We start from the raw sequence: 115,343 nt of genomic DNA, 5'->3' as shown, positions 1-115,343 counted from the left end.
AACACTTATTTTCAGCCTGTAGATGGATACAATAAAATTTGTTTTATTAATGCTGACAATATTACTGATATTAATTACCAGTATTTACTTATCGGTTAGACTAAAATGGTTACAAATATTTAGATTACCATACGCGCTTTCACTCATTGGAATCAAAAGAAGAGAAAATAAGTTTTCTTCTATAGCTGCCCTATTTACAACTTTAGGGGGAAATTTAGGAGTAGGAAATATTTCAGGAACTGCCGTTGCTCTAAAAACCGGTGGACCTGGCTCCATTTTATGGATGACAATAATTATTGTCATCACTTCTGTAATAAAATATGTTACTTGTTATCTGAGTATGAAGACCAGAAAGAAAAAAAATGGAAAGTTTATAGGTGGTCCTATATCTTGTGTGGCTGATGCATTTAACTCTAAGAAAGCTACAGCTATGTTCCTAGCCATTATGATAATGACTTCCATAACTGTTGGTAACCTTGTTCAAGTAAATTCTCTATCAATACCGCTTAGCATAATAGATGTTCCTATGGTTGTTGGTGGGGTCATAATAGCTATAATATTTTTTGCTGTTGCAGCTTTTAACTTAAAAAAAATCAAAATTTTTATATCGGCTATGATACCGATAATGACGGTAAGTTATCTCACACTTTGTGGTATTATATTATTTAAGTTTAGCAAAAATATTCTCCCTTCTTTGAAACTAATAACAAGCAGTTTCCTTACAACTAGTAGTTTCAACTCTGGTTTATCTCTAGGCTTAATTTTGGAAGTGTTAACCATTATTCGAGTAGGAACTTTACGTGGTATTTTTGCAACAGATATAGGACTTGGCCTTGAAGGTACTGTACATTCTTCAATTGTTCCTAAAAAAAATAGCAATAAATTTATCATTGAACAGAGTCTGATTACAATAATATCACCTTTTATAGTTGCATTTATAGTGTTTGTTACAGCAATGGTACTACTTGTTACAGATTCTTGGGTCACTGATTTAGAGAGTACTAATATGTGTATATTTGCTTTTAAAAGAGCTATGAGTTGGCCTTATATTGATTATTTAATCATGGTCATAATGTTTTGTTTCGCTTTTACTACTATTTTTACTTGGTTTTTTTGTTCAAAACAAACAATACGCTACGTATCTATGAATGATAAATATATTAAAATCTGGATTGTAATTTTTACTGTGATTATTCCGGTTGGTGCAATAAATAGAGTTCAATTACTTTGGGATATTGCTGATATTTCGATTGCTGCTTTATTGTTTATTAACATACTTACTATACTCAAACTAACTTCCAGAAACCCAGAAATATTTACTATGAGTAACAGATATTTAAAATTACAAGCATAACTAAAATGCAGCAGTCACCACCTAAGCAGCACAATCCTTTTATAAAAACTTAACTAATTACCGTAATAATTATACTAGCTAAGAACTAAAAGGTAGCAGTCAAAGGTAAACAGAGATCTAAAAATAGGTGGTTTATTCTTACATAAAATACAATTCAAGAAAGATGAAGAAAAGCAAAATGAAATAAAACAAGACAGTAGACAATCATCTAAAGCTTTTATAGAAATAATATAAATAATAACTGTGTTAGTATTGTTCAAGCTGCTCGAGACTGAAGGTTTAGGTTTTCAGACCACTAGATTACAGTCTATTAGTGAAAATGATTTAAGTGACGGAAAAAACTCTCAGAAAAAAGAAACTCCTCTACCATAGCTACCTAAGAACTAGTTCACTCAGAGGTGAATAAAGAAATAAGCAAAAAAATTTAACACCTGAGCTCCGAAAATTAGGAGAAAGGAAAGGTTTATGGCAAAATATTAAAAATTTTAATAAAAAATGATTTACGGCATGTTGATGTTAGTAATAGGAAAGCATCAATCAAAAAAAGCGACAAAATGACAGTTTAACAAATATAAAAAACGGCAGATCAACTATTAATATTTCTGCTTCAACACCAAACAGTAGAAATGATTTAGGTGTAGAAAAGCGCACGCACATAGTGTGCCTTCTATAGCGATAGTAGTAGAATCGATATCTTCGTTACTACCGAGGAAAATGTAGATATTAGGCAAAATAATAAAGCTCAATTATAGAAAAGTTCTTATAAAAGAAATAAAGAATTTGAGAAAAAAGAGAAGAATCTTCAAAAAATAAGTAAAGCATTTAAAAAATAGAAGGAAAAAAGAAGAAATGCTGACAAAGTAAATCCAAGCTATTCATTTCCAATCCACAATAATCAATCATGTATAATCTCAAGTAGACCATGAATATTTAACTAACAAGCTTGAGGAAGAAAGAAAGGTTAAGTCTTCAAAAGAAAGGCAAATTATCAGGAGAACGTGGAAAAGATATAAAAATCACAGTGGTAAAACGTATAGTAGAAAATGCTGATAGTAGTGATTATGCATAGAATTGTAAACCAGATTGCCTTGGATTAAACGTCTCAAGCAGCAACAAGAAAAAGATAAAAGTGTATCAATATAAGTTGAGGTTAAAATAATTACTTAGTAAACAATAAGTTTCATGTAATGGTAGCCCTATAACAGAAGAGTATGAGCCACGTAAAAACAATACGAACATTTCAGCAAGGCCTTGTATATTGCACCCTCCTACTTTATTTTTCCACTCTTCTGATGCTAAATAAAATTTAATTTCTTGTACACTGAGACGTTTAAATTTCACTATTGTAACTACAGTTCTAATATGCTGTTTAAATCGATTAGGGGTTAATAAACACACACTGGTATATACTCTGTGTCTTCTTCCCGACAATAAACGAATGTATTTTTCTGCTTGTTCAACGTTTTCGGCTTTGAGCAATATTCTCCTGCCACAGGCAACAACCGTATCAACACCAAGCACAAAATAACTTGGATTTAAACTTTGTATCTTTTCAGCTTTACTTTTTGCCATGCGGATTGAATAATCTCTTGGAAGTTCTTTCTTCGAAGGAGTTTTGTCTATATCTGCTGACAAAATTAAGCCTGGTTTAATATTTATTTGTTTTAGTAAAGCTATTCGCCCTTCTGATGATGAGGCAAGAATAAGACTATTTAGAGATAGTTCTTTCACTTATACCTTTAAGCCTTCTAATTATCCGACCTTTCTTTGCATTCCTATCGTAAATACTCATTTCAACTAGCACCCTATCTCCGATAACAATGCGTATTTTGCTTCTTCTTACTCTTCCTGACACATGACAGATGATTTCATGTTCATTATCTAACTTTACTCTAAATTCTGCCGCAGGTAATAAGACAGTCACTATTCCTTCTACCTCAAAAATTGTTTTCGACTTTTCGTCTTTTATCATTTATTATACTATAGTTAATAATCTTTGTCAGTCTACCATAGATCTTAAAGAAGATAAAAGACCTTTTTCACTAACTTCTTTTATTCTTCCATGCTAATACCGTTAAGAGAATTATTAAGAACACTTATTTAGCTTAACTGCATCTTTCGCTTTATCTAATAATCCATTAATGAAACCAATTTCGCTTGATTTATTAAGCAAATCAGATGCGATATTAGTATATTCATTAATAACAACTGGAGCCGGCGTATCACAATTAGTTAACTCACATATTGCAACACGCAAAATAGATAAGCTTATGAGATTCAACCGCGCAATAGACCAGCTTGGGTGTAAATAAAGTTCTATTATTTTATCATACTCTTCACTGTTTCTTATAACTTTATATGATAGCTCTTCTAAAAATTGATAATCAAACTCTTTACATTCAAATATATCTACTAACTTATTTACATAGCTCCTAAGCTCACAGTTTTCTAGCTTAAAGGTACTTTTGTCGTAGTCTATAAAAATATTTGAGTAAGCAATTTGTATAGTAAAAAATCTCGCTGTACTTCTCTTCATACACCACTTTCTTTCTACAAGCCTTTCCTCCATTAGCTTAACTTTTTGTATAAATCTATCATATACAAAACAGTCAAGGTTGCATAATCACCTATATTCTTTTTGTTTTTACCAGTTCTTACTAAAGCTTTATCTTTGCTATCAACAGTAATTATGCCCATGCCAAAAGGTACTGCATAATACATAATAATAACTCCATTTCATCCTCCGATTTCTCCTTTACAAAGGTATTGATAATAATCAGTTTCATCACAAATTACGTATCCAAAAACTAAATAACCTTCATATTAATATGCCTATTTTTGACCGCAAAAAGAATTGCAGCCGGCATTTCAAATACACCAAGAACCTTAACTAGGTCATAACTAGTATTACCATCTTTCAACTTATCAGTCGTACCTTTAAGCAAAAAATCTGCTATTTTATCATAATAAACTGAATTAACTATTAGTATTTTCAATATTTACACCCACTTTTCTCGTTAAGAAGAATTTCATTAAAGATTGTTGAATTAAAGTTATAATGTTGCTAAATATCCAATATATTACTAAGCCTGTAGGAAAAGAAGAAAAAATAAAGATGGAGATATAAGGTAAAAACCTCACGATATTTACTTGAATGTCATCTTTATTATTCTGATCTTTTTCACTGATTTTTTGCTGAACTACCATAGTAATGCCTAAAATTACTGGTAAAATTCCTATAGAAACAGGAAAATTGTAATTAAACAATCCGAATAGTGTGAAGATGTTTGTCGGATCAGGAGCTGAAAGGTCCTTGATCCATAAATAAAAAGGAGCATGCCTCATCTCTATGGTAACAAATAATACTTTGTACAGAGCAAAAAATACTGGTATTTGTACTATTATAGGAAGAATGCTTGACATTGGGTTAACGTTGTTTTTTTTGAACAGTGCAACTACCTCTTTATGCTGCTTTAAACTATCGTTTTTATATAATTCTTTTATGCGATTCACTTCAGGCTGCAGACTTCTTATTTTAAACATTGAAACATATGACCTGTTAGACAAAGGAAGCATCAAAAGTTTTATTACTAAGGTTAGCACCAATATTGCTAAGCCAAAATTTTTTAAGATTAAGTTAAAATATTCAAGCAGTAAAAATACTGGCTTGGTTACGAAGTAAAGGACACCAAAATCTACAGCTTTGTCAAACAAAGGTATATTGAGAGCACTTTTATAATAATCTAATAGATTCAATTTTTTTGCTCCAGCAAAAAAATAATTTACATTAGAAACACTTGTACCAGGAAATATGCTCTTGTAAGGCTTGACAAAATCTACTTGAAATTTATCAATGTTATTAACATTTATATGTTTGATGCTAACGTTTATTTTGTCAGGTTTCTCAGGTATAATGGCTGTAAGCCAATATTTATCAGCAAAACCAAACCAACTTTTTTCACTTGTACTTGTTTTTATTAAACGTTTCTTGGCAATATCCTTATATGTCCATTCCTCTAGCTTATTATCAAACGTACCTAGTACTCCTTCATGCGATATCCAATAAGATTCGTTAATATTATCACGTTTACGATTAATTTTACCATAAGGAACTAAGATTACATTGTCCTTTGTATTATTTTCAACAATTTGCTCAATCTTAAACATGTAGCTGTCATCAAGGCTAACTTTTGTTCTGAATATGATGCCATTTTTATTATCCCAAAACAAATTAACTATTTTCCGATTAGTTAGTTCAGCTTTATCAGTTTGCCAAATTGTTTTAGAATCTGGAATTTTAATTTTGCCACTTGGATCGAGCCAACCAAATTCTGCAAAATATACATCTTTTGATTCTGCAGGTGACAGCAATACCACCTGTGAAGAAGGAGAATTTAGTTCTAAGTAGTAATTGGTTAAGATTAAGTCATCAAACCTGACACCTTTTAAGGAAACCGACCCTTTAACCATATTATTGGTTAGGTTAATCCTTTGTCCTTGAGTAGAATTAATAATTTCGGAACGATTTTGGTGTATCATAGAAGCAAGATCATTAAAAGATTCTATATGTTCAATATTTTCAATTGATTGGTTATTTTGGTCTACATTAAGAAAATTATCGTAAATAACACACCACGATACTATAATTGATACAGAAAGGATAGCTGCCAAAATTAGATTTCTTGCTTCTGACATAAATTTGAGCTAAATATACTTCCTTAAAGTGTATATTAAATGTTGTACTGAAACAATAAAGTTTGCCTATTTTTAATAATAACTTTTAACACTAATCTTTTATTACTATCTATTATAATAGCTTCACATTTTAACAATATAAACACAGTAAAAAACCCATTTATTTAACTACTAATAATAGTTATCACTAGAATGCTCCTATTTATAAAGGAGTAGATTAAAAAATAGATTTCTCAGTACTTTTTCACCATATAAAGAAAAGATTCAAAATAAATTGTTCTATCTAAAAAAATACACTTATGCTTACCTTAACTTACAAAATATTCAAAATTTAAAAATGCATGAAGCTGTAAAAGGTCAAGTAAGAGCTAAAATGGTTTAAGTATCTTAAGTGAAAATAGGATTTTGAGGTATTTTTGTTTCTCTGTAAGAGAGAATAAGCTAATATTATACATATTATATTGTGAATCTCCTTATTAAAACTCTGCAGGTTAATATAGGAGCAGAAATAAATATTGCAGAGCAAGTGCCAATTAAAATACCAAAGAAGATGATCAAGCTGAAGTCTCTGACTATACCTGTACAAATCAACATCAAAGGAAGAGCAGCAAGTAAAGTTGTACCTGAGGTTAAAACAGTACGAAATAATGTAGCGTTAATACTTGCATCTACTATTTTACTTATATTCCTCTCTTCACCATTTTTTTGATATTCTCGAATTCGATCATACATAATTACTGAATTATTGATTGAATAACCAATTATAGTAAGAAGAGCTGCGATTGATGAAGTATTAAACTCAATGCCAGTCAGGCTAATAAAACCAACAGTTAAAATTATGTCATGAACAAGTGCTATTATTCCACCAAACCCACATTGCCAGTTAAATCTAAGCCAGACGTAAAAAAATATTCCAACAATTGCAACTAACATTGATAATATTCCTTCAAACACCTGTGATGAGCCTATTTGTGGACCAACATAGTCTACTTTACGATAGCTTATCGAACTACCTAGCTTTTCTTCTAGTATACTTTTTATCTTCTTGATTTTATCTTCACTTCCTTCTTTTTTAAAGCGCATAACTAAATTATCACCTGCTTTTGAACTCTGCACCATAAAACTGTTTTCTTTTAATACATTAAGAATAACATGATCTTCATTTAAAGACTTTATCTCTATCAAAATTCCTCCTGTAAAATCTATGCCTAAATTCACTCCACGTAACATGACAGTAAATATTGAAAAAATAACCAGAATAATACTAATTAGTATAGTTAACTTTCTGTATTTGCTAAATTCGATATCGAAGTTACCTGAAACGAGTCTGACTGCCATACTCTTTACTTAAACTCTAACTTTATATATTTTTCAAAAGATTTACTAGTTTATCTTGTGATTAAACTATACTAAGCTTTACTTTTTTTACAGTTAAGTAATATAATTTTTAGATCACATAATTTCATCAATTAATAAGCTATAGTTACTTAGAATATAATATCAACAGAAATACCTAATATGAGTAAGTCACTAATAATTTAATTTTTACTTTGTTAACCTTTTCTTTGTGAATCTACATTCTTTTGAATAAAAAAACTATATCAACACATCTAATTCATTTTGTGAGTCTTGGTTACTAATTTTTTGCACTCTCGCATGCTCTATTAAACTTAATAGCTCTTTTTCTGTTTTACGATCTCCAACTTTTAACGATTTTCTTTTACATTAAATATTATAACTTCAACTATCGTTAATAGTTTCTTTGCTATAGCATCTAATTTGCAATTCGCAAAAGATTGGTAACTTTTTTATATCTTGATATTTGCTGTTATAACACTCTGGCCTTGCTTGCTAAATTTGCCTGAACATACTTCTTATTCCTTATCTTTTGTCCTATAGTTTATACATAAGATCTTACATACACTTTTTTCTCTTTAATTACCTATTCATCGGCTAATAAGTCAGTTGCTTGATAAATAATATTAGCAGAAAATCCTGCTTTAAGTAAGATCTCTGTTATTTTTATTCTCGCTGCTTCTGCATTACTTTTCTCTTCAGCTTAGATAAATTTGATTAGTTCAAGAATTGCTTTGTGTACTTTTCTATGAGATTATGCTTCCTTTGTACTTACTTTTAATTAAAATAGCTGTTTTCTCTTAGAATTTTTAGTCCAAGAAGCAGATCTTCAATATCAATTGAATAAAACACTTTTACTCTAATATAGAAAGCGTATAGATAAACGTCTTCTACCCTTGTCATATTTTAGTACTTGCTGTTTCGGTACTCTAATTTTGTTTATCAAATTTTTCTGAATATATTTCCGCATTAGCCTCCAATGTTTTATCTTTTGCTATATTTTCTAATTTATAGAATCAGTACGTTTCTTATCATTACCATCATTGATATTGCTAATACTATTTTTTATATAAATAAACTATATCCTGCCATAAGGCTTTACCATAATATACTAATTTCTATAACTTTTTATACATTCATAATACAGCTATCTCTATGGTATCAGCTGTATAAAATTTCTATTGCAAGCTTTTATAAAATACCTATATTTCTCAATTAAATTTAATATAACCTTTTCCAAGATACAGTAGTACTAGCTACAACCTGTTGCTAGATAACCTTTGCTCGTTTATAAGAAGAAACAGCAGCGAAAAACGAGCCAAAAGCAATGAGAAAAGATCCAAGCCAAATTGTAGACATTCCAGGTTTGTAATATACTTTAGTAGCAATCTTGTTCTTATTCTTATTGATTTTGCCGATTATAACGTAAATATCAAAAAATAAATTGTGATAAATGCTACTTTCAGCATTCCTCTGACCTTCCACAAGATAAAATCTGTATTCAGGAGTTACTTCACCTAGCACCCTGTTACTCAATAGATTCCTAATATCCATTGTGCCTCTTACTGCTTGGAAATTTTTCTCTCTTATTAATTCGATATTTCGTAAAGTGACCTCAAATTTATTGACTGTTATGCTATCCCCTATTTTTAAGTAGTTCTCTTTTTTCTCTTGCCAACCAACTGAACAGGTTATACCAAGTACTAGAATTGCTACTCCAGCATGAGCGAGCATCATAGCATAGTAAGACCCGGAAACTCTCTTTGCTAATAAAATTGATTCTCCCAGTGCCATCTTAAATAAACGGATTCTTTTACTATATGCTTCCAAAATAAAGACTAATAATGCTATAGAAATGGTAATTGATAATATGATCATTAACTTCATATGAAAAATAAATGGTAAAATAGCTGCAGCACTACAAAATGTGAATTTATATTCACGGAGTATTGATGATAAACTATTTCCTTGCCAACGACAATATTGTCCTACCATAATGAGCACTAGAACGACTAGCACAATAGGGTTAAATAAGGAATTGTAATATGGTGCTCCAACTGAAATAAGTTCACCAGTCAAATATTCGAGCATTACAGGGTATAAGGTACCAACAAAAACAATAAAAAATGCTGTAATAAACAACAAATTGTTTATTAACATCATTGTAAATCGTGAAAAGAATCTTCTACTCCCTGGTATCTGATCAACTTGACCACCAGGTTTTATATTTTCTTTCTCTCTAGATTTCAGTGTTAAATACTGTAATGACAACAAAGATATATGTTTTTTTCTCGTACACACTACAAATATTACTAAGCTGCTAATTACAATTACACTAAGTAAAGCTAATATATATAATCCATACCTTGGATCATCTGTAAACGTGTGCACTGAAGCAAGTATTCCTGAGCGAACTAAAAATGTTCCAGCCACACTCAGTGTAAAAGTTGTAAGTGCAAGCAAAGTAGCAAAATTCCTTAAAACATTAAAATTTTGTACTACAAGTAGCAAATGTATCAGTGCTACTGCAATTAACCACGGCATCAAGGAAACATTTTCTACTGGGTCCCAAAACCAAAACCCGCCCCAACCAAGCTCACGATATGCCCACCAACTGCCAAAGCTAATGCCAAAAGTAAGCAATGACCAAGAGACAAGTACCCAAGGCCTGATAATCCTAGCCCAAAGGTTTCCTTTAGTGTCTACAATTAACCCAGCTATAGAAAGCGAGAAGGGAACACTAAACCCAAGATATCCCAAATATAATATCGGTGGATGGATTGCAAGACCGATATCCTGCAATATCGGATTAAAACCAAGGCCATCCGGTTCAATACTTGTCATTTTAACAAAAGGATTAAATTCAAGTAAAGTAAACAACAAAAAACAGAAGCAAATCAAGCTTTGAGTAATTAAGGACACCCTCTTCAATTCACTGCTATTATCAATGAAAGTACCCATCAGAAACAGGTAAAAGGTAAGAACTAAGGTCCAAAGCAGCATTGACCCTTCCTTATTCCCCCAAACACCACAGATTTTATAGATCAAAGGCTTTGTTGTATGAGAGTGGTAATATACATTTTCAAGTGAGAAATCGTTTGTAATGTGGCAGTAAATCAAAATAGCCATTGACGCTGATACACAGAAAAATACAGCAATAGTAATAAATCGGTAAGAACTAAGCGGTAAAAATAAATATATTAATGATAATAAGCAAGCTGCTAGTAGCAATATGTTTCCAAGCTCAGACATAAGTTATAGATATTTATACAATGATATTACTAATAATAAGTTGAAAGTTAAAGTTTTAATATAAAAATAAAACTAGCATGATGCTTCCATACTTTACTGTATCAATCACGGTAACAGTAAGTAAAAATTAAATATTAAGTTTTACACTTTTATTCTTTAGGACTGGTGTTGAAGTAATATCATAGGTACAATCAAGATTAGCAAATCTTTATATTAGTAAAAATAATAAAATAGAACAGTAATAACAAGTCAGTAATTGATTTAAAAAAATCTCTATACTGTTTTGGGATTTTAAAAGTAAGAAGATTTCAAATATAAGAAAAGTAAATTATTAATAAAGAGATTTAGCGACTATTTGCTGATTGACTTGCAAAGAAAATAAATTATATGTAACTAAGTAAATTGTAAAATATATTATTTATAATGTTACTAGAAGTGTTTATGGTAATGTTTTCACGGAAGTTAAGTACCTAATAATCTAGTGCTGAATAAGAACCAAGGCAATAAATAGATAAAAAACGATTAAAGAAGCTATTGGTGTTTTCAAAAAGGTTAACATAAAAAAGCCTTTCATAAACTCTCAGTAGCAAAAAAGCAAACCAGAAAGTTTTCAAAAAATGTGAAAGAAACTCAAGAAAAGATTAAAATGAAGAGAGTAAAACTAAAAAGACTTACTGATAATAGACAATCAATAGTAAAAACAATTAGAAATTTTTATAGAAGTTAAGGATAGCCTCTTTATCTATTTAAGTTAGTTGAGCTCAACTTTTTGCAATAATGTTGAAATGTATTAGAATATTAGAGAAATCGTTTTAGGTAAAAAGAAAAGAACCAATTAAAGACTTCCTATTAAACCATGATAATTCGTTCAACGAAACGTATTCTAAATTATATGGTAAAAGAGACAACGTTACAGCAGTACTATCAAAGTAATGAGTTAAAGAGTTTTTACGACAAAGGTATAGAGAAAAAGAAGTATTGCAACCAATAGTACCTTATATAAAGAATATGGAAATTTATGTGATAAGATAAATCCAAGAATGCAATCGAAAAAAAGAATAACGGAAGAAAAACTTGAGGAAAATAGGTAAGTTAATGCTAGTATAATTAAATGACATAAAAAATATGTTTAGGCAGCCCTTAATTGTAAAAACTTTCAGAGTTCTTGCATAAGAAAAAAGTGAATATTCATTTAGGGATAGCGCATACTAAAAAATAATTAAACTTATATATCAGTAAAAGATTGCTGGACATCAGAAAAATTCGTCAAAACTTATCTTAAATAAAAAAATATTCGAAAGTATGCTACACGAAATTAAGCAGTTATGCAATGTAGAAGGATTTAAGAAATTAGTAAGTAATATACGGAGCAAGATAGGTTAATAAAAATTTTGATTCAGCTTTACCAAACAAAACATACATAACAATTTAGGCACTCTCAGCTGAGAAAAATAGAGAATCCTTTAATAGAACTAAGAAAAACTTCACAAACTGACGGTGAAACTGAAGTAGATCAGGCTATAATTTCTTTGACACTAAAATTTAGTACAGTTACTCTAACTTAGGCTTTGCACTTATGTATATCTACCAAGCTGTCATTCAAGTGGCACTGGCATTTGAGATCTAGAAAACTTAATTGCAAATTGGTGTACTGTTTTTAATAGAATTATGTAATAAAAATTAGGCCCTAGTATTAGTTACCTGAAGATGATAAGCAAAAAATGTAATGTTTTCCCTATCGGACTTAAATCATAACGTTCACATACAATTAAAAAGGTCAAACTTTTAGAACAATGAAAACGATCAGCACTTTAATTCAAGAAGGATCAAAACTGTTATCGTCACATAAAGTTGAATCACCATGTCTGGATTGTGAGATCATAATGCAGCATGTTCTTGAAGTAGAGAGATCATACATAATTATGAACCGTACCGATCAAGTACCGATGGAGAAGGAAAAGTTATTTTGGAAATTAACAAAAAAAAGAGCGAAAAGGTATCCAATATCACAAATAATAGGTAAACGTGAATTCTGGAGTAAAAATTTTATAGTCAATCAGCATGTTTTGGATCCAAGACCAGACAGTGAGACAATAATTTTAGCAGTGTTAAAATGCTATCCAAACAAAAAGCAGAGATTAAAAATTGCAGATTTTGGCACAGGTACAGGTTGCTTACTAATATCCTTACTTAGTGAATATGAATATGCCGTTGGTGTTGGTTTTGAGAAGAGTTTAAAAGCATACAGAGTTGCTTGCCGGAATGTAAAAAGTCATAATTTACTTGACAGAGCTAAAATACTTCCAAGTTCATGGACAGAGTGCAGAGGCTTATTTGATCTTATAATTAGTAATCCTCCATATATCAAAAGAAATAAGTTGAAAGATCTGCAAGCCGAAGTACAAAAAGAACCGAGAATAGCCCTTGATGGTGGTATTGATGGCTTAAACTGTTACTTAAGTATTTTTCCAATATTGAGAAAATGCCTTAAGAAAAATGGGTTTGTGATATTAGAAGTAGGTGAAGATCAAAGTGACATTGATAAAATAATTCCTTCATATGGATTATTTTTGCAAGAATATGTGTATGATTTAACAGGAACAAAAAGATGCATTATTATTAAGCAATAGACTTTTCTTATATAACTTGGAAAAAGAGTGTACATTTTAACATATTGGTGCTTTTTGTAATACTATATTGCTCTTAAACTATCTTTAAAAAATTTACAAGCAAAGAAGAAAGGCAAAAGAAATTCCAAACAGCTAATTACTCACTGCTTATCTTAATAATATAGATTTTTTTGACGTCTTGAACATTTCATAAGCACATTTCAACTTGTATAAACAAAAGACACAGAAGCTTTTAAAGATATACGGTGCATATGGTGCACCAAATACGCTAAATTTTTCTGCTATTTAATCTGCACAGAATAAAGATAAATGAGCATCTTCGATACTCTATACCAAAGAGGCTAGTGAAATTTGTTAGACAGTTCTGCTCTCCTATTCTCAAATCATAATATCTATACAGTTGTACATCACATACTAACACAGTAAAAAAGAATAGGGTTTCATATAGTTATATAAGCTTACTCAACATAAACCAGTTTCTCACACACACATTTTACTACATAATCAGCATTAATGTTAAAATATTTGTAAAGTACTTTATAAGGCGCCGATTCTCCAAAGCTCTCCATGCCAACAAATATACCGTTTGAACCTATATATTTGTGCCAACCAACTTCACTTCCAGCTTCAATTGCAACTTTAATGCTGTCATTACCTAATATTGTCTTTTTATATTCATCACTTTGCTCATCAAAAAGTCTCCAGCATGGCATAGAAACAACTCTTGTACCTATCCCTTTTCCCTGTAATTTTTCCCTTGCTTCAACTGCAATTTCAACTTCAGATCCAGTAGCAAATATCGTTACTTGTAATTTTTCTAAGTATTCACATAAAATATATGCACCAAGCTTTGATAAGTTAGCGGATTGATCAATGTCAAAGTGGAATTTGCGTGTGTAATTCACACTTTGCCTTGAAAGTGCAAACAACGTAGGTGATTCTTTTTTTTCCAATGCAATACTAACGCATTCTAGAGTCTCAAGTGCATCAGCCGGCCTAAAAAGATACAGATTCGGTATAGCTCGAAAAGAGGATAAATGCTCTATCGGTTGATGAGTTGGACCATCTTCTCCTACTCCAATTGAATCGTGAGTTGTTATATATATAATCTGCTGTTTCATCAAAGCTGAAAGGCGTATCGCGGGACGATAATAGTCAGAAAATACCAAAAAAGTGCCTCCATAAGGAATAATACCACCATGAAGAGCCATGCCATTCATACAGGCTGCCATAGCATGCTCTCTTACTCCATAATGAAGATAAGAACCATTGCGATTATCTCTATCTATTATCTTCATATGCCCATACTTAGTACAATTTGACCCGGTAAGATCAGCGGACCCGCCAATTAATTCTGGCATAGAATTAGTTAAAAATTCCATTACCTTGCCGAAAGAAAATCGTGTAGCTTCACTTGGCATTCTTTCATGTATTTGTTTCTTTAAGTTTGCTAAATCACTGTTAATATTATCTGGTAAACGTTTATCTAGCCGTCTTTGAAGTTCTGCATGATATCTTGTCGTTCCAGTATCATATACTGGAATCCATTCTTTTTTTTCTTCACTATCCATACGCTTAAATAACACTGAATTATAGTCTTGCTTTGCTCTCTTAACTGCCTTCATCCAAGCATTTTTTATATCTTCTGGAACATAAAACGGTTCATAGTTCCAATTTAATTTTTCTCTTATTTGCTTTACATCTTTCTCTGTAAAAGCACCACTGTGAGCGGAAGCTGTGCCAGCACAGCTTGAAAATTTCCCAATGATAGTTTTGCAACAAATTAATGTAGGTTTATTAGACCTTTGTGCTTGCTCAATTGCGAGCGATATAGAGTCGAAATCATGCCCATCAATTTTATTAACGTTCCATCCATATGCTAAAAAACGCTTTTCTACATCATCAGAACAAGAGATGCTAGTAGCACCATCTATGGTGATATCATTATCATCAAAAAAGGCTATCAACTTATTCAATTTAAGATGCCCAGCAAGTGATGCTGCTTCGTGACTTATTCCTTCCATGAGACAGCCATCTCCTAACACTACATAAGTGTAGTGATTAATTCCAAACTGCTTTTCAAGAATCAATTCAGCAAGTGCCATACCTACTGAAATAGCGAACCCTTGCCCTAGTGGACCTGTTGTTGCGTCCACCCCAGGAGTTAGACAAAATTCTGGATGACCTGGAGTTTTAGATCTGAATTGCCTAAAATTTTTTAACTCATCTATACTAATATAACCTGTCAGGTATAATATGGAATATAGTAACATTGAACCATGACCATTTGATAAAACAAAACGGTCTCTATTGAACCATTTAGAATCATCAGAGTTGTGATTGAAGTATTTGGTAAATAAGATAGTTGCAATATCTGCCATGCCAAGTGGCATACCTAAGTGCCCAGAGTTCGCTTTTTGTACTGCATCAATTGACAAAAAGCGGATGGCATTTGCCATAGATTTCAAAAGTAGATAATTCATATGTCGATAGATAAGAGAACTTAAAAGTAAAGTGTAATATACTATATTAGCAAAAACAAGTTGACACTTAATACTAAAATCTTTAATAATCTAGAGTTATATTGTTAAAATTTTGATATGACAACTGTTGTTAGTAGAAAGTATAGAATCAGCCGTAGGCTTGGCATGAATTTATGGGGTAGGGTAAAAGACCAAGTAAACAAAAGGAAATATCCTCCAGGACAACATGGTATTCTTGGGTTCAAAAGGTTATCTGATTTTGGTAAGCAGTTTGCTGCACATAAGAAATTTAAGTTTTATTATGCAATTTCAAGTAAACAACTCAGGCGTATATTTTTAGATGCTTATAACAGAAAAGGTTATACAGCTGATAATTTTATTGGTATCTTAGAATCAAGGTTAAGTGCTGTTTTATATCATTCTGGTCTTGTGCCAACAATTTACTCAGCAAAGCAACTTATATCTCATAAGCATGTTACAGTTAATGATAGAGTGGTTAACATATCAAGTTATCGAGTAAAACCTGATGATATAGTGAAAATAAGAGAAAGCGCAGTAAAAATCCCTGTAGTAATAGAGACCATAGAAAAACAAGAACGCAAAGCTCCAGGTTATTTAGAAATAAATAGTAAAGAGCATTCAGTAAAGTATTTAAGAGTACCTCAGTATTCTGAAGTTCCTTACTCAGCAGATATGGAAGTTAATTTAGTAGTAGAATTTTACTCTAGGTAAAATAAAAGGGCCTGTGTGGCGGAATTGGTAGACGCAGCGGACTTAAAATCCGTGGGTTTTGCGGCCTTGGGAGTTCAAGTCTCCCCATGGGCACCAGTTTAGTTTATGAAAAGATACAAGAAATATGAAATGGCTCAATATAGAAAGCATCGTAGAAGCTTTAGAAAAAAAATTTCCAAACGAGGACATAATTAATATCAGATTTACTGAGCTTAAGAAAAAAGTCTTAGGTTTAGAAAAGTTTGATGATGATGAAAAACGCTGCAATGAAAAAATACTTGAAGCTATTCAAGCAGCTTGGATTGAGGAGAGATCTTACAAATAGAAATGGCAGCTACTATTAAATGATCTTGTTTACCATTTTAACATGTAATCCATAGCTATACAAACATTGTGATTTGAACCTACCAGCAGGATATCGTGCAAGTAGCTAACACTAGTAGTCAGTTTGCTGTGCAAGCTTGTCAAAAAAATTTCTCTTAGTATAGTATAAAAAGCTGCTTTTATATTTAGCAGCAGCTCAGTGTGCTTACTTATAAGTAAAATTCCTGGATTTTAGTATAAAGTGTTGAATAACAACGAGAGGAAAAAATTCACTCCGGTAGTAATGATTAAACTAATTCTAATTAGAAGCAGAAAAGTTAATCAATTATGAAATGAGAGTGGCAGCATAGCATAACAAGTTTAGTAAATGGAATGATTGTAATATGCCTGACAGATTCTGTATCAGCATAGACTTTTCATAAAATATTATCTTTTACGGTATGAAGACAAGGAGTAAAGCTGCATTCCAGCACACCACTATAATGCAAGATTTTTAACCTATTGTAAGACGAAAGGATAATAAAAAGCTATTTTATAGTACAAAATATTTTACTACTATATTTATATAATCTTTGGATTAAGGAATACCTTTTTAATATTATTGATAACTAATTTACTTACTGGTTATTTTATAACAATTTTTTCAGTTCTACACAAACAATTTAAATAAAGTTAGTAAATGATGAAGGTGATTTAATAGAAAAGCTTAAATATATTGTACGTGATCTACCTTAAATAAGTCATCCTATCACACTTGATTCTAAGGTAGTAGTTTATTCAACGAGGTTGATTCTATTAAACTTACCGTGATGGACTAGTTTTATTATTGACGCGATCACTGAGGCTTGTGAATAATATTCATTACTACTATATTGTAACTATAGGAAGGAATTTAGTTTGTAGTAAAAAGATGCTTAGACAAAGTGGTCCAAGGAAATTAAGATCTATAGTAGAAAGTTATACATTAAAATGCATGAAGGGCAAGATGAGCAAAAATGAAATATGTCTTATTTTAAACTGGAGGAACATAGTTGGAGCAGAAATAGCAGAGTGTACAAAGCCAAGAAAGATTTCCTATGCACAAAATATAAATACAGGTGTGTTACATCTCACAGTAGCAAATGGTAGTAAGGCACTGGAAATTCAACATATGATCTCTCTTATAATAGAGAGAATCACAATATTCTTTGGCTACAAAGCAGTATATAGTATAAAAATTAAGCAGGAAAGTGTTGATTATTTCAACATATAAGATAATCTATGGCACATAGAATAACTTGGTATATCAAAGTGAGTAGAGTTTGCGAACTAACAAACAGAAGGAAGTCTTTTGGTAATAAGGTATCACATTCAAACCGTAAAACAAAACGCACCTTTCTCTTAAATTTGCATAGTGTTACGTTGATGAGCAACATCTTAAATAAGAAATTTAAGTTTCGTGTGGCGGCGAGAACTTTAAGGACTATAGATTATAAAGGCGGCCTTGATGCTTTTTTGCTCAACACAAAAACAATTAAGCTAAGTGAGAAAGCACAGAAAATAAAAAGAAGGTTAAAAAAAGTTTTAGCAAGGCAAGAGGTAAAATTAGCCACTTCAGATGCATAGTAAGCCTCCATGGCTCAGGACAAAAGCTCCAGCTAGTAAAATATTTAATGAAATCTTAAACACTGTTAAACAGTATAACTTACATACAGTGTGCGAGAAAGCCGCTTGCCCAAACATTGGTGAATGCTGGAACAAACGTCACGCTGCTATGATGATTCTTGGTTCTGTTTGCACTCGTGCTTGTGCGTTTTGTAACGTTGCAACTGGTACCCCTGATAAATTAGACCCTCACGAACCAGAAAATTTAGCAAGGGCAATAAAAAAATTAAACTTGAAATATGTTGTCATTACCTCCGTTGACCGTGATGATTTATTAGATGGTGGCGTAAGTCAATTCGTAAAGTGTATAGAAGAAATTAGAAAGATTACTCCAGAAACAACAATAGAAATTTTAACTCCCGATTTTTTAAATAAAAAAGGTGCATTTGAAGCAATTGCTGTTGCATCACCTGATGTCTATAACCACAATATTGAAACAGTGCCAAGGTTATATGCAAAGATAAGGCCAAGGGCACGTTATTTTCATTCATTGTATTTGTTGAAAACGGTAAAGCAGACTAATCCTAAACTTTTCACAAAATCAGGGCTCATGGTTGGTCTTGGAGAAACAAAAGAAGAGGTACTTCAGGTCATGGATGATTTACGAAATGCTGAAGTTGATTTTATAACAATAGGTCAATACCTGCAGCCAACTCCAAAACATGTAAAAGTTGATAGATATATTACCCCAGAAGAATTTGAGCATTATAAATATATTGCTTATTCTAAAGGATTTCTAATGGTTGCATCAAGTCCATTAACCAGGTCATCATATCATGCTGAAGAAAGTTTTAGTAAGCTCAAAGCTTATTATTTTCCAACATAGAAAATACTTGACGAGCTTTAGCCACAACATATAATATTAATCTTGGGTTTTATATGATTTCCAGGAGTTTAGTAGTAGTATTATACGTATAAAGTTTAAGTTGTGTACATTAGGATAAATTTTTACCTAGTTAGCTGTTTTCAGTTTAAAATTAAGGAAGGAGTTACTATATATATATTAGCAAATGTTAGCTAAACTTATATTATGGATTTGAATAAATTTACCGAAAAAGCAAAGAGCTTAATCCAAAGTGCTCAAATGAAAGCGTTGGGAGCTGGACATCAAGTTTTTATGCCTGAGCATCTACTAAAAGCAATGCTTGAAGATGAATCAGATTTAGTTCAGGATTTAATAGTAGCTTGTGGTGGGGATGTACAAAGTATTTCTGATGCTACAAATAGTGCACTAAAAAAGTTTCCAGTAGTTGAAGGTCCAGGAAGCAGTGGCCTTCAACTTTCAAGAGAAATGGCAAGAGTTTTTGAGGATTCAGTAAGTATTGCTAGGAGGAATAAAGATACATTTGTTACTGTTGAGCAATTACTGCAGAGCTTAGCTGCACAGAGGAGTGATACTGTGGGTAAAATTCTAACAGAAAACGGTGTTACACAGCAGAAATTGAACTCAGTTATTACAGAAACAAGGAGAGATAACAGTACGGGCGCGCCAAGAATAAGGGGAAAGTTGACTGTAGCAAAGAAATATACAAAGGATGTTACAGAGCTTGCTATGCAAGGCAAGCTTGATCCTGTAATTGGTCGTGATGATGAAATTAGAAGAACTATACAGGTATCGCTTAGGCGAACAAAGAATAATCCAGTGCTAATAGGTGAGCCTGGTGTTGGGAAAACTGCGATAGTTGAGGGACTAGCAAACAGAATTGTTACAAACGATGTGCCACTTGGTTTACGCGATGCAAAGGTCTTAGCATTAGATCTTGGCGCATTAATTGCTGGAACAAAGTTTAGAGGAGAGTTTGAAGAAAGACTAAAAGCAGTTATTAATGAGCTTTTGAAAACGGATGAGAAAGTTATTTTGTTTATAGATGAGCTTCATACTTTAGCCGGAGCAGGAGCAACAAGTGGTGCAATGGATGCTTCAAATTTACTGAAGCCTGCTCTTGCACGTGGAGAAATTCGCTGTATAGGAGCTACAACGTTAGATGAGTATCGTGAGCATATAGAGAAAGATCCTGCACTTGCAAGACGTTTCCAGCCTGTGTTTATCTCTCAACCAACTGAAGCTAATACTATTTCAATACTCAGAGGTCTAAAAGAAAAGTATGAAGTGCATCATGGTATAAGAATCACAGATGGTGCAATAATTGCTGCTGCAACGTTGTCCAATAGATATATAACAGACAGGTTTTTACCTGATAAGGCGATCGACTTAATTGATGAAGCAGCAAGCAGAGTAAGAATTGAAATGGATAGCAAGCCTGAAGTAATTGACGAACTTGAGAGGAAAATAATACAGTCGAAAATTGAGTCAGAAGCTCTAAAAAGAGAACACGATGAAAACTCTAAGCAGCGTTTAAAGAAGATAAATGAAGAAATTGAAAACCTAAACAGTAAATTTGCTGATTTGAACAGCAAATGGCAGATGGAGAAGAGTAAAATAGCTAGAATACAAGAGACAGCTGGAAAATTAGATAGCGCTAGAAAAGAGTTAGAATTGGCTCAGCGCAGTGGAAATTTAGGGAGAGCAGGGGAGTTGATGTATGGTATAATTCCTCAGCTTGAAAATGAGTTGAAAGATCAGGAGAAAGTTACTGATAGTTTCCTAAAAAAAGAAGTTGCTGAGAACGACATTGCAAATATTGTTTCGAAATGGACAGGTATTCCAGTTGATAGTATGATGCACAGTGAAAAAGAAAAGCTTCTTAGCATGGAAAATGAAATAGGGAAAAGGGTGGTAGGACAAAAAGATGCAATAGAAGCAATAAGTAATGCGGTTAGGCGCTCTCGCTCTGGCGTACAGGATACTAATCGTCCCTTTGGTTCATTTTTATTTTTGGGCCCAACCGGAGTTGGAAAAACTGAACTAGCGAAAGTTCTTGCTGAGTTCTTATTTGACAACCAAGGAACACCCCTGCGCTTTGATATGTCTGAGTATATGGAAAAACACTCCATCTCGAAGCTAATTGGTGCACCTCCAGGATACGTTGGCTATGAACAAGGCGGAAGATTGACCGAAGCAGTAAGAAGAAGACCATATCAAGTAATTCTATTTGATGAAATAGAGAAGGCAAATCCTGACATATTTAACCTATTGTTACAGGTTTTAGATGAAGGTAGGCTAACCGATAGCCATGGCAAATTGATTGATTTTCGCAATACTATACTAATTTTAACTTCTAACCTTGGCGCTGAGATAATGCTAAAGGGAGTTGCTGACTCTATAAAAAGTGAAGTAATGCAAATAGTTAAGTCAGCATTTCGTCCAGAATTTTTAAACAGACTGGATGAAATTATTATATTCCATAGTTTAACCAAGGACGACATTTATCAAATAATAGATGTTCAATTTTCTCATTTACAAAAAACGCTTGCTAAGCTTAAACTAAGTATAAGTTTGTCACAGGAGGCTAAAGAACTAATAGCACAAACTGGCTATGACCCTGAATATGGAGCAAGACCTCTAAAAAGAGTAATACAGGAATGTATTCAAAATAATCTAGCCAAGCTAGTTTTATCGGAAGAAGTAACAGAAGGTAGTGAGCTAATAGTGTACGCTCTTAATAATGAAATCTTAATTAAAAAGGTTTAAAGTGGCTGTGTGTTGCATAAAAAAATGCATATAGATAATAATGTTGACACTGAATCTTTATTCAAGCTGATTAATCAAGAGAACAAAAAAGAAAAAGAAAAAATTAAAGAATTTATAAAATACTTTTATAGTTTTATTTACAATAGTGATTTAAAGGTTAATGATAGGTTCCTTTTGTACATTGCAAAGGACGCATACAACTTCATCCTCAAAAAGGAAAAAGAAAAAAGCAAATTGAAGATAAATAATATAAATGATATACCAGGAATAAAAGGCAATTTTACTGTAGTTAAAATAACGAGTGACGACATGCCTTTTCTAGTTGATTCTATTGTTGCTACTATTAAATCGCACGATTTAACTATATGTTATTATAGTAATAGTATAATTAATATTAAAAGAAAAAGTGGACTGATTGATGAGATTTACGATTTAGAAGAGAATAATGGTGTAAAGGAGTCAGTAATATACGTAATTATTAAGGGTATAAGTGATAGTTTTGTTAACACTATAAAAGAATCTCTACGAAAAACACTGAAAGCGGTTAATTGTGTTGTAAAAGATTGGCTTCTGATGCTCCAGAAGATAGACGAAGTGAAAAATGAACTTTGTTCTGTCGTTCAGGCAACAGGTATCAAGGTCCATATTCGATCGTCACACACTACTAATCAAGTTGTAGATTTTCTAAATTGGTTGCAAAATAATAATTTTTTATTTTTAGGTTACCAAGAGCGCATTGCTGATAAAGATGGCAAACTTGTTTCTAGTGATGAGAAAAATCTTGGTTTAATGAGAGCAAGCAAAGAATATCAAAGTTCTTCTGTTTCTTCTGAGAATTTGAATTTGTACATAGTAAGGTCAGATCTGATCTCAATAGTTCATCGACGTACATACATGAATTGTATAGGAATGAAAGAATTAGATGATCATGGTAACGCGGTAAAAGAGCGATATTTTTTTGGGTTATTTACTTCAGTAGCAGAGGTTCAAGACATTCGCATTATTCCGATAGTAAAAAGTAAAGTCAAAGCAATAGAGAAAAAAACAGGATTTGTGCCTGGTGGGCACAATAATAAGGCTTTAGTTTCTATTTTACAAGCATTCTCTTGTGATGAATTATTCCAGTTAAATGAAGACGAGTTATTTAAGATTTGTACTTCAATTATGTCCCTTGCAATTAGGCCAAGAGTTAAACTCTTTTTAAGAAAAGTAGGAAATTTTATTAGTTGTATAATACTAATACCAATGCGATATGCTAGTGCCAGGTTAATGTTCAAAATACGTGATATATTGAAAAATGAGACAAGTGCGGAAAGTTCAGATATTTACAACAACCACATTATCAATGAATATGATTTAATGAAATTACATGTAGTCCTAAAGACTAAAAATGTTAGTGTCCTTGACGATAAAATTTTGCACATCGAAAACAAATTAAGAAACATCACAGAAAAGTGGGAAGATCGTTTTATAGATAATCTATATAGCACTTTCAATACTGTCGAAGATATATTCATCCGTTACTGCAAAGCATTTCCAATAAGCTATCAGGAGAGTTTTGAACCTCACAGTGCATATTATGATATGAAGAAATTGGAAACAGTAAGAAGGAAAGGAATAAGTGAGGTTGATCTAAGGCTTACTCATGATAATCTTAATTATCAATTAAAGGTTTACACTCCAAGCAACGGGGGACTTGAATTATCGAAAATATTAAAAATTACTAAGAATTTGGGAACAAAGATCCTATCTCATAATAGTTATTACATAGAAATTAATGATGGAATGTGGATACACCATTTTGTGCTATCAAGAGTCGATGAATTAATAAATAATATCACTCTAAAAGAGCAGTTCGAGGTGACGCTTACAAAAGTATTCAGTAGAGAAATCAAAAATGACTATTTTAATAGCTTAATTATTATTGCTGGGCTGAAGTGGAAAGAAGTGCTTCTAATTAGAGCGTTAAGCGCTTACCTAAAGCAAATATCATTTAACTATAACCCTGGATATATTCAAAAAGTGGTCTCAGAGCATCCAAAAATAGTAAAGTATTTGATACAACTGTTTCATGTAAGATTTGACCCTAACATAGATATCGATAGAGTAGAAACTACTAATATCTTCAAAGAAAAAATTGAAGAACTTCTAAAGAAAGTCAGCAATGTTTCACATGATTATGTTTTACGTTCCATATTTAACTTGATAATGTCTATTTTGAGAACCAGTTATTATCAGAACGATAAACCTTACTTATCTACAAAGTTTGATTCAAATAAAATAAACGGTTTACCTAATCCGCGCCCATACCGTGAATTATATGTTTACTCAAACCTCTTTGAGGGAATCCATTTAAGAGGAGGAAAATTAGCACGTGGTGGTCTAAGATGGTCAGATAGAACAGAAGATTTTCGCACTGAAGTTTTAGGGCTTATGAAAGCTCAAATGACAAAAAATGCAGTTATTGTTCCTGTTGGTGCAAAAGGTGGGTTTATAATAAAGAAAGTCTATAAAGACAGAAATTCTTTAAGAAAAAAAGGTATTGAGTGTTATAAGGATTTTATCAGAGGAATGCTTGATATTACTGATAATATAGTTGATGATAAAATAATTCCACCAAAAAATGTGATTAGGTATGATGAAGATGATCCATACTTAGTAGTTGCGGCAGATAAAGGTACTGCTTCATTTTCTGATTATGCTAACCAAATAGCCTCTGAATATCATTTTTGGCTTGGTGATGCATTTGCATCCGGTGGATCAGCTGGTTATGATCATAAAAAGATGGGTATCACGGCCAGAGGTGCGTGGATTGCAGCACAAAGGCATTTTTGGAAGATGAACAAAAATATTTATCAAGATGTCTCTGTTATTGGGATTGGAGATATGGCTGGCGATCTATTTGGAAATGGCATGCTGCTTTCAAGAAATGTGCGTTTGATTGGCGCATTCAACCATATGCACATTTTCATCGATCCAAACCCTGATGTAAAAAATAGTTTCACAGAGCGTAAGCGTCTTTTTAAGTTACCATTTTCAACTTGGATGGATTATAACAAAGGTTTGATCTCTCAAGGTGGAGGAGTGTTTGAGCGTAGCAGTAAACAGATAAACGTTTCTCAAGAAATGAAAAAATGCTTTGGTATAACAGAAAATGTATTATCCCCAAACAGCTTAATCCGATATTTGTTAAAGGCAGAGGTAGATTTGATATGGAATGGAGGAATTGGTACATTTGTTAAAGCAAAAAGTGAAAGCCATAACGTAGTTGGTGATAAAACAAACGATGAATTAAGAGTAAATGGCAGAGATATTAGAGCTTCTATGTTCATAGAAGGTGGTAATCTTGGTTGTACACAGCTTGGAAGAATAGAATATGCTAAAAGCGGTGGGTACATCAATGCAGATTTTATTGATAATTCAGCAGGAGTAATATGTTCCGACCTTGAAGTTAACATCAAAATTGCATTTGTTTCAATTATGAAAGAAGGTGGTATTTCTTTGAAAAAAAGAAATGAAATACTGGCTAGCATGGTAGATGAAGTTGCATCTAAGGTGCTTGAAGACCACAATAGAATTGAAACAAAAGCATTACTCCTTGAATGCTTGCAAGCTAAGGAAAGGTTGGAACAGCACCATAGGTTATTGCTCAATTTGGAAAAATCTGGATTGTTAGAAAGAAGTATAGAATTCCTTCCAGCTGATGAGGAAATAGCAAAAATGTTGACTGAAGCAGAGGGCTTTAGCTCTCCTCAACTTGCTATTCTCATGTCTTATACTAGAACAGCAATAAAAAGTGAAATTATACACTCTGACCTACCTGAAAAGGATTCCTTTTGTCATGATTACTTACTAAGTTATTTTCCACAAAAAATAGTAACAGAGTTCAGGAATTTCATATTGAAACACCAATTACGCAGAGAAATTGTTTCTACTTGCATTGCAAATGATGTAGTGAATAGGATGGGGTGTATATTTATTAATAATCTAGTTGAGAAAACTGGAATTAAGGTGTACGAAGCAGTTAATTTATATATTATTGTTAATCACCTATATGGTTTAAGTAGCTTATGGCGAAAAATTGATGAATTAGATGAAAAAATTGATGTTAACTCATACTTGCAAGTGGTAAGAAGTGTGCAAAAGTTCATTGGCAGGGTATCATTTTGGTTAGTAAAAAATCTAGATAAACTTAGCTTTATAAATTTGGATGATGTTACAAAGTTTAAGAATGCAATTGAAACTTTAAGCCAAAACTTAACTCATGTTTTAGATGAACATCTGTTGGAAAACTATCGTTATGGATCCGTTTCTTTAATAGAACTTAATATAGATAAAGATCTAGCTAAGAAAGTTGCTGACTTATGCATTTTAGCCTATGCATTGGACATTATACTCATTTCTGAACAAACATCTTTATCTATTCTTGATGTTGGTAAAATATACTTTGAGCTAAAATCGCTACTAAGATTCGATCTGATTAGAACAATTGCCATTAAGATGAAAAATCGTTCTTCTTATTGGGATCGTAGCTTAATCAATGACTTATTGGATGATTTAAGCAATTATCACTATAAGTTAGCTATTAAAGTTATAAAATTTACTAATGACTGTGAAAATAAGGTTCAAACTTGGGCCCGTGATGATATAGGTTACATAGAACGTTACAATAGCTTCCTAGACGAAATGGTTGCTTCTAAACTTGATTTAAGCAGATTAATATTTATAATTAAAAGAATCAAAGTACTTGCCTCATAGGAAAAATGTTTAGCATAGGTCTTCCAGAAATTTTAGTTGTAGCTTTAGTGGGTATAATTGTTCTTGATAAAAGTAAAGTACCTGTATTTATTAGTTTTATTAGAAGTATATATAGATATTTTATAATTATAAAGTCAAGAACTAGAAATTTGTTAAAAAATACTGGAATCGAAGACTTATATTATAAAAAGCATGATATTGAAAAAGTGAATTACATAGTTGGTAAAAATGGCAAGTTTTATCCTAGTTACAATATAGATAATATATCTAAAGATAATGACAGCGAAGATACTGGTAGTAGATGATATACTATCCAATGTTCAGCTTTTAGAAGCTCGACTAAAAGCTGAGTACTATGCAGTTATTGTAGCTCATGATGGTAAAGAAGCTATAGACTTAGTAGCAAAGCAACAACCAGATATTATATTGCTTAATACCATGATGCCAAAAATAAATGGCTTTGAAGTTTGTAAGAACCTAAAGAGTAATCTCTTAATAACTCATATTCCAATAATTACGGTAACTGCACTGCATAATACTCACGATAGAGTGAAAGGTACTAACACTGGTGCAAATAACTTTCTGACTAAACCAATAGATGAAATTGCTCTGTCTGCACGAATTAAGTCTCTTACACACCTAAAGATAATAATAGATGAATTGCGTTTAAGAGAGAGAAACTAATGCTAAGATTAATCTGGCAGAAGGAAATAGTATCATGAGTTATTCCAACCTAATTTTTGATGCTAACATACTTGTTATAGATGAGGATATCTTTCAGACAGAGCAGATATATAATGTACTGAAACAACGCTTTAGGTTGATTAAAATACTAAATGATCCAACTGAAGCATTAAAGGTTAGTATTAAAGATAATTATGATCTAATCATTTCGGACATGCAATTTTCGAGAACCAATGGCCTACGTTTATGTTCCGAGTTTCGCAGTAAAGTAGAAACACGTTATACACCTATTCTGATTCTTTCTGAAGATCACGATAAAAGTAACTTAGTAAAAGCGCTGGACGTTGGTGCTAATGATTACTTAACAGTGCCTTTAGATGAAAGTGAATTGATAGCAAGAATTAATTTACAAGTGAAACACAAGAGGTATCAAGACGCTTTAAGAATGAACTTATTCAATAACGTGGAAATGTCCATAAAGGACCCATTAACTAACTGTTATAACAGGAGATATTTCGATACACACTTAAGAAACCTTGTTAAGAACTCTATAGAAAAGAATAAAAGGCTATCCCTTATGATACTTGATATAGACTATTTCAAGGTAGTAAATGACAATTTCGGGCATAGTGCTGGCGATGAACTTTTAAAGCAAATACAAAAAAGAATTTCTGAAAACATAAGAGTAACAGATTTGCTAGTTAGGTTTGGTGGCGAGGAATTTGTTGTTGTAATGCCAGATGCTAGCATATCAGATACGTATGTTGTTGCTGAGAGGATACGTAAAATCATTGCTATGGAACCTTTTACGTTTTCAGACAAAAATAAAATTCATAATGTAACTGTAAGCATTGGAATTACAGAAATGCAAAAATCTGACCTTGATAATATCAAAAAATTTATAGTACGTGCTGACAGGTATTTATATAAGGCAAAAAATAATGGCAGAAATAAAGTAGTTACTGACTAATTCCTAAATGAGACATATGATTAAGGTAATGTAATGTACATTCACAGGTAGTGCTAATATTGTGATTTTAGTTTGTCAGGAAGAATGTCATCCAGGTGACTTCTTTCATCCCAGCGTTAAGCACTAAGATTTAATTCTACTTAATGTTTTTTTATATAAATTAGCTTAATATAGTTTTCCTTTCACAATTAAATCAATTTTTAATTCTCTTCTCCAGCTTTTTAGTAGTTTTCTCTATTAAAAGCTGAGTTCACGTTTTGAAATTCCTTAAAGGAAACTAATTTCCACACATCATACTTTAATGTAAAGCTGAAAATAACCTTGCTCTTATGTTCCCAAACTCCGTTGTGTAGAACTTTTTATTATATTCATTTATAAATTATATAAATATAATAACTTTTCATACTAGACATCATCATCAGCTACTTAGATGATTCCATAAGAACAACTGAGATGACGTAATAGAAGTGCTAAAATGACTTCTCATTAGTAGGAATTGATTTTATGATTGCAACATTTATACAATTTTCAACTCTAAATATTAAGAAATTTACTAAATAGAGAAAAAAGACAAAAGAAATCCCGTAATAGCTAGTTATTTCTTCTTACCCTATAAGGTGATGTTCTATACTGTCTTGAATACTTTATAGGCGTGCTTTAACTTATATAGTAATAAAATCATGAAACTTAATGAAGACATAAAGTATACATAGCACACAAAATTAAATGTAAGATACCAGCTATATAATACTTTCGTTGCTCAACTTATATAGATTGAAGATAATTAAATACTCTTATTCTCATAATAAAGAGAATGGCAGAGTTTGTTGAGCAGTTTTTAATCCTGCTCTTTATAACTGAAGCCCAACGAACGGTTACTTAAATGATACAACCTATAACTCTTCACTCGCACCTAAAAAGGTGCGAAGTAGGAAGCTATTACACCTAGTAGGTACATATTATTTGGCTAACAAAAGATTTGCAAATGTTTTTTAATTAACTAAGGAAAAATTTATTCGCATAAGAATTTTTCATAATATTCAATGTATCGTAATCTGTAAAATCTAGTTTTATTGGCGTAATAGTAATAAATCCTTCTTTGATTTTACCTACACTACCACTACCTGAATACTCTCGAGACCAATCTAAACTTAAAGAACCATCTGAATTTTCAGTAAAAGTCAAATCTCCATCAATATTATATTCGCCTTGTTCGGCAAATTCTACTCCTTTCACTTTTTCTGTAGCAGGAAAATTTACACTCATTGCTATATTTTTAGGCCAGCCAATTTCGACTAATCTAGCAGTAACTTTTGGTGCAAAAACCTTTGTATTATACCAATCTATCCCATTATGATAATATACTTGACTTAATGCAATAGAAGGTATAGATCTTGCAGCGCTTTCCATTACAGCACCAATTGTTCCTGAATAACAGACATCATCTCCAACGTTTGATCCAATATTTACTCCAGACAGTACTAAATCTGGTTTTTTATCCATAATCTTATTCAGTGCAATGATAACACAATCCGCAGGGGTACCAGATATACTGAACTCCTTTTCGCCATGTCGATTTACTCTAATAGACTGCCTTATTGGATAATCAAGAGACCTTGCTGCTCCACTCCTGTTAGTATCTGGTGCCACTACCCATATTTCTGAAGCAAGATCTCGTGCAACCTCTTTGAGTAATTTTATTCCTTCACTTTCAAAACCATCATCATTCGTTATTAATATAATCATACAAAATTTTATATAGCTCTAAAGTTATAATAAGTAATTCTGATCATTAGTTACAAATAAATCTATTTTTCTTATCTACTTTTAGTATTTGCGGTTTTTCTTGATTCTCTAGCATTTTATTTTTACCATATATTAAACACGTGAAAATTTACAGCTGACAAAAACCTAATATAACACATTTTTGTGCACTAGTTTTAATATTTAAAGAGTAGTTTGGATATGATTAATTTAAAAAATTTAAGACGAGAGCTTGCTGAATTGCAAATTCAAGTAAATTATCATGATGTTTTATACCATCAAAAAAATAAGCCAGAAATCACTGATGCTGAATACGACGAGCTAAAGCGAAAAGTAACTAAAATAGAAGTACAACTTCCAGAAATTTATACAATACGAGAGAGTGTTGGTGCCGCACCTGATGAAAGATTTTCCAAGATAAAACATCAAGAACCTATGCTTTCTCTAGAAAATGCCTATGGCGAGCAAGGTGTAGAGAGATTTTTATCTAAGGTAAAGAGGTTTTTAATCGAGAATGAAATAAAAATATTATGTGAGCCAAAAATTGACGGATTATCGTTTTCTGTAGTTTATGAGGATGGGAAATTTGTTAAGGCTGCAACTCGAGGTAACGGCTTCGTAGGAGAAGATGTCACTCACAACGTTGCAACAATAAAAAGCTTCCCTAAACTTTTGCAAGGTGTACAAGGCAGGTTAGAAGTGAGAGGTGAAATATACATTAGTAACAGTGACTTTTTAAGGCTAAATAAAAATAATGAATTCGCCAACCCTCGAAATGCAGCTGCTGGTTCTCTAAAGCAGTTAGATGCAAACGTTACAGCAAGTAGACCACTTAAATATTTTGCTTATTCTTTAATCGGTGGAGCAGAAAAAAGCCAAAGTGAAGTACTAGAAAGGCTTGAAGCACTTGGTTTTTGTGTAAATGAACATCGATCTTTAACAAGTAGTTTGGATGGAATGTTAAAGTTTTATAACGAGATCTACGATTGTCGCTATAACTTGGATTATGATATTGATGGAATAGTTTATAAAGTTAATGATTTGGTACTGCAAAATCGTCTAGGAAGAACTAATAAAGCACCGCGTTCAGCACTTGCATATAAATTTTCTGCAGTTTATGCAAAGACAAAATTGAAAAAAATATTTATACAGGTAGGTAGAACAGGAGTTTTAACTCCAGTTGCAAGTTTAGTACCAGTTAATATCGGTGGAGTGCTAGTTAGTAGGGCAAGCCTGCATAACCAAGATGAGATAAAACGCAAAGATATAAGAGAAGGAGATGTCGTAACAATCAAAAGAGCAGGAGACGTGATCCCTCAAATTGCTAGAGTAGATAGAAGTTCTCGTCATGTAGATACGCCTGAATTTGTGTTTCCTAAAGAATGCCCTGAATGTGGTAGTAAGGTACAGATTGAGAGAGTAGCAGTAAGATGTCCTGAAGAGTTTACCTGTAGAGCTCAAGTAATAGAAAAACTGAAGCATTTTGTATCAAAAGATGCGTTTGATATTGTTGGCTTTGGTGAAAAGCAGATAAAGTTTTTTTATAACCTTGGCCTAGTAAAGCAAATTCCAGATATTTTTGCCCTAGAAGAAAAATTAAATAAATTTAATCTGAAAGGTCAGTCTGGCTGGGGTAAGAAATCACTAACTAATTTATTAAATTCTATACGAAGCAGAAAGGTAGTCACTCTAGATAGATTTATATTTTCTTTGGGTATTAGATTTATTGGACAAGTTGCAGCAAGATTGCTTGCAAATTATTATATCTCTTATGAGACCTGGTACAACTCAATGATCAAACTGTCATCAAGTAGCGCTGAAATAGGTATAGGTGCTACAGAGAAGAAAACAGACAAGCCTTCTAGTGATGAGCTGATAGGTATAGATGGAATAGGAAAAAAAGCATTAGAGTCTTTGAAATCGTTTTTTTCCAAGAAATATAATATCAAAATGGTAAATGATCTGATCTCCTGTTTCCAAATCCTTCCTGTTACTTCTAATTCTAGCAATTCTATTTTGAACAATAAAATTATAGTATTTACTGGTAAGCTACTCACCATGAGTAGAGAAGAGGCAAAAGCAAGAGCCAAAGCTCTAGGAGCGAAAATCAGCTCAAGTCTCTCTACTAAAACTGACTACCTAATTATAGGAGAAAATCCAAGATCTAAATACAAAAAAGCAGTAGAGTTAGGCATAGAAATTTTAGATGAAGGTCAGTGGCATAGAATGATAAATTTGGAAGTGTCTAAGTAACAACTATCTATATCTTTTAGGTAGTTTATAGGTGCTTATATCTCTTGACATTAATAAGCTTATGAATAAACTAGAATAGCTTTGTTTAATTCAAAGAGTTATGGTAACGTTTATTCAATTACTTGATAGAGAGTTAAAAATAGTTTGTATTTACTGAAGGACCAGTTTTACCAATCATGAAAGGAAAGGGAAATTGAGTTGTGAATCCTACAAGTTTACATTATATTATGTTACTGCATTTCTTTGTTACATCAGCAATGTACATTCCTTGTGTCAGAATCTAAAAATGCAACAGATTTTGTTTAACAGTTTAATAGAAGAAAAGCAAGATGATGAAAATCATCTAGAGTTACGTCAATGTTTTGCTGAAAGGTTTGGTGTTACATGGCCTGATCTTTATGGAAGTCGACAGATTTTCACTATTCATACAGCCACTGATGAATGGCATACTGATAAATATGCAAACTTTATCGTAGATTTAAACAAAGAAAAACAAGAAAAAGTTGTACAAGGCACTAAAAAGGGAATAAAACTTCTATATTATTTTTGGTGGTCTTTAAGAGAATGTAGGAGAGAATAGCAAAATATAAAGATGGAGATAAAGTATGAAACAACCTTTATGTAACCTTTTTGTCCAGGATCTACGCCTTTGGATTCATTTAGGACATAGTATGGAAGAAAAGTTTAATCTCCAACTAGTAAGCATTAGTGTTGATTTTATCTTTAAATCTCCTCCTTTAGGACTTATCACTGACCGACTTGAAGATACTATCTGCTATTTAGAAGTAGTACAGAACATTAAATCTCTTGCTCAAAGCAAGCAATTCAATTTAATCGAGCATTTTACCCATGATGTATACATAACTATTAGTAACCTCGTAATGCAGAAAAAGCATATTATTTCTTCTATAAAAGTAATTGCTCACAAAGTTGTACCACCTATTCCCGATGTACACGGAGGTGTTGTCTTCACTTATTGCAATGCATTACAAAAACAGGAGAACAACTGATGATTTATATATCTATTGGCTCAAATTTAAGGAATCGCCTCTCTAATTTACAAAAGGCTACTCAGCTACTAAAAAAGCGCTATTTAAAAGATTTAAAATCTTCAATTATTTTAGAAACCAAGGCCATTTTACCAAATGGTGCTCCAGATGAGTGGAACAAGCCATTTCTCAATATGGTTGTATATGGAAGTTGTCTTGTTTCTCCTGAAGAGCTACTAAAAGGACTCAAGCAAATCGAATATGACATTGGTCATACACAGGTCCACGAAAAATGGGCACCTCGCGTTATTGATTTAGATATTTTGTTATGGGATAACCTAATACTCAATACACCGTATCTTACAATTCCTCATCCAGAATTGATGAATAGGCCATTTTTGCTTCACTTAATGGCAATGCTGAGTCCTATGGATAATATTCCAGTAGTTAGCAAAACGTTTGATACTGTTGCTTACAACAACCTTAATACCAAGGATTGCTTTTTAAAAAGCTTTACGCTTTCACCAAAATTTGTAGGAATTGTTAACATTACTCCCGATTCATTTTCAGATGGTGGCCTTTATTATGATTCTGATCAAGCAACTAAACAGGCACTAAAATTGATATCAGATGGTGCAAGCATAGTTGATCTTGGTGCTCAATCAACAAGGCCTGGATCTTCTATACAGCCTTCGAAAGTAGAATATGCACGCTTAAAGCCGGTACTTGATAATCTCAGTCACTATATGAAAGCTAATGATATTAAAGTTAGCATTGATAGTTTCTGGCCGGATGTTATTTTAAATGTTTTAGAACACTATAGCGTTACTTGGATAAATGATGTGAAAGGAAATCTAGATGATAATACCTTAAAAACAATTGCAAGTAGCGGATGTAGTATAGTTATCATGCATTCACTCTCTATACCATCACACAAGGATAATATTATTCCAAGTGATACTGACCCCATCAACACCATAAATCGTTGGGCAGAAAAGAACATTAACAAGTTACTTACCTTTGGTTTTAATGAAAATTCGATAATCATTGATCCTGGTATTGGCTTTGGAAAATCTCTATATCAAAATATCTGGCTGTTACAGAATATAGAAACATTGCAAAGTTTTGGCTGCAAAGTCCTAGTAGGTCATTCCAGAAAATCATTCATTTCTTCTTTTTCCACAGAGCCTGTCTTTAATCGAGATTTAGAAACAATTTCTATATCATCTGCATTATACAACAAAGTTGATTTCCTTCGCGTACATAATGTACGCGATCACATGCAGTTCTTTGTAGCTCAAGCTGCCTTACAAAAATGATGATTATCGGAATTATGGCTGTTGATCCAAATGGAGTGATCGGGGTAAATAACAAGTTGCCTTGGTATTATCCAAGTGAGTTAAAGCATTTCCATCAGGTAACCAACAAACAAGTCATTGTTATGGGAAGAAAAACATTTGAAACAATACCTAAAAGCATATTACAAGGTCGCACTCCCATTATTTTTTCTCGTAATAAGTTAAATTCGTGTTTTAATAGAGATATAAAATGTACAGTTGTCTCTTCTATGCAAGAATTTCTATCAACTCAGAACAATTCTAAAATCTACATGATCGGTGGAGCACAGATAGCACATCTTTTCTTAAAACATAATCTAATCTCAGAGTTTATCATAACAGAAATTCATGGGTCTTATAAAGGTGATGTATATTTCAACTTAATACTCCTTGATAGATGGAATAAAACTATCCTCACAAAAACGCAAGATTATTCTATATATAGAATAACAAATTAGATATGCATGTTGAAGCAATTTACACCCACCGTATTCAATGCGGTGAGGCATTAGAAAAAATCCTTGATTACTATATTCCAAAATTGTTAAGAGAAAAGGTTGTGCTTGCTATTACATCAAAAATCATTTCCGTTTGCCAAAAACGAGTAATTCGCAAAAACGCTTATTCTAAAGAAGAGCTAATTAGAAAGGAAGCTAGTGCGATTGCTGATACACGTTACAATCCTTGTGGAATTCACTTAACAATTAAAGATGATATCTTAATTCCATCTGCCGGTATCGATGAATCAAATGGTGATAGAATGTATACTTTATATCCAAAAGATGTTCAGAAAACAGCTGCATCAGTATGGAGCTACCTTAGAAGAAAACACTGCATAGAACATCTTGGTATTTTAATTACAGATAGTAATATAACACCTATGCGCCTTGGGGTTACAGGGATTGCTCTTGGTTGGTGCGGGTTTGAACCACATTATTCTTATATAGGCAAACCAGACCTTTATAATAATCCACTCCAGGTAACACAAGTCAATCTTCTTGACGCGTTGGCAACATCTGCTGTTTTAGTTATGGGAGAAGGTGCAGAACAAACACCACTAGCAATAATTAGAAATGCACCAAAAATTCGCTTTCTTACCCGTCTACCAACTATAGAAGAGGAAAAAAGCGTTAAGATATCAATGCAAGAGGACCTTTACTCTCCTCTCTTCATGGGAATTAGGTGGTTAAAGAACGGAGAATAAATTTAAAAAACTTACAAAACTAAGTACATATAACCTAGCTTTTCCTTTTATATCATAAATTATTTATTATTAAACCTTTTGATAATATTTCTTATTTTTGCTGCCTCTTCAAACTCTAGATTCTCAGCATGCTTTAACATCTGCTTCTTTAAGTTTTTTAGATCAACGTTATTAATATTATTAATACCTTCCTCAGCTACTACTTTATTTTGTAGGGTATTAGATATATTCTTTATTATAGTTTTTGGTGTAATATTATGCAACGCATTATATTCTTGTTGTTTCTTTCTTCTTCTTTCAGTTTCCTTCAACGCACGGTCCAAAGAACCAGTTATTTTATCTGCGTACAAAATTGCCTTACCTTCAGCATTACGTGCAGCACGCCCTATCGTTTGAATAAAAGAAGTTTCCGATCGCAAAAATCCTTCTTTATCAGCATCCAAAATTGCAACTAAGCCACACTCCGGAATATCAAGACCTTCACGCAGTAAGTTAACACCAACTAACACATCGATTTCTTTTGATCTTAATTTACATATAATGTCAACTCTCTCTAACGCACCAATATCTGAGTGTAAATAACTCACCTTTATATTCATCTCACTCATATGATCAGCTAGCTTTTCAGCCATTTTTTTTGTTAATGTGGTAATTAGAACACAAAATCCATTATTTATTGTCAGTTGTGCTTCATGGATTACATCATCAACTTGATTTTCTGTCGATTTTATAATACAGACTGGGTCTGTAAGCCCTGTTGGACGAATAACTTGCTCTATAAATACATTATTGGTCTTTCCTAACTCATATTTTCCAGGGGTAGCTGAAATGTAAATAGTCTGCGGTCGTACCGCTTCCCACTCTTCAAACGTCAACGGACGGTTATCAAAAGCGGAAGGAAGTCTAAAGCCGTAATCAACCAATTTTTTTTTACGTGCCTCATTACCACTATACATCGCACCAATCTGAGGAATGGTAACATGACTTTCATCAACAAATAAAATTACACCTTCAGGCAAATACTCAAATAAAGTAGGTGGCGGGTATCCAGCTTCCATCTCATAGAGATAACGTGAATAGTTTTCAATACCTTTACAAGTTCCAGTTGTAACCATCATTTCGATATCAAAATTAGTACGCTGCTCAAGACGTTTTGCTTCAACAAACTTATTTTGTGAGTAGTAATAATCCAAGCGTTCATGCAGTTCTTTTTTAATCAGCTGAATTGACTGTAATAGAGTCTTACGTGATGTAATGTGATAGCTATTTGGAAAAACAGTGATTTTATTTATATGTTCAATAACATTGCCAGTCATAGCGTCAATTTGAGAGATTTTTTCTATTTTATTGCCAAACAACGATAAACGCCAAGCTTTATCTTTATGACAAGCAGGGAAAATATCAATAATATCTCCACGTACTCTGAAATATCCTCGTTCAAACCTAATATCGGAACGCTTATATTGAAGATCAGCTAAATTACTCAGAAAATCATCAACACAAATTTTATCTCCAACACTTAATGATATAGTCATATTAATATAGCTTTTAGGCGAACCAAGACCATATATACAGGAAACACTGGCAACTGTAATCGTGTCCTTGCGCTCTAAAAGAGAGCAAATAGCAGAATAACGTAGCATATCAATTTTTTCGTTGATTGTGGAGTCCTTTTCAATATAAGTGTCAGTCTGAGGCGAATAAGCTTCAGGCTGATAATAATCATAGTAAGAAATAAAATATCCAACAGAATTATAAGGGAAAAATCCTCTCATTTCCTCATAGAGCTGCGCCGCTAAAGTTTTGTTATGTGCCATAATTAATGCAGGCCTGTTTGTTCTTGCAATAACATTTGCCATAGTGAAAGTTTTTCCGGAGCCAGTAACTCCAAGCAAAATCTGATCCTTTTTATTATTGTTTAGCCCTGTAACTAAACTATCAATTGCTTGCGGCTGATCTCCAGCTGGTTTAAAGTGTGTAACAATTTGAAACTCCATAACTCCTATGCTCTTATAACACTTTATTATTAATATATCCGCTATGGTAAAAAAGATATAAAAATAAATGCCCAAAAAGCCTATTTTTTATTTTTGTAAAGTTCACTCCAAACCTTATTGTTAGTTAATACAAAAAATACCGTCAAAATTATGAAATACGCTACTACTTTAAATCCAAGCTTGTGCCTACGCTCTAATTCTGGCTCTGCTGTCCATTGCAAAAAATTTACTACATCATACGCCATATTTTCAACTGTTGCGTGTCTTGCATCATCATATTCCACCATCCCTTCAGAGAGAGGTGGTGTCATAGCTAACTTACCTGTTGGAAAGTACGGATTAAAATATAAATCATTCCCATCGTGTTCACCATTTTGATAGCCGGTCAAAAGTGAATAAACATAATTCGCACCGTCGTGCCTTGCTTTAACAATTAACGATAAGTCTGGCGGAACTGCACCATTGTTGCTTACTGCAGCTGCTTCCTTTGTACTAAAAGGTGCAATAAAATAATCTGAAGATATCCCAGGTCTATAGAACATTTCGCCTAGATCATTTGGACCATCTTTAACTTGATAAGAGGCTGCAATCTGTTTCACATCTTCTTCAGAAAAACCAACATCTTGTAAATTACGGAACGCCACCCTATTCATTGAATGACAAGCAGCACAAACTTCCTTATATACTTTATAGCCACGTTGAATTGACTTTCTATCAAAAGATCCAGTAATTCCATTGAAACTCCAGTTTATTTTTTTATTGGGTAATGGCTTGAATTCTTCTGCATACACAAAATTAACAAGAAACAATAAACAAAACACAGCAAATATATTTTTTACTAGCACTATTTCATCTCCAGCACAGAATCACTTATGGCTTTTGGCAGCTCTCTTTGCTTCTCGTATTTACTAAGTAGCGGCAAAATTACTACAAAGTATAAAAAATAGTAAAGAGTGGAAAGCCTACTTAAGGTAATGTAAGGTTCTTTTACTTCCTGCCCTCCAAGCCAAGCAAGGAATGCAAAATTTACTGTAAAGACCCAAAAAAAAACTTTAAATAATGGACGATAAGCACCACTTTTAACTTTTGCTTTATCAAGCCAAGGTAATAGGAACCATATTAAAATAGACCCAAGCATGGTAAACACACCAATAAGCTTATTTGGAATTGAGCGTAACATCGCATAAAAAGGTAAAAAATACCATTCCGGTACTATATGTACTGGAGTGACCATAGAATCAGCCTCTATATAATTATCCGGATGTCCAAGATAATTAGGGGCATAGAAAACAAACATAAATAAAACTATAAAAAATATACTAAGAGCTATACAATCTTTAACTATATAATATGGATAGAGTGGAATGGTATCTTTATTTGATTTCACTTCTATTCCACTTGGATTACCAGAGCCAAACCTATGCAAAGCAATAACATGTAGAGTAGCTAAAGCGATAATAACGAAAGGCAGAAAATAATGCAGAGCAAAAAAACGATTAAGCGTTGGATTGTCAACAGAAAAACCACCACATAACCATATGACTATTTTATCACCAATTAAAGGTATAGCTGAAAATAAGTTAGTTATAACTGTTGCACCCCAAAAACTCATTTGTCCCCAGGGAAGAACATATCCCATAAAAGCTGTCATCATCATTGTAAAAAATATGAGTATACCAATAAACCACACCATTTCCCGCGGCTTTTTATAAGATCCGTAATATAATCCACGCATTATGTGAATATAGACCACCATAAAGAAGAGCGAAGCTCCAATAGCGTGAGTATAGCGTACTAGCCATCCATAATTTACATCACGCATTATGCGCTCTATGCTGTTAAACGCATAATCAACATGTGGAGTATAGTGCATAGCGAGAAATATGCCTGTTATTATTTGCAAAATCAGCGCCATACCAGCTAAAGAACCAAAATTCCAAGCATAATTTAAATTTTTTGGCACTTGGTAAGAAGCAGTATGTTTTAAAAAAGAGAATATGGGTAATCTATATTCTATCCAACCTAATATACTTTTTTCTTCCTTCATTGTTGTATCTTTTTTAATATCATCTTGCATAACTCAAAATTTTCTTTACCTCTAACTTATCTAGTATAGCAGCTTACCTCCTGTAAACAATAAAAACTTTAAACTAGGGAATTAGATCTTACTGCATCAAAAATTGTAAGTGAGTGGATATTCTTTGATAGACTATTCCTTATTCTGTATGATTTTCTTTTCTTTTAGCAGGCTTTGCAGCTCACCTTTTTCATACATCTCACGAGTGATGTCACAACCACCAATAAACTCTCCTTTTATATATAATTGTGGAATCATTGGCCAGTCGGAAAACTCTTTTATGGACTGACGTACTTCATTATTTTCTAATACATTAACATATTTAAACTTAACGTTTAATTTTTTAAGAATCGAAACAACGAGCGCAGAAAACCCACATTGAGGAAAATCAGAAGTACCTTTCATATACAATACTACATCATTTTCCGTTATATCTTTTTTTATTTGTTCAAAATCATTCATAAATATCACCCCAAAATTAAGCACTAGTTTCTAGTTGTAACGCATGTATAGACTGGCCTTCTAGAGCCTTATATACCATTTTATGCTGTTCCACTTTTGTCTTCCCGAGAAAATACTTGGAAATTATTTTTAAATGATAATGATCACTATCTCCAACAAGGTCATTAATTTCTATATCAGAATCTGGAAATGACTGTTTGATGATTTTCTCTAATTCATGAACTGTAATAACCATTAATTCACCTTGAATATACAATATTTTTATTATAAATCTAAAACAACTATATGCAATTAGTTACTACGAAGACATTAAATTTAGTGTGTTAAGAGCATTCGCAAGACGAGATTTTAATTGGCTTTCATATCTACTCCAATCTTGTATTGCCTTCCCAGCAACATCTGAGTGTACTGCAGCTTTTGCAACAGCAGGAGAGACTACCGAAATTAACCTTGGGTCGAATGGAGTAGGTATTATATATTCACGCCCATAGTTCATTCTACGATTACCGTAAGCTGCGGATATCTCATCAGGCACTGGCTCATGTGCGAGCTTTGCTATTGCATCTGCAGCTGCAATTTTCATTTCGTTATTTATCACCGTTGCATGTACATCAAGCGCTCCCCTGAATATATAAGGAAATCCCATTACATTATTCACTTGGTTATTGTAATCTGATCTACCAGTTGCGATTATTGCATCTGGCCTTACAGATTTCGCAAACTCAGGCCTTACTTCTGGGTCAGGATTAGCAAGAGCAAAAATAATCGGATCTTTACTCATGCTCTTTAACATCTCTTCATTAAGCACATCTTTTACAGACAATCCGATAAATACGTCAGCATCTTTTATTGCATCGAGTAAAGAACGTTCTCTAGTATCAATCGCATATTTTTCCTTCCATTTGTTCATATACTCTTTTCTATCTTTGTATACTACTCCTTTTTTATCACACAGTACTATATTTTTAGCACCCATGGACCTCAGTATTTCTAAACATGCAATACCAGCCGCACCAGCACCATTCATGATAACCTTAACGTCCTCTAATTTTTTTTTTGCAATATCAAGAGCATTTTCTATACCTGCTGCAACAACCACTGCAGTTCCATGCTGATCATCGTGAAACACTGGAATATCCATCAATTCGTTTAGACGCCTTTCTATTATGAAACAGTCAGGTGATCTTATATCCTCTAAATTTATTCCTCCCCAGCTTGGCCCAAGGTATCTTATTGCATTGATAAAATCTTCTATATCTTCCGTATCAACTTCTATATCGATTGCATCAATATCAGCAAAGCGCTTAAATAAAACAGCCTTACCTTCCATAACAGGTTTCGAGGCAAGAGGACCGATATTACCAAGCCCAAGCACTGCAGTACCATTTGAAATAACAGCAACGCAATTGCTTTTTGTTGTATAATCATAGACAGCTTTAGGATTTTTAGCTATTTCAAGGCATGGAGCTGCAACTCCAGGTGAATAAGCAAGCGACAAGTCATGCTGAGTAAATAAAGGTTTTGTTGGCAAGATAGATATTTTACCAGGATTGTTTTCTCTATTGTGATACTTAAGTGCTTCTTGTTTTGTAGTACTATCTAAATCATCGTTCATCATTACATCCTTATATTTTAAGTTCATAGTTAATAAATTTTTAAGTATATAGAGTTTTTATAAATGTTCAATCGTAAACTATTAGCTTGTGAATTGCACCCCACTTCTGTATAAGTTTACTGTACTGCATTAAAATTACATTGCATGCTTAAGAAAAACCTGCCTAATTTGTTGACAATTTCTCGTGCACTTGCAATACCAGCAATAATATTAAGTTTTTACGTAGAAAACAAATATGCAAACCTGATAACAATATCAATCTTTATATTTGCATGCATTACAGACTTTTTTGATGGTTACCTAGCACGTACATGGAAAGTTCAATCAAAATTCGGCAGGCTATTTGACCCAATTGCTGACAAATTAATAGTAGTTTCAACAATAATTATGCTAATTTATAAGCACAAAATAAATGATTTTACAGTCATACCATCAGTTATAATCGTTTGTAGAGAGATATTAGTCTCTGGTTTACGAGAGTTTTTAATGGCTACAAATGCTAGCTTGCCTGTAAGCAAAGTTGGGAAAATCAAAACATTTTTACAGATGGTTGCTGTTATAGCGCTAATAGTAAACAATTATGAGATAGCCCAACGTATAGGTACAACTTGTCTGTGGATTGCAGCTATCATAACCGTATGGTCAGGCTACAACTATGTTTTAACTGGTATTAAACAGACTAGCTGAATTTTTCAAGAAACAATTAATATATAAATAATTAAGACTTCAATAAACTTAATTAAGTAATCGAAATCCTGTATGGTGTATTATGTAAGCCAATAGGATTTTAGTATGACTAGTAGCTTTAGGGCTAAATTTTCTACTGAAGATTTTTTTTCTGGGCTTTTAGCTAACAGTTGATGAAGAAATTCGAAAAAAAGACTTAAACAAGAAGTTATTAACACTAAAAGAAGAGCTTGAACAAGAACTATTAACGTTGAAAAAAAAGAGAGTTATATAAATAACAATACATATCGTTAGTCATAATGGTTCTATTTGTATTGTTGATGGCTAATATGTAGCAGTCAGGCACTGCTGATGGTATAGATAGTGCACTAAACTACACTATATTAGCCTTTCTCAGGCTTATATCTTATTTATATGCTAAACTTAATTTATAATAATAGAAAGATAGCAAAAAAGAATAAGGGTTAGAAATATCGAAAATGGGGAAAGAAGCAAAAAGAAAAGAGTATAATACATTAATGTAAGTGAATATTTAATCTACATCGAAGGCATAACAACTGTACTAATTATTGTAAGTATAGCAACGAGTAAAGCACCTTTATTTGAAAGAACAAAGGATACAATTTTACTTCTTTCTAATACAATCTCTTTTTCTTTTACACTTCTTTAAGTGTGAAAAAAATAAGAAAAAGGAAACAGGAAGCATGATTTTAATAAGAAGTCCAGAGTGAACAACTAGCAAATAATACCTACTGTCGGATTAGCGCTTACTGATGCTTCTGTATTCTTAATAAGAAGGCCAATGTTAATGGCATTGGCACCTCCGTTAAGCCATATGCTGTTTGGATCTACTTTAGGTTTGGTAGAGGTATTGGCTTTTTATGGTTATACAGTAAGTATTAATTATATATTTTTCACAGTAAGACACTAAAGAATCTAAAAGTAAAAGGAAAAAGTTCTTTAAATGGCAAACAGCACTGTCTTAAATTTAGAAGGTAACAATGGTGCACAAGAATTAATTATACAATTTTTCTGCTACTTAATGATTTTTGAGATTCTCAAAAATCTATTTATTTAACTGGTATTTAGTCTATACTGTGTTTTGATTAAAAAAAATCTTATGTGTAAGACTTTAATCACGTGTTTTATTTTTTTTATTTGCTCCTTTATGCAATCTTATGCGAATGATTATGAAAGAACCGAAGCTGAGCTATACAAGGAGGCAGTTAAACTTTTCGACCAGAAAAAATACAAACAGGCTATCAGGGCATTTCAAAAAATTGAAGACTTATATCCCCTCTCTTATGGGGCAATGAAAGCCGGGTTATTATCTAGTGTTTCTCACTATAACATGGGTGATTATGCCAGTGCCGCAAGTAATGCAGATGGTTACATACAGACTTATCCAAATGGTGAAGATTTACCGTATGTATATTACTTAAGGATATTATCTTATTACATGCAAATTCATAAAGTGCAACTTGAACAACAAACTGCATACAAAACTTTAGACTTAGCTACCGAGTACATTAATCTCTTTCCAAACAGTATATATACAGAAAAGGTAAAAAGAAAAATAAAGCTAGTCACAGAGCACATATTAGCAAAAGAATATTCTATTGGTAGGTTCTACTTAAGACGTGGTGAATATTTAGCAGCGATTAAACGTTTTCAAAATGTAATAAGCAATAAGGATTCTAGCTATTCTCCTAAATCTATTAGCTATTTAATAACAGCCCATTTAGCTCTCGGCCTTGATTTGGAAGTTCAGCAATATGAAAACCTGTTAGCAGAAAACCCTAAAAAGTAAAAATAAAGTTCACATAAAAATAATAATAGCAAGTTTAAAAATTTGCTTTAGTTTTTTCTATACCTTAGTATATAATCAAGTCTTTAATTATTCAAATGTGGCTGGTCACTCACAATTTTCAAACATAAAACATCGGAAAGGCGCTCAGGATGCAAAACGCTCTCAAAAATTCACAAAGCTCATTAGAGAAATAATGGCTATTGCAAAGCAAGGACTACCTGATCCTGAACTTAATCCACGCCTTCGCTCTGCTGTATCTACTGCACGCAAAGAGAATCTACCAAAAGACAAAATAGAAACAGCAATAAGAAACGCAACTGGTAGTGTTATAGGAAAAAATTATGAGGAAATACAATATGAAGGCTATGGACCCTCTGGTACTGCACTCATTGTTCATGCTTTAACGAATAACCGCAATCGAACTACCTCTGAGGTGCGTCATATTTTCTCTCGCAAAGGTGGAAGTTTAGGAGAAATAGGGAATGTTAGTTATCTTTTCGACCACATAGGATTAATCATCTATAAAGCAGAGAATGTAAATTTTGAAAGTCTATTTACTCATGGAATCGAATTAGAAGTATTGGATGTTGAAGAAAATAACAAAGAAGGATTATACATCATAACTTGTAAAGTAAAAGATTTTAGTAGAGTACGCGATGCTTTTTATGCAAAATTTGGAAAGCCAGAGCTTGTTCGCCTTTCATGGCAACCAAAGGACCTAGTGGAAATTAGCGATAAAGAATTAATTAAGAAATTATCTACGTTAGTTAAAGAGCTAGAAGATAATAATGATGTACAATACGTTGATGGTAATTTTACTTTTGCTGATTCTATTTAAACTATGAGGCTAATAATACTTATATTGCTTTACACTTTACCAATGTTCAACTTACATGCCTCTAAAACACCAGGTAACAATAGAGAGATCTTGTTAATATCCAGTAACATAAAATCTTCCTTTTTTACCACTGGGATCGAACAAGGATTAGCGCCAAATACAGTAATGGAGTTAATCAACATATATGAAAATTTTGGTACAAACTTTGAAAAAGACATTGTACCAGAGAGCAATTTGAAGGTTCTCTTTGAGAGATCGTTTAATGACCAAAAGACCGAAGAAAATATTTTATACACTTCACTGACAACAAACAAAAAAACTACTTGCTTGTATCATTATAAGCCACAAAACGGTAAAAAAAGGTATTTTAATAAAGATGGAATAAGCTTAAGAGGTGGCAAAATTTTCGTAAGCCCTTTAAACGGAGATTTTCACGTATCCTCGAAATTTGGTAATAGAAAACACCCTATTCACGGTAAAGTTATTTTTCACAAAGGAGTAGATTATGCAACTAAATTTGGTGCTCACATACATGCCGCTGCAGATGGTGTAATAGAATATATAGGAAATAATGGAGAGTATGGTAAATATATCAAAATAAAACATAAAAATAGGTATTCAACCTGCTATGCTCACATAAGTAAATTTAGCTGCGATATAAAATTAGGCTCTAAAGTAAAGCAAGGGCAGGTCATTGCTTATGTTGGTAGCACTGGTGTTTCAACAGGGCCACATTTACATTACGAGATCATATACAACGGTAAATATATTGATCCACTTACAATAGCACATAAAAGCAAAGTAAAGTTAATTGATCATGAATTAAAGGAGTTTAAACTATTCGTAAATAAGATAGACAAAACGGTCAATAAAGAGAATTTCAGTGAAAAAAAGTTTAAAAGGTACGTGGAAAGAGATGATAAATAATAAAAATTTAAGTCAATTCCGTTTTTTCTCGTACTTAATAGTATTAAGTTAATCTTATTGTACTTTTACCCTATGATAATATAGTTGCGCTTAAAGCTGTTCTTGTTTCAATACTGATTCTTTTTTAAAAATTTTTGTTAATAATCCTAACAAAGCAAGAGTGACAAAATTTCTTGGATATTATATTGAAGCTTATTTTAAATCTAGAATATCTATTACAGTTTCACTTACAAACAAATATGTTACTTTTTTAAAATTTTTAAGCATTAACGTAGAAAAATTAAGGTGAATGATGCAAAACGGGAATTCAATAGAAATTTTAGTAGTAATTATCTGAAAAGTAAGCAGTCCTGCAAAGGCATATTATAATGCTAGTAACTATTGTAAGTTCGTTTTTGTGCAAAGCAACTTAATGACAAGAGAACTAGTAAGCAATTACCTATGTGCAGTAAAAATGACAAAGAATTTTTGCATGAAAATTGCTAATAAAATTTCAGATGAATTGCTTTCAATATTATAAAAAGGATTAAATATTGTAGAAACTAAAATTATAAAAGCTATAATATTATGTTTTTATATTTTACATATTTATCTGAAATTACACGAGTGATGCTGAGACGCAAACAAGCATATACTGCTACCTCTACAAGAAAATATATAGTGCAAAACGAACGAAAACCATTGAGGAGTAACAGCTAATTCAAAAAAATAAAAGCGCACAATTGAATGGCAAACAAAAGGTTCAACTGTCAATAGTTTTACCGTTTGTCCTAATCTCCAAGCAAGACGCATATCTGACAAACAAGTTAGACTATAATTGACATAAAATACAACAGATGCGTGAACTGGCAACTAAGTAATATTATCAAAACATGTACGTTAGAGATGTTTTAAAAAGCTGAAAGTAAGAAAGTATAACCCTTTGACGTAATTTTAATCGTTAAAACAAAGTAGAAAAATACATGTACATAAATATTAAAGAATTCTTCGTTTCATCGTGATGATTACAACTTAATTGGATTTTCCTCAAGGATATAGAGCATGTGTAGCTAAACTTCTGTGCTGCTTAGCAGCATTGCTAGATTAGTAATTATCATCACATCAATTACTCAAAATATTATTATGATCCAAAATCTACACTAGAATATCGTAACCATATACTACACTGCAACACTGCAATATACAATACCAATACTATCCTTCTCAATAGAAAAATACCTGAGTTAATTATTTTTAAAATTAGGTAATACCACCTATTTTTGCTATAGAATGGAGGAGTAAATAATTTATATAACAGGAATCTTGATAGCACAAATCCAAATTTATGTACTAGGTTAAGCACAACATATTTACTTGATCAAAATTACTATAACTTTTCCAAGTAATAGCTAAAACTTGAAAATAATGGTTACTGCCATTAATAATAACTGGTATTACTAGAAGAACTATTGATCCTAACACTTAGGCATTTTCTCGATGCAACAGGTAGTATCTTTTACACATCTACACTTCCTAAAAGGACACACCTTTAAAAAGAGGTATTACCTGCTTTTCTTTACTGAGAAATACCAAAATATCTCTACTTAGCATACTAAAAACTCAAACACATTAACTAAAGATTAAATAGAAACTACATCTCAGCTTACTTTTCTAAAAAAGAGTTCTTGCTTTAATAATATATATCTGTTATAGGTACTTCTGTTATCAAACTTAACGCTAACATAGTTTCTATTGCTACAGTAGATATAGAGATAAAACATCTTGACTTTGATACACTAGCTTATGGCAAAGAATTACAGGAACAAAAACATTCATTACTAATCCTCTACTTACCAGTAAGAAAATTGATTGCAATTAATCACTAGCTCTTCTAAGACATAGTTATTTAGAATGATCGTTAATGTACTGGAACATTTCTCTAAAAACTTTTTTGTAATTTAACGATAATTCTTGCTTTCATTTACTCTTGTTCTTAATAAAAGAAACTGTTCTTCACTGCTGTAAAATTCTTTTCCGCGTGTATCAGCGCTAGTTAAATTTTGCTTAAATCCTATCCATGCATATTGCTTTCAAGATTTTCCTATCAACAAGTTAATTGAAGTTTTGTCTATATTTTCGTCATTAATAATGAAATTCACTTTATAAAAATCATCATATACTGGTGTTCAAGGATTTTGTTCCTTTGTTATTCCTTTACAACTCTTAATTTACTAAAATTGAAATCTTCGACTTAAGCTTTCAATATAACCATTGGACTTTTCTTTGCTTCTACTATAGCAGTATCCTACCAAACCTTAACTATACTATAAAAATTAATAATAATCTGATAACGGTGCCTGTTGTATAGACTAAGATTCTCCTTTGGTTTAATATAGATGTATAATAGAAGAAGTTTATGATGAAAGAATCATTAGCAAAAACTAATGTAGTGCAAGTTGAAGATAAAAAAGCAGCAAAAGGCTTTTTAAAAATACTAGGTGAAGTAACAGATGCTGTAAGGTCGTGGATTGGTAACATTGGCACTGATTTAGATAATAGTCGTGATATTAATAGTCTAGTTTCGAAGATGAATGAGTGCTTAAATCCAAAAGGAGGAGAAGTCTCAGCACGTAAGAATACTGTATCTCTCGGTAACTTGTATTTAAGTTTATCAGAGAAAGGTAAAATAAGGTTTTTACAAACTCTGGCAGAGAAATTTAATACAAGCAAGACAGAAATAGATAAGAAAATAAAAGGATACAAGGAAAATAAGAATCCTGAGTTAGGCTATAAATTTGAACAGGACTTGATAAAAGTCCTTGAATCACCGCGTTCTAAAATATTGAAGCAATTTATTTCTTTACCAGAAGGCCTCAAGTTTATTGTTGATATGCGTTCTGATGTACTTAAGTTAAGAAATCAATATAAAGAGCTTAACCGATTAGAAAGTGAATTAAAAAGCATACTTCTCTCCTGGGTTGACGTCGATTTACTTGATCTTCGTCAAATTACCTGGGGTTCACCTGCATCATTATTAGAAAAACTTATAAAGTATGAAGCTGTGCATAAAATTTCTTCATGGAGTGATCTAAAAAATAGACTAGACTCTGACCGTCTCTGTTTTACCTTTTTTCATTATAAAATACCAAATGAACCTCTGATTTTCGTAGAGGTTGCATTAATGAATAAGATTGCAGATAGCATTCAATACCTCTTAGATGAATCAACGCCCTCAAGTGATCCAAGCAATGCAAATACTGCTATATTCTATTCAATATCAAATACCCAAACAGGATTGTCTGGAATTAGCTTAGGTAATTTCTTGATCAAAAGGGTTGTAGAAAAGCTATCACAGGAGTTTAAAAGTATAAAAACATACGCAACACTTTCTCCAATACCTGGCTTTACAAAATGGCTAAAAGGAAATCTAAGGCAGGATACTATTTTATTAGGAAAATTAGGTATAAAACAGTCTATTACAAAGATTTTAGAAAGCATAGAACAATTAAAAACTAACACTGAATACGAAAAACAATACTTGCTGAAACTTTGTGCATATTACTTACTAAAGGTTAAAAACAATAATGGCAATGCCTATGACCAAGTGGCACACTTTCATTTAAGCAATGGTGCATCAATAAAGCAACTAAACTGGATGGCAGATACTTCTGAAAAGGGCATTAGTCAATCTGCTGGAATGATGGTGAATTACTTATATGAATTGTCTAAAATAGATAATAATCACGAGAATTATATGATTAATAAAATGATTTCTTGCGCAAAGCAGGTATCATCTATATTAAAAGGATAAGTAAATAATTGTCCTAATAATATTTAAAATACAAAATAGTTTTACTTAAATAAGTAGATTAATGAATAAAATAAGAAATTTTGCAATAATAGCACATATAGATCACGGAAAATCAACTCTTGCTGATCGTTTAATAGAGTGGTGTAATGCCCTTGAAGCAAGAGAAATGACCAATCAAGTGCTCGATTCAATGGAGATAGAACGTAAACGTGGAATTACAATCAAAGCACAGACAGTGAAACTCAGCTATACTGCAAATGATGGTAATCAATATTGCTTAAACCTTATAGATACCCCAGGTCATGTTGACTTTTCATATGAAGTAAGTCGAAGCTTAGCTGCGTGTGAAGGTTCGCTTTTGATAGTGGATAGTAGCCAGGGAATTGAAGCTCAGACCCTTGCAAATGTATACAGAGCAATTGAAAATAATCATGAGATAATAGTTGTACTCAACAAAGTCGATCTTCCTGCTGCAGATCCAGAGATGGTAAAACTTCAAATTGGAGAAGTAATTAGCATTGATACAAGTAACTCAATTTTAATATCGGCAAAAACTGGACTCGGAATAAGGGATGTATTAGAAGCAATAGTGACGAAGCTTCCAGCTCCACGTGGTGACATAAATGCTCCGCTACAAGCAATTTTGATTGATAGTTGGTATGATACTTATCTGGGAGTGGTAATTTTAGTACGAGTTAAAAATGGAATACTAAAAAAAGGCATGAGAATTATCATGATGTCTAACAATGCTACATATCAGGTAGATAATATCGGTATTTTTACCCCTAAAAAGGTCATGACTGGTGAACTTTCAACAGGTGAAATTGGTTTTATAACTGCTTCAATAAAAAAAGTAACAGACTGTAAAGTGGGAGACACTATTACCGAAGAGATAAGACCATGCAGTAAGGCATTGCCAGGTTTTAAAGAAGTCCACCCTGTGGTATTTTGTAGTATTTTTCCTGACAAAACAGATAACTTTAAATATTTAAAAGAAGCGCTAGAAAAATTACACTTAAATGATGCAAGTTTTACTTTCGAGACTGAGACTTCGAATGTGCTAGGTTATGGATTTCGTTGTGGTTTTTTAGGAATATTACATCTTGAAGTTATTCAAGAAAGGCTTGAAAGGGAGTTTAATTTAAGCTTAACAGTAACCGCACCAAGTGTTATATATAAGATTACAACACAAAATGGCAAAATTCTGAACACTCATAACTTTAATGAAATACCAGATCTAACAAAAATTAAGATAGTTGAAGAACCGTGGATTACTGCAACCATAATAACACCTGACCAATATTTAGGAGAAATTATATCTTTGTGTGAAGAGAGAAGAGGAAAACAGAAGGACTTATCTTATATTGGTAACACATCAACAACACTGCTAAAATATAAGCTGCCACTGTCTGAAGTTGTTTTTGACTTTTATGATAGACTGAAATCAATTTCTAAGGGGTACTCAAGTTTGGATTGGAAAGTTTCCGATTATCAGGAAAGTCAAGTAGATAAACTAACTTTTTTAGTCAATGGGAAACTAGTTGACGCATTAACCTGCATTATTCATAAAAGCAGAGTAGAAAAAAGAGGAAGAGAAATATGTTCTCGTTTAAAAGACTTAATACCGCGCCAGCAATACAAAATTATAATTCAAGCAGCAGTAAGTGGTAAAATTATTGCCAAAGAGATAATTAATCCGTACAGAAAGGATGTAACAGCTAAACTTTATGGTGGAGATGTAACGCGGAAGATGAAGCTTTTAGAAAAGCAAAAGAAAGGTAAGAAAAAGCTATATTCTATAGGAAGAGTAGTAAATATTCCACATAATACTTTTATTCAAGCTTTGAAAATAAATGACTAGTATATGGATTATAACTAAAGACACTCAGATTTATTAATAAAATGTTCCTCACATAATTATCAATAATTGTCTTAAATTCCTCAGATATGTTGTTGATTTGTAAAATCTTAATAAACTGCTGAAACTGACTCTTCTCCATATCCAGGTAAACTAATTCCTAAATTAATATATTTACTCTCTCCGAAACCGTTTACGACGCAACCCATAACAGCAATATTTATATGTTCTACATCTGTTTTTTCTTTCAGGCCGGCATGTAAATTTTTATGTAATCATTTACTTCTTTAGTCAATACACGGAAACAATCGCTACTTATGCGCGTCCACATCCTGAACATAAGCTAACTTGAGGTTAAAGTGGTGTAAGCTATGGATTGCAATATTTCTTAACATACTCTCACCTCATTAATTCGCGATTCACCAAGACATTAAGTTAAAAAAGTACGTATCATATCTCCAGCGCCATTTTGTAATAAATAAGCAAGCCCTGCTATAGTACTTATAACACCCCTTATTACTTGCTGGTTTATGTAAGAAAGCATAATTAGAAATCCTTGCAAGTGCCAGGCAAACTAGAATTAGATATTGCACCTACTCATTTTACAAGAAATAATGATTTTGTCTGAGCTGAGTCCAATTTTTCAGCTTTTTTTGCACTGCTAAGACAGACATTATAAGTACTTCACGTAATATGATATCAGAGAATTTTAGATTATTAGATAAAGAGCCTTTGTTTATCAGTTTTTGCATAAGATACTTATCACGGCTACCCGAATTTACTCCAATCCTAATAGAAAGACCATGTTTTACTCATATTCTATAACTCTTTCAAATTTCTTATCACGTTTATTGCTAAAACCTATATTACCTAGATTTATCTTAATTTTATCTAGTATTTTGATGTTTTCTGAATAGTTTTGAATTAACCTATCAATTCATATTGTCCGCAACCTACTAATACCTATCAAAACCCTCTTTATTTATCTCTTCTAGTATATAAAGTATTGCTCTTGCTTTATACTTCTTATGAGCTTTAAGCAACTCGTACTAGCTCTAAACCCGCATGAGCTAGTTCTATTATTTCTTTCGAATATTGCCCAGCACTGTTTTTTACGCTGCTAGGATCTACATTATTAGGCACCATAGATTGCACAACTATGGGGTTACCCCGCCTATCTTTATTCGCTAAACTTTTACAACATGAGTCTTGTCTTATGTCGAGAAGATTCGTGTAGTTTGTTCCATAGATCTTTATCCAGCACATCATTAAATCTACCCTGTAGTATCAATTACACTCTCAAATGAATCCAAACTATTTAAATTATGGTGTGCCTCATTATTAAGATCATTACCGGAATCATGTGAGCACGTTTTTTTTAATGGCATGTTTTTTATAGTAACATTCATAGGAAAATTTTTTTTCTCTTGTGCCGCTTTAACCTTTTTTTCCTCTTGCCGTTTATCTTCAAGCTGCTCGTTTTTATATTTAGAAATCTGCCCTTGGTCTATGAACGTAGCTCCTTTCAGACGTGCAATATCGATACCATACCGGTTTATCATAGCCTCCTTTCCATCATCAACTATACAAGCTTCTAAAGCACTTAGTCTATTATTAAGAATAGCAATTTTTCTTTTCTCCAACTTTTTAGCTAAATTCTCTTTACTTACGTCAGCATTAACCCTACTCTGCAACTTTTTCTTCTTTAGAAGTTCTCTACGCTTCTTATACAGTTTATACGACTCAACAAAATTTTCATCTTCATGAAAGTTTACACCGCCAGGGTTACCTGGAGGTTTATATTTCTCACTAAGCTTTAGTTTAGACTTAGCTTCAGTACTGCATACAATAAAAAAGCTAAAAACCAAAAATATTAGTATAAATAAAACTCGAGAAAAAATCTTAAGCATATAGTGTCATAAATGTTATGCTCTTTAAATAGCAACTAACGAACTTTAAGTAAACCAGAATTTTACTAATCTTCTAATGAAGAGTAACTTATATTTGATTAACGCAAGTGAGTCTTTCAAGTATTTATATACAACTTATTTCATTTCTCTTCTTATTACTGTTTCTTATTAATATATTTATAAAGTAGCTGACTTTTTAGTCACTGTAATATAAAATTAAATAACAGTTAGTGAAAAAATGATGTTAATTTTCAAAAAAACCTAGAAGATATTTAATAGGAAAACATAAATTAGCATTAGAGAAATGAAAGAAATGCTTACCAGAAAACTTAAATACCCTATTAGAGAATTTAGCAAAGCTAGTACCGAGATCTGATCACCAAACAGCATCAAAAGAAACAACAATTTCCTATTAATTTAGGTAACAAAAAGATTCTCATTGAAAGTAAGGCTTTATATTAAGTAAAGCCACACATTCAAACATCTTTTCCCCCAGTTTATTACTATTCTCCAGAGATAGGAACTAAAGAAAGAGAGATTTATGAAAGTAATTCAAGAGTTAAATATTTTACTTTAAATAAGTAAGCTGACTAAACAAGACTCATTAGCAAAGAAAATTGAGAACGGAAATTATATAGCTTAAGTCACACTTGACAGAAAGCTAATAATTCACAAATATATTAACGCTAATAAAGATGGATTAGCTTACTGTAATTCACCACTTATAGTTAGTAACCGGTTTCATGTTCTACTTTAATGAAGGTAAAGGGAAGTAAAATAACTTATATAGATAATAACAGCAGGCATTATAAACCGACATTAGTAAATTTATACAATATAGTAAAAAAGCTAAAATTAGAAGACTTATTTCCAAAAAATGCAGTTGTCTATCTGATATATTAGATTAATTCTATAGGGTAAATTCTGTTTATGCATAAAATCATCCCAGCAAAACAAGAACCAATGAAGAAATTTTAGGAAAACGGAAAAAAGAAAAAATAGATTAACCAAGTATGGAAGCATTTTATTAAAACAAAAGAGCACAATGAATAGTACAATTTCTTGCAAGTTACAAACTACCAGTGCCTGTTTTAGATTAAGAACATCGATAAGAAAGCTTATTGAAGCAAATTACACACCATAAGCTTATAATTGCGCTTGCTAAAGCATAGTGGCTAAAGATAAAAAATTACAAAAAACAGATAAAATAGTGGTGCAAGTATAACTTCTTATTATGGAAATGACTGCAACAGCTTAATTAAATTTCTAGATCTCAAAAATCATAGCTATATTCATCGAGCTCATCTAAAGGATAAAGAAAGTGATGAACTTCTCAAATTACATGACGGAGAAACTAGAACCACTGTAAAATGTTGAATAATTAAACAATATAGCAGCTGTAAAAAAACCGCCTAATAACTACCTAAAACTCTTATTTCCCATTCAAGTTCAACGTTGAACTTATTTTTCACTGCACCTTTTACCCTATTACCAAGAGTCTCTAAGTCAGATGCAGTTGCATTATTATAATTGAGCAAAAAATTGCAGTGCTTCTCAGAAATTTTAGCTCCACCATTATCTAACCCTCGGCAACCAGACTCATCAATTAGTTTCCACGCTTGATAGTTTTTTGGGTTTTTAAATATGCACCCAGCAGTTTTCCCTCTTATTGGTTGGCTTTTGCTTTTTTCGTCAATAATTTCCTTCAGTTTTTTAAGTATAATCTTATACTCTGAACTTACTCCTTTAAACTCAGCTTCAACAAAAATCCACCTACCGTTTAAACTATGCCCACGGTAAACATAATCCATCTTTTTACTTGAGAATTCATACAGGTTTCCATCCTCTAAATTTACTGCTTTTACAGATTGTACAACACTTGCGATATCACTACCATATGCACCTGCATTCATTTCTATTCCACCACCAACTGTTCCTGGAATTCCAACCAGAAACTCTAGTCCACTAATTTGTTGTTCCATCGCAAAGTAAGCTAAATCACTAAGCAGCACAGCACCACCTGCAACTATAGAGTTGTTACCTCTATACTTAATATATCCAAACTCCTGACCTAATTTTACTGTTATTCCTCGAATGCCACTATCTCGTACTATTATGTTAGACGTTGCACCAATAATATTAATTGGTAGCTCAGTATTTTTAATCAAGCATGTTAAATCTCCAATATCACGTGGCTTAAATAATACATCAGCTTGTCCACCGACATTTAACCATGTTATTTTAGACATTAAAGTATTGTATCGATATGTTCCACGCACCTTAGGTAAACTTATAAGCATCTTGATTTCAATTCTAACCCTGCATCCATACCCATTTCCTCTGCATCTTCTACAAATGAAGTACGCTCAGCAAAGTATATACCTTTTTCGTCTGCTAACATACAACAAAGACGTAGCATGTTTTCACTTACATATTCTGCTAAAGCTGCAAGCGGTGTAAAGCATGAACCATTTACTGTCTTCATGAAGCTGCGCTCTGATCTCACCCTTATAAAAGACTTGTTATCATTAATTTTCTCTAAAAGATCGATAGCTTTTACATCATTTTTCCGACATTGAATACAAATTGCCCCTTGTCCCACTGCACTTAACATGGTTTTTGGCGGCAATACCTCTGTAATTAAAAGGTGTTTTTTTAATCTCCTCAGCCCAGCTTCAGCTAGAATTATTCCATCAAAACTATGGTTTTGCAGTCTAGTTATTACATTTCCACGTAACGGCACTATATTCAAATCCGGTCTAAAATTTAGCAGCTGTACTTTTCTTCTTATTGAAGAAGTTGCAATTGTAGCCTGCCGCGGTAAAGTCTCAAGGCTGTCATGTTTATTAGAAATAAACGTATCGTGCGGACTTAACCTTTCTAAAATACAGGGAATTATTAAATCTTTCGAAAAAAATGCAGGGACATCTTTTACTGAATGAACTGCCATATCTATATTATTCTTAAGCAATTTAATCTCAATTTCCCTGAGAAACAGTCTCTTACCACCTATTTCGGCAAGGTTTACATTGGCATATTTATCACCAGAAGTTTTTATCTTAATAATCTCAACAGATAAATCAGGAAAAAAGTCCATCAGTTTTTGTTTTGCTTCCAAAGCTTGAGCAATTGCAAGACTACTTCCTCTGGTACCTATTCTAATTAACATGTATCTAAATTTCAACTTAAACAGTTTACACAATTAGTCTACAATCAATATTTTATATTTACAACTCATGCACAATAGGATTATAGTCAAATCTTTTTTGGTACTGTGTATCTTTCTACTTGCTTTATATATAATATTGCCAAACTACTTTAATAATAAATTCCTTATTTCAAAAAAAAGAATAAACCTAGGGCTTGACCTAAAAGGTGGATCGTCTTTACTTCTTAATGTAGACTTAAATTCTTTTTTAAAAGAGAAATTAAGTATATCAGCCGATGAAATAAAAGAAAGTTTGCTAATAAAAGATATTGAATCCAGCGTACAAAGCGATCAACAAGTAATTGTAACTTTAAATAACATCAATAACTATAAAAAAGTTTCGTTATTAATCCATAAAATAAACCCAAATTTAGAGCTAAACAGAAAAGGTACCTCAATTTTCATCTCATATAAACCTCATTACAAAAATTCTCTAATCAATGAAGTAATCTCAAAATCAATAAGTAATGTTCAGAGACGCTTGGATAAACTTGGTACTAAAGAAGTAAGTGTGCAAAAACAAGGACAGAATAAGATATTAATCCAAGTACCTGGAGTAGAAAACATTGAACAAATAAAATCTCTGCTTGGCAAAACTGCTAAGCTAAGCTTTCATTTGGTAAACAGTAACATAGCCAAGATTAAGGATATAGATCACGAAACTACCATCATGCTCAAGGACACTTCCGGTAATTTCTATCCAATATCCCGCAAAACTGAAATAGGTGGCGATTCATTGGTTAACGCATCAGTTAGATTTGATCACTTAGGCAGACTAACAGTACATTTTAAATTTGACGGTATAGCAAGTAAAAAATTCGCAAAAATCACTAAAGAAAATGTAGGAAAGCCCTTTGCAATTGTTTTGGATAACACAGTCTTAACTGTGCCAATAATACGTGAACCAATTCTAAATGGAGAAGGAGAAATCAGTGGTAAGTTTACTAAGAAACAAGCAAACGAACTTGCAATACTTTTAAAATCTGGAGCACTGCCAGCACCACTTAAAATAATAGAAGAGAAAAATATCGGTCCAAGTCTTGGAGAAGAGTCAATAAAAGCAGGAGAAATAGCAGCGATAATCTCTATTACAGCAGTTACTTTGCTTATAATTATCATTTATGGTAAGTTAGGTTTGTTAACCTCCGTTGCACTGCTTTTTGATGTGATTTCTATATTATTAATTCTTACTCTACTTGAAGCAACCTTAACTCTACCAGGAATAGCTGGTATTGCGCTAACTGTTGGTATGTCAGTGGACGCAAATGTTTTGATATTTGAACGTATTCGTGAAGAAATAAGATTAGGGAAAAGAACAGCTCGCGCTATTGAAGAAGGCTTCAAAAGCGCAATAAAAACAATTCTTGATTCAAATATCACTACATTAATTGCTGCAGGAATAATGTTTATAGTTGGCAGCGGAGCAATTAGAGGTTTTTCCGTTACTTTGTCAATAGGGGTTTTATGCTCAATGTTTTCTGCAATCATAGTTACAAAACTTCTAATAGAAGTGTGCGTGAACCCGGAAAAGCTGGTACTTTAATTTGCGGTACTATTAACTCCAAATAACAAAATTGTTATATAATATTTATCTTGAGTTTTTGCCTTAATATATAAGTTTACAATACTTTTTCTACGTTGCTTGCAAAGTTATTTACTATTAAACAACAAAGTTAAATTTAAATAGCAAAAGCTATTTTATGACATATTTATTAGCTGACTCAAATTAATAAGTTTTATTTCAGTTTTCCTATCTATACTATACAGTTCCTAATTTTTTGGCTTTGAAGGGGCTCAATTAAAACTTTAGCTAAGAAAACACTATTTTACACACCACCTACAACTATTATAGCCATGTTTATTACACTATTTTTGCTTACTAATAAATCCAGCGAAAGAAGATTTCATAAGTAACACAATAGCAAAATATAAATAATGGAATTATAATTGCTTTTTTCATATTCGAAATCACTCATTCCTTTCAAAAGAAAAACAGGATATATTAAATTAAGTTTTCTCTACACGGATTAAAAAAATAGCAATGAGTTCTATAGCCTCTGTAGTGTTTTATTTATGTAATGCATAAATCTATAAATTTCATGCACAAGCGTCTCTGATTTTACCACTGCTTATATAGTAAAGGCATATCACCAATTCAAATGCTGAAAGGAGTTATGATAAACAATAACATTAATGCTTGCATCTTTTTCTAAGTTACACAAGTAATATAAAACATTCTAATAACTTTAGACTGTAAGCAAAAAAGCTAAAAGTACCAAAAAATTAGTGTCCTTTATTTTACTAACACGTACAACAGTTAATACAAAATGTATGTACGTTGTTTATTTTGATTACAATAATGTTTGTTGTAGAGGTGAATGAGCATTATTTTCCTTAGACAAAATGTTTATATGAATTTTTTTGGCAACTAGTTACCTTGTCTTAAGAAAGATTCCTCTGTATATTATGAAACTGGTTTTATCTATTTATACAATAATCGATATGTCCGAAACTGTAGTAAATATATAGTCTAATATTTGCACAGATTAGATAATAATTAATCAAAGAACGCGAAGGTGAAACTTTAAAAATGACACTAAATAAAGATAATCCAATAATAAGAGAACTTGAGAAAGCTGGGGCAATTTTACACGGGCACTTTGTTTTATCCTCTGGACTGCATAGTAGCATATATATACAGTGTGCTAAAATTTTTGAAAATCCAAGCAAAGCCATGAAAATTTGTGCATTACTAACACATAAAATAAAAAAAGAATTAAATAGTTCTATAGATTTAATACTATCTCCTGCAATTGGTGGAATACTTGTGGGTTATGAGATTGGCAAACAGCTTAGAATTAAGACGATGTTTTGTGAACGTGTTAACAGCAAGTTTGAATTGCGCCGTGGATTTGAAATTAAACAAGGTGAAAAACTATTATTAGTTGAAGATGTAATAACTACGGGTAAATCTTCACTTGAAGCTGCAGAATGCGCAGAAGATATGGGAGGTAAAGTCGTTGCTGGAGCTTCTATAATCAAGAGAAATAGTGAAACGCAATTGCCCTTTCCTGTTATATCTTTGCTTGAGCTAAATATTAAAAACTACAGCGAACAAGAGCTTCCTGAAGAATTGAAGCGATTACCAATAACTAAACCAGGAAGCCGGGAATACTTAATAAAATAGTCTTATTTTTGATATGTAATTTGACAAAAACGGAAAAACACTTAACAAATCTTATCAACTTCTTACTATATAATATTGAAGTTCTTATTTATCTTCAATCTATACAAGTTAAATAACAAAAGCACTGTATAGTTGGTGTCTTTATTATAGAAACTACTTCTAAGGTCTAAAATGAAACGACTTGATAAATTATCTAAAGTAATGGGTGCTACTTCAGCACGTGATACTAGAATCTATATCTCTTTTTCTTTCTGAATCCCTGTATCTACTACTTGGATGATAGGAAAAAAGACACTCAAACGATATCAAGAAGTACTAATGTTTTCTATACAAGTAGCAGTTATGTGAAAAGTTGTTATCAAAAAATTAAAAGCTTAATGGTTAATGCTATAATTATAGACCACAATAAAAAGTAATTTTTTACATTTGACTTAATCTTAACTTGAATATTCTCTAGCTTTTGGTCAGCTATTAGGTTTAATTTCTCTATAAGACTAAATATTTCTTGAATTGCTTTTACAAGACAAGAGCTTTTTATTTTTTCTTTATAGTCCATTTTATTTTTATGTTGATTCTTCATCCATGCTTCAACTACTTTCCACATATTGATTTTTGGATAGATTTTTCTGCAAGTTCCCTCTAACAAAATCATAGTTTTTTGCAGCATTAGCAATTGTGTTTGAACTTTCATATCAAAATCACTAGTTATTTTAAATAATTTGGCAAGTAAATCAGCAAAAGAAATTTTCTGTATAGGCTGCCCTATAATAGGTTCACCTATTGCTCTGCACGCTGTAACAAAATTTTTGTGCTGTGGTGAAACATAACCAGCTCTAAAGTGTGCCTTTGCAACGTGATCATAATTCCGACTTAAAAAACCTTTCAGTATCTCTACCACACAGTAGCACGTCTCGCGGTCTATTCGGCCCATAATTCCACAATCTAGAGCAATAATATTATTGTTAATATCAATCATTAAGTTTCCAGGATGCATATCCGCATGAAAGAAGCAATCTCTGTATACTTGATTGCAAAATGATTCTATAAGATTGATAGCTATCTGCTTACGATTATTTAGTTTTTCAACTTCGTATATTGGTGTTGCTTCTATCCATTCTGATGTCAAAACTTTCCTTGAAGTCCTACTCCAATCTACTTCAGGTACATAAAAACCTTTATCATTTCTTGTATTTTCTCTCAGTTCTGAAGAATAAGCAGCCTCAAAACGTAGATCTAGCTCTAATCGGCAAACTTCAGCAAAAGTTTTAACTAATTCAATAGGTTTTAGTCTCTTTGATTGCTCACTAAATCCTTCTATAATCCCTGCAAGCCAAAAAAGCATTTTTATATCCTTTGAGAATATCTTCTCAATATCTGGCCTTAAGACTTTGACCGCAACTTTTTTACCTTCTGTTGTAGTTGCTTTATGTACTTGAGAAATTGATGCTGCTGCAATTGGCTTTTCAGAAAAGCTTAAAAAAATATCGCTTAACTTACAATTAAATTCGCTCTCTATCGTTCTAACTGCTATCTTATAGGAGAAAGACGGTAATTTATCACATATCAACAATAAGTTGTCTGTTATATCTTCATTTAAAATATCAGTACGTGATGAAATAGACTGCCCAAATTTAATAAATACTGGACCTAACTTTTCAAGAGCACATTTTAATTTATAGCCACGTATTTTATTTATTGACTCCTTTGAAGGAAAGAGTAAACGATACAATATGCTATAACGAGTCAACACTGCAGTTATATACAAAAGGCGCAGAACATTTCGAATCATTTTGTTATATGACTGCTAAATATCTCGCTTAAAGTCTTATTCTTCATGATTTCTTCAGGTTTACCTTGGCAATATATAATATGATTTATATAGATAATGTAATCTGAACATGGCACTATGGAACTTAAATCGTGAGATGTCATGAGAATCGAAATTAATCTTTTTTTTGCTATTTCACCTATTATATTATAAAATTTAGTTCGAGCATTAATATCCATTGCGCTAACTGGTTCATCCAAGATAATCAAGTCAGGTTCTGCAATTAAGCAGCGCGCAAGTAACAATAATTGTGTCTGCCCTGCAGAAACTTCCAACACCTGTCTTTTCAAAATATTACTAATACCAACTAATCTCACCACCTCTGTAATAATCGATTGATTCTTCTCTAATCTTTTTGAAAAGCTATTTAAAAGAAGATATTCAACTGTTACCGGCATCAAACTACTAATACTAAAATTTTGTGGCATATAACTAATTCTCATATCATCAGCAAATATAACACTACCAGTATAGTTCTTATTTATACCAGCAACCACCTTTACTAAGGAGGTTTTACCTCCACCATTTGGACCAAGTATAGTAACTACATCCCCTTTTTTCATTGATAAGTTGATATCATCAAGAATTTTCTTATTATTATATGCAAGAGTAAGGTTCTCTATTTTTAGAACACTACTATTGACATTATTTAACTTTTTGACAAGACTTAACTCTTTCTCAATGTTTTCATGAGACATTTACTAGCTTCTTTTCTATTACTTTTGCTTACACTATACCACAGTACTGTCTTTTCATCCACTTTAAAAGTTATAGCCACAATAAAACCTGTACACTCGCTTGTAGCTTCTGTTACAGACAGAATTTTAGAACCAGTCTTACTAGACTATATAACAACTTCTACACATGATTACATATTGAAACCATCTGACGCAAGTAATTTGGAATCAGGTAATGTTATATTTTATATTGATGATAATCTAGAAACATTCGTTAAGACCTTTGCTAAAAACAATAAGAAACTTGTACAGTTATCAAAGGCAGTTAGTCTACTTTCTATTCGACCACATTCATTCTCCAGGCATGTCACTCGTATTCAAGACGAAAAAGACCTACATATCTGGCTTAGTCCAGAAAATGCAAAAAATATGATATTCTCTATAAGTGCAACATTATCTAACATAGATAAGAAGAATGCCCATCGATATAACCATAATGCAATAAAAACCGTAAAAAGAATAGAACAGGAAACAGAGAAAATTGCAAGCGAATTGAGTAACTTTAAAAACAAAAAATACATAGTTACTCATGACGCTTATCAATATTTTGAAAAACATTTTAGCTTAAGTCACCCAAGTGTCATTCTATCTGTAGAAGAAGATACTTATATAGGCATGAGAAGTTTAATGAAACTAAAGAAAATAATGAAGAAAGAAAACATTAAATGTATATTTTCTCCTTCACGAAAAGATAGTATAAAGCCTAAAGCTCTTTCCAGTGATGCAAAAACAGCAATTTTAGACCCTATTGGGTCAAATATAAAACCTGGAAAAGACGCATATTTAACCATAATCAATAGCATCACACAAAGCTTTAAATCTTGTTTTGTTGAATAATGCTACTTTTAGTAAAAAGTACGGTATCTATTCAGAAGTGTGGTTGATGCACAAACATTAAATTAAAAGTGATATTATTCAAAGTTTCTCTCCCTTCTCAATCTAATGCTTAAGATTAAAACACAGTTGATTAAATACTTTTAACACAATACAAGAATGTCGCATAGTTGATATTAGGATAAAAAATCATCTGTATTTGTTATAAACTCATTTCCACTCTACGGTTATCTTTTTGCATTACCTAATCCACCTTATTTTGTCACTTTCCTGAATAAATAAGATTACAGAATAAAGCGGCTATGTATTTATTTTCAGTTAACTTTAAAGCTACACTAACTCACATTCAGCAAAAAAGAAAGCTATTTCCCTACGAGTATTTTCTGGACTATCTGAACCATGAACCCTGTTTTCACTAATATTATCAGCAAAATCACCTCTGATTGTACCTTTATCTGCACGTTTTGGATCTGTAGCTCCCATGATTTGCCTATATTTACTTACTGCGTTTTCACCTACTAAAACCTGAACTATTACAGGATCAGAAGTCATAAATTCCACTAACTCCTCAAAAAAAGGTCTATCTTTATGAATTTCATAGAGCAGCTCTGCCTGTCTTCTTGTCAACAACATCATTTTTTGTGCTATAATTTTCAGCCCAGATTTTTCGATATAGGAATTTATATTACCTGTAATGTTATTTCTTACTGCATCAGGTTTTAATATCGAGAGCGTTCTTTCAATTGCCATATTACTTCCTTGTATAGGATATTATATTTATAGATTTATTTTATTACAAATTTTTTATTTTATCAAGTTAGTTTTTTATTTATAGTTAAAAATAAGCTACCAAAGATAGTATTTATTATATGGGTAAATGCCGTTATATCAACAAACAAGACGAGTCCACTTATAAACAACCAGTTAAAACTGGACTTACTACTAAAGAATTAGTTAATAACTTAAAGTTACCGATTTTTTATGCTACAAAAGGATTTTTAACTTTCAGCTTGGCTTTTTTAAGTTATTTGGAGTATGGCTCACATCACAATACAAAATTACAAAAAGATGCTGCTTTCATAATAAAAAAAACATTATTCCATCTCTTGAAATGACAACCATAGTACCGCTTATTTGTTTTGCACCGCCAGCTATGATAGACAATATAAACACTATAAAGTGTGCACTTATATGTGCTATGTTGATGACAGGAGCATGCTTTTTTGTAAAAAGCTTTCATGTACGTGAGTGGTTATTAGAGAAAATTACTGATTACAGTAAAGAAATAATAGACGCAGAATTTAAGAAAGGTACTATAAGGTTTCCAATTTTTAATCAAAGTAGAAAATACAAAGTTACATTATGTTATTTTTAGCTACTGTTAAACTTCTTGAAGCAAAATCAAGTTTTTGCGTTGATTTGAGTTTCGGTGAAAGTTCTTTTGCATCTACAGGAAGTAATCTACAGAGGTCTGGTCACTTATTGTATGCTAGTATGAGAAATTTAGTACCTATATCTAGGCTTAATGAACTCATAGCTAAACGTATAGGCATCTCAAAAGCAACTTGTTGTAATACATAAGTGAAAAAGGCAATTATCTTATTTAATCTTGGCGGACCTGATTCACTCAGTGCGGTCCGTCCTTTTTTGTTTAATCTCTTTTATGATAGAAGAATAATAAATCTACCAAATCCTTTTCGATTTCTTTTAGCAAAGTTTATATCTGCAAAACGAGAAAATACTGCACAAAAAATATATAAGCAAATTGGAGGCAGATCACCAATCTTGGAGAATACAAGAATGCAAGCTAAAGCGCTTGAGCAGGAGCTTAACAAAGCTGTATTTTGTCATCCAAGTAGCACGATACTAGAATCTAGAAAAAAGCACCTGATTTCATCATCATGTGATGAAATGACACCAAAGCTTGCCAAAGTATTCATCTGTGTGCGTTATTGGCACCCATTTGCTGATGAAGTTGTTAAAAGTGTAAAGCAGTTTAATCCTGATGAAGTAATTCTACTGCCTCTATATCCTCAATATTCAACTACTACAACTTTGTCATCCATCGAAAATTGGCAAAAAAGTGCTAAAAAACATGGTTTAAAATGTAGTACAAAAACAATCTACCATTATTACGATAATCAAGACTTTATTGAAGCTCATACCCGCTTGGTAGCCAAGTATTACAAGTTAGCTAGCAGAATTGATAAGCCAAGAATTCTATTCTCGGCCCATAGTTTACCTCTGAGTGTTATTAAAAAAGGCGACCCTTATGCTTTACAAATAGAAGAAACAGTAAAATTAATAGTAAAAAGATTAAATATTAAAGACCTTGATTGGGCGATATGTTACCAGAGCAAAATTGGACCTGTAAAATGGCTGGAGCCTAGCATAGAAAGTGAACTATTGCGTGCAAAAGCTGATAGTGTACCTGTGGTTTTATCGCCTATATCTTTTGTTTCTGAGCATTCAGAAACGCTTGTTGAACTTGATACGGAACATAAAGCAATAATTAAAAGCGGATATTATTTTCGCGTACCAACTCTCAGTACTGATTCCTTATTTATTAAATGTTTGGCTGATTTATGTAAAAGCCGTTATTAAAGTCCTGATTCACAGCACTTTCTTTTTGAGATTTTTGTGATAGAATAACAAAAAACTGTTATTTCATTAGCTATTATGCTAAATGAGCTAAAAAAGAAACCAAACACGTTTGCACAAAAGGTACATGATGCTTACAATCATGATATCAAAAAGGTAATTTGTATCACAACAGGTTTAACAGCCTTGTTATGTAAGGTTTCACTACAATTTTGTTGCGAATTTATTGATAATAATAGGTCAAACATCCTCCTTATACGTGAGATTGCTCAATGGGTAAAATTTCCAACATTCATTCTATTGATTGTTCATTCTACACTTACTTTACGCGATCTAATCAAGGATTACAGGAATCATAATAGTAAAAAAGAACTATTAAAAATAGTAGGCAAATTAGCTAGTCTTTCAAGTAACGCCATAGAAGTGTTAATAATGTTACAAGTTCTCCATTTCTTAACTAAAGGTAATACGAATGCAATAAGTCGTATTCAATTAATATCAACAGCCCTATTCTTATTTACTTCAGAACCAGTAGGCTGCTATTATATATACAAAAAATATCAAGAGGCACATAAAAAATATCAGGATAAAAAAGGTACTAGTGAATTTATTAAATGCAAGAAAGAGCTTACTAAGTGTAAGAAGGATCTTACTATTAATACATTAACTTTATCACTAGGATTATTAAATTTCATATTTAAAAGGGTGGATACTGCAACTACACCGATAAACTTAGGTAATGGTGTAGTTTATAGCTTCAACTTAAGTGTAACAGTTAGTATAATATGCAGCACAGTATTACTATTAGTCTGGCTTGACAAATTGCTTAATCAGCCTATCAATGATAATCTTTCCACTGAACTTGACAGGGATTACCATATTCAGCAAGGTAGCAATTTACCAAACGGCCACTCTATATAAAGGTAAAAAACTAAATATGAAAAGACCTCATCTCTACTGACAATGCTAGCACTGCTAATTTGCCAACCATATTCCAGAGTAGTAGGGTTTTATTTTCTACAATTTGGCTAATGTCATGAAATTCACAATCAGTGGAATTTAAGCTAAAATATATATTTTTTCTACTATTACACCGATATAAATAGCATGTTGGTGTATTTCCTATATAATATATTAGTGGCTCTGCAGGACTGTGTTCGAGTATATCTATGGTTGGTATACCTTCCTGTATAATAACGCTATTGATTTCTACACCTTCCTTTATTTTTTTCATTTTATGACGCTTTTTTTTATTGAGAGTTAATATTTCCTCTCCACTTATTGCTGTTATAATACCCATTCCGTATGTTCCATTGTTTGCTTTAATAAAAACATAAGGTTGAGTTTTTATTTTATATTCCTCATATTTTTTTTGCACTAGAGACAACACTTGATCAACTTTAGCTGCCACTGTTTCCAGCGATAAAGCATCATCAAAATAGACCCCTTTACAGCTCTCTGTAAATACAGAAATAAGCCAGGGATCTATTTTAAATTCGCCGCAAAATTCGGACACCAATTTTTGATAGATTTCAAAGTATCGAAATTTCTGTCTACTGTGCCAACCATATAGTGGACTCGGTACTGTTTCCTGCTTTACGTTTTCTAATACGTCTGGAATATGGCTTGTCATATCCCGATTCAATACAACAACATCGGGCACGAATCCTGAGGTTGTCTTCAATAGAGAGTTATCTTTCACAATAGCTTCATACGGTCCTATTAAATTATAGGCTTCATCATGAAGGAGACCAATTTTAGTTTCGAAACCTGCTAGTCGTAGTATCTTTTCTATAGCAAATACGTTTTCTATATACATTTTATTTCGTGTATAGTTTTCTGGTATCACAAGAGTTTTTTTATATCGTTTTTTTTTAAAGAACCTTTTTACCAGTTTTGCCGCTATTATTTTTGATGCCTCACTTAAATTATTGAACCCTGCAGGGAACAAATTAGCGTCTATTGGAGCAATTTTATAACCGGAGTTTCTAAGGTCGACAGAGCTATAAAATGGCAATGCAAAATCGTCAAATTTTACCTCAAACCAATCATTCATATTTTTTTCCAAACTTGGATGAATTATGTTTTGCATCTACACTTTAAATGTTATAAGGAAAGTACTATATTATACGCTATAGCTAAGCCATATTTAATTAATGGTTACAGTATAATGAAATTACTATTTAAAATTATAAAAAAATGATTCAACATGACAACAGTAGAATGTATGGAACTACTATATTATCAATTAGAAGAGGTAAAAGTGTAGTAGTAATAGGTGATGGACAGGTTTCACTGGGTCACACCATTATAAAATCAGGAGCAAAAAAAGTCAGACGCCTTTCTGATGATTCTGTAATCGCTGGTTTTGCTGGAGCAACAGCTGATGCATTTACTCTTTTTGAAAGATTGGAATCAAAACTTGATAAACACCCAGGACAATTAATGAGAGCGTGTGTTGAACTTGCGAAAGATTGGAGGATGGATAAATATTTAAGAAGGCTAGAAGCTATGATGATAGTTGCAGATGAATCTATTTCATTAGTGATTACAGGAATGGGTGACGTCCTTGAACCTGAAGATGGAATAGCAGCTATTGGTTCAGGAGGGAATTTTGCTCTATCTGCAGCAAGAGCTCTAGTTGAGGTTAAAGGGATGTCAATAGAGGAGGTTGCAAAAAGAGCTATGAAGATAGCAGCTGATATATGTGTTTATACAAATCATAATGTAATTATTGAAAAGGTAGAGGGGTAGTATGTATTCTGAACAAAAATTTTTATGCACTAATTTCTCTAATCAATCCGTGACTCTTTCAGAAGAGCAGACTTATAATAAGGATGCCTATAATGAAAAAAGTAATCCTTGTAAAAATACTAAGAGTAGTTGTGATTCAAATGAAAATGATAGCAGTGCTCAAGTTAACAACAGTACACAAATTTTATTAGATGATCTGCCACCACAAAAAATAGTTAAAGAGCTAAATAGATTCATAATTGGACAGAACGATGCAAAGCGTGCTGTTGCTATTGCGCTCAGAAACCGTTGGCGTCGTAACAAAGTTCCTATTCCTTTACGTGATGAAATCATACCTAAAAATATACTGATGATTGGTCATACGGGAGTCGGTAAAACTGAAATGGCTCGTCGTCTAGCAAAGCTTGCAGGTGCACCATTTATAAAAATTGAAGCAACAAAATTTACTGAGATAGGATATGTTGGGCGTGACGTTGACTCGATAATACGTGATCTAGTTGATGCAGCAATAGTTTTAGTCAAAGAAAAAGCACGCAAAGCTTTGGCTAAAAAAGCTTTAGATCTGGCTGAAAAGATAATAGTTAATTCTATGGTCGGTGAAGATGCAACCGAAGAGAGTAAAGAGATTTTTAGAAAAAGGTTAAAAAATAAGGAATTTGAAGATGGAGAAGTTTCCATTGATGTCAGAGAAAGCAAGAGCATGTTACCGGCTTTTGATATACCAGGTATGCCAGGCGGGCAAGTCGGCATAGTAAATGTAACAGAACTAATAGGTAAAATGTTTAATGGAGGCAAAAAAACAAAAACCATTACGGTTAAAGTAAAAGAAGCCCGTGAAATATTGGTTAATGAAGAAAGTGAAAGGTTAATAGATGAAGATAAGATAATCAAAGAAGCCCTTGATCTTGTTAGCAATGAAGGTATAGTATTTTTAGACGAAATAGATAAGATTGCAGCATGTACAGAGGTAAAAGGTGAAGTCAATAGAGAAGGAGTACAACGTGACTTATTACCACTGCTTGAAGGAACAACCATTTCAACCAAGTATGGTCATGTAAAAACAGATTACATATTATTTATTGCATCTGGTGCTTTTCATCAATCTAAACCATCTGATCTTTTACCAGAATTACAGGGAAGGTTACCAATCAGAGTGGAACTTAAAGCACTTACTCAAGAAGATTTAATAAAAATATTAAAGGAACCAGAATCTAGTTTATTGAAGCAGTATATAGCTCTAATGAAAACAGAGAATGTAACGCTTGAGTTTACTGATGACGGTATCGAAACCATAGCTGAAATAGCATTTACAGTTAATAGGCAAGTGGAAAACATAGGTGCAAGAAGGCTACATACCATCATGGAAAAGCTTTTAGATGAAATAAGCTTTATCTCTTCTGAGAAAAATGGTGAAAAATTTGTTATAGATAGCAAATATGTGAAAGATAGACTAGGATCGATTTCAAAGCAGCTTAATTTATCTAAGTTTATACTTTAATAAAATATACTAATTTATTAGTATTTCCTGTTTAGGAAAAAAGCTGAAGCAAAATTTGCGGGTATATTAATGTAGCGTTATTAATTATATATCAATTCATCAAGATCACTGTAATAACAATAGTAGTCTTCATACGAGAATAATATTGAAAGATAAGAGTACAGGTATTGAAATAAGCAAACTTTTAGATAGTAAGCTTTACGAAAATAATAAGATTATAGGTTTTTCAATGTTAGGTGATGATACTAAAAAAAAGATATAATTGCTATATTACAAAGATAAGAATGATAAAAAAATTATATATTATGAATTAGTTAATTTCTTACATAAATATGAATTCAAGCAGGTACATCAACGAAAAAGAATGTAGCGTTACACTAAGCTCTAACAATAATAGCACTACTAAAATAGTAGGCAATAAACCAAATCATAAAGACTTAAAGAAAAATACAAACGTTAAAAATCAAACTCCATGATAAGGAATTAAGTTTTATTAACAATATAAGAGAACTGGAGCAACAAAGAAAATTTAATAGCCCAAGAATAATCAATAAAGTTAATCACAATCATTACAATAGGATTAGGCGATCTTGCTATAAGATAACGAAAATAGTTTATATTAGTTGTAGCCATTGTTTTGTGTTTTTTACATTAAATCTTAGATCTTTTCTCCAGAAATTTGATATCTGTTACAATAGTTACACTGTTTGTATAGATTCCATGATTGAACCTAATGACACGTTTCTATTTTCCTAATCTATTAATACATTGATCATTTTTAAAGTTAAAGTTTTTTCCGTTTTTACCTATTTCGTTCTTTAAAACTTAATATATCTCTTTTAAATTTTTCTCGCATTTTTCTTTTATGTTACTACTTTACAATAGAGCTTTAACTTGATGCATCATATCTGAGGGCTGGATCTATTTACTTTCATATGTAAAGAATTAGCTTTTTAGTATTTCTTGAAGAGCTTTACATACTAGAGACATTGAATTCAAAAAAACCATCACAGCTATTAGCACACATATAACACCTATACCATTTTATCTATTCATTTTTTAAATATTTATTTGTTAGGGTTACTTATATCGCAAGATCCATTTATAGAATCCAAAATTCTAAGCTTTTGTCATTTTAAAATTTTCTACTAAGCTCTCAACTCTCCATTTAGTTTTATGCTCTTTTACTTTTATAAGTATAAATGACTTCCTCTACTCGATTAGGCTTAGCAAGCTTCTATTGCAAATTATTTTGCTACTCTACAGAGCTTTAATTTGATCGTCAAGACTAGTAGCCTGCTTAGCCTCTTTTTGAGTTTACTTAGGTTTACTCTTTATCTGAGATGATCTTTTCTCAGTGTAACAAAATCTCTTAGTGTTAGCATTCCAGAAACGCTAACTTTTTTAATTTTTCCTGAATAAGTGATTTTTCACTAATCACCAATCTTGATTAATGGTGATCTTTTGCTATTAAGTTAGCCAGTATGTTTAACCAGATAACACTTTATTTTGATGCTACAAGCATTTCGCTGTCATTTATTATACTAGAGCTTAACAATATTCCGCTATCATTTGATACTAACTCTACACCTGAATTAAGGTTAATGGTTAACAAAAAGTGAGTTCTATCTTTCTCAGAGATTTGATTATTTTTCTTTAATCCTAAATCTTACTTTTATTAACGTTGCTCTACCGATTACTTTGAAACAGAGTTAAGAATAATCAAGCTGCCAGTATCTAATTTACTGAATTTACGCCTTGCTTTTATAGTTCAGCTAGATGACTTGATCCTTTTAGCTCTCTTTTTTATCCATTTTAAGCTTTCAATTTGCTAGCATACAACTTAATTTAAAATGTTAACTATTAACTATGTATTAATATTGTTCTAAATAAAAATCTCTTGTAATGATCAAAAGCAGAAAACAAAGACTTGATTTTTACATCCAAATAATAGAGTATCAAGGACACATGTGAATACTCAGAGTGCAAGAAAAAACTTTCACAATTATTGATGGTTACGGCTTTCTTTTCAGAGCTTATTACGTTTTACATCATTTAACTACCACAACCGGTACCCCAATAGGGGCTGTGTATGGTTTTCTTAATATGATTCTTAAATATATTACATATTCAGATTACTTAACTATAGCATTTGACTCTGGCAAGAAAAATTTCAGGCACGATTCATATCCTGAGTATAAAGCGAACAGAATAACACCCCCTAAGGATTTAACTCTACAGTTTGCAATACTGAGAGAGGCAGTAGAAGCTTTTAACCTTAGCTACGAAGAAATTGAAGGCTATGAAGCAGATGACATAATTGCAACACTAGCTATAAAATATGCCAACCGCCAAGACTTTAAAGTAGTAGTAGTCTCACCAGATAAAGACTTATTTCAGCTGTTGAATTACAACATACTAATATTTGATCCTATTAAAAATATATACATAAATGAAAAACAAGTAATAGAAAAATTTGGCGTAAATTCAAACAGACTTCTTGATTTATTTTCTCTAACTGGAGATGCATCTGATAACATTCCTGGCATTCCAGGAATAGGTCCAAAAACTGCAGTTAAACTTCTGGATGAATTTGATTCGTTAGATAATATTATGGCAAATATTAGTTACATCAAGCAAGTAAGGATTCGTGATATTTTCACTGAACATAAGGAAAAAGCATTCATTTCAAGAAAGCTTCTATCACTATGTGAAAAAGTGAATCTTCACTGTGATATTGCAAAGCATAAGGTCTACCCTCCAAATATGAAGAAATTATTATTTTTTTTAAAGAAATATGAATTTAATTCATTGATAGGCAAAGTAGAAAAGCTTTTTCCTTATAGTAAACCTAGCATTAAAAGGAAAATAGAATATAGAAACAAAGAATTAGAAAAATTTTTGGAGCATTGCAGATATGAGGGTAAAATTGCAATCTATTGCCATTTTGAAAATAACGTGTTAAGTAAAGTTTCCTTATCTTGCAGTGAAAACAGTATTTTTTACATAAATCAAAACTGCCTGCAAGATTCGCTCATTATAGTGAACTCAAATTTACTTGCAAATGGGATGTTGAAAATAATACACAATATTAGAAAGATCAAAAAAATATTTCCTGCAATAGAGAAAGCATTATGCTCAGTTGATGATTTGATGACGATATCGTATAGTCTTGACACAGGAAAGCACGATCACAGCATTCCAAGTATAGTTGCACATAGTTTAAGTGAAGATATAGAGGCTTTCTCAGCAAAAGCTTTAATAACGATCCATAAAAAGTTAACGCAAAGACTATTTCAAGAAAAGCTTTTTACAATCTACGAACGCTTCGATAAGCCACTTGTGAAAGTGATACTCAACATGGAAAAAAATGGAATATTGCTAGATACTCAAAAGCTACAGGAGCTATCCGGTAAATTTCAACAATCACTAACTGTGCTTGAGAGTAACATATATAACTTAGCAGGAGAAAAATTTAATATTGCTTCGCCAAAACAATTAAGTGACATTTTGTTTGATAAGATGGGGCTTAGTAAAAAGAAAAAATTAAAGTCTGGATCATATAGCACAAGCTCTGAAGTATTAGAAGAACTTGAAATAGAAGGAGTTAAAATTGCAAGTAAGATCTTAGGTTGGCGACATTTAAGTAAACTAAAGGGTACATACACTGACGCACTAGTAAAGCGGGTAGATCCCCTTGATGGTAGAGTACATACAATTTTCTCAACAACTGCAACAGGTAGGCTCAGCTCCAGTAATCCTAATTTGCAGAATATTCCTATCAGGAGCAAAGAGGGAAATCTCATCAGGCAAGCATTTATTGCTCCAAAAGGATGTAAGATAATTTCTGCTGATTATTCACAAATAGAATTAAGACTCTTGGCACATATTGCAAATATTACAGCATTTAAAGAAGCTTTTGTGAATAAACAAGATATTCACAATATCACTGCAAGACAGGTTTTTAGAGTGCAAGAAGGTGCAAATGTGGATAAGCAGCTAAGACAAAAAGCAAAATCTGTTAATTTTGGAATTATATATGGCATTAGCCCATTTGGCCTTGCGAGAAGGTTTAAAATTACCGTTCGAGAAGCTGCTGAATATATTGACTATTACTTCTCCTGTTATCCAGAGATAAAGATCTATATGGAAGAAAAGGTATCTGCTGCAAGGCAGCACGGCTATGTAGAAACCTTATTCGGTAGAAGATGCTTTCTAAAAGACATAAACAACACAATCCCTTATCTAAGGCAATTTGCAGAAAGGGCAGCAATAAACGCACCCGTGCAAGGAACTGCTGCTGACATAATAAAACTTGCAATGGTTCAACTTCATGATCAGTTAAAGTCAGGTAAAATAATTCTCCAAGTTCATGACGAGCTACTGGTTGAGGTGGAGAACAGTAAAGTACAAGAAACAGCAAAACTTATGAAAAACGTGATGGAAAATGCAGTAAAAATTTCTGTACCGCTTGAAGTGGAGATAAAAATTAGCGACAACTGGGGCTCAAATTCTCTTAATTATGACTTAAACGCTGTAAATTCTAAAAATAAACCATTTGAATTAATATGAAAGATACATTATAATTAAAGTATAGGCAAATGCAAATAGGTCAGTCATGATACCTCTGCAAACGAAGGATTTAAATCTTTCAAAGTCATCTACTCAGATAATAAAAGGTGAAGTAATTTTCGAAGAGAAACATAGAGTGATCTATGATACCTTTATAGAGTCGCTAAAAAATAAAGTACAATCTGAAGAGTTAAAGGAAGATGACAAGGCAACACTTACTTTTATGCTAGATCAAAATCAGGCTATATTTAAAAATGTCGGACCAAAAGATATAAAACAACTTAGTGAAGAGAATTTCCTTCAATTTTTACTTTCTGTACTTGAGAAAATCAGGAAAAAAAATTTAGCGAATAAAAAAAATTCAAATAAGGATAAAATAGGAAAAGTAGTTAATGAGTGCATATCTGATATATGCAACACAGAAGCTAAAGACTCTCTTATAAAGTTTGCTGGACGATTATTTGGAGTTAAGATAGATCCTAAGAACTTCTTTAGTTCTTTTAAGAATGGATTGCTATTTTCCGACAAAGGTAAAAAAGAAGATGATAAACTACCATTTAGCGATGAAGAAATGGTAATAACGTTCTTACGTAAACTTTTATTTCCTATTATTCTTTTTTCTTTTTCAGTACTAATATTTGGCACTGGCCCAATCACATCAACAATCAATGGTATTCTTCTTATATTGCCCATATCAGGTGCAATAAAGAGCCTTTTTTTTAATGACAAAAAAGGTACCTTATATAATCCTCATTCGTCAAGTAAGAAAAAGTGGAGTAATGAAATTAGTGGGGGCATTAGTAAAATTTTAGAAACCCAAATTGAGAAAAGTAAACAATCTGCTCAAGCAAGAGAAAATAGTAAGCCGTCTACTGTACCTAAGCAAGTTAAGGCAAACCAAAATCAGCCCTTCCAAGAAAAAGAAAATAAACGGCGAAAAGTAACAGAAAGTCAGCATGGCTTATAACTCAGTTCCGCCTACTGTGATTGAGTTAACCTTAAGTGTCGGTTGACCAACTCCAATGGGTATACTTTGCCCATCTTTTAAGCATGTACCAACACCTGGATCTAATCTTAAATCGTTACCAACCATAGATACTTTTTTCAACACTGTTGGACCATCACCAATCAATGTCGCCCCTTTGATTGGCTGTATAACTTTACCATTTTCTATCAAATAAGCCTCTGAGGATGAAAAAACAAATTTTCCTGACGTTATATCAACTTGCCCACCACTGAAGTTCACTGCATATATACCCCTTTTTACGCTAGATATTATCTCTTCTGGTGTATACTTCCCTGGCAACATATAAGTGTTTGTCATGCGTGGCATAGTAATTTCCTTATAGCTTTCCCTTCTACCATTACCAGTTGAATTCATACCCATAAGTTTAGCGTTCATATGATCTTGCATATATCCTTTAAGAATTCCATCTTCTATCAATACATTGCAACAAGGTGTAGTACCTTCATCATCTATTCTAATAGAACCACGTAAATTAGGTAGAGTTCCATCATCAACTACTGTAATACCACCAGCTGCTACTTGCTTACCAATAGAGTTTGAAAATGCTGAAACTCCCTTACGATTAAAGTCACCCTCAAGCCCATGACCCACAGCTTCATGTAATAATATTCCCGGCCAACCTGGACCCAAGACAACTATCATCTCTCCAGCTGGAGTCGGAATTGCCTCAAGGTTTACCAATGCTTGTTCTAATGCTTGATTTGCAACTTTTTTCCACATTTTCTCAGAAATAAATTTACTATAAGAGTCTCTCCCACCATGTCCTGCAAAACCCCTTTCAGTGCGACCATTTTTCTCTACAATAACTAACACATTAAAACACACTAGAGGCCTGATATCACTTAATCTGTGATCATCTTTTATTATTTGCACAACTTGCCATTCTCCACTCAGAGTTATTTTTACTTGTTTCACGAAGGTATTTTTGGACCTTACATATTCGTTAACTTCATCGAGTAGTCTCATTTTTGAGATCAGGTCTATTTCATTTATGGGGTTAATCCTTGGATACAGATTTTTTGTCTCTTTTTTTAAGCTTGTTGAACTTGTTTTATCTAAAGATATTGAACTTCTTACTATGGAAGCAGCATGACTAATTTCTCTTTCACTAATCTCAGAAGAACAGATAAAAGACGTACTACTCTCACAAAAAACCCTTAAACTAAACCCCCTTCTGGTATTCAAATCTATATGTTTCAGTACATTATTATCAAAAATCAAGGACTCTGATTGGCAAAATTCTAAAAATAGCTCACCACAATTACTATTGCTCAAAACACTGTTAACTATTTTATATATATTATTAATATTAACATTATTATGAGCAAAAAATATCTGATCTAAATTTACATTATCTGGCATTACCTTTAAACTAAAAATTGCTTAAGTATATTATTTAATTTTAACATAGTAAACTATAAAAAGCCCGGGTGGCGAAATTGGTAGACGCGCTAGCTTCAGGTGCTAGTAACTTTTAAAGTTATGGAAGTTCAAGTCTTCTCTCGGGCACTCTTAATTTTTATATTGTTTCTTAAACAAATCAACTCCGTAATATACTTACTTGTATCTAAGCTCACAAGTTTTGTTAAGAGGAAAGGCTTACTTACAAAAAAAGCGTTTAACTATTGTACTATCTATTATTTCTTTTATCGAGTATACAGCAAGTATCAGCTTTGATATATCTTTCCTGCCTACAGGTCAGCATTTCAGTATTGTTGACACTACATTAAATACACTTTCATCTGCCTTAAATATATGGTGACTAAAAGATCATTTTTGAAATATTATCTTAATAATTAGCTTAGCGTAGAAAGTACTCTTGTCTTAGATAAAAAAAATTAATAAAAATTTGTTTTGATATCGCATTTAGTATCTAATTTCCTAATAAAAGAAGTCACACCTATACTTGCTAGAACCTTTTATCATCCCTTTCATTTCTACTACTTCTTCCATCTTAGGCCATGTTATTATGACAACCAACATTGGTCGAGCTTATGATTAATGATTAGCAAGTTATAGAAGAAACCAATAGGTAAATTGCTGATGTGCATTAACAAGTTAACTTGTTTAATTTATATAGGAGTACAGTCATTATATTAATGATTTATTAACGTAATTAGTTGATATTATAATAGCTTTTATAAGCTCTTCTACAGAGTTTTCTGAAGAAAATATTAGTTTAATTGAGTCTAACTACACAAATTACATAGTTGAATACAATAGCCTTTCTGATAATTACTTCAACTTTTTTTGAGAAAGATATAAATTATATAGTATCTAAGTTTAATAAGAATAATCAAAAATTCATAGATGATATATATACAGTAATTAAGTATAGTGAAAACAGTTTGATATATAGAACATAGGAGCTGTAGAAAGATGGATAATATTATATCTAAAATCTTTAATAATGAAAAAGTGGATAAAAGTCAGCAACAAATATAGATGTTACATAAGTAGTTGCTATAAGATGAATAAGGCAACTCTAGATGAAAAAGAATTAACCTTTATGCTTAAAACTGAAGATAATTCATAAAAAGTAATGAAAATTAGAAAACTTTAAATCAGTAAGAGTACTAGTACTCCTTACCATTGCTGTAGCTCAAAAATTTTTATTCAGCAATTCGTTTATAGAGGTATTATTTTCACCTATAGTAAAGCAAATGAGAATGAAGTCTATTTTATTAACGAGGCCTTTATTAGATTCACTAAACACAAGAAATGCACTGAAAAAACATGGATATAAAGTATATATAGAACCAGTATTCACAATAAAGCATTTACAGCCTGACATATCTGCATATAAATTTGACGTAGTAATATCCACAAGCAAGAACAGTGTAAAGGCATTTAGTCAGATATGTAAGATAGGTGATCTTCCAATCATTACTGTTGGCAATTCAACGATGCAAACTGCAAAGGATTTAGGATTTTCTGATATTGTATCAGCAGATAGTAATGTTGATGGGTTGATATCATTCATAAAAAATCACTATTCAATAGCAGTGAAGTTCTTGTACATAAGAGGACAAGAGGTATCATGCGATTTAAAAAAAAGGTTATCTGAAGAAGGTTTTTGTGTAAGAGAAGTTATACTCTACAAAACAATCGTTAAAAAAAGTTTAACTAACAGGTGCAAAAACTTGTTATCGGGTAATAAAATTAATGGTGTTGTTTTTTTTTCTTCACAGACAGCGAGAGTATTTTGTTCTTTAGTTCTAAAAAGTGGTTTATCTCACACAATAAGCAATATAATTGCATATACTATGAGTAAAAATATCGCTGACAGTTTAAAGTCGATCAAATGGAAAAAAATTATAACATCGAGGTTACCTACTAGGGAAAGTTTAATTAATATAATTAATAAGAATTACTGATGTTAAAAATTGCAACTTGGAATGTGAACTCTATACGTAAAAGAATTGACCAAATCTGCAATCTCATAATTGATAATCAAATAGATATAATTTTGCTACAAGAGACAAAATGCACAGAAAAACAGTTTCCTTACGAAGAAATAAAAAAGCTTGGATATAAATGCGCTGTTTATGGGCAAGTTGCGAGAAACGGTGTTTGTGTTTTATCTAAATACCTAATACTAGAGAAATTTAAAATTGACATTGTAGAAGGTTACCAAGAAGCACGTTATATAGAATGTGTAGTAAAGTACGATAATCAAAAGATAAGAGTAGTGAGTATATACGTCCCAAATGGCCAGAGCCCAGATTCTAATGCATTTGCATATAAGCTTAAGTTTTTTGACAATTTATATGAAAAAATAATCAATTTATTGAAAAATGAAGAGCTAACTATTGTAGCTGGTGATTATAATGTTGCACTAGATGGAATTGACGTTTTTGACCCAATTTTATTGAATGGCAAAGTGTGTTTCCATATAAGAGAACGTGAAAAATTGAGAGCAATTTTGAATCTTGGGTTTAAAGACGCATTTAGAATATCTAATCCAGATTTACAGCAGTTTACTTGGTGGCATTACCAAGATAATTCATTCCGAAATAATCAAGGAATGCGAATAGATTATATACTATTATCACCCCAAGCTGCCGATAGGTTAGAAACATGCTACATAGATGACAAATTGCGCAAGTTGAAAAATCCATCTGATCATACGCCAGTTATATGTGTTATAGGGTAAAAAGATCTTTTGAAGAAAGGAACATAATGGCTGTATAATATCATATCAAAAGCTATGATAGCCCTATATTAAACACTTTATACAACAAAGGCAAAAGACAGTTAAAGCAAGGTCCGTAAAATTAATTCTGTGAAGCAGGTGTTGAAGTACATTGAAAATCTAAAGTTTGAAAAAATAGCAGAAATTGCACTAAAAAGCTATATGGTGTATAGTATAATATGTATAGCATACAAGTTTAGAAAAGTTTATTGGCAACTTTAGGATTAATAATTATTAAATATTCAGTACTGTAAAATTGAAGTATATACTTTAATTATGTCGGGAGGCAACATGATAAACAATTTTTCTAATAATAACTCAAGCGATAGTTCAATCTATCTTGGAAAAATTATAGCAGAAAACTTATCTGCAAAAGAAAAAACTAACCAATTCAAAACTGCTGCAGAAGAAATTGAGAAGCGTGTTGCTACTAAACGCATTGAATTGCAAAATCAGGCATTGAGTCATGTTGACAGCCTGCTATCCAAAAAACTAAATCTTGAAAAAGACTCTAATAGTGATAGAGTATCTGGTTCAAAGGTACATTCTAATGAGGAAGATAACTATTTTATAATCGGTATAAATACTTTACTGGAGAAACTTTTTAGATTTTTTAACTTCACAGACAGCGAGCTTGGAGTAGATATAGATCCACAAATCTACCGTATAATAAAGGAAAAAGAAGAAAAAAACCACGTTGCTACAATTATAAAACTTATTCATGACAAACTTAAGGGATTAATCAAAAAGGTCTTTTCACAAGACTTAAGTTTCAATGAAAGATTGAACAAAGAAATGAAAGAATTACAGAAAAAATTAGGCAGTAGTGAGTTATCTCCAGAAGAGTTTGTAAAAGTGCTCGATCGTTTGGAGTTATTACAAAATTTGAAACTAAAAATTCAAATATTCCTAGTTGGATGGTTAACCTCATCAGTTGCAGAGCTACTTTCAGGTGGAATTATATCTCCAACAGAAACAACCGAAAAAGAAGATAAAAAAACGGAAGAAACATTGCCAAAAGAAGAAGTAACTAAAAAAGCTTACGAAAAGGTAGAAATTAAAGTTGATGGAAGAAAAAAGCTCCAATTCACACATGGTATTATTTCAGTGTCAAGCACTGGAATATGGTTGAAAAAGCCAATCCTTCTGACCAAAGAAGAACAAAAATTTTTACCAAAATCTTTAAAGATTACGAAGCCCACTACATACAAGGATGATATGAATAAGAATAAATCCAAGGTACTAAAACATGACAAGCAAAAAACAAAACAGGTAGAAAAAAAAGAAGAACTGAAGTTAGCTATGTGTTCATCAAAACTTATAGAGGAAAAATTTGTGGCTGGTGGAATAGCGTTTGATTCTAAAAGCCAAGGAATATCTACTGGTTACAACATAAATTTCGATGAAGATATTATTGAAACAAGGGCTACATCTATCAATAAATACAGTACTGCTAGTAGTATTAGTAGCAAAGAATCTGAGTTTACTAGTAGGTACGAAATGAATGACCTTGCTGATGAGCTTAAAGAAAAAGTTGCTGAGAGGAGTTCACAAAGAGAAAAGTCTACTGCTGTTAATAATTACCAACCAACAGGTGAATTTAGAGGTGTAAAAGTCAATAATTATGTACCCTTAATAAAGGCACTAGAAGAAGCATCATCGAAAAGTAGATAACATAAAGAGTAGGGCTTAATAGCAAATTAGATTTTGTGATTATAGGATTTATGTTTTAATAAGGTATTTTAATGAAATTGTCAAAAAACTAGATTCTAGTATTGATTACTTTAGTAATAAAGAAAAGTACCATTTTAGTACATGACGCTAGAGTTTAGAAGTACAAAAAAAAAGAACAAAGTTTTTTAAAAGGAAAATATAAAAAAGTGTTTACACTCAAATTTATTTCTAGCATACTAGTTACCTAATGTTCTTACTAGGGGCAACATGCATGGCAATAATGGTGAAAAAGATAATTGGGGACCTCAACCTGATGGTACATGGATTCCAAGCGATAAGTATGAAAAAGTTGATATTAACAAATATAGGTTAGAAAAACGAAAATGCGAAAGTGACAAACCTAACACACAACTAGGTAGTAGCACTTCTACTAGTGCCAGTGGTAGTAAAAGTAAGAATAGTAATGTTATTTCATAACAATTTTAATAAGAGGAATTATGGGTAATTCTATAAAAGAGCTGGTTAATGTGTTTAACTTAAACAATTATTTTTGTGATAGGATTAATACTAATTTAACTGTAGAAGGCAAAAAAATTGTTGGTTCATTTGCTCATGGCACTAATGTGGCAGAATACCTACATAGAATAGGAAAGGAGATAATAAAACAGCAATATCTTGACAGAGAGGTAGTGGCAGGTAGATATTATAACTTAAACTGTTTTCCATTTGTTTTAAGTGCCAATACTAATAAAAAATATTTAGATGAAAACGTTATAGCAGTGGAACTTGCAGATTCCACAAATAAAGAAGTAATACGCAATTTAAAGATACATTTAGTTAATGAACTTGATAGAGCTGTGACATTGAAATTGATTGCACGCTTAGTGGTAAAAACAGGGATAACAGAAGAAGAAGGCCATGAATGGGTAAGAGGTACCGTTAAAATAGGAGCATTTTATGGACCTAACCCTTTGAAAAAGCATTATCTATATTGTATAGCTTTTGACGGCGAATACTTTGAAAGGGAAGGATATGATTCAGAAACTCTTGAATTGTTTAAAAAGATGTATATTCAAGAACTTAACTTAAGGTTAAGAGAATGCAGTCTCGAAAGTTTTGACTTTTATCACTATAAAGATGACATGTTATACATTAAAAATGTGAGCGATAAAGTAGTTGAAAATGTAGTAAAATATGTTAAAGGGCGAATAGCACTTAGCTTTAAAACTCCAGGCGAAAAATATTCTAAAATTGAGAATCTCAAAGGTATTCTTGGTGGTTTAATTTCTAAATGGGCAGGGAAATTTATTGATGGTTATGATTATGATATTTTTACGGATGAAAAGGAAAGAGAAGGTGGTAATTATTTTGCCCTTATACCTTTAATAAAAAGGCATGATGGTCAGCTTGAACCCCTAAATGGTGACGATGTGTATGAAATTAATGCAGCAGTGTGCAAAACCCTCATGAGCGATATTAGAGGCAAGACTACAAGACTAAGTGTTACTAATTGTAAAAGCCCAGTTTACGCTATCTCTAGTAAAAAAATTGCTCAGGTGCTTCCTGAAATTATGCAATCTCCAATTGCATATAATGAAAGAACTGGATATTTTGAATTTACAGCTGATTTTGGATCTCCTAAGTCTGATTTAGAGGTGATTACTACATCTCAATATCATGGTGAGAGTGTTAGCTGTTTAGGTACTCCTGAGGTAGCTGATACACAACTTAGTTCAACATTGAGCCAGAGCAGCGATTATTTTTCTAAATCAGATTCACTACAACCTGCGAGTATTATAGAAAGTTCAAGTAGGCTATTGGACAGTAATTCTCACTATGCACCGGCTACATTGAATCCCAAGAGTAAAAATAATTCAGATAATAGTAGTGCATGGTTTAGTAATGAATCTCATAACAATATAGACAAGAAATATTATACTAATGAGAGCAGCTCAAATCTAGCGTTACCAAAGAAAGTGTCTAATAAACATTTAAGTTCTGACGATAAGGGTGAATCACTAAAGCCATTGTTCAAACAAGCAAGGGTACAACAGCTGCTCAACCAAAGATCAGGACAAGAAGCAGAAAAAGGGAAGCCGTGTTATAATATAAATTCATCTGGGATAAGTGGTAAATCTTTAAGGGAGAGATATTCTGAGTATTCTCTAAGTAATGATATTCCAGCATGCAGGCCTATGCCCCACAGTAATCAAAAAGTACCACTGTTCCCTTCCTCTTCAGCTTCTGATAAAAATAGCGATGAGCGTTCTAAAGCAGGGTATGTAAAGAACAGAGCAAACAGTGAACCTGGAAGTGAATTTTTAAAGAAACATAGAGTTAGTTCGCTCTGTAGCAAAGAAAGAGAATCAAATAGCAGCACTCCATTAGAGTTACAGAAATTCAATACACTAAATACTGATGATAAATCCTTCATAACAAAGATGTTATCTCCCCTTAAGCAAAAAATTCCTAAGATTGCAATTACTGGAGTTCCACGTATATCATTAATGTTATACAGAAAGCATAGTCAAGAATTTAAACCTCAGGAGTTGCTCTCTGTACGCACTCCTCTTAGTGTACTATATAAAGAAATCACAAAATCACCAAAGTCAAAACTTGATCTGCCGCCAGGAAAGATAGATTTACCGAAGGCTAAAAAACATGTGCAGAAGCAAAAAGAGCAAAGTACCTGGAATATTGGTTAAGCCGCACTACTTTTTTTGATTAGCTAATTTATAATTGACTCCATCCAGCTAGAATCGTAGTCAAAATTCTTTGACGTTGGAGGGTATTACTAACTTTGCTTATCCGCTATAGGTATAGTATTGTGTAACGATACTATTGACTGAATCATCGTTCGGCAAGTCTCCAAGAACATCAAAATTTCATATCTGAAAATTATCCAGCTATCACCCGCTACAGTAAAATTCTTTTTACTGACTTTATAATATTAAATCAACTTAAAAAAAGTGAGTAAGCTCGCTACTATAATAGGCGCATAAGCACATATTATCACTACTTATCCTTACCTCGGTGCTAATTGCTGTTTTTCAGATTCTCTTTTCAACAACAAAGATATCATATCTATCTAAGAAAAATAATCCCGAAGACTGGAATTGAAAACGTTCTGATAGGTACTCTTATAGTTATCCCTGACGCATTACAGTATTCATTACAACTTATTCAAAAAATCATACAAGAATTTAATAGTGAATCTCCTGCAATTGAGATTCACTACTATGGTTTAGTCAATGCTCAAAAATTTTCATATAAAGTAAGCAGGCCACGGTCATAATTCCTGTTTTTTAGTGCTATGTATATGGATTGATGTTATGCAGAAAATATAACCAAGAATCTAAATCTCAAAAATTTTCTATATCTACTCCACATTTAGTGCGCTACATGCTAGAGTTGCATAGCCATTGAAATCAAAGCCTTAACCTACCTAGAAAAGTTGAATTTCTCGAAGGTTAAAAACACGCGTACATATTAGTTAAGTTATACCGTTCATTTTTGTTTAGCCAACTTATTATTGTCTACCAGAAGCAGAGCTGAAAACTTTAGGCACTGGCTATATGTAAAAGTCATCCAGTAAACATTACTTGCTATAGCAAAAGAATCCACCATGCTTTACAAGCAGAAAATTTAATAAAATTAAGCAGCTTACTATGCTAGATCTTATGCTAATTGTTAACTACTTGTTTTTACCCTAATTAAAATTGCTATTGTGTCCATCTTGCTACCAAGAGTAAAACTTGCTCTTTATAAACTTGGATACTCTTCAAGATCCACATAAATGCAATTGAGCAAATAAAAACTCGGTCAACTTGCTTTATCCAGGCAGAGTAGACGCTAAAGCAACTAGCATAGCTTTGATTGAATCCATAATGTCCAGCTTTGAGTTCATGTAAGAAATCACTAGAAAAATTTTCATAACGACTCAGCCACTCTTTTTAATATTATACTCACTCAAAAGCAACAAAAGGTTTGTTAATATTAATTAACAAAAGCGTACCTCCAAGTTTAGCATTTATCATCTTAACTTTTTCTTTTTCCTTCATCTACAGCAACTAATCCCTTTTCAAGTAGGCAAATAATGTCGTTCCAGCGATCAATACTAAAATCCAATTTTTATTATGCAACTGCTTCCTACCAAAGGAAAACTATGCATCGTAAAAACAATCACCTCTTTTTTTCTTGTTGAATTCAATTACTAACATTTGATCGAACCAGTTTATAGGACATTTTCTAAACATCTCACTCAAAGCTTAAGCGGAGGAATCATTGTTCTTTGCCCGTAACCAACATTTCCCTCAATTATGTTACAACCTTGCATTCTCTCTAGAAAATAGCACATTTATGCTAGTGGGTCATATTTATTAAACGTATAAGCATTAAATATATCTTGCCTAACTTCATGGCACTTGCCGTTTCAGTATATCTGCTACAACTTTTATATACTAATAATCATTATATTCACATTCCGGCACTTATTTGTCTCAAAAGTATAGCTCAATAAATTTTAGGAAGTTGATTTATTTATGACTCATTACATTTTAGCAAAATAATATAGACCTTAACTTACTTATAAAGCTAAAGTGTTATAGCGGCAAAATGATGACACCACTGTTTTGTAAACTTAGTAAAAAATTTACTTTTTTAACTTTATTAAAGTAAAAAATTGATTACCATTACGATAAACAAGCAGCATTATTGCTTTTTTACTATCTTGTTTTTTTGCTAAATTTACTTGATTTTGAAAACTTTCAACGTTTTCTATATCAGCATCATTTATTTGTGTAATAATATCTCCTCTTTTAAGGTCACGTAATGTAGGATTCTTATAAATATCCACACTAGTAATTACTACACCTTTTATAGATGCATTACCTTCCTTTAATTCCCTTGATAAATTTGAAATAGTTAAGCCAGTTATATAATCAGATGTCGATGCATTTTCTTTTTGATTGATATCTTGGTTATCATTCGTAGATTCTCCAACAATAACCTTGATATTAACTTCTTTACCTTTTCTTAATAATTTAATTTGCACTTTCTTTCCAGGTTCAGTTCTTGAAACTATTTGAGGTAATTGTGCCATTCTATCAACTATTTTACCATCAAACTCTAATAACACATCACCTACTTTAATCCCACCTTTTTCTGCAGGACTATCTTTTACTATACTTGCAACTAATGCGCCTTTTGTATCTTTTAAACCTAAGGACTCTGCAAATTCTACTGTTATACGCTGAACTTGTACACCTAGCCAACCATGTTTCACCTTTTTACCGTTTTTTAACTTATCAATTACCGGTATAGCTAAGTTAGATGGTATAGCAAAGCCTATACCTACATTGCCTCCAGACTCAGACGGAGAATAAATAGCAGTATTAATACCTATAACCTTTCCATTTAAATCAAATAACGGTCCTCCGGAGTTTCCCCTATTGATCGCAGCATCAGTTTGAATAAATTCATTCATGGTACCAATGCTAATGTCCCTAGACCTTGCAGATATAATTCCTGTACTTACAGAACCACCTAAGCCAAATGGGTTACCTATTGCCATAACCATATCACCAACTCTTGCTTCATCAGAATTACCGAGTGTTACAAAAGAGAAGTCCTTATCAGCCTTAATCTTAAGTACAGCAAGATCAGTTTTTGCATCATAGCCTAAAACCTCTGCTTTAAAATAAGTATCATCGTTCATAGTGACCGTGATATGTTGGGCATCTTTAATAACATGGTAATTAGTTACTATAATTCCACTTTTATCTATAATAAACCCAGACCCAAGTAGCACTGCCTCTCTGTTAATGCTAGGACTTTTGTCCATAAAAAACTGATCAAAGTACTCAAAGAATTCTCTAAAACCGTCAAAAAAATCATTTCTTGGCAAGGGAACTCTAGTTCTGTTGCTATTTCCTTGCTTGATAACCTGCTCGCTCGAAATACTTACGAATGCAGGGAGAAGTTCTTCTACCAGGTCAGCAAGCCCTTGATTACAATTATATATAGAAGTATTGATATCTGCAGCTTTTTCTGTGCTCCAGTTAAATACCCTAGCATATAAAGAGAATGAAATTAAAAAACATAAAAATATAGATAAAACCTTACTTCTCATAAACTATTTCCATCCCTTATTTAAAATATCTAAGAAACTATTATTTGGTGAAAGTACGAATTTAGTGTTATTTCCAGTAAACGATTTACTATAAGCATTCATAGAACGGTAAAAATTAAAAAACTCTTCATCGGCCTTAAACACCTCATTATAAATCCTGGTTGCTTCAGCATAGCCACGCCCCCTTATTTCATAGGCTTCTTTTACTGCACTAGCAATAATTTCCCTTTTTTGTTTATCAGCTTTTGACCTAATTTCTTGCCCTATTTGTTCTCCTTTTGCTCTTATTTCTTTTGCTTCTTTTTCTCTCTCAGTTTGCATACGGCGGAATATTGCAGAACTATTCTCTTCTGGTAAATCTGCTCTTTTAATTCTCACGTCTATTATCTCTATACCAAACTTTCCAGCTTCAGAGTAAACTCCACGCTGGATTAATTGCATAACTTCTGACCTCTTTTCAACTTCTGACCTCTTTTCATTCAATAAACTAATCAGTGAAAATCTGACTATATTTTCTCTTAAGTGAGCTTCTATGATTGGATACAATCTTCTAATCAATCCTAACTCATTTTTCACAGTTTGGTAAAAAGTAACAGGATCAACTATTTTATATTTTGCATAAGCATCTACTATGATGCGCTTCTGATCTGCAGTTATGACTTCTCTTGCAGTTGTATCTGGGCTTAAATCTAAAACTCTCTTATCAAAAAATTCTACATTATTTATAAATGGCAACTTAAAATACAAACCACTTTTTTTAATATCCCTTACAACTCTACCCAATTGCATAACTATTGCTTGCTCTGCTTCCTGTACTACAAATATCGAATTAAATAAGAAGACTAGCAAAACAGCAAATATAAAAACAAAAGCAATTTTAACGTTACTAAGCATAACTATTTCCCTAAGCTTGTAAGAGGTAGATAAGAAAACACACCCTTCAAATCATCAGTGATAACAATTTTATCTACTTGATTAAAAATATTTTCCATAGTTTCGAGATAAATACGGCTCTTAACAAGAGAAGGATTATGCTTATATTCTTTATAAAGAGAAAAAAAACGATTTGCATTACCTTTTGCTTCGCTTATTATCTCATTCTCATATGCTTCCGCATCTAGCTTTATCTTTATTGCTTCACCTTTTGCTCGAGGTATAATATCATTACCATAAGCATATGCTTCATTTATAATACGCTCTTTATCTGCACGAGCACTTTGTACATCTCTGAACGAACTAATTACTTTTTCTGGTGGATCAATTTTTTTCATTTGAATAGATAAAATCTCTATACCCATTTGGTACCCATCAAGAATCTGTTGCAGTAAAGTTTTAGTATCTATAGGAATTTCTTGTCTACCTTGACCAAGTGCAAAAGAGATTGTGTTTTTACCTATTATTTCTCTCATAGCACTTTCAGCAGCATTTTTAACACTAAAACCAGGTTTATAGTCCCGCACTTTGAACAAATAATCCTTAGCATCTTTAACGCGCCATTGAACCTCAAAATTAACGTTAACTATGTTTTCATCCCCAGTAAGCATCACACCTTCACCACGATCTGCATCTCTCCCATAGGAACTACTTACCCCAATTTCTTCACGATTTACTTCTTTAACATTTACTTTAAAAACCTTACCAATGGGGTAAGGAAAGTGATAACGCAAACCAGGTGTTTCTGTATTAGAATATTTACCAAAAATAAGTTCTATACCTTCTTCACTTGGGTGAACAATATAGAAACCAGTACAAGCGTAGAAAAATAAAATAACAAAAATAATTAAATAAGGTTTTCTGCTGCCATTTCTTGTTAAACTAATAAAAAAATACCTTACCTCAGACACAGCCTTACTAAAAGTATCTTCATTATTAGAGATTTTACTCCTTATCGGTTTCTTCCCTAAATTCCAAGGATTGTTCTCATCAAACACAATAACTAACTCTATAATTAATACACTAATATTACCCCTTTAATAGGAAATTGCAAATCTATTTTATTCACGGGTGAATCACCGGAATAGAAACTGATTGTATACTTTTCTCTATGTGATATGGTCGACTCTATAAAATTTTCTGGCTTTATTTTAAATTCCTTGTTGTCGTTTTTGAGATGCACTATGTTTCCGTAAAGATCAGTATAGTAACAAAATGATAAAATCATTGCTATTACAACTGTGATACCTAAAAGTATAAATATTCCTTTTTGTTACCTAATAAGCGCTTTAACTCAAAAAGCTTTCAGTTTCATTTTTTTATGCTTCCAGAAAACACTTTAAGTAGAGCTATTTATAGGTAAGTTAACACTAACTTAAGAATTGAAGTGTACAATATAAACATATTTCATTAATAATGAGGTTTAAAATGTTAAATCACAGCAGAACAAATCCAGGTATTATTAACGCACAACTTCAGCAAAATCAACAATACAGCAGCTCTACACCTTCTTCAAGTGACCTATTGCAACAGATGCAATTCTTAGAGAAGAGAGTAAAGTCATTAGAAGTAACAAACAAAGTGATACTTGGTTTGCTAATAGGTACGGCTATAACGGTGGGTGCTAGTTTTGCTATCGCAGCTGCTCCAGTAATTGCCAGTAGTATAGTAAGTGGGATATTTGCAACTGTAGCATTTGTGATACTTGGTACAGCTGTACATAAACACAGGGTAAAAATAAAAAATAGCTTCAAATATGCTGCAGACAAAACTAAAGATGGTGCTGTGTGCGCTAAGGACTCAGTAAAAGAAGCTGTAAGTTATATAGGGCAAGCAGCAAGAGAGGAAACTAGTTCTGCACTGAAAATAATAGGGAATAAGATGAATAATTTTGGTAAAAATATATCTAATCTAGATGAAATTTCATATTCAGTAGATCACCAATGTCAAACTGTTGTTTTAAAAACAGAAGAAAAAACGAAAAATTTCAACAGTATAAAGGAAATGTTCATTAAGGAGGTTTTTGAGGATAAAGCTGTAGGCAACTCTGTTTTAACCAAAAAGATATTCTCCGAGCTGAAGGGAAAAATATTAGAAAAAGCTTATTCTGTTGATGGTCAGCAAGGTTTCAAAAAGGATCAGTTAATTAATCAATTAGGACAGCAAGCAGATTTTGTTAGTGGGTTAAACGCTAAGAAATTACAAAATTTGTTAGCTCAAGATGACAACAATCTTTATGAAATTTTCTCTGAACATCATGATGAGATTAAGAGAGTCGTTAAAGGATGCAAAATAGAACACAAACTTTCTAATGTTATGGAAAAGCTTAATGGAACGGCAAAAAAGCATAGAAGTAGAAAAGGTTCGATACAATCTATTGACAGCTCATTAGAAAATAGTTCACCAGATGTTGGTTCTATGAAAACTGCCAGTACTACTATTGGCTCTAGTTTAGATTCTAAAAGCTTTGTAACAGTCAATTCTAATCTTCTTAAAAGATGCCCTTCATCTAGTAGCTTAAGCAGTAGTTCTGCTGATAGAAGAATCAATCTACTTGGTTCTTCTTCAAAATCAATCGTGATTACCGAATCAGATTGCAAGGTAAAAAAACAAGCTGACCTTAAAAAAACAAGCTATCTGGATAGACTAGCAAAACAACAACCTTCTACAAATATGGCTGTTAAAACTGACGTTCAATTACATACATCTATGCAAGCAGTTGCAGCTGGTAAATAAAGACAAACAAAACTAACTACTTTTCCTAAAAGGATGTTACTCGTTGAGTAACATCCTCTTTTGTTTTTTTCTAACCGAAAGTTTAATTTAAAACATTCCATCTTCGCGTATTTTGGTGGATGAACATTTCAATTTTTACAGGTAATTTGAGTAATAGGTGATTTCGCATAAATAGTCTAGACGCTTTTCTGGCAGGGAATTGCTTTTAAACTAAATGGAGGTTCTGAAAGAAGCTCTGCCTATTTTCTCTTGATGAATTAAGCTAAGTAAAGTATAGTAAAAATACGTTTATGTAGGTTTCTAATGGATAGTATAGTTTTAGTTTATACAACTTTTTCAAATCTAGAAGAAGCTAGAGCTATTTCTGAGGAATTATTAAACAAAAAGTTAATTATATGTGTCAACATATTTCCTAAAGTAAATTCTCTATATTTATGGAAAGGTGAAATTCACAACAGTTATGAAATAGTGACAATTATGAAAAGCAGAAGCGATCAAGTAGATGGAATCATAAAAAAAATTGAGGCAATGCATTCTTATGATCAGCCAGCTGTTATAGTAATACCAATAGAAAAGACAAATAAATCTTTTACTAATTGGGTTAATAATGTTTTGATATAAACAAGTATTGGGGTGTAGCCAAGTGGTAAGGTAGCGGTTTTTGGTACCGCCATGCGAAGGTTCGAGTCCTTCCACCCCAGCCATATCGAAGAGGATGTAAGTGATACCACTTTTCTATAAATTGAGGCTATTAAATTACATACTAAGCAGCCTAAAAGACATAACTGTAAAGTTATTCTTACTTATAATCTACCTTTATGCATCCAGTATTGTACTCATGTTTCTTAGCAACGGCTTTTGGTATACTGCAAAATGCGGCTCTTTTAAAAGAGCATTTTACCATTTATTTCAATATTGCAAATGGTACTCCAACAATAGAGGAAACCTGAATTATGGAATTTCTTTTAGGATGTTGATAGCATTTCTTGCTCCGCATTTTCTTTATAAGTTATTTCTAAGCACAGGATGGAAACTCTTTTTAAAGGAAAAGGTAAAAAAGATACTTAAATTCATGATCAAAGGCAAAAAGAATAGTAAAGCAAACGACAGCAGTTATAAAAGCAAAGATCATTGTGGTTACAACAATGAACGTCATGCTCAAGAAAAACAAAAAATAGCCATAATAAAGCAGCTTTTAATTGAAGATATAGAAAAAATTATAGACAAAAGACTAAACGATATCTTCCTTAGTGAAAGGAGGAAATCCCATTAGTATATACAGAAACCTTTACCTGTTTTTTTAGTTTGGCTGCATTTTATTTTTGCATATATCAGATTATAACCAACTAATGTACATGCGTGTACAGAGAAATCTCGGCTAAAGCCTAATAATCAAAAAAAATAGCTTTTTGTCTTTTTATAGTGCTTATTGTATTAATTACTACCTTGTGCTACTTTAACTCCCACAGTGTACGATACCATTCATTATATACTACCTGATGTACTGTACTATTTATCTCATAATGATAAAAAACTCTTTGAAATTGAAACCATTTGATATATGTAGTACTTCTTTAAGTTAAAAGTTCAAATTTTAAGTAATTTAAGTTTGACTATGTAATACTGTAATTCATCTGTTACATTTTAGTATAGATTAACACTAACATACAGAATAACAGTTCCCAAATCATCAATCAGGTATCATTGTTCCTCTATATTTTATTGTCCTAAAAGTTTTTTTTGGTGCTCTTAGCATATGATTGTGTATCACGCACTTGAAAGTAACAACTTGCTGACTATCTTAAAAATATCATTTTGAAGATGGATAATACTATATCTTTTTATGCTATTACTGATAAAAATATTATTCTTACTGCTTCATCCATACACTCTTACGAGTAGGTACCAATGGATATATATTTTTAACGTGTTACCTTAATAATTGATAGAAGTGGAAAAGACCATAACCCTTAAGCCCCTCATTATAACCTTTATTATACCTTACCAAAACAAGTCAAATTTTGCAATTTTTCTTACCAGATGCAGTTAAGTACAAGTAAAAAGATAATTTTATCCTTTACATATAAAGAGATAATTCAGATTACAGTTATTATAATAAACAACACTACATAAAACTGCTTATTAATATACACCAACATAAGTAACAACTACCTTAAGGTTACCAACTTCTATATTACCTATTCATTATAAGGAAGCAAATAAAGCGAAAAAAATAAAACAAAATGTTAACCTTTAGAGAATAAAAAACATTACCTTGGAGCAAGCAGACCCTGCCCCAAAGTTTCATTTATTTAAAAGTCATTCATTCTGCCCATGCCACCTGCTCCCATAGGAGATGAAGCATTTTCATCCTTATTTGGTATATCAACTATCATAGATTCAGTAGTAATCAGCACGCTTGCAACAGATATCGCTGTTTCAAAAGCAATACGAACAACTTTTGCCGGGTCAATAACACCAGCAGCGAACGCATTAGCATAACTCATAGCTTCAACGTTATATATAAGCTCTTTATTATTCTGCTTAATTAAATAGTCAATTATAACAGCAGACTCAAGACCAGCATTTTTGACTAACCTCTTAATAGGGACACTGAGAACTTTCTTGATAATATTTATACCTATTTGCTCTTCATCATCTGCACCTTTCAGCTTATCAAGAGCAGATGAGGCATAAAGAAGCGCAACTCCACCACCCGGAACTATACCTTCCTCAATTGCAGCTCTTGTTGCGTGCAACGCATCCTCGACCCTATCTCTACGTTCTTTAACTTCTAATTCAGTTGCTCCACCAACTTTTAGTACAGCAACACCACCTGATAATTTTGCTAAACGCTCTCTTAATTTCTCTTTATCATAATCAGAAGTTGAAGACTCAATTTGAGATTTAATCTGCTCAATTCTAGCTTTTACTCTGTCAGTAACTCTATTTTCGCTAACAATTGTAGTATTATCTTTAGTGATTTTAACATTTTTAGCAATGCCAAGGTCTTCAAGAGTTAGGTCTTCCATTTTAATCCCAAGTTCATCTTTTATGACATACTTAGCATTAGTTAAAGCTGCTATATCTTCAAGCATCTCCTTTCTTCTATCACCAAAACCTGGAGCTTTCACTGCAGCAACTTTTAGACCTCCACGCAACTTATTAATAACTAAAGTACTTAATGCTTCACCCTCAATGTCTTCTGCAATGATAAGTAAAGGTTTACCAGACTTAACAACAGCTTCAAGAATAGAAAGCAAAGGCTGAATAATATTAAGTTTTTTCTCTGTAATTAAGAGATATGGATCATCAAGCTCCACAATCATTTTCTCATTATTTGTAATAAAATACGGAGAAAGATAGCCACGATCAAACTGCATACCAGTAGTAAGCTCAACCTCTAGTTCTTTTGAACCTTTACTTTCTTCAACAGTAATCACACCTTCTTTTCCAACCTTTTTAACAGCATCAGCAATATTACTACCAATACTTCTATCACCGTTCGCAGAAATTATAGCAACTTGCGCTACTTCATCTATCTTTTCCAAAGAAATTGTACGAGCCATTGAAGCAACTTCTTTTAATACTACATCTTTTGCTTTCTGCATTCCATTCTTGATACTGATACGATCATTTCCAGCAGCAATTGACTTTGAAGCCTCCACTATCATACCACTAGTTAGTATTGAACATGTTGTTGTACCATCACCAACTTTATCATTACATTGAGAGCAACTTTGAGCAAAGATACTGGTTATTGCAGCGTTCAATGGTTTTTCAGGCTTGATACCCTTCATTACCTTATAACCATCTTTTGTAATTTCTGGTGCCCCATAAGGCTTATTAATCCCTACTGTTTTTCCTCTAGGTCCTGCAGTTACTGCTACTGTTGAGTCTATTACTGCTGCAACTTCACGAAAAGCTTGCTGTAACTGCTCACCTGATACTACTACATTAGTCATCTTTATAACCCCTTACTAATAAAAAACTCAGAAAACTATAATAAAATTACTCGTAATACACTATATTGTGCTTTATTCTAATTTAACAAAATTAAAGACTGCTACTTAACGATAGCAAGTATATCGGACTCCTTCATTACGATAAACTTTTCATCACTATGCTCTATCTCCGTACCAGCCCATTGACGATAAAACACTTTATCACCAACTTTTACAGTTAAGGACATACGCTCACCACTTGGACTACGTGAACCTTGACCAATTGCTATAACTTCACCTTTAGTAGGTTTCTTTTCAGCACTTGACGGAAGCATAATTCCACCCTGTTTCTCTTCGCTGATAGGCTTGATTAGAACACTATCATCCAATACACTTAAGTTTATGCTTGACATTTGTTTTCCCTCATCAACAAATTAACCTACAAGCTTATATATGTACTAGCAAATTAGATTTCAAGGGCTCGAACTCTTAAAATGTTGAAAGAGAAGAAACATCTAGTATTGTATAGTAAGATTTAGACTTATTAACAGAAATTGCATGAGTTATATACCATTAGAAAATCGTAGTGTAGTAGTCCTATATGGCCCAGATACAAAGAATTTCCTGCAGGGCATTATAACAAACGATATCAATAATCTGAGTAGCCAAAAAGCTATTTATTCTTTATTGCTTAATTCTCAAGGAAAGTACTTATACGATTTTTTTCTCATTAAATGTGGTAAATATACTTTACTGGAATGTGAAAACACGTACCTGCAACAAATTATTGAGAAATTAAATTTGCTTAAAACCTACCTAAGAGTGAAAGTTAAGAATGTTAGTACACTATATAGAGTTGGAGTTTTGTTTAATACTAAATCAATAGAGTATAGTAATGAATCGCAGATTATTTTTCAGGATCCAAGGCACAAGTCTTTAGGAATGAGAATAATACACAAAGATGAAATAAGTCAACCAATTGGAGATTTTATTCAATATGAAAGAGTTAGAATTGAAAACCTTATTCCAGATGGAACGAAAGACATGGTACAAAATTCGTCGTTTCCGCTGCAATATTTAATCGATAAAATAAATGGTATAAGCTTTAATAAGGGATGTTATATAGGTCAGGAAGTTGTAAACCGAATGAGTAGACAAGAAACACTCAGAAGAAAACTTTATCCTGTTGAAGGGAATAATACGCTTCCGAATATTGGAACTAAAATAATAAATGAAAGTAATGAGGAAATAGGAGAGCTGCGCTCTACTATAGATAAGATCGGACTTGCATTGCTTAACACTGGAAAAAGTTATACAAATTTGTATGCCAATGGAGTTAAAATATATGTGCGCTAAGATGTGGGATTTACAGCTAAAGCTCTAAGACAACACATAATACTGATTGTAAAAAACAGACCTAAAAGCTACTCGACAAGTTTCAGTAACTGCATCAGCATAGTCTGCTTCTAACCTCAAAACTTATTTTTGATCTACAAATTCAATAATAAAATTCAGTAAAAAATTAAAGGTGTTTTTTATAGGTTACATAAAATTATAGTAGCCATCTATTTTTTGAATTTTTTCTACATTTAACCAAATCGTACTTTAATTAAGCACCAGTAAAGAATTACTACCACCAATTTAGAGGGTAAAGAGTTAAAACCAGCCTACAAGTTCTCTCTGCCTTCTTTGATTTAGTAATTTTCCTAAGTATTTGTAATTAAAAGAATCCAAAAGGAGATGTTACTCCAGTAGTTAACATGTAACCATATAAACATTAAGCTTTGCAAGCGAATGGTATCATCCAAATCACTAATATCGTAGATGATCAAAGAGAAAAAGAACTAAACTACTTTCTTATACCATGCATTTTCCCTTCAAAGTACAAAATATTTAACATATCAAATTCTATACTTAATAATTAAGTTAACTCTTTATTAATTTAAAGAATAAGGTATGTAAAAAGCATAAAAAAGTTTTCTAAGTAGATTGCTAATCACACAGAAGTTTTACACATTTTTTTGGAAATTTAAGCTGCAAAAACCATTTTAGTAACTTATCGAATCTAATTTGTTCTTTAAAGCTTATCAATAGTGAAACAAAATTGCTACATCAACTACTAATTACAATACATTCCAAGCACAATTCTAAACTAAAATAGGAATAATACTACAATTAATAATTAAAAGAATTTTATTTAGATATTTTGAGAACCAGAAAAGAACTCTATATCACTGGTAGTCATAATCTCAAAAGAAGAAATAGAGGATGGTTATATAACCTACCATAAATTCAGCTGAATGCAAGATAGCAGTAAACGACTTTACGGGTAATAATAAACCAAAAAAAATAAAAGAGTTATTACATTTAGCAAAATAATAAAAAATCAAGATATACGCTCAACTTCCAATTGTACCTAAAGTTACAAGTCCTGTATCTAAAGTGTCTGACAAGCGGCAACACATCAAGTTTAAAAACTACCAAGTTAAAAGCAAAACAACACACTGCTAGTGCTTGGTTAAGCTATTAACTTATAATCATGTAGCAAACCATTTACATAAACAGTATCTCTTAAATGCTCTTTTTTTCTTTTCCTATATACACAAAAATTAGATAGCATTATAAGTAAGATTTTTTCGTGTTTTGATGCTTTCGAGTTCTATATTTCTTGGGTTAAATTTTCTTTCTTTATTATTATTTTGCTATATTAGTATAAAAAAGAGCAAGGAACTGAGTGAAAAAAAAATAAATGCAGCAAATCTTGAAGACAACTTATATAAGTTAGAGCGTGAGCTTCAAGAAACAAAACAGATTTTACTATGTAAAAATGAGGAAATAATAAATTTAAAAGTAAGCAATGCAGAACTTGAAATAACCTTGCAAAAAGAACGCGAGGAGAAGAAGAGAGAAATAAGGCTATTAACAGAAGCAGAAGAAAGGCTTACAAACACTTTTAAGGCATTGTCTCTCGATGCTTTACAGATAAATAATAATAATTTTCTGAGCTTAGCAAAGGAAGCAATTAACAATAAATTAAAAGAAACAGAAAGTGATTTTAAAAAAGGAAAGACAACACTTAATGAAGTTGTAGCTCCAATAAAAGAAAGATTGGAAAAATTTGATAGTGAAATACGTGAGCTAGAAAAGGAAAGGATAGGAGCTTATGAAGGCTTAAAAGAGCAAATTGGAGTGTTAATAAACCAAACTTCCAGTCTTGCTAACGCTTTAAGAAAACCTCACATTAAGGGAAAATGGGGCGAAATACAGTTAAAAAGAGTAGTGGAGATGGCGGGAATGATTGAATACTGTGATTTTTTTATTCAGCCGTCAATAGTTGATAAAAATGAGGATAATTTATTACGCCCTGATTTAATAATCAAGATGCCCTCTGGAAAACAAGTAATAATAGATGCTAAAGTGCCGCTTGATTCTTACCTCGATGCTATATCGCAAAATGATTTAAAAATACAAAGAGAGAAATTAAAAAATCATTCCTTGGCAATAAAAAAACATATAAGCTACTTGAGCAAAAAAGAGTATTGGAATCAGTTTGAAAATACACCAGAGTTTGTGGTGCTTTTCTTAACAGGGGAGGGAGCTTTTAGTGCAGCATTAGAGCATGATCCTACTTTAATAGAGATTGGAATAGAAAAAAAAGTGATTATTGCAACACCGATTACTTTAATTGCACTACTAAGAACAATAGCATATGGGTGGAAACAAGAAATGATAGCCGAGAGTTCAAAAAAAATTAGTGAATTGGGCCATATTTTATATGAACGCATCTGTACAATGGGCAAAAATTTTAATAATTTAAGAAAAAGCTTAAAAAGCGCTGTTGATGATTATAATAAAACTACTGGTTCGCTTGAAGCAAGAGTGTTCCCTGTTGCTCGGAAATTTAATAAGCTTGGCATACACACAAAAAATAAAGAATTAAGTGTTGCAAAGGAACTCGAATTTTTACCACACAACTTACATGCTAAGGAGCTGAAAGTAGATTAGGTTTCTTACTCCGTCATTTAGGCATTATCTTAACCGCTATTTTTTCAATTTAAGAAACCTCTTCTTAACTCTTCAATTTCACTAACGGAAAGCTGATTCTCTTTGATATCTTTACCCGAATAATGCAATTAGATTTACATCTAAGCTTATCAAAATAATATATAATAATCTGATTAAGATTTTAGCATTACCACCTTCCTTTGAAAAGGTAGCATACAGACCCTCCAGTATGCTCAAGCTTTTTATTTAAATTCTTATTTTTCATGATCACTAAGAAACAGCATTCTCAGTATTAACATCAATAATAGAAAACCCTCTTCTCTTAAAAGAAAAGCTTCACTAAGACTTTTGTTCATTTCACTCTTCATTAAAAGAGTTTTCCCATTTAAAATAAATTTATGTTTACCATAATTTCAACATAACGTCTGATCAGGAACATCGCTTAATTTGAGTAAGCTATTCATAAACCTTGTTTTCTTAGTTTGTTTCTGCATAAAGAAGTAATAAATGCCTATTAAAAATGATCTATTACTTTAAAGTAGTAGTGATTCTTTATCCAATGTAACTCCTCTACATGAATATCTTTTCCTTTTCTATTTCCATGAAATAAACTATGTCAAATTTCATCGCCGATCTTACTAAACGTTTTTTAGCATATACATAACAGTAATTGGTTTTCTCATCCTCTTATTTAATTATTACAGCTTATTGTGTTCAAGATTAAGTTGAAAATTTATGTAGTAGCAACTCTAACCACTTAAAATTCTCAGTTTTTCTATAGACCTTTTTATTGTGCATTCTACTGCATTGAAGAGAAAACATACCAGAACTATTTCTCCATTTTTGTTGATAAATTTGAATTACAGCGTATCAACTAGATTAGACTCCAGCAAATTAACACCTTGAGAATAAAATAACATTGTGAAAATGGTTCTTAACCCTTTAGCAAGCAAAACGCGAGACTTTTATACATTGTTATGTACAATGTTTTTAAGTTTATGGCAAACTTATCTTGTACTACAGTTGCTATATTTATGTCCTTTTATCAAACTCTTTCAGATTTTTTCTCACTCTTAAAGTTACTTACAAAAGTCCTAATACTTATCCAACTTAGCTACTATAATAATAAACTACTGAAGCAAAAATTTATTCTGCAACATGCTAATGCATAATTTGCAAATATTTTACTAAATTCTAACTTCACGAGTTAAAATGATATCCTCCTCCTGTCATCATAAATAGCCAATAATGGAGCCTAAAATATTGCTTTAATCACAAAAACTTAAAAGACTACGAAGTAAAAGAAACTATGTGATTGCTGGTTTCAATCCTACTAATCCTTAAAACTGGTGCTGACAATTCTTTCGCCTGATTTAAGCGCAATTTAGAACTGAATGCAGAAAAAACTTACAAGACATGTAAGCTACCATAATTTTATACAATTTATAAAAATACCTTAAGTTTTTACTATATTTTTGTCATTGAACCTACAGATCAAAAATAAGTTTTAGAGTTAGAGATAACCTTAATGGTGCACAAAATGGTTGTTAAAACTTGTCAAGCAGTTTTTACATTTGTGATCTATCTAACTTTTGAATAAATTTCATTTGCATCTCTTGTACACTACTTTCTATTTGCTTTATTTGCTCTATTAACCTTCCCTCTAAGCCAAAATTACCACTGAGCCTTGCCTTGATTTTTTCTTTTTGTAATATATTCAATTCTTTCAGTAGCACTATGTTATTCCACACAATTTCTGCTGATTTTCTCTCGTTTAATTGACTGTTCAGTACACTAGTTTTTTTAAATATAAACTTTACAACCTCAATATCATCAGACTGTTCAAACCTCTGTAATAAAGTCTCTTTATTAAATATACTTCCATTATTTACAGCATTAATCACACGCCGTTGTAATATTTTCATTTTTATATTAGTAAATTCAAAATGAGAAAACTGTTCAAAAAATATAGGATAATGTAAGATCTTAGGAAATTCTATTGCTATACGTAGAATTATAGCCTGATTTTGTTCCGCTTCAATTAGCTCTGGAGATTTATTGTAAAAATACTCACTTTTTGCTATTCTAATTTTACTATTGAAAATGTGCTTTTTAAAGCCTCTTCTTAATTCACTGGTTTTATCATAAAAGTAATCTCTGTAGTATCTTTTAATACTACTGTTACCTATAGCATTGATATATCTCATGAACTTGTGCTCAAGAATTGAATATTTTTCCGGAGTAGGTTTTTCATAGCCTCGGAGATTACTATTGACTATGTGACGCCATAGATATTCAGAATGCAGTTCTGTTGAATGATCAAGTGCAGAAAGCACATCTTCTTTTTTATATTTCAGTTCGTTACATATATCATATGGATCTTTATTTTCTGATAAAGTCACAAACTTTAATGTGTATCCAGGTTTAAGAACTGATAGAGCAAATTCTGCAATTCTAATTGCAGCATTACATCCAGCACCATCGCCATCCATGCATATGGAAATTTCTTTAGCAAACCTCCATAGATTTTTTATCTGCTCTATAGAAGTTGCAGTGCCAAGCGTGGCAACTGTATTGCTAATTCCTGCTTGATGAAGTGCTATCACATCGATATACCCTTCAACAACAAATACGTGTTGTTTTTTGAGTATTTCGCTCAAAGCAAAGTTTAATCCATATAAGTTTTCCCTTTTCTTAAATAGCTGGCTCTCTGGACTGTTTAAATATTTTGGCTTCTGCCCAGAACTTAACGCACGCCCACCAAAACCAATAACTTTGCCTGTGATATTGCATATAGGAAACATCAGCCGATTACAAAAATAATCACGAAAACTTTTATTTACTAAACCAATATCAGCCAAAATTTTATCTTCAATACCGGAAGAGTTCAAATATTCTTTCAAACCAGAGCTTGGTGCATAACCTATTTTAAATCTATCTATAATTTTAGGTAAAATCTTACGCTCTTTTAGATAAGCTACAACACCCTGATTCCTCTTCTGTACAAACCAATTTGCAGCTAAACTTAGCACTGAAAACAGTTTGTCACTTTCCTTAAACTTAGCAGCACTGAAGTTTTTATGCAACTCAACACTTGTAACTGACGCCAGTCTTTCTAATACTTCTTTAAAGCTCAAGCCCTCAGTCTGTGAAATAAACTCAAATGCATCACCACGAGCTGAACAGCCAAAACAATAATATAATCCTTTAATATTGCTCACAAAAAAAGATGGAGTTTTTTCGTTATGAAACGGACAGAGTCCAACAAAACTGTCTCCTCTTTTTATTAGCCTAACTTTCTTACCTACTATGTCAGATAATAATAACCTTGACTTTATAATATCTATGCAATCCATTCTATTAAGTTAGTAGTAGGATAAGAATTATATAGTACTTATACATATTTAACTGAAAATTTATTTCAAATTTTAAGACTAATAAAAGATCATTAGCACTAGACAACTTGACAAAAAAACAAAATAAATTATTTATATCAAATACCTTTAAGCCATTATTCTTAATATGTCAAATATAATATCAATTGCCTCAGATCATGCTGGTTATGAATTAAAATCAGAGATAAAACCTTATCTGAAAACACTAGGTTATACAGTGACAGATCACGGCTGCACTGCTGAACAAAAGAGTGTAGATTATCCAGACTATGCTATTAAGGTTGTAAAAAATATAATAAACAGAAAAGCAGATTATGGAATATTAATTTGCGGCACAGGGTTAGGCATGAGTACTGTAGCGAATCGCTTTGAAGGAATTTATGCTGCTTTATGTGATAGTGTTGAAATTACAAAATTGGCTCGCGAACACGGTAATGCAAATGTACTGTGTCTTGGCGCAGGGTTCACTAACAATGAGTTAGCAAAAGACATAGTTAAACAATTTCTCGAAACAGAGTTTTCAAAAGAAAGCAGGCATAAAAAACGTCTTGATAAGCTTAGCAATATCAGTAGAAAAAAAAACACACAAACTTATAATGAAGACGAGGTGTCAAAATTTGCTAAAATAGCAAGTGAATGGTGGAATGAGGACGGCAAATTCAAGCTATTACACATGATGAACCCTGTGAGAGGATCTTACATTATAGAGAAAATAAAAGAGTTTAAAAAATGCGACTTAAATGAAATATCACTTCTTGATGTTGGATGCGGTGGTGGTATTTTATCAGAGTCAATGGCACGCATTGGTATTAATGTCGTAGGAATAGATATGTGCGAAGAAAACATAAAAGCAGCACAATCATATACAAAAAAAGTAGGGTCAAATATAGAATATATACACACTAGTATTGAAGAATTAAGCAACAGCAAAAAATATGATGTAGTTCTACTTATGGAAGTAGTTGAACATGTGAATAACTTAGAGTTTTTTATGAAAAAAGCGGTAGAGCTACTAAAACCAGAGGGGCTGATATTTATATCCACAATAAATAGAACCATTAAGTCCTTCTGTTTTGCAATAATTGGTGCAGAGTACATATTAAACTGGCTGCCAAAAGGTACACATAATTGGAATAAATTTCTCAAACCATCAGAAATTGCAAATCACCTAAGAGAAAATAACGTAACGTTACAAAGTATGACTGGTATGACATATAATGTGATAAAGCGTGAGTGGAATTTGACTCAAGACGTGAGCATCAATTACATACTGTGTGGCTTAGCGAATGGTTAACCTATTGATTTTTATTACTAGTGCAGGTACGATTAAACTTTAAGTATTACATAATGAAACAATTCGAGAATTTTTACATCACCACACCAATATATTATGTAAACGACAAACCACACATTGGCCATGCGTATACTTCTCTTTTGTGCGACGTGGCAGCAAGGTTCATAAAACTAGCTGGAAAATACGTTAAATTTACTACTGGCACAGACGAACATGGACAAAAAATTGAAAAAGCAGCCAAAATAAAAGGAATGCAGCCAAAAGAATTTACAGATAAAGTAAGCGTCTCATTTAAAAAACTAGCTGAATCCATAAATTTTCAATATGATGATTTTATTCGCACCACGGAAAGACGTCACGAGAAAGTAGTTATAGCTTTATGGAATAGACTTGAAGAGAGAGGACAAATATACTTAGATTACTACTCAGGTTGGTATTCAGTACGCGATGAAGCATTTTATCAAGAATCGGAGCTGATAGATGGTAAAACACCAACAGGTGGTGAAGTTCAATGGATAAAAGAAGAAAGTTACTTTTTTCGTCTGTCGGATTGGCAGAATAAATTACTAGAGTTATATAAAAATCAGCCAAATTTTATCTTTCCTGAGAGCAGAAAAAATGAAGTGATATCATTTGCAAGATCAGGATTAACTGACCTTTCGATCTCTCGCACTAGTTTAAATTGGGGAATAAAAGTACCAGGTAATAATAAACATATAATCTACGTCTGGATAGATGCGTTAACTAATTACCTCACATCGATAGGTTTCCCTAACATTGAAAGCAAGGAATATAAAAAGTTTTGGGCAAACGATAACTCTTTCAATGTGCATGTAATTGGTAAAGATATATTGCGTTTTCACGCTGTATATTGGCCAGCAATTCTCCTTGCAGCAGATTTACCGCTGCCAAAACAAATCGCAGTTCATGGTTGGTGGCTAAACGAAGGAGAAAAAATATCCAAGTCACTTGGCAATATTATAGATCCAATCAGATTAGCTGAAGAGTTTGGTGTTGATCAGTTACGCTATTTTCTCCTTAGAGAAATAAGCTTCGGTCAAGACGGCAACTTTAATAAGAAAAATATGGTTAATCGAATAAACTCAGAATTGACAAACAACATAGGCAATTTAGTGCAAAGAACAATTTCATTTTTACACAAGCAATGTTCGGGGGTTGTACCAACAATCAACCGGAACTTACTCAAAGATGCTGAGGGTTTACCCAATTGCAAAGCTATACTCAATCAAGTGGTGAATCATCTATCAAAGTATGAATTTAACCATATCATACTTCTGATCACCAATATCTCATCTGAAGCTAATGCTTATATAGATAGAAGCACACCCTGGACACTGAGCAAAACCAATAGAGAGCGTATGAATTTAATAATCCACAAACTATTGGAGTATATTAGAATAATCGGTATTTTATTGCAACCAATCGTTCCAAAGTCAGCAGAGATAATACTTGACCAATTGCAAATTCCAAAGAAGCAACGCAATTTAAAATCCCTATGCGGCGCATGCATAACCTCAGGCGTAACATTACCTAAACCTACACCAGTCTTTTTAAAGATTAACAATCAAGCAGAGGGCACATAGTATTACTCTTTACCATTTTGTTTTAAAATATTGAGCTTGTTATTATACCTTGATTAGTAACAGATAATTCAGTAATTTCAACATTATCAAACGGTGCTGACACAGAAGCAGTAAAATAATTATAGGAAACATAAGGTAAGTAAGGTGCGAATTTTGCTACTTAATGAACAAGCCAACTAACTACTGCACTTACTGTTTTAATTTAAATAACCGTTAACTTTAGTTTCTTTTTTAGCTGGCTAATTTTCTAAGCCAGAAAATCTTATCTCCTTTTTTAAAATTTTCGCCAGACAGACTGCTAAAAATTATAGATTCTAAAAGTCACCCTGTTTTCTTTCTTTAAATGGATTCCTGAGATCTGTACAGTCCAAAGTCTTTTCTTGCTTTCTTCTTCTATGCCCTTGACGTTTCAGCTTATCAAGATAAGCAACAACTTCATTATTAACCTCCATATTGCTTTCTCCTTACTAACCAATTGCTTCTCAAAGTGCGTTGATTTTATTAAACATACTTTCCATTACATACCTCGCTAAAATTATTTAGCACTTAAATTCTAGCACAAATAAAAAGAAGAGTTAATTTTACTAACAAATTAGTAAATCATAGCAAAGATAGGTATTAACAAAAGACCGCTAAAGACTATAAACTGTATCTTTCCGTGTAATCTTTGAATGCACCTCGATTAGAGTCAAAATATAGCTTTACACTGCCAACTGGCCCGTTTCTTTGTTTTGCAATAATAAGCTCTGCAATGTTTCTAATTTTTTCCATTTTCTCTTGCCACTCTCGATGTTTATTGCTTCCTTCACTTGGCTGTTTTCTAAGCTCATAATATTCTTCTCTATAAAGGAACATTACTATATCTGCATCTTGTTCTATACTTCCCGAATCACGCAAATCAGCAAGCTGTGGTTTTTTGTCATCCCTCTGCTCAACAGAACGTGAAAGTTGGGATAGTGCAACAACGGGAATATTTAGTTCCTTTGCAATTGCTTTCAAACCCTGAGTTACTTCTGAAATTTCTTGTACTCTGTTCTCGTTACTTCTTTTTGTTGTTCCTCTGATTAATTGCAGATAATCGACAAATACTACTTTTACATTATACAATTGATACAGCAAACGTATTCTGGTGCGAAGAGCACTGATTGATAATGCAGGAGTATCGTCTATTATAAAAGATAGTTCAGATAATTTTGTACTAGCATTGATAAATTCATGTAATTCAAAATCACTAATTCTTCCGGTTAACGCTCTATAATAGCTAACTCCTGAATCTATGGTAATCAGTCTCGCAGCTAACTGCTCTGCCGACATTTCAAGCGAAAAAAATACTATATAGTGTTCCTTATCTCCTCTTTTTTGCAAAATCTTACAAGCGTTAAGTGCGATATTTAGCGCCAATGCTGTCTTACCCATAGAAGGTCTTGCAGCCAGAACTAATAGATCAGATTTCTGCAGACCACCAAGAAGCTGGTTTAAATCTTGAAGCCCAGTTGTAATACCTAGCGCTTCTGGATTATTTTTCAGTGTGCTTATTCTTTCGACTACATTTCTAACCGAACTTGCAAGCTTTACATACGTCTTCTCGCCCTGCTTTTTTACTGCTAAGTTAAACAACTTGGTCATCGCCTGTTCAACCTGCACTTGTGCAGGGTTTTCAATGTCATAACTATAACTATCATCAATTATTTCCTGTCCGAGCTTAATTAAATACCTTCTTAAATAAGTATCACGGATTATTCTAGTCAAACTATGGATATCAAGCGCAATACTTGCTTTTGCTGCAAGCTTTGCAAGATATTCGACTCCACCGCACTTAGCAAATGCTTCATCGTTCTCAAAAAACATTTTGAGGGTCAGCTCATTAGCAACCATACCATGTTTTCTAGTTTTAGATATCTGAGTAAAAACACTTTGATGCAATGGATCATAGAGATTATCTGCTGCGATTACATCTTCAACCGCATCGCAAATCCTATTATCACGAATCATTGCGCCAATAAGCATTTGCTCTGCTTCTAAGTTATGTGGTAATTTACATATTTCCTTGCCTATATTTCCCGAATCGACGAAATTAGCTGATTCAATCATTTTAAATTTCTAGAGTAACTAGTAACTATTTACTTATAGTAGAATATTTAATCTCCGTTTGAAAGTAAAAAAATTTGACTAATTCCGTGTTGCTTATAGCATTAAAACTTAAGCTCCTGTGGTGGAATGGTAGACACAGCAGACTCAAAATCTGTTACCCGAAAAGGTATGCTGGTTCAAGTCCGGCCAGGAGTACTTAAATATTGGGGAATACCATTATGTTACACAAAATTTTTAATCGTTTATTCTCTATTTTTTTTCCTATAAATACTATTCAAAAAACAAAAAATGATAAAAATAATATATGTTATGTGATGGGGCTTAAGCGCTACACATCAATATTACTTGATTTAATTATTATCATCTTATTCTTACAGCTCTGCGGCCAAACCCTAAACCAGTTCTTTATAAACTCAGAAAATGGCAAAGTACTAAGTCAAATTGCTACAAAATATCAAATGCAAGTATCACTTTCTACAGAAGAAAAGGTGGTACAAAGTAGATTTATTAAATTATTAATCTTAAATCAAATAGCCCAATTCATTATACTCTTTAGTTATGTCACATACATGTGGATAAGGTTTGCTGCTACACCCGGAAAACTACTACTTGGACTCAAAGTCGTAGACGCACAGACTTTTAAAAAGGTGACCCTAAAACAAGCAACAAAGAGATTTTTTTCTATGATATTATCAGCTTCACCATTATTTCTGGGCTTTTTATTATCAAGCTTTAACAAACGCTGCCAAACTTGGCACGACAAGATTGCAAATACAGTAGTTGTTACTAATAAAAGTCTCAAGAAATATAAAAGCTAGAAGTGTTTTAAATCCACTCATTACAGCAGAAAATTGTTACACAGGCAAAGAGCTACTAGGTCACACCTCAGTTTCCATAAATGTTATCCAACTAGCTGACACTAAGATCTATTCTCTTTTCCCGTACTTCACCATCAAGTGCTAGAATGACAAAGAGAAAAGAAGCACCATAAAACATGGACTCACTTTCAGATGCTATTTATGCAGTTATTTAGATACTAGAATAATAGAAGCTGCTAGGCCTATAGTTTACATTCAAATTTTATTTAATATTATAATAGGTATTACATAATTTTAAAGAACAATCATGTCAGTCATGCCGGATAAATGGATAAAAGAAAAAGCTGAAAACTTTGGAATGATAGAACCCTTTATAGGTCACAAAAGTAGTAAAGGCGTTATATCTTTTGGGCTATCATCTTACGGATATGATGCAAGAGTAAGTAATAAATTTAAGATTTTTACTAATGTTAATTCAGCTGTCATAGACCCTAAAAATTTCCCCGAGAATAGCTTCATAGACAAAGAAATAGATGTATGTATAGTTCCACCAAATAGTTTTGTACTTGCAAGTACAGTTGAATATTTCCGTATACCAAGAAATGTACTGGGTATTTGCGTTGGGAAATCAACTTATGCAAGGTGTGGAATTATAGTAAATGTTACTCCTCTAGAGCCTGGATGGGAAGGCTATGTCACATTAGAGTTTTCCAACACCACTCCACTTCCTGCAAAAATTTATGCTAATGAAGGTGCATGCCAATTTGTGTTCTTAAATAGCAAAAGCGAGTGTGAAAAATCATATGATGACATGAAAGGAAAATATATGAAGCAGTACGGTATTACTTTACCGCTAGTAAAATAAATTACTATAAAAATAATAGCTTCCACCTAAATTACCATTGCAGAAAGAAAAGCTCACATTAACTAACTTTGGTCATTAACTTTTTTTTGCGTTTCGTTTACTATCTCCTTTGCTCACTTAAAATTAAAGTCTATTCCTATTCCACCAACCATAGCGTATAATAACTCCATAGCAGCAGCGAAATTTTCTTTATACCATATTATTTACACTCTTTGTTACAATAATTTAGTCTACAACCTGCTTATCATCCATTTTTCCAGATATTACTTTTACAGTTAGCGGTCATGTCTAATTAATGATTAGCATGAATCAGTATTTAATTGATCCGTATCGTCTCATTGCTCCAGTTTATAACTTCTTTTTTAATATGCTCTTTATACCATTCATTATCAACTTTATTCACCATTTGATCTTGATTGTCTTCTATATTTACTCACGCTTTTCAGTTGGATATATCTTTACTAATAGCCTAAAAAATGAGAAATGGTACAAGTAAAACTAGTCAGATTAACGTAACACAAGGAATCAAAATCACAGCAACTGTAATTATAGACAAGCACCCTAGTAGAAACCCTTTAGATAATTTAGAATAATGCATAGTGAAACCAAGAGATGATGCTGTTACAACAGTGATTACAATGATTAGAGTAAGTAAAAAGCGTTTATTAATTTTTTAAAATTAGTTAAATTAGTATTACTATTCAGTAACACAAGATAGTTTTGACCAACACCAGTAATCCATTTCACTCTAGATAAGGCTCTTGCTATTTTCTTCTGACATTTCAAATTTCACTTTTACTACCAAGCCTCTATAATAATACTAAGCTATACTAGCATTTAACATAAAGTTAAGCAAAACTTTTACCTTTGCATTTTTCTATGTCTAGTTATCACAAATCTATGCAACATAGTTTACTGCACGCTTTCCTAAAAAAGCTCGAGTTACTCATTATAAACAACTGGATTTATCATATTAGGTATTATTTCTTCTACCAAGAAAGATACTCAAAAAAGAATGTACTCCTATGTCCTATTATAATTACCTACTTATACTCTACAACACTTTTCAAGCTTACAGCGTAATGATTCACTAAGATTTTAATTGAGTTATAACTGTAAAACGTCCTTTTAATAGTCCCTCTAATTCAATTCTTTTAGAAAGATTTAAAAACCTTTCTAATAACTATATTTTCTTTATAACAGACTAAGCATTTACCCATAGTTAATCTCTTTATGCCTAATCAATTCAGCATTCCCGATGCTACATCAGGTAAGTAAGTTTAACCATCGCCGCCCTTCTTCTTAAATTTTCAATTGCTTCTTGCATTAACTACTTGTTAGTTCTTAAACAGGTTATTTTTTCACTTTAACCAAGCCAATAAAGATACTTTAAAATTTATTTACCGAGAGATATGCTAGATTCCTGAACCTATCATGAGTTTTATCGAAGTTTATTATTCAGTTAGAATATAACATTTTAATTTTTTAAATAAAAAAAGTTGTTACCATATAGAATAATTACGTGGAATACGGTAACTGTTCTTAGTTGTACTCGTAATCGTAAAGTTAAAGGCTGTAATACTTGAGAATATGGTTGAATAATTACTAGTAATAGTTTGTAATTGTTAGTTTTTATAGACTTTATTAACTAATATCCTCTTTAAAAAATCTCCTATCATTTTTACTAAATTATCTCCCTAAAATAGACTTTAGCTGCACCTTAAAACTCCCCCGGTATTTTCATATACTAAATTAACTATAGCACCTGATTCCTTTTGAATTTCTTCTTCGGTTAAAGTGTGAGTTGAAGAGCAAAAAGTAACTGATAATGCTATAGATAGCTTATTCGGCTCCATATTATTTCCATGGTATATATCGAATATATAAACTTCTGTAATGAGCTCTGAGCTTTTTTTTATCATATTGACTATATTACCTGCTGCTATATCTTTATTTATAATAAATGCAAAATCGCGCTTTACACTTTGATACTTATAATCAGTAAACTTTTTTTTATTTATAGGTATATTATTAATATTTTCTAGTACCATCTCAAAACCCACAACTTTTTGTTTGATACCAAAAAGATCTAATACATTAGGGTGTAACTCTCCAAAATAACCCAATATTTTACCTTCAAAAGAAAAAGTGCCTGACTTTCCTGGATGGTAATATTCTTTTCCTACTTTTTCTATAGTCAAGCTATCACAATTGACATTAAAAAATTCTAAAGCTACTATTAAATCAGCCTTTGCATCAAAAATATCTACCTTTCTGTCGGAATTATAATGGTTCCGCGGCAAATTATTTCCTGACCTAATTTCACTTAAAACATGCTTAGGATAATCGAGACTATCATAAACTGGCCCAATTTCAAAAATCGCAAGATCAGATGTCCCATGGGCAATATTATCTGCAGTAACTTGCAATAAATTCGGCATAATACTTGGTCTCATTATATTAAAGTTATTATTAAATGGATTATCGATAGTAACTAACTTATTCGAGTAACCAAATTTTTCAGCTGTTGATTTACTCATAAATGACCAAGTGAGCACTTCATGAAATCCTCTACTCACCATTAAAATACGCAAGCCATCTTGCACATTGGTTTCTATCATAGCGTTACTTGTTAATGGTTCTTCCTTTATTTTATCATAGCCATATATTCTCACTACTTCCTCAATCAGATCAGCAGGTATGGCAACATCTGACCTCCAGCTTGGTACTTGTACATTCCAATTACTTCCAGTTCTCTTATCAATACTAAACCCAAGTTTTGTCAAGATATCAAATATCTCATCAGGTGATGCAGATACACCTCCAAATTTATTTACATCTCGATAATCAAAGTTCACTTTGGTATCAACCTTATCTAATCTACCGGCAGATACCACACTTGACATCTCTCCACCACACAAATCTAAAACCATCTGAATTGCAAAGCTTAGTCCATCAAATTTATGATCAACTGAACGTGCAAATCTGTAACTTGAGTCTGTAGAGATGCCCAACTGCCTTGAAGATTTAGCGATAGAAATAGGATCAAACCAAGCAGATTCTAAAAAGATATCAGTAGTTTCAAGAGTACATTCACTACATTTACCACCTATAATCCCAGCAATTGCATGAATATTTTTACTATCAGCAATAACACTTATGTCTTTATTTAATAAATATTCTTTACCATTTAAACCAGTAAATTTCTCTTCACTGTTTGCTTTGCGTACCACGAGTTCTCCCTCTATCTTTTTCGCATCATATACATGTATTGGGCGACCAAAAGACATCATGATGTAATTAGCAATATCAACTATTATAGAAACAGAATGCATCCCTATCGATTGCAACCTATCTTTTAGCCATTTTGGGCTCTCTCTATTTTTTACATTGACAATATGTATTCCACTAATAAAGCTCTCCCCATCAGTGACCTTAACATATATAGAAGAATTCCCTTTCATTAAGGTAGTTAGAAACTGAGGTTTATCTTGGATTTCATCTCCATGTCCTGGAATGACATCAAAGTGAGTTAAAGCTCTTAATGTTCCTATTCCAGTTGCTGCCAAATCACGTGCTATTCCATAAACACTTAGACAATCTCCACGATTTGGAGTAACATTTATATCAATAACAGGGCTGCAATCGAAAAATTTATCTCCTACTTTATAATCATCAGAAACCTCAGTTATTTCTTCAATTTCTCCTTGAATCAGCGCACGTTCAGAAGCAGAACAGAACATCTCTTCACTTGACATTCCTCGTATTTTTGCAGATCCGGCCATAAAATCATCTTCCGGCAATGGACTACCAAAAGGTGTGAACATAGTTCTCATACCTTCTCTAACATTTTTTCTTCTGCAAACTATCTGCAGAACTTTACTGTTATCATCTATTTTACATAACTTTAATTTATTAGTATCTAGATGAGGCACGACTTCTGACACTTTTTCAATAGCAAACTCAGCTAACTTGGCACTATTAATCACATCTTCTACTTCCAATCCTATATAGGTTAACTTATTAACAATTTCTTCTAAACCAGCACTGGTTTTTAAATATTCCAGTAACCAAGACAACGTAAATTTCATCATGTAAAAAGAAACAAAAAAGCTATTGTAATATAAAATCAAGTGGTTTTAAAACTTATGATTCTTAATTCTTTTTTCTGACAACTTATGTCTTTCTCATTTTTTCAATAAAAAAGTAGTTCATATATTATATAGGAAAAATTTTACGCCTTATACATTTTCATACTTCTTAAGCTTTAAAATAAAATTCTAAAAAATTTTTCTATATAGTTTAATTCCTGTACATCATTTACTGTATAAAGTGGTGTAGTTTGCTGCTCGATACCTGGTATTTTTATGAAAATCTTACCTACTTCTTGCCCTTTTTTAATTGGAGCAGGTATCATATCTTTATACTCAATGTGCACTTTAATTTTGTCATGCAAATTACGACTATAGGTTATGATAACGTCTCTTGCAACCGTGATAGGCACTTTCCTATCTTTTCCATATAGGACATTTACTTCCTCAACTACATCATCTTTAGCGAATATTTTTTTAGTATAAAAATGGTCTAAAGAATATTGAATCAGTCTTTTTGCTTCTTCTATCCTCTCTTTTCCAGTACTCAACCCATTCACGACAACAAAAACTCTCCTATCATTTTGTTTTGCAGATGCTACAATTCCATACGCACCAGCACTCGTATAACCAGTTTTTAACCCATCAACCCCGATTCCATGAAAAAGTAAAAGATTTTTATTTCTTTGCAAAACATCATTGTACATTAGATATTGTTCAGAAAACAAATCATAATACTCAGGAAAATCAGTGAAAATTCTCTTTGCTAATACTACTAAGTCTCTCGCGCTCATAAAATGAGCTTCATCCGGCCACCCACTTGAGTTGACAAAGTGACTATTATTTAAACCAAGTTTTTGTGCGATCTCATTCATTTCAATCACAAAATTCTCCTCTGATCCAGCAATGCCTTCAGCTAGTGTTATACAAGCATCATTACCTGAAACTATTATGATTCCTTCGAGTAATTCTTTTACTGTAACAAACTGACCTTCTCTTAAAAACATAGAAGAGCCTTTCCTTTCCCACGCTTTCCTACTTACTTGAAATTTATCTTCCATATTCATTATCCCAGCTTTCAAATAAGCAAAAGCTATATATAAAGTCATTAATTTGCTCATTGAAGATGGTGCCATTTTTTCATCAGAGTTATGCTCAAAAATAAACAAATCTGATGCTAAATCCAAAATCACTGCTTGTTTTGCTTTAGTTCTAAATTGATATGAATATGAAGAAAAAGGAAATGAAAAGACTAACAGCAAAATTGCTAATTTACCCAATAAGTTCATAATCTTAAGCTTATAGTGTACTAATTAATAGTACAATTATG

At 32.2% G+C, this 115,343-nt stretch carries 82 protein-coding genes, 4 tRNA genes and 3 pseudogenes; 52 read left to right on the top strand and 37 right to left on the bottom strand.

Annotation, left to right across the window (positions count from 1 at the left end; translation table 11 throughout):
• The first annotated feature begins 22 nt into the window (after positions 1-22).
• Together WOVOC_RS01150 and WOVOC_RS04895 are read left to right on the top strand one after the other, a co-directional pair.
• Complete coding sequence (locus WOVOC_RS01150; protein ID WP_025264058.1) at positions 23-1,354, top strand: alanine:cation symporter family protein; 1,332 nt, start codon at positions 23-25, stop codon at positions 1,352-1,354.
• Positions 1,355-2,297: 943 nt separating this feature from the next.
• Positions 2,298-2,423, top strand: coding sequence for a hypothetical protein (locus tag WOVOC_RS04895; RefSeq protein ID WP_255325495.1), 126 nt, complete (start codon positions 2,298-2,300; stop codon positions 2,421-2,423).
• A 65-nt stretch (positions 2,424-2,488) separates the two neighbouring features.
• On the opposite strand, the gene WOVOC_RS01135 is transcribed toward WOVOC_RS04895, so the two are convergent.
• The 8 genes and pseudogenes from WOVOC_RS01135 to WOVOC_RS01105 all read right to left on the bottom strand — a co-directional run bounded on the left by WOVOC_RS01135 (position 2,489) and on the right by WOVOC_RS01105 (position 10,657).
• A complete protein-coding gene (locus WOVOC_RS01135; protein WP_014869088.1) occupies positions 2,489-3,085 on the bottom strand; it encodes a Maf family nucleotide pyrophosphatase in 597 nt (198 codons plus the stop codon).
• Entirely contained in the window at positions 3,063-3,326 is a 264-nt protein-coding gene (gene infA, locus WOVOC_RS01130) for a translation initiation factor IF-1 (RefSeq protein ID WP_014869087.1), read from the bottom strand. The genes WOVOC_RS01135 and infA overlap by 23 nt, the downstream gene beginning before the upstream one ends.
• A gap of 114 nt (positions 3,327-3,440) precedes the next feature.
• The gene (nusB, locus tag WOVOC_RS01125) at positions 3,441-3,923 is read right to left on the bottom strand and encodes a transcription antitermination factor NusB (RefSeq protein ID WP_025264057.1); all 483 of its coding nucleotides are present in this window, start codon (positions 3,921-3,923) and stop codon (positions 3,441-3,443) included.
• A pseudogene (locus tag WOVOC_RS04140) lies at positions 3,923-4,353 on the bottom strand (6,7-dimethyl-8-ribityllumazine synthase). The gene nusB and the pseudogene WOVOC_RS04140 overlap by 1 nt, the downstream one beginning before the upstream one ends.
• Positions 4,331-6,049 (bottom strand): membrane protein insertase YidC, encoded by a 1,719-nt coding sequence (gene yidC / locus WOVOC_RS01115; protein ID WP_025264056.1) that lies wholly within the window; start codon positions 6,047-6,049, stop codon positions 4,331-4,333. Before yidC ends, WOVOC_RS04140 begins: the two are co-directional and overlap by 23 nt.
• 456 nt (positions 6,050-6,505) lie before the next feature.
• The gene (secF, locus tag WOVOC_RS01110) at positions 6,506-7,387 is read right to left on the bottom strand and encodes a protein translocase subunit SecF (RefSeq protein ID WP_014869084.1); all 882 of its coding nucleotides are present in this window, start codon (positions 7,385-7,387) and stop codon (positions 6,506-6,508) included.
• Positions 7,388-8,182: 795 nt separating this feature from the next.
• On the bottom strand, positions 8,183-8,308 hold the full coding sequence (locus tag WOVOC_RS04890; RefSeq protein ID WP_256377364.1) for a hypothetical protein: 126 nt from the start codon (positions 8,306-8,308) through the stop codon (positions 8,183-8,185).
• A 366-nt stretch (positions 8,309-8,674) separates the two neighbouring features.
• Positions 8,675-10,657 carry a heme lyase CcmF/NrfE family subunit gene (locus WOVOC_RS01105; protein WP_025264055.1) on the bottom strand — a complete coding sequence of 661 codons (1,983 nt, stop codon included), beginning with the start codon at positions 10,655-10,657 and terminating at the stop codon, positions 8,675-8,677.
• Positions 10,658-12,450: 1,793 nt separating this feature from the next.
• On the opposite strand from WOVOC_RS01105, the gene prmC reads away from it, so the two are divergent.
• Positions 12,451-13,287: a peptide chain release factor N(5)-glutamine methyltransferase gene (gene prmC / locus WOVOC_RS01100; protein ID WP_025264054.1), complete on the top strand. Its 837-nt coding sequence runs from the start codon at positions 12,451-12,453 to the stop codon at positions 13,285-13,287.
• A 458-nt stretch (positions 13,288-13,745) separates the two neighbouring features.
• On the opposite strand, the gene tkt is transcribed toward prmC, so the two are convergent.
• Positions 13,746-15,770: a transketolase gene (gene tkt / locus WOVOC_RS01095; RefSeq protein WP_025264053.1), complete on the bottom strand. Its 2,025-nt coding sequence runs from the start codon at positions 15,768-15,770 to the stop codon at positions 13,746-13,748.
• Positions 15,771-15,887: 117 nt separating this feature from the next.
• On the opposite strand from tkt, the gene rpsD reads away from it, so the two are divergent.
• From rpsD to WOVOC_RS04135, 10 genes and pseudogenes are all read left to right on the top strand, one after another.
• The gene (gene rpsD / locus WOVOC_RS01090) at positions 15,888-16,502 is read left to right on the top strand and encodes a 30S ribosomal protein S4 (RefSeq protein ID WP_025264052.1); all 615 of its coding nucleotides are present in this window, start codon (positions 15,888-15,890) and stop codon (positions 16,500-16,502) included.
• Between the two features lie 9 nt (positions 16,503-16,511).
• A tRNA-Leu gene (locus WOVOC_RS01085) sits at positions 16,512-16,598 on the top strand.
• A gap of 28 nt (positions 16,599-16,626) precedes the next feature.
• Complete coding sequence (gene iscX / locus WOVOC_RS01080; protein ID WP_014869079.1) at positions 16,627-16,827, top strand: Fe-S cluster assembly protein IscX; 201 nt, start codon at positions 16,627-16,629, stop codon at positions 16,825-16,827.
• 909 nt (positions 16,828-17,736) lie between these two features.
• Positions 17,737-18,078 (top strand): DciA family protein, encoded by a 342-nt coding sequence (locus WOVOC_RS01075; protein ID WP_025264051.1) that lies wholly within the window; start codon positions 17,737-17,739, stop codon positions 18,076-18,078.
• Positions 18,079-18,116: 38 nt separating this feature from the next.
• Complete coding sequence (gene rpmB, locus WOVOC_RS01070) at positions 18,117-18,431, top strand: 50S ribosomal protein L28 (protein ID WP_025264050.1); 315 nt, start codon at positions 18,117-18,119, stop codon at positions 18,429-18,431.
• Positions 18,424-19,296 carry a lipoyl synthase gene (gene lipA / locus WOVOC_RS01065; RefSeq protein ID WP_025264049.1) on the top strand — a complete coding sequence of 291 codons (873 nt, stop codon included), beginning with the start codon at positions 18,424-18,426 and terminating at the stop codon, positions 19,294-19,296. The genes rpmB and lipA overlap by 8 nt, the downstream gene beginning before the upstream one ends.
• Before the next feature lie 204 nt (positions 19,297-19,500).
• The gene (gene clpB / locus WOVOC_RS01060) at positions 19,501-22,062 is read left to right on the top strand and encodes an ATP-dependent chaperone ClpB (RefSeq protein WP_025264048.1); all 2,562 of its coding nucleotides are present in this window, start codon (positions 19,501-19,503) and stop codon (positions 22,060-22,062) included.
• A 24-nt stretch (positions 22,063-22,086) separates the two neighbouring features.
• Positions 22,087-26,820 carry an NAD-glutamate dehydrogenase gene (locus WOVOC_RS01055; protein WP_025264047.1) on the top strand — a complete coding sequence of 1,578 codons (4,734 nt, stop codon included), beginning with the start codon at positions 22,087-22,089 and terminating at the stop codon, positions 26,818-26,820.
• A gap of 5 nt (positions 26,821-26,825) precedes the next feature.
• Positions 26,826-27,125 (top strand): Sec-independent protein translocase subunit TatB, encoded by a 300-nt coding sequence (tatB, locus tag WOVOC_RS01050; RefSeq protein WP_014869073.1) that lies wholly within the window; start codon positions 26,826-26,828, stop codon positions 27,123-27,125.
• Positions 27,097-28,474, top strand: a pseudogene (locus WOVOC_RS04135) (PleD family two-component system response regulator). Before tatB ends, WOVOC_RS04135 begins: the two are co-directional and overlap by 29 nt.
• 996 nt (positions 28,475-29,470) lie before the next feature.
• Here the strand turns inward: WOVOC_RS04135 and surE are convergent.
• On the bottom strand, positions 29,471-30,220 hold the full coding sequence (gene surE, locus WOVOC_RS01040; protein ID WP_014869070.1) for a 5'/3'-nucleotidase SurE: 750 nt from the start codon (positions 30,218-30,220) through the stop codon (positions 29,471-29,473).
• A gap of 219 nt (positions 30,221-30,439) precedes the next feature.
• On the opposite strand from surE, the gene ligA reads away from it, so the two are divergent.
• The 6 genes from ligA (at position 30,440) to WOVOC_RS01010 (ending at position 36,021) form a co-directional block, all read left to right on the top strand.
• Positions 30,440-32,491: an NAD-dependent DNA ligase LigA gene (ligA, locus tag WOVOC_RS01035; RefSeq protein ID WP_025264046.1), complete on the top strand. Its 2,052-nt coding sequence runs from the start codon at positions 30,440-30,442 to the stop codon at positions 32,489-32,491.
• A 298-nt stretch (positions 32,492-32,789) separates the two neighbouring features.
• Positions 32,790-33,071, top strand: a complete 282-nt coding sequence (locus WOVOC_RS04740; protein ID WP_242368918.1) for a hypothetical protein — start codon at positions 32,790-32,792, stop codon at positions 33,069-33,071.
• 25 nt (positions 33,072-33,096) lie between these two features.
• Positions 33,097-33,501 carry a FolB domain-containing protein gene (locus WOVOC_RS01025; protein WP_025264044.1) on the top strand — a complete coding sequence of 135 codons (405 nt, stop codon included), beginning with the start codon at positions 33,097-33,099 and terminating at the stop codon, positions 33,499-33,501.
• A complete protein-coding gene (folP, locus tag WOVOC_RS01020; RefSeq protein WP_025264043.1) occupies positions 33,501-34,799 on the top strand; it encodes a dihydropteroate synthase in 1,299 nt (432 codons plus the stop codon). Before WOVOC_RS01025 ends, folP begins: the two co-directional genes overlap by 1 nt.
• Positions 34,796-35,275, top strand: coding sequence for a dihydrofolate reductase (locus WOVOC_RS01015; protein ID WP_025264042.1), 480 nt, complete (start codon positions 34,796-34,798; stop codon positions 35,273-35,275). Before folP ends, WOVOC_RS01015 begins: the two co-directional genes overlap by 4 nt.
• A gap of 2 nt (positions 35,276-35,277) precedes the next feature.
• Complete coding sequence (locus tag WOVOC_RS01010; RefSeq protein WP_025264041.1) at positions 35,278-36,021, top strand: putative folate metabolism gamma-glutamate ligase; 744 nt, start codon at positions 35,278-35,280, stop codon at positions 36,019-36,021.
• A 59-nt stretch (positions 36,022-36,080) separates the two neighbouring features.
• Here WOVOC_RS01010 and uvrB read toward each other — a convergent pair whose 3' ends face one another.
• The 6 genes from uvrB to WOVOC_RS04130 form a co-directional block, all read right to left on the bottom strand.
• Positions 36,081-38,018 carry an excinuclease ABC subunit UvrB gene (gene uvrB, locus WOVOC_RS01005; protein ID WP_025264040.1) on the bottom strand — a complete coding sequence of 646 codons (1,938 nt, stop codon included), beginning with the start codon at positions 38,016-38,018 and terminating at the stop codon, positions 36,081-36,083.
• Positions 38,019-38,098: 80 nt separating this feature from the next.
• Positions 38,099-38,866, bottom strand: coding sequence for a cytochrome c1 (locus tag WOVOC_RS01000; RefSeq protein ID WP_025264039.1), 768 nt, complete (start codon positions 38,864-38,866; stop codon positions 38,099-38,101).
• The gene (locus WOVOC_RS00995) at positions 38,863-40,095 is read right to left on the bottom strand and encodes a cytochrome b (protein ID WP_025264038.1); all 1,233 of its coding nucleotides are present in this window, start codon (positions 40,093-40,095) and stop codon (positions 38,863-38,865) included. The genes WOVOC_RS01000 and WOVOC_RS00995 overlap by 4 nt, the downstream gene beginning before the upstream one ends.
• Before the next feature lie 132 nt (positions 40,096-40,227).
• Entirely contained in the window at positions 40,228-40,557 is a 330-nt protein-coding gene (gene grxD / locus WOVOC_RS00990) for a Grx4 family monothiol glutaredoxin (protein ID WP_014869061.1), read from the bottom strand.
• A gap of 16 nt (positions 40,558-40,573) precedes the next feature.
• Positions 40,574-40,792, bottom strand: a complete 219-nt coding sequence (locus WOVOC_RS00985; RefSeq protein ID WP_014869060.1) for a BolA/IbaG family iron-sulfur metabolism protein — start codon at positions 40,790-40,792, stop codon at positions 40,574-40,576.
• A gap of 63 nt (positions 40,793-40,855) precedes the next feature.
• Positions 40,856-42,172: a malic enzyme-like NAD(P)-binding protein gene (locus WOVOC_RS04130; RefSeq protein WP_025264037.1), complete on the bottom strand. Its 1,317-nt coding sequence runs from the start codon at positions 42,170-42,172 to the stop codon at positions 40,856-40,858.
• A gap of 144 nt (positions 42,173-42,316) precedes the next feature.
• On the opposite strand from WOVOC_RS04130, the gene pgsA reads away from it, so the two are divergent.
• The 6 genes from pgsA to lepA all read left to right on the top strand — a co-directional run bounded on the left by pgsA (position 42,317) and on the right by lepA (position 52,085).
• Positions 42,317-42,859, top strand: coding sequence for a CDP-diacylglycerol--glycerol-3-phosphate 3-phosphatidyltransferase (gene pgsA, locus WOVOC_RS00975; protein ID WP_014869058.1), 543 nt, complete (start codon positions 42,317-42,319; stop codon positions 42,857-42,859).
• 1,120 nt (positions 42,860-43,979) lie between these two features.
• Positions 43,980-44,669, top strand: coding sequence for an outer membrane protein assembly factor BamD (locus tag WOVOC_RS00970; RefSeq protein WP_025264036.1), 690 nt, complete (start codon positions 43,980-43,982; stop codon positions 44,667-44,669).
• Between the two features lie 97 nt (positions 44,670-44,766).
• Entirely contained in the window at positions 44,767-45,507 is a 741-nt protein-coding gene (locus WOVOC_RS00965) for a YebC/PmpR family DNA-binding transcriptional regulator (protein ID WP_025264035.1), read from the top strand.
• A gap of 3 nt (positions 45,508-45,510) precedes the next feature.
• The gene (locus tag WOVOC_RS00960; protein ID WP_014869055.1) at positions 45,511-46,434 is read left to right on the top strand and encodes a M23 family metallopeptidase; all 924 of its coding nucleotides are present in this window, start codon (positions 45,511-45,513) and stop codon (positions 46,432-46,434) included.
• A 2,395-nt stretch (positions 46,435-48,829) separates the two neighbouring features.
• The gene (locus WOVOC_RS00955; RefSeq protein ID WP_025264034.1) at positions 48,830-50,224 is read left to right on the top strand and encodes a malonyl-CoA decarboxylase; all 1,395 of its coding nucleotides are present in this window, start codon (positions 48,830-48,832) and stop codon (positions 50,222-50,224) included.
• A gap of 61 nt (positions 50,225-50,285) precedes the next feature.
• Positions 50,286-52,085: a translation elongation factor 4 gene (gene lepA / locus WOVOC_RS00950; protein ID WP_025264033.1), complete on the top strand. Its 1,800-nt coding sequence runs from the start codon at positions 50,286-50,288 to the stop codon at positions 52,083-52,085.
• Between the two features lie 49 nt (positions 52,086-52,134).
• On the opposite strand, the pseudogene WOVOC_RS05005 reads toward lepA, so the two are convergent.
• From WOVOC_RS05005 to hemC, 5 genes and pseudogenes are all read right to left on the bottom strand, one after another.
• Positions 52,135-52,315: pseudogene (locus tag WOVOC_RS05005) on the bottom strand (flavodoxin-dependent (E)-4-hydroxy-3-methylbut-2-enyl-diphosphate synthase); the annotation flags it as partial.
• A gap of 802 nt (positions 52,316-53,117) precedes the next feature.
• Positions 53,118-53,351 carry a hypothetical protein gene (locus tag WOVOC_RS04730; RefSeq protein WP_025264032.1) on the bottom strand — a complete coding sequence of 78 codons (234 nt, stop codon included), beginning with the start codon at positions 53,349-53,351 and terminating at the stop codon, positions 53,118-53,120.
• 5 nt (positions 53,352-53,356) lie between these two features.
• Positions 53,357-53,992 (bottom strand): TRP75-related protein, encoded by a 636-nt coding sequence (locus tag WOVOC_RS00940; RefSeq protein WP_014869051.1) that lies wholly within the window; start codon positions 53,990-53,992, stop codon positions 53,357-53,359.
• 1,412 nt (positions 53,993-55,404) lie between these two features.
• Complete coding sequence (gene murB / locus WOVOC_RS00930; RefSeq protein WP_025264031.1) at positions 55,405-56,292, bottom strand: UDP-N-acetylmuramate dehydrogenase; 888 nt, start codon at positions 56,290-56,292, stop codon at positions 55,405-55,407.
• On the bottom strand, positions 56,283-57,161 hold the full coding sequence (hemC, locus tag WOVOC_RS00925) for a hydroxymethylbilane synthase (protein ID WP_014869049.1): 879 nt from the start codon (positions 57,159-57,161) through the stop codon (positions 56,283-56,285). The genes murB and hemC overlap by 10 nt, the downstream gene beginning before the upstream one ends.
• A gap of 67 nt (positions 57,162-57,228) precedes the next feature.
• On the opposite strand from hemC, the gene secD reads away from it, so the two are divergent.
• The gene (secD, locus tag WOVOC_RS00920; protein ID WP_025264030.1) at positions 57,229-58,743 is read left to right on the top strand and encodes a protein translocase subunit SecD; all 1,515 of its coding nucleotides are present in this window, start codon (positions 57,229-57,231) and stop codon (positions 58,741-58,743) included.
• A gap of 1,047 nt (positions 58,744-59,790) precedes the next feature.
• Positions 59,791-60,387 (top strand): orotate phosphoribosyltransferase, encoded by a 597-nt coding sequence (gene pyrE, locus WOVOC_RS00915; protein WP_025264029.1) that lies wholly within the window; start codon positions 59,791-59,793, stop codon positions 60,385-60,387.
• Positions 60,388-60,745: 358 nt separating this feature from the next.
• Here the strand turns inward: pyrE and ubiB are convergent, their stop codons facing one another.
• The gene (gene ubiB, locus WOVOC_RS00910) at positions 60,746-62,176 is read right to left on the bottom strand and encodes a 2-polyprenylphenol 6-hydroxylase (RefSeq protein ID WP_025264028.1); all 1,431 of its coding nucleotides are present in this window, start codon (positions 62,174-62,176) and stop codon (positions 60,746-60,748) included.
• Positions 62,173-62,913 carry a metal ABC transporter ATP-binding protein gene (locus WOVOC_RS00905; RefSeq protein WP_025264027.1) on the bottom strand — a complete coding sequence of 247 codons (741 nt, stop codon included), beginning with the start codon at positions 62,911-62,913 and terminating at the stop codon, positions 62,173-62,175. Before WOVOC_RS00905 ends, ubiB begins: the two co-directional genes overlap by 4 nt.
• Here WOVOC_RS00905 and WOVOC_RS00895 point away from each other — a divergent pair.
• Positions 62,905-63,789, top strand: a complete 885-nt coding sequence (locus WOVOC_RS00895; RefSeq protein WP_025264026.1) for a zinc ABC transporter substrate-binding protein — start codon at positions 62,905-62,907, stop codon at positions 63,787-63,789. The two genes, WOVOC_RS00905 and WOVOC_RS00895, sit on opposite strands and share 9 nt — an antisense overlap.
• 327 nt (positions 63,790-64,116) lie before the next feature.
• Here WOVOC_RS00895 and ndk read toward each other — a convergent pair whose 3' ends face one another.
• Complete coding sequence (gene ndk, locus WOVOC_RS00890) at positions 64,117-64,536, bottom strand: nucleoside-diphosphate kinase (RefSeq protein ID WP_014869043.1); 420 nt, start codon at positions 64,534-64,536, stop codon at positions 64,117-64,119.
• 361 nt (positions 64,537-64,897) lie between these two features.
• Between ndk and WOVOC_RS04725 the strand changes: the two genes are divergently transcribed.
• From WOVOC_RS04725 to WOVOC_RS00875, 3 genes are all read left to right on the top strand, one after another.
• A complete protein-coding gene (locus WOVOC_RS04725; RefSeq protein ID WP_025264024.1) occupies positions 64,898-65,161 on the top strand; it encodes a hypothetical protein in 264 nt (87 codons plus the stop codon).
• Positions 65,162-65,367: 206 nt separating this feature from the next.
• Positions 65,368-66,390: a ferrochelatase gene (gene hemH, locus WOVOC_RS00880; RefSeq protein ID WP_025264022.1), complete on the top strand. Its 1,023-nt coding sequence runs from the start codon at positions 65,368-65,370 to the stop codon at positions 66,388-66,390.
• Positions 66,391-66,465: 75 nt separating this feature from the next.
• Entirely contained in the window at positions 66,466-67,308 is an 843-nt protein-coding gene (locus WOVOC_RS00875; protein ID WP_025264021.1) for a hypothetical protein, read from the top strand.
• A gap of 10 nt (positions 67,309-67,318) precedes the next feature.
• Here the strand turns inward: WOVOC_RS00875 and gshA are convergent, their stop codons facing one another.
• The gene (gene gshA, locus WOVOC_RS00870) at positions 67,319-68,479 is read right to left on the bottom strand and encodes a glutamate--cysteine ligase (protein ID WP_025264020.1); all 1,161 of its coding nucleotides are present in this window, start codon (positions 68,477-68,479) and stop codon (positions 67,319-67,321) included.
• A gap of 107 nt (positions 68,480-68,586) precedes the next feature.
• Between gshA and hslV the strand changes: the two genes are divergently transcribed.
• The 4 genes from hslV (at position 68,587) to WOVOC_RS00840 (ending at position 76,178) form a co-directional block, all read left to right on the top strand.
• Positions 68,587-69,141 carry an ATP-dependent protease subunit HslV gene (gene hslV / locus WOVOC_RS00865; RefSeq protein WP_014869039.1) on the top strand — a complete coding sequence of 185 codons (555 nt, stop codon included), beginning with the start codon at positions 68,587-68,589 and terminating at the stop codon, positions 69,139-69,141.
• A 1-nt stretch (position 69,142) separates the two neighbouring features.
• Positions 69,143-70,639, top strand: coding sequence for an ATP-dependent protease ATPase subunit HslU (gene hslU, locus WOVOC_RS00860; RefSeq protein WP_025264019.1), 1,497 nt, complete (start codon positions 69,143-69,145; stop codon positions 70,637-70,639).
• 1,983 nt (positions 70,640-72,622) lie between these two features.
• A complete protein-coding gene (polA, locus tag WOVOC_RS00845) occupies positions 72,623-75,211 on the top strand; it encodes a DNA polymerase I (RefSeq protein WP_025264018.1) in 2,589 nt (862 codons plus the stop codon).
• 46 nt (positions 75,212-75,257) lie between these two features.
• Entirely contained in the window at positions 75,258-76,178 is a 921-nt protein-coding gene (locus tag WOVOC_RS00840) for a hypothetical protein (RefSeq protein ID WP_025264017.1), read from the top strand.
• Here WOVOC_RS00840 and tldD read toward each other — a convergent pair.
• A complete protein-coding gene (gene tldD, locus WOVOC_RS00835; protein WP_025264016.1) occupies positions 76,173-77,600 on the bottom strand; it encodes a metalloprotease TldD in 1,428 nt (475 codons plus the stop codon). The genes WOVOC_RS00840 and tldD overlap by 6 nt on opposite strands.
• A 62-nt stretch (positions 77,601-77,662) precedes the next feature.
• Between tldD and WOVOC_RS00830 the strand changes: the two genes are divergently transcribed.
• The 6 genes from WOVOC_RS00830 (at position 77,663) to WOVOC_RS00800 (ending at position 84,812) form a co-directional block, all read left to right on the top strand.
• Positions 77,663-77,747: transfer RNA gene (locus WOVOC_RS00830), tRNA-Leu, on the top strand.
• A gap of 1,160 nt (positions 77,748-78,907) precedes the next feature.
• Entirely contained in the window at positions 78,908-79,615 is a 708-nt protein-coding gene (locus WOVOC_RS00825) for a uroporphyrinogen-III synthase (RefSeq protein WP_025264015.1), read from the top strand.
• The gene (locus WOVOC_RS00820; RefSeq protein ID WP_014869033.1) at positions 79,615-80,394 is read left to right on the top strand and encodes an exodeoxyribonuclease III; all 780 of its coding nucleotides are present in this window, start codon (positions 79,615-79,617) and stop codon (positions 80,392-80,394) included. Before WOVOC_RS00825 ends, WOVOC_RS00820 begins: the two co-directional genes overlap by 1 nt.
• A gap of 330 nt (positions 80,395-80,724) precedes the next feature.
• Positions 80,725-82,107, top strand: coding sequence for a hypothetical protein (locus WOVOC_RS00810; protein ID WP_155981145.1), 1,383 nt, complete (start codon positions 80,725-80,727; stop codon positions 82,105-82,107).
• 267 nt (positions 82,108-82,374) lie between these two features.
• Positions 82,375-82,584, top strand: a complete 210-nt coding sequence (locus WOVOC_RS00805; protein WP_014869031.1) for a hypothetical protein — start codon at positions 82,375-82,377, stop codon at positions 82,582-82,584.
• Between the two features lie 20 nt (positions 82,585-82,604).
• A complete protein-coding gene (locus WOVOC_RS00800; RefSeq protein WP_025264013.1) occupies positions 82,605-84,812 on the top strand; it encodes a hypothetical protein in 2,208 nt (735 codons plus the stop codon).
• A 1,946-nt stretch (positions 84,813-86,758) separates the two neighbouring features.
• On the opposite strand, the gene WOVOC_RS00780 is transcribed toward WOVOC_RS00800, so the two are convergent.
• The 4 genes from WOVOC_RS00780 to WOVOC_RS04635 are packed head-to-tail and all read right to left on the bottom strand — an operon-like array spanning position 86,759 to position 90,398.
• Positions 86,759-88,237 (bottom strand): DegQ family serine endoprotease, encoded by a 1,479-nt coding sequence (locus WOVOC_RS00780; RefSeq protein ID WP_014869029.1) that lies wholly within the window; start codon positions 88,235-88,237, stop codon positions 86,759-86,761.
• A gap of 3 nt (positions 88,238-88,240) precedes the next feature.
• A complete protein-coding gene (hflC, locus tag WOVOC_RS00775; RefSeq protein WP_025264012.1) occupies positions 88,241-89,131 on the bottom strand; it encodes a protease modulator HflC in 891 nt (296 codons plus the stop codon).
• 2 nt (positions 89,132-89,133) lie between these two features.
• Positions 89,134-90,168, bottom strand: a complete 1,035-nt coding sequence (hflK, locus tag WOVOC_RS00770; protein WP_025264011.1) for an FtsH protease activity modulator HflK — start codon at positions 90,166-90,168, stop codon at positions 89,134-89,136.
• Between the two features lie 17 nt (positions 90,169-90,185).
• A complete protein-coding gene (locus WOVOC_RS04635; protein WP_155981144.1) occupies positions 90,186-90,398 on the bottom strand; it encodes a hypothetical protein in 213 nt (70 codons plus the stop codon).
• 200 nt (positions 90,399-90,598) lie between these two features.
• Between WOVOC_RS04635 and WOVOC_RS00765 the strand changes: the two genes are divergently transcribed.
• From WOVOC_RS00765 to WOVOC_RS00750, 4 genes are all read left to right on the top strand, one after another.
• The gene (locus WOVOC_RS00765; RefSeq protein ID WP_052317717.1) at positions 90,599-91,906 is read left to right on the top strand and encodes an actin-bundling T4SS effector WalE1 family protein; all 1,308 of its coding nucleotides are present in this window, start codon (positions 90,599-90,601) and stop codon (positions 91,904-91,906) included.
• Between the two features lie 303 nt (positions 91,907-92,209).
• A complete protein-coding gene (gene cutA, locus WOVOC_RS00760; protein WP_014869025.1) occupies positions 92,210-92,527 on the top strand; it encodes a divalent-cation tolerance protein CutA in 318 nt (105 codons plus the stop codon).
• An 8-nt stretch (positions 92,528-92,535) separates the two neighbouring features.
• A tRNA-Gln gene (locus tag WOVOC_RS00755) sits at positions 92,536-92,610 on the top strand.
• A 134-nt stretch (positions 92,611-92,744) separates the two neighbouring features.
• On the top strand, positions 92,745-93,179 hold the full coding sequence (locus WOVOC_RS00750) for a hypothetical protein (RefSeq protein ID WP_242368916.1): 435 nt from the start codon (positions 92,745-92,747) through the stop codon (positions 93,177-93,179).
• 1,039 nt (positions 93,180-94,218) lie between these two features.
• Here the strand turns inward: WOVOC_RS00750 and groL are convergent.
• Complete coding sequence (gene groL, locus WOVOC_RS00745) at positions 94,219-95,871, bottom strand: chaperonin GroEL (protein ID WP_014869024.1); 1,653 nt, start codon at positions 95,869-95,871, stop codon at positions 94,219-94,221.
• Positions 95,872-95,972: 101 nt separating this feature from the next.
• Complete coding sequence (locus WOVOC_RS00740; RefSeq protein WP_025264008.1) at positions 95,973-96,254, bottom strand: co-chaperone GroES; 282 nt, start codon at positions 96,252-96,254, stop codon at positions 95,973-95,975.
• A 154-nt stretch (positions 96,255-96,408) separates the two neighbouring features.
• Here WOVOC_RS00740 and ygfZ point away from each other — a divergent pair, with 154 nt between their 5' ends.
• A complete protein-coding gene (gene ygfZ / locus WOVOC_RS00735; protein WP_014869022.1) occupies positions 96,409-97,206 on the top strand; it encodes a CAF17-like 4Fe-4S cluster assembly/insertion protein YgfZ in 798 nt (265 codons plus the stop codon).
• Between the two features lie 1,290 nt (positions 97,207-98,496).
• The gene (locus WOVOC_RS00730; RefSeq protein ID WP_025264007.1) at positions 98,497-99,855 is read left to right on the top strand and encodes a DNA recombination protein RmuC; all 1,359 of its coding nucleotides are present in this window, start codon (positions 98,497-98,499) and stop codon (positions 99,853-99,855) included.
• Positions 99,856-101,423: 1,568 nt separating this feature from the next.
• Here the strand turns inward: WOVOC_RS00730 and dnaG are convergent.
• Positions 101,424-103,211: a DNA primase gene (gene dnaG / locus WOVOC_RS00720; protein WP_025264006.1), complete on the bottom strand. Its 1,788-nt coding sequence runs from the start codon at positions 103,209-103,211 to the stop codon at positions 101,424-101,426.
• A 166-nt stretch (positions 103,212-103,377) separates the two neighbouring features.
• On the opposite strand from dnaG, the gene ubiG reads away from it, so the two are divergent.
• Both ubiG and metG read left to right on the top strand, forming a co-directional pair.
• The gene (ubiG, locus tag WOVOC_RS00715; protein ID WP_025264005.1) at positions 103,378-104,544 is read left to right on the top strand and encodes a bifunctional 2-polyprenyl-6-hydroxyphenol methylase/3-demethylubiquinol 3-O-methyltransferase UbiG; all 1,167 of its coding nucleotides are present in this window, start codon (positions 103,378-103,380) and stop codon (positions 104,542-104,544) included.
• A 53-nt stretch (positions 104,545-104,597) separates the two neighbouring features.
• Positions 104,598-106,148 (top strand): methionine--tRNA ligase, encoded by a 1,551-nt coding sequence (gene metG / locus WOVOC_RS00710; RefSeq protein ID WP_025264004.1) that lies wholly within the window; start codon positions 104,598-104,600, stop codon positions 106,146-106,148.
• Between the two features lie 314 nt (positions 106,149-106,462).
• Here metG and WOVOC_RS04630 read toward each other — a convergent pair whose 3' ends face one another.
• A complete protein-coding gene (locus WOVOC_RS04630; RefSeq protein ID WP_155981143.1) occupies positions 106,463-106,600 on the bottom strand; it encodes a hypothetical protein in 138 nt (45 codons plus the stop codon).
• Positions 106,601-106,787: 187 nt separating this feature from the next.
• The gene (locus WOVOC_RS00700) at positions 106,788-108,239 is read right to left on the bottom strand and encodes a replicative DNA helicase (protein WP_025264003.1); all 1,452 of its coding nucleotides are present in this window, start codon (positions 108,237-108,239) and stop codon (positions 106,788-106,790) included.
• A 112-nt stretch (positions 108,240-108,351) separates the two neighbouring features.
• On the opposite strand from WOVOC_RS00700, the gene WOVOC_RS00695 reads away from it, so the two are divergent.
• The 3 genes from WOVOC_RS00695 to dcd all read left to right on the top strand — a co-directional run bounded on the left by WOVOC_RS00695 (position 108,352) and on the right by dcd (position 109,922).
• Positions 108,352-108,434: transfer RNA gene (locus WOVOC_RS00695), tRNA-Leu, on the top strand.
• Positions 108,435-108,457: 23 nt separating this feature from the next.
• Positions 108,458-109,057: an RDD family protein gene (locus WOVOC_RS00690; protein WP_025264002.1), complete on the top strand. Its 600-nt coding sequence runs from the start codon at positions 108,458-108,460 to the stop codon at positions 109,055-109,057.
• A gap of 307 nt (positions 109,058-109,364) precedes the next feature.
• Entirely contained in the window at positions 109,365-109,922 is a 558-nt protein-coding gene (gene dcd, locus WOVOC_RS00685; RefSeq protein WP_014869015.1) for a dCTP deaminase, read from the top strand.
• A 1,709-nt stretch (positions 109,923-111,631) separates the two neighbouring features.
• Here dcd and pheT read toward each other — a convergent pair.
• Both pheT and WOVOC_RS00675 read right to left on the bottom strand, forming a co-directional pair.
• On the bottom strand, positions 111,632-114,013 hold the full coding sequence (gene pheT, locus WOVOC_RS00680; protein ID WP_025264001.1) for a phenylalanine--tRNA ligase subunit beta: 2,382 nt from the start codon (positions 114,011-114,013) through the stop codon (positions 111,632-111,634).
• Between the two features lie 176 nt (positions 114,014-114,189).
• Positions 114,190-115,302 carry a D-alanyl-D-alanine carboxypeptidase family protein gene (locus WOVOC_RS00675; RefSeq protein ID WP_025264000.1) on the bottom strand — a complete coding sequence of 371 codons (1,113 nt, stop codon included), beginning with the start codon at positions 115,300-115,302 and terminating at the stop codon, positions 114,190-114,192.
• Positions 115,303-115,343 lie beyond the last annotated feature (41 nt).

It is taken from the genome of Wolbachia endosymbiont of Onchocerca volvulus str. Cameroon (assembly GCF_000530755.1).
In the GTDB taxonomy this organism is placed as follows: Bacteria; Pseudomonadota; Alphaproteobacteria; order Rickettsiales; family Anaplasmataceae; genus Wolbachia.
Note: the sequence above shows the minus strand (reverse complement) of the source record. Positions and strands in the feature narration are given on the sequence as shown.

What these genes read in the sequence shown, in the direction of transcription:
- groL (WP_014869024.1), bottom strand. Translation starts at nt 95,871, where the DNA reads ATGACTAATGTAGTAGTATCAGGTGAGCAGTTACAGCAAGCTTTTCGT.
- WOVOC_RS01075 (WP_025264051.1), top strand. Translation starts at nt 17,737, where the DNA reads ATGCTTAGACAAAGTGGTCCAAGGAAATTAAGATCTATAGTAGAAAGT.
- WOVOC_RS04890 (WP_256377364.1), bottom strand. Translation starts at nt 8,308, where the DNA reads ATGACAAGGGTAGAAGACGTTTATCTATACGCTTTCTATATTAGAGTA.
- lepA (WP_025264033.1), top strand. Translation starts at nt 50,286, where the DNA reads ATGAATAAAATAAGAAATTTTGCAATAATAGCACATATAGATCACGGA.
- rpsD (WP_025264052.1), top strand. Translation starts at nt 15,888, where the DNA reads ATGACAACTGTTGTTAGTAGAAAGTATAGAATCAGCCGTAGGCTTGGC.
- grxD (WP_014869061.1), bottom strand. Translation starts at nt 40,557, where the DNA reads ATGAATGATTTTGAACAAATAAAAAAAGATATAACGGAAAATGATGTA.
- WOVOC_RS00765 (WP_052317717.1), top strand. Translation starts at nt 90,599, where the DNA reads ATGTTAAATCACAGCAGAACAAATCCAGGTATTATTAACGCACAACTT.
- tkt (WP_025264053.1), bottom strand. Translation starts at nt 15,770, where the DNA reads ATGAATTATCTACTTTTGAAATCTATGGCAAATGCCATCCGCTTTTTG.
- WOVOC_RS04730 (WP_025264032.1), bottom strand. Translation starts at nt 53,351, where the DNA reads ATGATGTGCTGGATAAAGATCTATGGAACAAACTACACGAATCTTCTC.
- dcd (WP_014869015.1), top strand. Translation starts at nt 109,365, where the DNA reads ATGTCAGTCATGCCGGATAAATGGATAAAAGAAAAAGCTGAAAACTTT.
- iscX (WP_014869079.1), top strand. Translation starts at nt 16,627, where the DNA reads ATGAAATGGCTCAATATAGAAAGCATCGTAGAAGCTTTAGAAAAAAAA.
- WOVOC_RS04635 (WP_155981144.1), bottom strand. Translation starts at nt 90,398, where the DNA reads ATGATTTTATCATTTTGTTACTATACTGATCTTTACGGAAACATAGTG.
- WOVOC_RS00895 (WP_025264026.1), top strand. Translation starts at nt 62,905, where the DNA reads ATGAGACATTTACTAGCTTCTTTTCTATTACTTTTGCTTACACTATAC.
- WOVOC_RS00940 (WP_014869051.1), bottom strand. Translation starts at nt 53,992, where the DNA reads ATGCTTAAGATTTTTTCTCGAGTTTTATTTATACTAATATTTTTGGTT.
- secD (WP_025264030.1), top strand. Translation starts at nt 57,229, where the DNA reads ATGCACAATAGGATTATAGTCAAATCTTTTTTGGTACTGTGTATCTTT.
- WOVOC_RS00730 (WP_025264007.1), top strand. Translation starts at nt 98,497, where the DNA reads ATGCTTTCGAGTTCTATATTTCTTGGGTTAAATTTTCTTTCTTTATTA.
- WOVOC_RS00810 (WP_155981145.1), top strand. Translation starts at nt 80,725, where the DNA reads ATGATAAACAATTTTTCTAATAATAACTCAAGCGATAGTTCAATCTAT.
- WOVOC_RS00905 (WP_025264027.1), bottom strand. Translation starts at nt 62,913, where the DNA reads ATGTCTCATGAAAACATTGAGAAAGAGTTAAGTCTTGTCAAAAAGTTA.
- WOVOC_RS00970 (WP_025264036.1), top strand. Translation starts at nt 43,980, where the DNA reads ATGTGTAAGACTTTAATCACGTGTTTTATTTTTTTTATTTGCTCCTTT.
- ndk (WP_014869043.1), bottom strand. Translation starts at nt 64,536, where the DNA reads ATGGCAATTGAAAGAACGCTCTCGATATTAAAACCTGATGCAGTAAGA.
- WOVOC_RS00960 (WP_014869055.1), top strand. Translation starts at nt 45,511, where the DNA reads ATGAGGCTAATAATACTTATATTGCTTTACACTTTACCAATGTTCAAC.
- WOVOC_RS04130 (WP_025264037.1), bottom strand. Translation starts at nt 42,172, where the DNA reads ATGAACGATGATTTAGATAGTACTACAAAACAAGAAGCACTTAAGTAT.
- ubiB (WP_025264028.1), bottom strand. Translation starts at nt 62,176, where the DNA reads ATGATTCGAAATGTTCTGCGCCTTTTGTATATAACTGCAGTGTTGACT.
- dnaG (WP_025264006.1), bottom strand. Translation starts at nt 103,211, where the DNA reads ATGGATTGCATAGATATTATAAAGTCAAGGTTATTATTATCTGACATA.
- murB (WP_025264031.1), bottom strand. Translation starts at nt 56,292, where the DNA reads ATGCTTATAAGTTTACCTAAGGTGCGTGGAACATATCGATACAATACT.
- ygfZ (WP_014869022.1), top strand. Translation starts at nt 96,409, where the DNA reads ATGAGTTATATACCATTAGAAAATCGTAGTGTAGTAGTCCTATATGGC.
- nusB (WP_025264057.1), bottom strand. Translation starts at nt 3,923, where the DNA reads ATGGAGGAAAGGCTTGTAGAAAGAAAGTGGTGTATGAAGAGAAGTACA.
- WOVOC_RS00820 (WP_014869033.1), top strand. Translation starts at nt 79,615, where the DNA reads ATGTTAAAAATTGCAACTTGGAATGTGAACTCTATACGTAAAAGAATT.
- WOVOC_RS00825 (WP_025264015.1), top strand. Translation starts at nt 78,908, where the DNA reads ATGAAGTCTATTTTATTAACGAGGCCTTTATTAGATTCACTAAACACA.
- WOVOC_RS00995 (WP_025264038.1), bottom strand. Translation starts at nt 40,095, where the DNA reads ATGCAAGATGATATTAAAAAAGATACAACAATGAAGGAAGAAAAAAGT.
- folP (WP_025264043.1), top strand. Translation starts at nt 33,501, where the DNA reads ATGATTTATATATCTATTGGCTCAAATTTAAGGAATCGCCTCTCTAAT.
- tatB (WP_014869073.1), top strand. Translation starts at nt 26,826, where the DNA reads ATGTTTAGCATAGGTCTTCCAGAAATTTTAGTTGTAGCTTTAGTGGGT.
- surE (WP_014869070.1), bottom strand. Translation starts at nt 30,220, where the DNA reads ATGATTATATTAATAACGAATGATGATGGTTTTGAAAGTGAAGGAATA.
- hslV (WP_014869039.1), top strand. Translation starts at nt 68,587, where the DNA reads ATGATTCAACATGACAACAGTAGAATGTATGGAACTACTATATTATCA.
- WOVOC_RS04630 (WP_155981143.1), bottom strand. Translation starts at nt 106,600, where the DNA reads ATGGAGGTTAATAATGAAGTTGTTGCTTATCTTGATAAGCTGAAACGT.
- WOVOC_RS00875 (WP_025264021.1), top strand. Translation starts at nt 66,466, where the DNA reads ATGCTAAATGAGCTAAAAAAGAAACCAAACACGTTTGCACAAAAGGTA.
- WOVOC_RS01010 (WP_025264041.1), top strand. Translation starts at nt 35,278, where the DNA reads ATGCATGTTGAAGCAATTTACACCCACCGTATTCAATGCGGTGAGGCA.
- gshA (WP_025264020.1), bottom strand. Translation starts at nt 68,479, where the DNA reads ATGCAAAACATAATTCATCCAAGTTTGGAAAAAAATATGAATGATTGG.
- clpB (WP_025264048.1), top strand. Translation starts at nt 19,501, where the DNA reads ATGGATTTGAATAAATTTACCGAAAAAGCAAAGAGCTTAATCCAAAGT.
- pgsA (WP_014869058.1), top strand. Translation starts at nt 42,317, where the DNA reads ATGCTTAAGAAAAACCTGCCTAATTTGTTGACAATTTCTCGTGCACTT.
- WOVOC_RS00780 (WP_014869029.1), bottom strand. Translation starts at nt 88,237, where the DNA reads ATGAGAAGTAAGGTTTTATCTATATTTTTATGTTTTTTAATTTCATTC.
- metG (WP_025264004.1), top strand. Translation starts at nt 104,598, where the DNA reads ATGAAACAATTCGAGAATTTTTACATCACCACACCAATATATTATGTA.
- yidC (WP_025264056.1), bottom strand. Translation starts at nt 6,049, where the DNA reads ATGTCAGAAGCAAGAAATCTAATTTTGGCAGCTATCCTTTCTGTATCA.
- WOVOC_RS00690 (WP_025264002.1), top strand. Translation starts at nt 108,458, where the DNA reads ATGTTACACAAAATTTTTAATCGTTTATTCTCTATTTTTTTTCCTATA.
- tldD (WP_025264016.1), bottom strand. Translation starts at nt 77,600, where the DNA reads ATGCCAGATAATGTAAATTTAGATCAGATATTTTTTGCTCATAATAAT.
- infA (WP_014869087.1), bottom strand. Translation starts at nt 3,326, where the DNA reads ATGATAAAAGACGAAAAGTCGAAAACAATTTTTGAGGTAGAAGGAATA.
- WOVOC_RS01105 (WP_025264055.1), bottom strand. Translation starts at nt 10,657, where the DNA reads ATGTCTGAGCTTGGAAACATATTGCTACTAGCAGCTTGCTTATTATCA.
- secF (WP_014869084.1), bottom strand. Translation starts at nt 7,387, where the DNA reads ATGGCAGTCAGACTCGTTTCAGGTAACTTCGATATCGAATTTAGCAAA.
- prmC (WP_025264054.1), top strand. Translation starts at nt 12,451, where the DNA reads ATGAAAACGATCAGCACTTTAATTCAAGAAGGATCAAAACTGTTATCG.
- hemC (WP_014869049.1), bottom strand. Translation starts at nt 57,161, where the DNA reads ATGTTAATTAGAATAGGTACCAGAGGAAGTAGTCTTGCAATTGCTCAA.
- WOVOC_RS00800 (WP_025264013.1), top strand. Translation starts at nt 82,605, where the DNA reads ATGGGTAATTCTATAAAAGAGCTGGTTAATGTGTTTAACTTAAACAAT.
- WOVOC_RS00700 (WP_025264003.1), bottom strand. Translation starts at nt 108,239, where the DNA reads ATGATTGAATCAGCTAATTTCGTCGATTCGGGAAATATAGGCAAGGAA.
- WOVOC_RS00985 (WP_014869060.1), bottom strand. Translation starts at nt 40,792, where the DNA reads ATGGTTATTACAGTTCATGAATTAGAGAAAATCATCAAACAGTCATTT.
- ligA (WP_025264046.1), top strand. Translation starts at nt 30,440, where the DNA reads ATGATTAATTTAAAAAATTTAAGACGAGAGCTTGCTGAATTGCAAATT.
- WOVOC_RS00805 (WP_014869031.1), top strand. Translation starts at nt 82,375, where the DNA reads ATGCATGGCAATAATGGTGAAAAAGATAATTGGGGACCTCAACCTGAT.
- WOVOC_RS01025 (WP_025264044.1), top strand. Translation starts at nt 33,097, where the DNA reads ATGAAACAACCTTTATGTAACCTTTTTGTCCAGGATCTACGCCTTTGG.
- pheT (WP_025264001.1), bottom strand. Translation starts at nt 114,013, where the DNA reads ATGAAATTTACGTTGTCTTGGTTACTGGAATATTTAAAAACCAGTGCT.
- WOVOC_RS01015 (WP_025264042.1), top strand. Translation starts at nt 34,796, where the DNA reads ATGATGATTATCGGAATTATGGCTGTTGATCCAAATGGAGTGATCGGG.
- WOVOC_RS01150 (WP_025264058.1), top strand. Translation starts at nt 23, where the DNA reads ATGGATACAATAAAATTTGTTTTATTAATGCTGACAATATTACTGATA.
- WOVOC_RS01055 (WP_025264047.1), top strand. Translation starts at nt 22,087, where the DNA reads ATGCATATAGATAATAATGTTGACACTGAATCTTTATTCAAGCTGATT.
- WOVOC_RS00750 (WP_242368916.1), top strand. Translation starts at nt 92,745, where the DNA reads ATGTTTCTTAGCAACGGCTTTTGGTATACTGCAAAATGCGGCTCTTTT.
- WOVOC_RS04725 (WP_025264024.1), top strand. Translation starts at nt 64,898, where the DNA reads ATGACAACCATAGTACCGCTTATTTGTTTTGCACCGCCAGCTATGATA.
- ubiG (WP_025264005.1), top strand. Translation starts at nt 103,378, where the DNA reads ATGTCAAATATAATATCAATTGCCTCAGATCATGCTGGTTATGAATTA.
- cutA (WP_014869025.1), top strand. Translation starts at nt 92,210, where the DNA reads ATGGATAGTATAGTTTTAGTTTATACAACTTTTTCAAATCTAGAAGAA.
- lipA (WP_025264049.1), top strand. Translation starts at nt 18,424, where the DNA reads ATGCATAGTAAGCCTCCATGGCTCAGGACAAAAGCTCCAGCTAGTAAA.
- WOVOC_RS00840 (WP_025264017.1), top strand. Translation starts at nt 75,258, where the DNA reads ATGATACCTCTGCAAACGAAGGATTTAAATCTTTCAAAGTCATCTACT.
- hflC (WP_025264012.1), bottom strand. Translation starts at nt 89,131, where the DNA reads ATGCTTAGTAACGTTAAAATTGCTTTTGTTTTTATATTTGCTGTTTTG.
- pyrE (WP_025264029.1), top strand. Translation starts at nt 59,791, where the DNA reads ATGACACTAAATAAAGATAATCCAATAATAAGAGAACTTGAGAAAGCT.
- uvrB (WP_025264040.1), bottom strand. Translation starts at nt 38,018, where the DNA reads ATGGAGTTTCAAATTGTTACACACTTTAAACCAGCTGGAGATCAGCCG.
- hslU (WP_025264019.1), top strand. Translation starts at nt 69,143, where the DNA reads ATGTATTCTGAACAAAAATTTTTATGCACTAATTTCTCTAATCAATCC.
- WOVOC_RS00675 (WP_025264000.1), bottom strand. Translation starts at nt 115,302, where the DNA reads ATGAACTTATTGGGTAAATTAGCAATTTTGCTGTTAGTCTTTTCATTT.
- WOVOC_RS00955 (WP_025264034.1), top strand. Translation starts at nt 48,830, where the DNA reads ATGATGAAAGAATCATTAGCAAAAACTAATGTAGTGCAAGTTGAAGAT.